Below are 115,343 nucleotides of genomic sequence, written 5' to 3'. Positions count from 1 at the left end.
TTCCTGCCAGGGGACCGCTTGCAGCTAACACGGTTCCTGGAGCAGTTGCTGGCTGGGAAAAGGCCTATCAATATTCCATTGCAAAAATGAAGGGCGGCATTTCTTGGGAAGACCTGTTAGGTTCTGCGATCCATTATGCCAAGGAGGGGTTTCCGGTAACCCCGAGCCAAGAATATTGGACAAATATTAATCTGGATGAAACAGACAGTCAGTTTCGTCATTTGCAACGATTTTCGGAATTTAAAAAGATTTTCACAAAAACCTCTGGCTTTTCTTATCGTTTTGGTGAAATAATAAAACAGAAGGATTTAGCATTAACATTAGAGGGAATATCCAAGGAAGGAAGCTCCTTGTTTTATAAAGGGGAAGTCGCAAAGGCAATTGTTGAGGATCTGAAGCAATATGGCGGCGTGTTAACATACGATGATTTTGTTTCCCACCGTTCCGATTGGGTTCAGCCTCTTTCGGTAGATTATAGAGGGTACGGTGTTTATAATTTACCTCCGAATACGCAAGGCTTTGCTTCCCTATCGATTTTAAATATTTTAAATCAGTTCGATCTCCCTTCAATGGAGGAAGGGTCGGCTGATTATTATCATTTATTAATCGAAGCTACAAAACTAGCATTCAAGGACCGTGACCAATATTTAACCGATCCTGATTTTTCGCATATTCCTATAGATGAACTTTTATCTGTAAAAAGAGGAATTGAGTTTGCTGACAAAATCGATTTCACTAAGTCTATTAATCTTCAAAAACAGTTGGACCCAAAAGGGGATACGGTTTGGCTTGGTGTGGTTGACAGGTTTGGAAATGCGGTGTCACTTATTCAGAGTATTTATCATGAGTATGGATCTGGTTTCATCCCAAAGGGCACCGGCATTGTTTTGCAAAATCGGGGCAGCTTTTTTTCACTTGATGAAACCCATGTGAATTGCCTGCAGCCAAGAAAACGAACGTACCATACGTTGAATCCTGCCATGATTTTTAAGGGGAATCAGCCTTTTTTGGTTTACGGAACGATGGGAGGAGAGGGGCAGCCGCAGACACAGGCGGCCCTTGTTACGAGAATCCTAGATTACCATTTTCCGATTCAGGCTGCGATAGAGGCGCCGAGGTGGTTGTATGGCCGTACATGGGGCTCGGAAACTAATTCGGTGAAGATGGAAGGAAGAATACCTCATGAGATCATAAAATCACTCCAATTAAGAGGACATCAGGTAGAGGTGGCCGAAGATTTTACAGATTTGATGGGGCATGCCGGTGTGATCAAAATTGATCCTGACAGCCGAGTGAAATTCGGCGGAGCCGATCCGAGAGGTGACGGGGCTGCACTAGGATTCTAGCTTAATAGAGGAATTGCTGGTTTGGTGAGATAGTGGCTCTTTGACTGAAAAGGAAAAGCTTGCTCCCTGAGTCAAAAAGGTATCTCCCGGCCAGTATAAACTTCTCTTTTTGCATCAACGATATAAAGCTTACAGAAAAAAGGTGGTTATACAGTGAAACTTCAATGGGATCTATTTATAGCATTTTTCAGATCCGGACTGTTAGGATTTGGCGGTGGACCATCCGCCATCCCACTCGTCCATAAAGAGATAGTGGGTACATTTAAATGGATGAATGACCAGGAATTTAGTGATGTATTGGCGCTGGCAAACACACTTCCTGGCCCTATAGCTACCAAAATGGCGGGCTATATTGGCTATAAGCTCGGCGGGATTATCGGCATGGTCAATGCCATTCTGGCGACTGTGTTGCCTACCATTTTGATGATGTTGGTCCTATTAACTTCTTTTAATAAATTTAAAGATAACCCAAGAGTCCAGGGGATGACCGGTGCTGTCGTTCCCATTGTGGGTGTAATGATGGCAACCCTGACATGGGAGTTTTTGAAAAAATCAAAGGCTGGCTGGGGCTGGGCGAAGGGCCTTCTTCTGCTTGCCGGCAGTTTTATCGTGATGGAAATCTTCCATGTAAATCCAGGGATTGTGGTTGCCATTTTGCTAGTTACTGCATTAGTGATTCCGGATAAAAAAGAAAAGGTTGAAATGCCAATGAAGGAAAAAAGTGAGAGCATATGATTTATTTACAGATATTTATCGCATTTTTTATTCCGAATATTATAGGGTATGGCGGCGGTCCTGCAACAATTCCGTTAATTGAACATGAGGTGGTCAACCGTCATGGCTGGATTACAACCAGTGAATTTAGTGAGATTTTAGCGTTGGGGAATGCATTGCCAGGGCCGATCGCCACTAAAATGGCTGGGTATATTGGTTATGAAGTGGGCGGAGGTTTAGGAGTAGTAGTCGCTGAATTTGCTACCATTGCTCCTTCCTTAATCTTAATGATTGTTCTGTTACAGTTAATTTTCCGATATAAAGATTCACCAAGAGTGAAACGATTATCCAAAATTGTTGTACCGACAGTTGCCATCTTAATGGCTGGACTTACTTACGACTTTTTTCAAACCTCTTATAGCTCGAATGGACTGGTGCAAACCATTGTAATTGCGGTTATAAGTTTATTATTATTAGAAAAATGGAAAGTGCATCCGGCCTTTGTGATTGTAGGCGGCTTAGCCTACGGTGCTATATTTTTAAGTTAAAAAACAAAAAAGCCTCAGCGACGATAAAGACGCTGAGGCTTTTCTTAACTTCCCCGGTAAATTTGATAACCATAAGGGGATACCAGCAACGGAACATGATAATGACTGTCTAAGTTAGCGATCCCAAACCGGACGGGAACCAGGTCTAAAAATAAGGGTTCGGGCAGCGCCATGTTTTTGCCTCGAAAATAATCCCCAATATGAAAGATCAATTCATAGGTACCGATTTTTAGATCAGCTGCTGTTAGAAGCGGCTGATCTAATCGCCCGTCACCATTTGTTACAGCTGTCTTTACTAAATGACGTTCCTCGTTTGATAGGAAGTAAAGCTCAATTTTTACATTTGAAGCAGGGAGACCATGGGTTAAATCAAGAATATGTGCAGTTAAACCAGACATAGGGGCGGGCACTCCTTTATGTATAAATAATAACACCACCAAGAGACAGCTTAAGCTAACTCTTGGCTGGCGGTTAGGTCAGCTATAAATTCTTGTTCCTTATAATTATAGTAATCTTCCAGAATTTCTTGACGATTATCTAGGAATAGTTGATTGGCTACTTCGGTAACCAGTTTAGGAATACCAAATCTCATCCCTGAAAGCGCTGAAGCTAAAATACCACAACTGATCAGGGCTGAATAATTGAAGGCGAAAAGACCTTCAAGGTGATCCTTTCCTTCTTCATTACGGCTTTGGAAAGCAAAACCCGGGCTTAAATAAGGGTGTGCATCAATCATGGGATTGGCTATCCCATCTGGAGCTTTGTATTGATCACCCCAGCGGAGGATGTGATTTTCAACTAACTTAAGCTCAGGCCGTAAAGAAGGATTCGTCACTAAACCGGTACTGACAATTAAGAAATCAAAGGTAAATTTCCCGTGAGGAGTTGTTACAACTGCTCGGTCATTTGCTGCTTCGACGTCGAGCCACGGTGAACCTAAGTGCAGCTTAAACCCAGGCCATGAGGAGGCGCGTCCAAAGGTATCGTTTGTTGGCGGCTGATTATGCTTAAAGAAATGAGACATTACTTGATACTTATCTTCGTCAGGTAAAACCTGGAACCGTTCAATTAGTCCGGAACCCTCCATTTGACGGATAGGATTAATGCGCGGCATTTCTTTGCGGCGTACAAAAACATGTGCTTGTGAAACACCTTTTGATAAAGCGAAATGTGCATTATCAAAGGCTGAGGCGCCGCCCCCTAAAATCGCTACTTTTTTTCCTTTTAATGCAGTGAAATCTATGGGTTTTGAAGTATGTGCATAGAGATGTGCTGGTAATTTTTCACTAATAAAGGAAGGGACATGCCACTCGCCGCCGCCTTGAATACCGGTAGCCAAAATGACTTTACGGGCCAATAGTGTTTTTTCAGAATGTCTATCCAGGTGTAAACGATAAAGATTTTTTTCTAAAGGCTCAATTAAATGTAACTTTACTTCGTTTCTTACGGGGAGGCCAAGGATCTCCCGGTACCAGCGCAGGTAGTTCATCCAGTCTCCACGAGGAATTTTGTCGATGGCCTCCCAGCTCTTTGTACCAAATTGGGCTTCCCACCAAGAACGGAAGGTGAGAGAGGGGATGCCGAGATCAATGGAGGTCAGGTGTTTTGGTGTTCTTAACGTGACCATTCTGGCGTATGTTTCCCAGGGACCTTCATAGCCCTCGGGATTTTCGTCAAGGACAAGGATGTTGGACATTCGTTCCCTCATCAGTCCAAAAGCAGCCGCTAAACCACTTTGGCCGCCGCCGATTATGACGACATCATAAACATGGCCATCCGGATGCTGGACAGGGCGCACCCAATTCGTTCCACCAAAGGCAAGATAAGAAAGATCCTTTTTAACTTGTTTATTTAATGCTTCTAGGCTCATATCTATCATCTCTTTCACAGGTATATTCTCTTCATGAGTAAGCTTTTATTACATGACAGGCAGATTTGTAATTTTTTCTTCTAAACGCAGTAAGGCAATTTTATAGATTTCGGAGAGGGCAGTTTCGAATTCAGTTTCTTTTGAATGTTGAATTCTTCCCTCCATGGCCTCCATAATTTGCTGCTTGGTTTTCCCGCGGACCGCCAATATAAAAGGGAACCCGAATTTCTCCATGTATTGTTGATTCAGAAAAATGATTTGCTTATATTCCTCAGGAGATAGATTTTGTAATCCGGCCCCCTTTTGTTCGGAGGTGGACTCATGCGTCATCGCCGCTCGTTCACCTAGGTTTGGATGTGCTTTAATTAAGGCCGATTTCTGTTCGATCGATGTGTTTTCAACCACCTTAACCATTTCATGATGTAAGTGATAAAGGGAAGCGAACGGTTTTTGCTTGAAGGCTTCTTCAGCAATCCACGCGGAATGTTCAAAAATGCCGCCAGTCATTTCTAAGAATTGCTGGCGGTCTGCTTCGTTTATTTGCTTGATTGTGTACATTTTTTGTATTCCTTTCTTTATACGCTTTTTGGATTGGATGCTAGTGGTGTGTCAGGTACCACCTTTAAAGAACTCTTTGATCGTGCTGTAAGGATTAGGTTTAAGATAATGGCGGAAAGACTGCCGGTAATAATTCCATCTCCAACTAAAATCCGAAGTGTTTCTGGAAGAACTTTAAATAACTCAGGCACAACAGTGGAACCGAGTCCTAATGAAATGGAACAAGCGATAATTAATAGATTGTTATTGTCGGAAAAGTCTACATTGCTTAGCATTTTAATCCCGGAAGATACCACCATGCCAAACATAATGACCGTTGCACCGCCTAGGACGGATGTTGGAATAATGGTCGCAAATGCGGCTATTTTAGGAACAAGTCCTAAGCCGATTAAAATGATGCCGGCGGCAATTGTGACACTTCTTTTTTTGATGCCGGAGAGCTGAACAAGACCGACATTTTGAGCAAACGTACTATATGGGAAGGCATTGAATATTCCACCGAGTACAAAGGCAATACCTTCTGTACGGTAGCCACGGATAATGTCTTTTTCAGATAGCTCTTTTTCCGTTATTTTACCTAAAGCGAGGAAGGCTCCTGTTGATTCAACAAGGATAACGGTTCCCACAATAATCATGGTTAAAATTGGTACAATCTCAAAACTTGGAACCCCAAAGTAGAAAGGAGTCGGAATACGGAACCATGAAGCATCAGCAACTGTTTGCAGATTCACTTTTCCCATGAACGAAGCGACGATGGTGCCAGCGATGATGCCGAGTAGAACAGAAATGGCCCGCATAAAACCGGTGAAGAAACGATTCATCAATAAGATGAAGAACAGGACACCGAAAGAAAGAATGAGGTTTTCTGCAGAACCGAATTCAGGGCTTGATGCACCGCCGCCCATATTCTTGATTCCTGTTGGGATCAGTGATAAACCAATAATAATTACGACAGTACCAGTTACGACAGGTGGGAAGAGCTTTAACAGTTTCCCGTATAAATTCGCAAATAGAATGATGAATATACCGGCGGCAATAATGGATCCATAGATAGCAGTGATTCCATAATTGGAACCGATCGTAATCATTGGAGATACAGCGACAAATGAAGTTCCTAAGACAACCGGAAGGCCAATACCGATATATTTATTGCTGATCGATTGAAGTAAGGTTGCGATTCCGCAAGTAAGCAAGTCTATAGCGATGAGGAATGCTTGTTCCTGTGGTGTGAACTTTAGTGCTCCACCCACGATTAAAGGGACGAGAATGGCACCTGCATACATTGCGAGTACATGCTGTAATCCTAATGAGATAATTTTTGGCTTTCCGATTTCTTGTTTCATGGGAAAATCCTCCTTTTTAATTAAGTGTTATCACTAATGTTATATAATGTAACATGTTATGTTACGATTAGTTACATCATAATCAATTAGTATTAAACTGTCATTGTTTAAGATGACTAAAAATTCAGATTTCCTCTAGTCATTTCATACAAAAAATAAAAAAACAGGCTGTTATATGTTACTTTTGCTGTCTTGCGCTATTTGTCGCTGTTAGTTTTCAAATAAAGCTTTAATTCTAAGGGCAAGTCTTATTTGTAAGGTGGTATCTGGATCTTTTAAGCTTTTCCCAAGAATTTCTTCGCATTTTTCAATCCGATAAACGACGGTGTTACGATGGACAAATAATCGTTTGGCTGTTTCGGATATCTGGCAGTGTGTTTCTAAATAGACTGATAGTGTTTCGAGTAAGGATTGTTCCTCTGCGATTTTTGTATCGCTAAAGCCGCTTAATGCGAAAGAATAGTAATTTTTTAAATCCTCTATTGGTATTTGACGCATTAACTCCATGATGTCTTTGGTATGATACGTTTGAATGTACGCTTTTTTCTTCGAAAGCTTTCCTTGCGACAGGGCATCAACAGCTTCCTTATAGGCGTCTTTGGTTTGTAAGAAGTTCTGACATAAAGTGCTCACTCCAAACGAGATGGTATTTCCAAAGAATTTTGATACTCTCTCCTGTATTTCGTGCAGATTGGATTCTAGATATGCCGAGGGGTTAGTGATGTTTTCTTGAACTGTAAATAATAAGATGCATGTCTCTCCTTTTTTGAAAAAATGGATAAGGGAAGTTGTTTTGGCAAGATCACTTTCGATAAAATCGAATAATTCATCCGTATCTTCGTGTTGCTGGATGTAAGTGGGGTGGTAAAGTTCTCCATCGAGTTTGCCAACCGCGCATACATACATTTGATGATTTTGTAAGGAGAATTCTGCGGCTCGGCCGATGATTTCTTCTTGTGACGACAAAGTGCCGTCCAAAAAGTGAAGGAAGAAATCATTGCGGATTCTTCTGTCGTGCAGTTTGAGTGCGTTTTCCTTCATTAACGAAAATGAAATGACATTAGTAGCTTGTTCAATCGTTAACAAGGTTAATTGATCGGTTTTATCAATTCTTTCAATAATAATGAGAAAACCGTATTTCTTATCGCTGATGTGAACAGGAAAGAGTGTACACTCCTCTTTGGCTGCGATAATTGAAAATGAAATAGGTGACGGTTTCGTTGTTTGTAAGTTTATTCCGTCTAAAAGTTTGTAAAAATCAAGGCTGTTGATTGGCTGGGTTATAGGGTTATAGTGCTGATCAATCAATTGGACGGGACGATTAATCATCTTGGATAAATCATGAAGTAATGATTGTAAACCTTTTCCTTGCATGATGGTGGTGGTGAATTTCTTATGTGTTTCGAGCACTAATTGTAGTTCGGCTGCTTTTTTATCAAGGATGGTTTGAAAAGTGAGATTCACGATTTCGCCCAGTGACAATTCTAATGGCAGTTCGATGATTGGTAAGGTTAACTTGTTTGCCAGCCTAATTACTTCTTCTGGAACTTCATTTAAAAACCGTTTTGTTTTAATTCCAAGACCTGCGCAACCTTGTTCGGCCATTGTTGTGACCAGTTCGGAAAGCGTATGTGGATGATCTTTGAAATGGTATGCGGTTGTGACGAGGAATTCATTCTCCTTTAAAAAGTGAATAATATCAGGCGCATCCATCATATTGACCGATGCCACCTCACGCTCTGTTCCTGCTTCTCCTGCAATGACATGCATTCCTGTTAGTTGGGGGATGGTTAAAAGTTCATCCATTTTCATTTGGAACACCTCTCTTTATGTAAGGAAATATAACATGTTATGTTAGTTATTTTTCACTATTGTAACAGATTTTGGTTACTTTGCATAAAAAATTGTGAAAATTTTTACTTATTAGCTAATGAAGTCTATTAATCCAGAATGTAAACTATATCTATAACGCTTAATGTAACTAAAATTAACATAGTAAGGAGTGAAGGAAATGGCCATTCAAGTGGAGAAACATTCAATGGATAAAGGCCAAGTTGGAGCAATGATTGAATGGCTTGCTTCCTTTGGGCAAGTGGAGAATGGGGGAGTTACGAGACTTTTGTACACACCTTCCTGGCAGGAAGCCCAGCACGCGTTAGAAAAATTAATGGAAGAAATGAATTTGAATACTTATTTTGACTGTGTCGGGAATTTATTTGGAAGGTTACAAGGAACAGACTCAAGTGAGAAAACGATTCTGACAGGTTCACATATTGATACGGTAGTAGAGGGTGGAAAATATGATGGGGCCTATGGGATTATTGCCAGTTTGCTTGCTGCCCAAAGGTTATTTGCCAAATATGGTTATCCAAAGAAAACGATTGAAGTGGTCTCCTTATGTGAGGAAGAAGGAAGCCGTTTTCCTTTAACCTTTTGGGGTTCAAGAAATATTACGGGTGCTTACAATCTTGAGCGTGTGAAAAACGTCCAAGATGCTGAAGGTACATCATTTTTGGATGCTATGAGCTTTGCTGGCTTTGGTCCAGAAAAGTATACACCTCCTGTACGGTCCGATATTGAACGTTTTGTTGAAATTCATATTGAGCAGGGAATGGTGCTGGAAAAAAATCGGAACCAAATTGGTGTTGTAACGCATATTGTGGGACAGCGCCGATATATGATTCATATCATGGGAGAAAGCAATCACGCGGGAACCACTCCGATGCCGTTCCGGAAAGATGCGGTCAGTACCGCCTCCTATTTGATTTCTTTTTTAACAGAAAAGGCAAAGGAATTGGATCCGCATTTAGTGGCGACGGTTGGTAAATTAACAGTTAAACCAAATGTTCCAAATGTGGTCGCTGGTGAGGTAGAATTTAGTTTAGATATCCGTCATCACATAGAGGAAATCATTGATCGGTACTGTAATGAGATCTTTGCTGAATTTAAACGAGTGGCGGAAAGCTTAAATATGGAAGTATCCATTTCACAGTGGATGGATGTAAAGCCGGTCGAGATGGATGAACCGATGAATGACTTGGCTCGAGCGATTGCCGAAGAAAAAAATATGCGTTATCAAGAAATCATAAGTGGTGCTGGACATGATGCCCAGGTATTTGGAGGTTCATATCCTACCTGTTTATTATTTGTCCCCAGTCAAAATGGGATCAGTCATTCACCGGCTGAATTTACCCACTGGGACGATCTAGAAACTGGCATTGAATTATTAACAGAGGTTTTATATAAATTAGCCTATTAAAGGGAGATGGAAGAAATGGTCTTTTCTGAGCTGCATACACCTGCACGGACAATTATGACACCCGGACCGGTCGAAGTGGATCCGCGGGTATTACGTGCCATGAGTACACCTATATTAGGACAGTTTGATCCGGCTTTTACCAATATTATGAATGAGGTTATGGAGATGCTTCGTCAGGTTTTTCAAACGAAGAATCAATGGGCTTTTCCGATTGACGGTACTTCGCGTTCAGGAAATGAAGCGGTCCTGTGCAGTATCATTGAGCCAGGTGATAAAGTGCTGGTTCCTATTTTCGGAAGATTCGGACACCTGCTTGTTGAAATTTGTGAACGATATGGAGCTGAGGTTCATACGATTGAGTGCCCTTGGGGAGAGGTGTTCGATCCGCAAGAAGTGATTGATGAGATGAACAAAGTGGAGCCTAAAATCGTGGCTATCGTTCATGGGGAAACCTCAACAGGCCGGATGCAGCCGCTTGAGGAAATTGGCAAAGCGAGCCGGGAAAGAGATATCCTTCTCGTTGTCGATGCAGTAGCTTCGATTGGAGGAGTGGAAGTCAAAACCGATGAGTGGTTTATCGATGGTTTGATAGGCGGTACACAAAAATGCTTATCGGTCCCATCAGGGATGGCACCTATCACGTATAATGACCGGATAGAAAAGATTTTGTTTTCTCGGAAAAAGGTCGAGCGCGGCATTGCGACAGAGGAGGATTTGCGTTATTCCCGGTTAAGACAAGCGATTGCGAGCAACTATTTTGATTTAAGCATGCTCCAGGATTATTGGGGACCAAGAAGACTCAATCATCATACGGAAGCCACATCGATGATTTATGCTCTGCACGAGGGATTGCGGCTTGTTTTAACGGAAGGCCTTGAACAGAGATTTACCCGCCATAAATTGCATGAAAAAGCTTTGATCGCAGGGCTTGAGAGGATGGGGCTTAGTCTGTTCGGCGATCCGGATCACAAACTCCCATGTGTAACCTGTGTGGAAATTCCAAGAGGTGTGGATGGAGAACAGGTGCGGAAAATGCTGTTAGATCAATTTAGTATTGAAATAGCTTCCTCATTTGGGCCCTTGCATGGAAAGATTTGGCGGATTGGTACGATGGGATACAGCTGCCGGAAGGAAAACATCCTATCTGTATTGGGGGCATTAGAAGCCGTCCTAATTCGTCATGGTGTCAACGTACATCGAGGAGAGGCACTGCAGGCCGCCCTAGATGCTTACAAAGTAGAACGGACTGCAGGCATGCCGGTTAAAAAGCCTTCCTAATTTTACTATCTCGGAAAACAGTTCGCAGCACATACATGTGAGCACGGTTGAGGATAATACTTTTGTTCAAGAAAACAAAAAGGAGTGTTATCTATGCCATTCGGAGCACATGAAGCCATGGAAGTCCATGAAATCCTAACTGAAAAAATTAATATGATTAATCATTTCCATATGTATGCAGCACAAGCGAAAAACCCGCAGTTAAAGGAAATGATTCATCGTCATTTACAAGAAGAGATTAAATCGTATGATGCAGTCGTTTCCTATACACATGATTATCAAAACTTTACACCAATGCCGGCTAATACGAATATTCGTTCTGCACAACCTGATCAAATCCAGTATGGCCTCGATAATCCAAGTATGGTAGCCCCTGAAGTGAGTACAACCTTTAATGATTTTGAAATTGCCAGCGCGCTGCTGATTTGTCATAAAAATGGGGCGGCTAATGGGGTGAAGGCAACATTAGAAATTGCCGACCCAAATCTTCGCCAGGTTCTTTTAAATGGGGCTGTTAACTGTGTGAACCAGGCATATGAAGTATTTTTATTTATGAATTCTCAGGGACAGTACCAAATCCCAACGATGAAGGATCATACAGCTAAAACCTATTTACACGCTTTTCAGCCGTCTAGTGAATCATTAAAGGCTCAATATATGGTGAACCCAGGCCAATTACAGGGTGCTGACCAAGCAATGATGGGTAACATGATGGGGAATGCTCCAATGAACCAACAAATGAACCAACAGAATCATCCAATGAACCAACAAATGAGCCAACCAATGCATACTTCTGGATCAGGTCAAAACATGATGCCAATGAATCAGCTTGGTGGTATGCCAGCCGGAGCAGCGATGCAGCAACAGCATCAACAGGCACCATCTGTCATTCATGGTCAAATGATAGGAAATCCATCTCAAGCTAATACCCATCCAAGCGAATATAAGTATTTTAATCATTAATTTAATTAGTGGACATGACTCTAGATCATGTCCATTTTTCTGATCGTTTAGGAAAAATAAAATTTTCGCTTGTGGATAACTGTTAAAAAAGGACTATCGACGTCCAGCTCCAGCGCCTAGCCCCTCGAGGTCATAAGCCAATCCGTCCAAAAGGTTAAAATGCAACCTTTCGGCCGGCTCGTCTTATGCTTGTCGGGGCTGTTCAAGGCGCTTGCGCTTTTGTTCTGGCAAGTAGAGGTTTGTCCCATTCCATTTCTATCTCTGTGAATATAATTTATTAAGGCAGGTGATAGAAATGTATTTAGTTGGTTTTTATTCTCCTAAAGCAAAATCAGGTGTAACCGAGTTGTCTGTTTCGGTGTATCATTGGCTCAAAACCCATACGAACTTATCCGTTGCATTCATATCATATGGGTCTTTACAAAAAGAAGATACGACAAATGAACTGATCCAAGAATTTTCTAAATTGACCCTTACCGAACAAAAACGGAAAGTAAAGCAAATGAAAAAAGCACACGATATAACGATATATGATGCCTCCAGCCAATTATCAGAAGGGGTATTAAAGCTGTTGCCGATAGTGGACCGGTTATTTGTTGTAGGAGAGGAACATAAAGAATTTGCGTATAAGCTCCAGCAAATCATCCAATTTGATAAGATCTTCGATAGAAATGTAAAAAGCTTTATTTCTCATTTACGAGGGAATAAGACATTTATTCTTCATGAAAATAAAGATGACCGTGTCATCGGGTTTAATTATACAAAACAAGAAACCCCCGATATTGGTCAAATGATTTATACCGATTATGTTACCCATTATTTAAATGAGACCTTAATAGATAAAAACGAAATTGTCTTTAGGCGAATTAAAAAGTTCCCTAAAGAAGAACTTTTCCAGGGCCTCTATCAATTGGGAATCGATTTCGAGAAAGCCATGCTCTATGAAAGGTACGTAAAATTACGAGAACTCATGGGACAAGACTATGAGGATGCCTTGGCCGAACTCTTCCCACTCTTCATGAACACCCCCTTCCAACAAATCCTAGACAAACTCCAAGACGAACTCTACATGATCTCCAAACTGAATTTCTAAGGTGCCTTTATTGGTGCCTGTCACCATTACTAATGCCAGGATAGTAGAATATATCCTGGCTTGAATGGTTTTATCGTAAGACAATTAAATGGAAATATTCGCTATTGTAGGTTACGATTTGAGTAGAATGCAAAGTATATGTAATGACTGATTACTAAAGTTACACATCTATTCGACGACGAAGGGTGATAGGAATGAAGTATAATTTTGATGAAGTTGTTAATCGGAGAGGGACGTATTCTATCAAGTGGGATGGCGGAGAGGTGATTAAAAAGTTTGGACTCACGGAAAGGTATGACGAAGAGACCATTCCATTGTTTACTGCAGATATGGATCTACCCGTACCTCAGCCATTAATTGATGCCTTACATAAGACCGTTGATCATCGGATATTTGGTTACTCCATCTTTCCGGATGAGTATTTTGAAGCCATTCAGCATTGGTTCAAAAAGCGACATGATTGGGAAATAAAAAAGGAAGAGATTATCTATAGCCCCGGGACTGTCCATGCCTTAAATATTGCCGTTCGAGCGTTCACAAATCCAGGGGAAGGCGTTATTATTCAACGTCCTGTCTATCCTCCATTTACGGCAGCCATTAAAGCGAACAAAAGAGAACTTTTAAATAACGCTCTTCTATGTGACGAAGAGGGTTATTATCAGATTGATTTTACGGATTTTGAAGAAAAAGCAAAAGATGAAAACACGAAAATGTTCATTTTATGTAATCCTCATAATCCAACTGGAAGGATCTTCACCAAAGAGGAGCTGCAGAAATTATCCGATATTTGTGCGGCCAATCATGTGTTGATTGTTGCAGACGAGATCCATGGAGATTTAATCCGCCAGAATCAAACATTCATTCCAATTGCAAAGGTCGCTGAGAACACCGACCATATTATCACGTTTACAGCCATTAACAAAACGTTCAATTTGGCTGGACTTCACTGCACGAATGTCATTATCACCAATTCTAAACTCAGAAAAGCCTTTACTAGCGTAATGGGTAACCATTTACCATCGCCATTTACGGTTTCTGCCTTAGTATCGGTTTACCACGACGGCGAAGAGTGGCTTGAGCAGCTGAAGGAATATATTGACGGAACAATGGAGTGGGTGGTCCAGTTCTTAGCGGAAAAGATGCCAAGAGTAAAGGTGAGAATCCCCGAGGGTACCTATATTATGTGGATGGACTTCAGCGGATATGGCTTAACCCCTGAAGATGTTCATGATCGTATTTATAACAAAGCCAATGTCATTTTAGAAGACGGAAAAATGTTCGGTGAAGAGGGACTGAATTATCAACGAATTTGTATTCCGTCGCCACGCCCAATGATTCAAGAGGCATTTGAAAGAATGGCTAGAGAATTTGAAAATGTAAGATAAATAAATCGAATTTAAAACATACTAAAAAGCAATGCCAACGCCTAAGTTTAGGCTAGTTGGCATTGCTTTTCGTTTGTTAAACAGTTTGTTACTTTTTCTCAGAAAGCCATTTCGCTACAATCGTAACTTCGTCCCCCGAAATCACACCTGCAGGCATGGCGTTTTTGCCGTTTTTTATAATATTTTCAATCTCACTCTGATTATATTTAGAGCCAATTTTAGTTAAGGCAGGACCTGCGCCGCCTTGTAATTGATCACCATGACAAGTGATACAATTTTTCCCGACAATATCTTCCGCATTTCCTGCGGATGCAGAAGAAGTTCCGCCAGCATTCGCTGAAACGGATTGTGATTGTTTTGGTCCTTCATAAACAAACAGCAGGAATACAAGGCATGCAGCTAAAATGACATTAAAACTAGTTATCATATATGTTTTTTTCATATGAATCTCCTAAATTTATTTTTAGAAAAATGTATGCCAGTTAAAAACTATGGACCATACAAATGCGTTTATTAATAAACCCGCGATAAAAAGGGTCCAATTATTTTTCTTTTGTTCCCAGCAGCTGATAACCAGGGCTAAACCGATAGGAATTCCTATAAAGGCAAGCCATGGAAAGGTAACAAAAGTTTTATCACAAAAAACTCCTATGCTGGCTGTTAACAGCAAAGAAAAAATGAGCTCACTTAAGTAAGATAATTCAGTTTTTATATGAGTAGTCATTACTTTACTCCTCTTAAGACAAAGTATTTTAAATTTTTAGAATCATTAGTTTTGAACATTTTGTGACAAAAGAATGTCTTTTTTTAAATTATTATCGTATACTAGTTATTGTTTTTTAGGGTAACGAAACAAATTATACTAGTTTTCAATCTATTTAAAAAGGGGTGTTCAATAATTTATTATGGAACAGGCCAATATTCAACAGGATCAAGAACAGCTCCTTGTTGCACATCTAACCGAATTAAGGAAGCGTCTTATTATCGTACTAGTTATTTTAGCTCTTTCCTTAATTGCAGGATTTATTGCCTCTCCGATGATTTTACAATTCATAAAATCACAGCCATCGGCAGTTAGAATTGAATGGAATGTGTTCGGATTTGCTGATGGAATTGCTATTTATTTTAAATGTGCACTTGTTGTGGCCTTATTAATATCCTTGCCGGTTGCCATGCATCAAACGTGGCTGTTTGTAAAGCCAGGGTTAACTGATGTGGAAAAAAAGGGAGTATTTGTTTTTATCCCGATTACGTTTTTATTATTTATTTTGGGAGTATCGTTTAGCTATTTTGTGCTATTCCCGATGATGATTCAATTTTTATCGTCAATTAACCAATCCATTGGTGCCACAGAAACTTATGGAATTACACAATATTTTAAGATGATGTTTGGGATTATTCTGCCTGTGAGCCTCATGTTTGAATTACCCATTATCATTGTCTTTTTAACGAAAATTGGTTTGGTTAATCCTAAATTCTTAAGAAAAATAAGAAAAGCTGCTTACTTTGTGCTTGTAATAGTAGCCATTACCATTACACCACCGGATTTTATTTCAGATTTTATTTTTAGTGTCCCACTATTGGTCCTCTATGAAGTTAGTATTCTATGTTCTAACTGGATCTATAAGAAAAACAGAGGATGAGATTAATGTTACTTAAAAATTAGATCGATCTAATAAAATTGCTGATAGGTTTAAGTTGGGTTATCTGTCATGATCAAACAAGCTATTTATAAAGGGGGAATTGTTTTGTTAAGTTCAATAGGTGTTCCTGGACTCATCATCATTTTAGTATTGGCTTTAATTCTATTTGGCCCATCTAAATTACCTCAGCTTGGAAAAGCTGTTGGAGATACACTTCGTGAATTCAAAAAGTCAACGAGAGAAATGGTTGACGATGTGAAAGAACCATTTGAAGCGGATAGGAAGAATGAGAAGTAAATTTTTTGCTGTTAATTTAGATCGATCTAATAGATCGATCTAAAAAACAGTGTTTGTAAACTTTACCTAATGAAATGGGGGGTTTTCTATGTCAAATGACGAGAAAAAATTAACTGGGGTTCAGGACAAAACAAGACGAACCTTTATGAAAAATTCAGGATTAACAGTCGGTGGTTTAATTATAGGCGGAGCAGTCGGAAGCCTATTCGGAATGAAACCATCCTCAAAAACGGAGCCAGCGTCATCCCCGGTACAAGAGATGGCTGCGAATCCTAATGAAGCTCTGATGTTTTTTAATCAAAATCAATATCAGACAGCTGCAGCTGCGGCTGAGCGGATTTTTCCGAAAGATGAAACCGGTCCAGGAGCAAATGATTTAAATGTGGCGATTTATATTGACCATCAACTCGCGAGTCCATGGGGAGTTAATGCAAAGGACTACATGATGGCACCTTTTAAAACGCCTGATGAAAAACAAGGCGGACAACTGCGGATCCTCCGTAAGGATTTATTTCTGTTAGGCTTGAACGGTTTAGACGATTATAGCAATAAAAAGTATCAAAAGAAATTCACTGAATTAGAAGCGAAAGAGCAGGATGAAGTATTAGCAGATTTTGAGAGTGGAAAAGCTGGTAATCTATCAGGTGTTTCGACCACTGCATTTTTTAAAATGCTCCGAACGTTAACCATTGAAGGAGCTTATGCTGATCCAATGTATGGCGGTAATAAAGATATGCAGGGCTGGAAAATGCGGAAATATCCCGGCGCTCAGATGGGTTATACCAAAGAAATACAAAGTGATAAATTCGTAGAAATGACTCCACAAAGTTTACATGACCATATGGGTCATTAATGATAGAAAGGAATGACGATCAAATGGCTACAAAACTTCCAAAAGTACCAGTTGTAATTGTTGGTATGGGATGGGCAGGCGGAATCATCGCCTCGGAATTAACAAAAGCTGGCATCAAAGTGGTTGGAATTGAACGAGGGAAAGATCGGACCACCAGCGATTATTTAATGGGACATGATGAACTTCGCTATCAACATCGGACAGAGTTGATGCAGGACCTTTCAAAAGAGACGATTACATCACGAAATAATAAAAACATGACGGCTCTTCCCATGCGCAGTTATGGCACCTTTATCGTCGGAGACGGCGTGGGTGGTGCCGGCAGTCACTGGAACGGTCAAACCTACCGTTTTTTACCCTATGATTTCGAAATTAAGACGTTAACCGAAAAAAAATATGGCCCAAATAAAGTAAAGCCTGAGTATCTGATCCAAGATTGGGGCTTGACGTACGACGAAATCGAACCTTATTATGATAGATTCGAAAAAATGGCAGGCATCTCCGGTGAGACCGTTGAGAAATATGGAAAACGGACCAATCCATATCCTACTGGTCCGATGGTTAAGACACCGATCATGAAGGAATTTGAAACGATAACTAAAAAACTTGGCTACAGCCCATATGTCATTCCATCTTCTAATCTATCAGAATCATATAAAAACCCAGATGGCATTCAACGTGGTGCCTGCCAGTATTGTGCCTACTGTGAAAACTTTGGCTGTGAATACGGTGCGAAGGCGGATCCAGCCGTAACGGTGATTCCTGTGGCCAAACAGACTGGAAACCTTGATTTAAGAACCCATTCAAATGTGATTAAAATCTTAAATGATGGAAAAAAAGCAACTGGTGTACTTTATGTTAATACGATTACTGGTGAAGAGTTTGAGCAGTCTGCTGATATCGTAGTGGTCGCAAGTTATGTGTTTAATAATGTGAGACTTTTATTGAATTCAGGCCTTGGTCAGCCATACAATCCGGAAACAGGGAAAGGCGTAATCGGCAAGAACTATTGCTATCAAGTAACAGGAGGGGCCACTACTCTATTCTTTAATGATAAAGAGTTTAACTTGTATGGTGGTGCCGGGGCACTTGGGATGGAGATTCCTGATTTCACAGGGGATCAAATTGACCATACGAATGAAAACTTCATTCATGGAGGCTGTGTGCGTGTCACTCAATATGGAAACCGTCCAATCGCTAACAATACCGTTCCAAAAGGAACACCTGCATGGGGGGCGGAATTCAAGAAACAATCCATCAAGTATGCAAACAGTACCTTCCCTGTAAAGGTACAAGCAGCAAGCATGCCACACAAAGATAATTATCTGGATCTAGATCCTACCTATAAGGATGCGTACGGTATGCCTTTATTACGGATGACTTATGACTACACAGAACAAGATCGTGAAATGGTCAAATACATGGCAAAGATTACGAAAAAAATTGCCAAAGAGTTCGGCGCAGATATTATGGAAACAAATGAAGAGCAAGGTCCATTCAACGTAAACAAAGATACCAATACGCATAACACAGGCGGAGTCATCATGGGAGCAAAGCCTGAAAATTCTGCCGTTAACACGTATTTACAAATGTGGGATGCGGAGAATGTTTTTGTGGCTGGAGCTTCTGCTTTTCCTCATAATAGTAACTTTAATCCAACCGGTACATTAGGTGCGCTTTCCTATCGTGCGGCTGAAGGTATTTTAAAATATATTAAACAAGGCGGCCTGCTTGTTTAATTCACTAAAAAAACTACTTGTCCCAATATGTGGACAGGTAGTTTCTTTGTTTAGAAAGATTATTATATAATGAAATAATCAGGAATTAGTGAGCAGGGTGGTAGTATGAAACAAAAAAACCGGGCGAGAGTGACTTTAAAAGATGTCGCTGAACATGCGGGTGTCTCTAGAGCCACCGCATCGCTCATTGTGAGAAATAGTCCGAATGTTGCCGAAAAGACCAGAAAAAAAGTGTTAGCCTCCATGGAGGAACTTGGGTATGTATACGACCGGATAGCGGCTAATCTTCGTTCAAAGCGTTCATCCACAATTGGTGTCATCTTTACTGATATTGCTAATACCTATTTTTCAGATTTATTAAAGGGAGTAAGTACGACTTTAGAATCTGAGGGGTATACCGTACTATTAGGGACAACCTTTGATTCAGAGGAAAAACAGGTACACCTTTTATCGACGATGCTTGAACATCGAGTAGACGGCATTATTCTTTGTCCTGTTTCGGGCAGTTCAAAGGAACCGATTGAAAAGTTAAAAAAATTAGATCTACCCATTGTCCATGCAGTAAGAGAAATTGCCAATTTAGATTGTGACTATGTAGGTATTGATTATTCAATGGGAGCAAAATTGGCGATCAATTATTTATTGAAAAACGGACATCAGCAAATCGCCTTTGTGGGCGGCCGTAAGGAATCAACGGCTTGGCAGCAAAGGGTAGAGGGGTTTAAACAAGCCTATCAATCAGCAGGATTTGAAGTGGAAGACTCGATGTTAGTTAGTACCGCACCAACAAGGGATGGCGGGGCTTTAGGGGTTAAGGAATTACTAAGTCAAGGAACAAAGCCTACAGCCATCTTTTGTTTTAATGATTTAGTGGCCCTCGGTGTCATGGTTGGTTTAAGAGAATCGGGTTTAATCCCTGGGAAGGATGTGGCTGTAATTGGGTTTGATGATATCCCGGAAGCGGGCATTACCAACCCGCCGTTAACGACTGTATCTTCCTTCGCAAGTGATATTGGTGCCTCTGCTGCTGCTCTTCTTCATAAGCGAATTAACGATATTGACCGGCCAACCGAAAGAATTATCTTACATCCAGAACTTGTTGTTCGGGAGTCTGCATTTGAGAACAGTTAAAAAAGTTCTTTTTACATAAAAACCAATTTATTCACCACGATTACTATCATTGCTAGGGGGGGCTTCTACTATTGGAGAAGTTAGGGGTTATTTCACTTGGTGAAGCGTTTGTCGACTATGTTTCAGTCGATGCTTCAAATACAACATTTCAGCCATTCATGGGCGGTGCAACTGTTAATGTCGCAGCAGGAACAAGCAGGCTCGGCCTCCCAACTTATTATTTATGTAAACTAGGCCATGACGACATCAGCCATTTTGTTGAACAAGAACTTATAATGGAAGGAATCCATACGGAGTTCTCAGTTCATTCTGCGAGTAAGAAGATTTGCGGAGTATATGTATATCTTAATGAAGATGGTGAGCGGTTTTTTCATTCTTACCTAAACGAAACTCCAGACGAAGTATTAACAGTGAATGAATTAAGGAAAGAAGTGTTCGAACAAACGAAGGCTTTTTATTTCGGTTCAGGCACCCTTTTTCATGACAAAGCCAAAGCCGCATCAGAAACATCCATACAATACGCCCGAGATGCAGGGAATTTTATTGCATTCGATTCAAACATTCGGTTAAAGCGCTGGACAAGCGAGGAACAATGCAGGGAAACAATCACTTCTTTTATTAAAAAAGCTGATTTAGTTAAAATTGCGGAGGACGAACTATATTTTTTGACACAAACCCATACACTTGAAAGTGCTTTGGAACTTGTATCATCTTGGAAAATTCCTTTTCTGTTTGTCACGATGGGAGGGAAAGGTGCTTTCGCTGTCATGGATGGAAAAAAGATTTTCGTACCCGCTCCGGAAGTAAATGCTGTGGACACTACGGGTGCAGGTGACGCGTTTATGTCCGCTCTCATTTTTTGCTTCCATGATTATGGGAAACCGGCCAATCTCTCCGAACTGACAAAATACCTTCAGTTTGCTAATCAAGTAGGTGCTGCCGCTACAACAAAGATCGGCGCTCTAACTGCTACTATAGATGTTGATGAACTAAAAAAACAGTTTGAATAGGTACCCTTTTTTTATAACTTATGTTATTATTCTAGTATTGCAATTTTAAGAAAGAGGTTCTAGTCCCCCTCGTTAAAAAAACTAAGATGAAGCAGCACTTCTTCTTGGGGTGCTGTTTTTTCTATTTGAAAGGAGAATTCCTTAGCATGTTAAAGGATGAAAAAGCAGTAGTTGTATTCAGTGGCGGCCAAGACAGCACCACTTGTTTATTTTGGGCATTAAAGCAATTCAAAGAAGTAGAAGTCGTTACTTTTGATTATAACCAAAGGCATTCCTTAGAAATTGAGTGTGCCAAAAATATAGCGAACGAACTTGGTGTCAGGCACCATATTTTAGATATGTCTTTATTAAACCAACTAGCTCCAAACGCATTAACCCGCAATGACATTGAGGTAAAAGAGGGCGAGGACGGCGAGCTGCCATCGACCTTTGTTCCTGGACGGAATCTATTATTTATCTCATTTGCCGGAGTGCTGGCAAGTCAAGTTGGCGCCAAACACATTGTAACCGGTGTTTGTGAAACAGACTTCAGTGGTTACCCTGATTGCCGTGATATTTTTATAAAATCATTAAACGTAACCTTAAACCTGTCGATGGATAAGGAATTTGTGATCCATACCCCATTAATGTGGCTTGATAAGGCTGAAACCTGGCAGATGGCCGATGATCTTGATGCCTTGGATTTCGTTAGAGAAAAAACATTAACCTGTTACAACGGAATCATTGCCGACGGCTGCGGGGAATGCCCTTCCTGTCTATTACGAAAAAAAGGCCTAGAGAAATATTTATCAACAAGAGAGGCGCATAAATAATGTACGGTTTCCGTATTGTCGATAAACTACAAAAAATAAATGAAGATATACAGCCAAATCAATTAAAATACCATCACAAACGAGTACTTGTCAGCAAGGAATTCACCTTTGATGCGGCACACCATCTGCACTGTTATGAAGGAAAATGCAAAAACTTACATGGTCATACCTATAAGGTGATCTTTGGGATCAGCGGTTTTGTCGATGAACGCGGCCTGATGATGGACTTTGGCGACATTAAAGAAATTTGGAAAAAGGAAATTGAAATCTTCCTTGATCACCGTTACCTTAATGAAACCCTGCCGCTGATGAATACGACGGCTGAAAACATGGTGGTTTGGATTTACGAGAAAATGGCAGAAGCCCTAAAGCAACAAGACAGACAAGAAAAATACGCCGGTGCAAGGGTGGAGTTTGTCCGTTTATTCGAGACACCTACAAGCTATGCGGAAGCAAGACGGGAGTGGATGGAAAATGAGTAAGATTCCCGTAATGGAAGTATTCGGTCCGACCATTCAAGGTGAAGGAATGGTCATTGGCCAAAAAACGATGTTTGTGAGAACTGCCGGTTGCGATTATTCCTGCAGCTGGTGTGACTCTGCCTTTACATGGGATGGTACAGGCAAAAATGACATCCGCATGATGGAAGCAGAAGAAGTTTGGGCTGAATTGAAACAAATTGGCGGGGACAACTTCTCGTTCGTCACCATATCTGGCGGTAACCCTGCGCTATTAAAAAATTTAGATGCCCTAATCGATATTTTAAAGGACAATCAGATAAAAATCGGTTTGGAAACGCAAGGAAGCAAGTGGCAGGATTGGTTTAAAAGAATCGATGAATTAACAATCTCACCGAAACCGCCAAGCTCTAAAATGGTAACGGACTTCAGCATTTTGGACATGATTCTTGATAATGTGAAAGACAATAATGTCAGCTTAAAAGTAGTAGTATTTGATGAAGAAGATTACGAGTATGCAAGAAAGATTCACCGCCGCTATCCAGATGTTCCTTTTTTCGTACAAGTTGGAAATAATGACTTAACAACCGCTGATAACCAACAGTTGTTATTACATCTACTTAATCAATATGAACGCCTTATTGATAAAGTAATGGCGGACCCAGAACTTAATGACGTTAAGGTCCTGCCGCAATTGCATACCTTCCTTTGGGGAAACAAAAGAGGAGTATAAAGCTCTTCCCAAATTAATTCACTTCAAAGAGAGGAGTGACATTTATGGGGATTGAAATGAAAGATATTATTAGCAAGAAGATTCTTACTGAAGCAAAGGGATATTTGGATGTTGGGTTCACACATTCATTAAATCCGTACAGTGGCTGCTCGTTTTCCTGCTCCTATTGCTATGTGAGAGAAATGCCCATCCAAAAGTTTAAAGATATTCCTTGGGGAAAATGGTTGGACATAAAGACAAATGCAGCAGAAAACTATCGAAAAGAAATCACGAAACTTCGAGAAAAAAATAAGCCTGTAAATATATTTATGTCTTCGGCAACAGATCCCTACCAACCCATCGAGCGAAAAGCGAACATTACACGGGGGATATTAGAAGAAATGATTGAGAATCCTCCCGATTTTCTTCAAATCCAAACAAGAGGACCACTTATTACGAGGGATCTTGATTTGTTAGTGCAATTAAAAGAAAAAAGTGATCTTCTTGTATCCATGACGATTGAAACCGACAGGGAAGATATCAAGCAAATATTTGCTCCCACTGCTCCTGGAATTAAACTAAGGGTAAAAGCTTTAAAAGAAATACATGATGCGGGAATATCTACCCAGGCTTCTCTTTCTCCTGTTTTACCTTTTACTCCTGATTTTCCGCGATTGCTGGAAGGGATTGTGGACCATATCTGGATTGATACACTAAGCATTGGGGATGGAGCAAGGGGAAAGCGTTCTGAGAGATTGGGAATGCCCGCGTTATTCCAGAAGCATGAACTAGCGAAGTGGTATCGAATGGATTTGCATCAAATGACGGCAAGGCATTTTCAGAAATATTTTCCTAGCGACATGATACGAATCTCAAAAAATGAGGCATTTCCAAAATGAAAATTGACGAAATACACTTCTAATTAACTATAACCTTAATATAAATACACCATAGGCGGATTTCACCTCCTATGGTGTATTTTTTTATCAAAAATGCCCGTGCTATGTTAATTTTCAAAATGATCAAACTACCAAAAATTTGTAAAATGTTATATAAAGGGAATTATATGTATCATGAAGAAGTCATACCTAACTATCTTTCCTATAAAATAAATGGTTGAGGATGAGGGATTTGAACAAATTGTACAATGAAGAATTCGAATTGGAAACAAACCTGTCCAGAGCGATAAAAGAAAACGAATTTGAGCTGCATTATCAACCAAAGTTGGATTTACATACGGGTAAATTTTCGGGGGTAGAGGCGTTAATCCGTTGGCGTCACCCCGAAAAAGGGATGATCTTTCCTATGGACTTCATTCCGACAGCTGAAAAAACAGGCAGAATCCTCGAAATAGGAGACTGGGTTTTATATACCGCTTGCATACAAAATAAAAAGTGGCAAGAGGAGGGGCTCCCTTCTTGGATCATGGCCGTTAATCTATCCGCACAACAATTATACCAACCCAATTTAGTAGAAAAAATCCAAGATATTTTGAATAGCACGGGTCTTTCTCCCGAATATCTCGAACTTGAGATTACAGAAAGTATGATGGTAGATGTCCAAAAAGTTCTTCCTATTATCAAGGATTTAAAGGGAATCGGTGTCAGAATCAGTTTGGACGATTTCGGCACAGGGTATAGTTCTCTCTATTACTTGAAGGAATTTCCGATTGATGTTGTGAAGATCGATAAAAGTTTTGTTCGGAATTGCACCTTGTATACTAAAGATTCCACAATCATCAAAGCTATTATTGCAATGGCTCACGAATTGGGAATGGGTGTCATTGCAGAAGGGGTCGAAACGAAAGAACAATTAATTTTTCTGCAACAGCAGCATTGTGATAGGGGACAAGGTTATTTGTTCAGCAGGCCACTGCCTGCGCATGAATTGGTCAATGCCTATAGGACCGTTGAACAAACAATCCATAGGGATGGAAAGCCAGAAGAAATGGCCACCATGCAACTTGCTGTTAACCATGATGGGGGTACTTTACTTGTAAAAACTTATATGCATTTGGATAAGGTGCAAAATATCGTAAAGAACCTTATGGACGAAAACACTCTATCGATTTATGGAAATCGCATCTATGGTCTTAGAGGAACAGCCTTCATAGAAATACATAAAAAAGGACGAGTCCTAATGATTCACTCTTCAGAAAAAGGAATTGTTTCCTATTTGCACAAAAAATTAACCGTTTCTTTTGAAAATGTAGAACAGAGCGCCATAGAAGATATTATTAGAATTGAATAAATTCTATTGGACACATGCTCCACTTCTTTATGTGATTTCAAAATGGTTCTCAAAATTACATCATGTCTATGGTGTATTTTTTTTATCAATAAGTGGGTTTAGTGGACAATGATCCAGGCAATCTCCTTTTTTCCGTTATTCACCTTTGCTAAAATAGTAAATACAATAAATGTACAGAGAAAAGGTGTCTTATGCAAAAAATAATTGTCATTGGTGCAGGAATTCTAGGGGCATCAACCGCTTATCATCTCGCCAAATTCGGTGCAGAAGTTACTTTGATTGATCGTCACGATTACGGACAAGCCACTGATGCCGCAGCAGGTATCGTCTGTCCCTGGCTTTCACAACGAAGAAATAAAGCTTGGTATCAACTGGCTAAAGGGGGAGCGCGCTACTATCCTGAGCTGGTTGCTCAATTGGAAGCGGATGGAGAAACCCATACAGGGTATAAGCGTGTCGGAGCCATTAGCCTTCATACTGATCCTGAAAAGCTGGAAAAGATGGCCGAGCGTGCAAGAAAACGCAGGGAGGATGCCCCCGAAATTGGTGAAATAACCATCTTGAGTCCTTCTGAAACAAAGCGGCTATTTCCACCACTTGCAGAGGAATACGGCTCGGTTTTTGTAAGCGGCGGGGCACGTGTGGATGGCAGAGCCATACGTGATGCCTTATTAAGCGCTGCACAAAAAAATGGAGCGACGTTTCTGAAAGGGGAGGCTTCTATTATTTGTGAGGGAAATCGGGTAGCTGGTGTTCATTTAGAGGGAAGGGATTTGCCTGCTGACCAGGTAATTGATACTGGAGGGGCTTGGTCTAAAGCGTTGTTAGAGCCGTTAGGGGTTGACTTTTTAGTTAAACCGCAAAAGGCACAAATCATTCATCTTGAATTACCACAAATGGATTCAGGTTCATGGCCCGTCGTGATGCCTGTGACAAATCAGTATATCCTTACTTTTGATCATGGGCGGGTAGTCGTAGGCTCTACTCATGAAAATGAGGCCGGCTTTGATCATCGACCAACAGCAGGCGGAATACAGGAGATTTTGAATAAAGCTTTGGAAGTGGCGCCGGGGCTTTCAGCTGGGACTTATCTTGAGACACGGGTAGGGTTTCGTCCTTTCACTCCGGGCTTTTTGCCGGTCGTAGGAGAATTACCTGGATATGAGGGCATTTATGTGGCCAACGGACTTGGTGCTTCGGGGCTCACAAGCGGGCCATACATTGGGGCGGAATTAGCTAAGCGTGTTTTAGGAAGGGAAACGGAGATAGATTTTGGGCTGTATGATGTAGCAGGGGCCATTGGTGAATAACTGGGTTATGGGGACAACATGGAAAGATTCCTGACCTCATGGCGATTTCATGGGGACATTTAAAAGATACTTTGAACGGGCCTATTAGACAGGATCCTTTAATATTCAAGGTGAAGTGTCCAATAGGGGAAGTTTTTCCTGTCCCTATAACCGGGACCACTGTCCACAAAAAAGACCTACCTTTCATCAAGAAAGAATAGGTCTTTTACCAATTTAAGCGCCTTTCTTCAAGCCACTCCGTTTTACCCCAAATAATTGATCAAGGACAGGATTCGATTTGTTTTTGATTTTTGAAACAAACAACGGATTTAACGCTGCCGTTACAATCACATTCGCTGTTAATCCCCAGAATCCTTCATAGATACCAAAAGATGTTCCAGTAGCATACACGGTGAAAGTGACCACTAATCCAACAAGTAATCCTGCAATAGTCGCTTCTTTGGTTTGATTTTTCCAAAATAAGCTAAACACAATCGCTGGGAAAATCTGTACCATTCCTGATACTCCTAGTAATTGTAACGATACGAGGGCAGAAGGGAACACCATTCCAAACACGAGTGCAAGTCCAATAACCACAAACACCATACAACGAGTGATCAATGTTAATTTTGCTGGCTGGACCTTCGGATTAATTAAGTCGCGGTAGATGTTATTCGCAAACAAATTGGATGCGCCAATCGCCATGATAGAACAAGGAATCAATGAGGCAAGGGCAATCGTCGCATAGGCCAAACCTTGAACCACGCCGCCATAAGAAACCTGGATTAAATTTAACAGAGCAAAACGCGGGTTCGTGCCCTCCGGTAGAACGTGAAAGGCAACAAAGCCTAGGAAAATAAGCAAGATTAAAACGATATTATATAATGGCAGGAAGATTGCATTTTTTCGAAGTGCATCTGCACTTTTTGCCGTAAACACACCTGTTGCTGCATGGGCCCACATAAACAAGGCCAGCCCAGATACTAGCGATGCAGTCAAAAACCATGGAATTCCTTTTGGACCAGAGGTAGGAATCGTTAATAATTGTGGTGAATCACTAGCTACCTTATCAATCATCGAACCCCAGCTTCCAAAGTGAATGATTGGAAGATTAACGACAAGGAATAACATAATTACCCAAACTAAAATGTCTTTGATTACCGCTGTATAAGTTGGTCCCTTGATCCCGCTGAAAAATGTGAATAGGGCCACTAATAAGAAGGAGACGATGACAACCACTTTTACATTGATATAACCTGTTCCTGCGACAGTCAACGTATCTTGGATGCCTGCTAATTGTAAATCTATGTATGGGATGAGCATTAACACACCAACCGCGGCGATTAAGAAGGCTAAAAATTTACTATTAAACCGAACCTTAGCATAATCGGCAAGCGTTGTTATTTTATAGTTTTTCGAAAACTTCCATAGTTTTGGAAGAAAAAAATAGGAGATAAAGTACGCGATAATCGTATAAGGAATGGCAAAGAAAGCCAGACTTCCGCCGGTATAAGCCGTACTAGTTAAACCTAAAAAGGTGTACGCCGTGTAAAGGTCTGCTCCGACTAAAAACCAAACAAGTAGAGTTCCAAACCTTCTCCCGCCAACAGACCATTCTTCAACTGAACTTCTGTTTTTTTTATCTCTTCCGGATAAAAATCCAATGAGGACAACGCTTAAAACGATGAATCCTGTGATTAACAAAGCTGTAAGATTTCCTTGCATTACTCAGCACTTCTTTCTGTTTTTTGTAATTGGTAAATCGCAAAGGTACATAAAGGAGTGATTATCATCCCGAAAAATAACCAAAACGCTAGGAAGGGTAATCCAAATATAATTGGCTGAATTTGGTTAACAAATGGAATGGCTGCCAGCATAAGAATAAACGGCACAATGGATAGTAAAATGATGATGGACTTTTTGCCCATTTTTATAACCCCCTGGTAAAAAATTTTTCAACGATAATAATAGTAACAATTATTTCAAATGAAAACAACAAAATTTTTAGAAAATATATAAGATTCATTTATATTGAAATATTTTGAGGGGTGACAAAGTGTCATCTTTTTCTTTGACAAATGACACATTGTCATCTAAAATACACTTATAGTGACAATGTGTCATAGAAAAAGAGGAGGGGTATCCATTGCCCAAGATCACCTTTATAAATCTACCAGAGGAAAAAAAGCAAACACTGATTGCGGCCATGAAAAAAGAGTTTTCAAGAGTGCCGTTGTATGATGCTTCGATCGCCAATATCGTTAAATCTGCCAATATCCCGCGAGGCAGTTTTTATCAATATTTTGAGGATAAAGAGGATGCGTTTTTCTTCCTATTCAATGATTTGGTCCTTCGTATTAGGCATAACTTTGTTATTCTGCTAAAAAAATATGACGGTGATTTATTTGATACCATGATCGAATTCTATCAATTGATTATTATGGAAGAAGAGGATGTTCATTTTCTAAAAAATGCATTTTTAAATATGACCTATAAAATAGAATTATCTTTTTCAAAAATTTTTAAAGGCCAAGATACGAGCGGCCAGCTTAGTGAGTTTTTGTCTTTACTTAATACAAGCCAGTTGAATATTTCCAATCACAGGGAATTATTTCATCTCTTACAAATTGTGTTCACCATCACGTTAAGAAATGTGGTTGAAAAGTTTGCAAAGGAACTGTCAAAGGAAGACGCTTTGGCGAATTATAAACTAGAAATAGAGCTTCTCAAAAATGGACTTGTCCGAAAAATGGAGGAACCAACGTGAAACGAGTAAAACCACCAAAGAAACCACTGATATTTTATTATGGAATAATCATTGTCATCATCCTGCTATTAAATTCGTTTATTTTCCCATTGATTTCCAACTATTCGGTCAAGGAAGTGGATTATGGAACCTTCTTAACCATGGTTGATGATGGGAAAGTAAAACAAGTTGAAATTGACGATAATACGATTACGTTTAAAGCAAAACAAAGTAATGAAACGAAAGTTTATAAAACAGGAACGATTGAAGACCCAGAGTTAGTAGACCGTTTGCATAAGGCAGATGTTAAATTTACCAAGGTCATCCCAAAAGAGACGTCACCCTTGTTAAATTTCATCCTTAGCTGGATTCTTCCTTTTGCAATCTTTATTGCCATTGGACAATGGTTAACTAAGAAAATGTCGGGTAAGATGATGGGCGGCAGCGGTCCCATGTCATTTGGAAAGAGCAATGCGAAAGTGTATGTAGAAAAAGAAACCGGTATAACGTTTAAAGATGTGGCAGGCCAGGATGAAGCGAAAGAGGCACTGCAGGAGATTGTTGACTTCCTTCATAACCCTAAAAAATATAAAGAAATCGGCGCGAACATTCCAAAAGGTGCCCTATTAGTAGGACCTCCAGGAACAGGTAAAACTCTTCTTGCCAAAGCTGTTGCTGGGGAGTCAAACGTGCCATTCTTCTCGATGTCAGGTTCTGAGTTTGTCGAGATGTTTGTCGGCATGGGGGCTGCTAGAGTAAGAGATTTATTTAAACAAGCTCAAGAAAAAGCTCCATGTATCGTATTTATTGACGAAATTGATGCCATTGGGAAGAGCCGTAATTCAGGCATGCCTGGCGGTAATGATGAACGGGAACAAACCCTGAACCAGCTTTTAACGGAGATGGATGGATTCGATGCGGATAAAGGTGTCGTGATTTTAGCCGCAACCAATAGACCAGAAACCCTTGATAAGGCTCTATTGAGACCTGGCCGCTTTGACAGAAGGGTTCCAGTTGAATTACCGGACTTAAAGGGACGTGAATCAATCCTGAATGTCCATGCTTCTAAAGTAAAACTAGATGAAAATGTCGACTTTAATGTCATTGCTAGGGCGACATCGGGAGCATCCGGTGCCGATTTAGCCAATATCATTAACGAAGCGGCCTTAAGAGCGGTTAGGTTAGGCCGTAATAAGGTAATCCAAAATGATTTAGAAGAGTCCGTAGAAGTGGTCATTGCAGGTTATCAGCGTAAAAACGCAGTGATCTCGATGAAGGACAAATTAACCATTTCTTATCACGAAATCGGACATGCCTTAGTTGCTGCGAAACAGAGTCACTCTGCACCTGTTCATAAAATAACCATCATCCCAAGAACATCCGGAGCATTAGGTTATACGATGCAAGTGGATGAGCACGAAACGGTGTTAATGACAAAAGAACAGGCCTTAGATAAAATCACCACTTATATGGGGGGCCGTGCTGCTGAAGAAATTATCTTTAAAACAGTGACATCGGGTGCATCCAATGATATCGAACAAGCAACCAAGATTGCTAGAGCGATGATTACTAGATTTGGAATGAGTGAAGAGTTTGATATGATGGCCCTTGAAACCGTCAATAATCCTTACTTAGGCGGAGATACGTCCTTAATGGTATCCGCAGAAACAGCTGCCAAAGTGGATGCAGAAATTCTTAAGATTATTAAATCGTGTCACCAAAAAGCAATCGAGATTTTAGAAGAAAACAAAGATAAATTGCATGAATTGACGAAGTATCTGTTAGAAAAAGAGACCATCACTGGCGATGAATTTATGTCCATTTTATTAGCAAAAGCATGATGAAACAAACGAAGCCAAGGCAGGACCGCTGCCTTGGCTTTTTGTAGTTCAAAAAGACTGAATGGATCTAGTAGTTTTTCCTTATTTTGTATCAACCACTGATTTTTAAACTGAATAGTCTGAATTTTGTATATTCAGAAAGAAAACAATAGTTGTAAGATTACTTTTGGAAACGCTATCAGAGGGAGAGGAGGCGGTTAAGAGGGAAGTTTTTTATTAAATAATAGGGGAGGAATTAAGTTTTGAACATTCAAAAAAGGCAGAAGAAAAGAATGGCGGCCATCATCCTAAGTTTTTTACTTATCTTGGCTTCATTTCCAGCATCTCTTCCTGCAGCTGCAGAAGCAGACTCTGTATTAAAACAATTTGATTTTGGTACATCGACAAGTTTGGTAAAAGAAGGGTATCTGCAAGTCACTTCGGATACCGCCTATACAGCAGAAAAGGGTTATGGTTTCGCTGACCCAACAAGGGTCTCCTCCGTAGAAAGAAAGACTGCGGACCCTTTAAAATCCGATTTTATTTCTACAAAGGATACTTCCTTTAACGTGGACCTTCCTAATGGAGACTATTCTGTCACAGTCATTTCGGGAGATGAAACGGAAGGGACAGTAGTAGGGATTAAGGCAGAGAATATTCAAAAGGTTCAAGATACGACGATTGCTGCTGGAGAATACATCGAACGTACCTTTGATATCGCCCTCGTTGATGGACAATTAACGTTCGAGTTAACCGGTACCAATCCAAAACTCAACGGATTGAAGATTGAAAAACTTCCGGAACGGTCAGCCGGGGAACTGCCGACGGTTTACATAGCAGGCGACTCGACCGTACAAACCTATGATGAATATTGGAGACCGCAGGCGGGCTGGGGACAGATGATTTCCCGTTTTTTTAGCTCCGATATCACCTTTAAAAACCATGCGATTGGCGGCCGCAGTACAAAAACCTTCATCAATGAAGGCCGATTGGATACGGTTTTACGAGAAATCAAACCTAACGATTATTTCTTTATTCAATTTGGCCATAACGATGCAACCATCAGTGTTCCAGAACGTTATGCATCCGTGCCAGATTATAAAAATTACTTGAAGACCTACATTAACGGGGCACGCCAGCGCGGGGCGATTCCTATTCTGGTGACGCCGATGGGCCGACGGGACTTTAATGCAACGACAGGTAAGTTTAATGTCAGCTTCCCTGAGTATGTACTGGGGATGAAGGAAGTCGCTGAAGAATTAGACGTTGATGTGGTCGATTTGAGCGCCCGCAGTGTCGCTTACTACGATACGATTGGTCCTGAAGGGTCGTTATCTGTATTCCTTCATTTAGAACCGGGTATCTATACAGCATTTCCAAATGGTTCGCAGGATAATACTCACTTCCAAGAGTATGGGGCCATCCAAATGGCCCGTTTGATTTCGGATGAAGTGAAAAAATTAGACATTCCGCTATCTTCCTATGTTACGGGAGTAGAACCACCTGCTAATGTTCCTGACAAACCTAGGAACCTAGCTGCCAGCAGTATTAGTAATGCTGGGGCCTTATTAACCTGGAAAGAGGTAGAAGGCGCCGATATTTATAAAGTTTATCGCAAGCCTTCAACTGATAATGACTTTTCTCTAGTTGGCTCGGCAACCATTCCACGTCTAAATGTTAATGGAATGGAAGAAGGGAAATCCTATGATTTAGTTGTTACGGCTGTAAATGGTAAGGGAGAATCTGAAAAATCAGAGACAGTACACGTGACAACTAAAAAAGCAACATTGAAATTTGACTTTGGTTTAGCCGGAAGTCCGATTGCCGAAGGATACACTGGCGTCAATCTTTCAACTAAGTATACGAAAGAAAAAGGCTATGGGATTGTCGACCCGACAGGCATGATTGGCCGTGACCGAAGCACTGGAGGCGATTTGCTCCGAGATTGGCTTGGTTACTTTAATGTGGGCTGGAAATTTAATGTCGATCTACCAAATGGCCTTTATGCTGCAAAAGTCTATGTGGGAGATTTCTTAGGCAGTGCCCGAACCACTTTAGCCATTGAAGGGCAGGATTATGGCACCATTTCCGCACCAAGCAAGAACACGACCACAAAGGTTGTTTCACAGGTTTCTGTAAAGGATGGGCAAATGAATTTCAGTTTCGGAGGTTCCACTGCCATTGTTAACGGAGTAGAACTCACCCCTATCTTACTTGCACCTTCCGAGCTTAAAGTAGAGGAACAGTCCCTTGATGTGAATCAGCCATTTGTAACCCTTTCATGGAAGGGCGTAGAGGATGCGGTAAAATATAATGTTTATCGTAAAATATCCGGTGCCAAAGATTATGTGTTAATTGGAAGTGCCGACAGCAATACCTTTAAAGATAAGAATGTGGATGTAGGTTTAGAGTATCAATATGCAGCCACAACAATTGACAATGCCAACGTAGAAACGGTTCCATCCCTGCCGCTCGATGTGAAGATGATTGATCCTTCACAGCCGGTGCCAGCGAAGCCTGCGAATCTTAAAGCAGGGGATGTTAATAAAAATGATCTTACAATAAGCTGGGATCCAGTCGATGGTGCGATCACATACAATGTATATCGTTCCAAAAAACAGGATGGCACGTACCAGCTGATTGGAAAATCAAAAACGGCATCCTATAAAGATTCGACTGTGTTAACCACGATTCCTTATTTTTATAAGGTTGCCGCTGTAAATGCAGGCGGAATCTCGGATTTTTCCGACAGCCTTGAAACACCAGCTGTAACGGTATTAAAGCGCCAGATGGAAGATTTGGATCGAGCGCCTGTTTCAATCAAAACTGATGATGGGGTATACGTGAGCTGGAGAATGCTCGGCACAGATCCTGCCGACATTAGTTTTAACGTTTATCGTGACGGTAAAAAAATAAATGAATCACCAATAACAACTAGCACGAACTATACAGATAAAGAAGGAAAGTCAGATTCTGTCTATGAAATTCGTGCGGTTATGAACGGTAAGGAAAGAAAATCACAGGATACTGCCAAAGTATTAAGTAAGAATTATATGGATATTCCGCTTCAAAAGCCAAAGGATGGTGTCACACCTCTAGGAGATCCTTATACCTATCGTGCAAATGATGCAAGTGTTGGAGACCTGGACGGTGATGGACAATATGAACTTGTGTTGAAATGGGACCCATCCAATTCGAAGGATAATTCACAAGCAGGATATACAGGAAACGTCTTTGTAGATGCCTACGAAATGGATGGAACGTTAAAATGGCGGATTGACCTAGGGAAAAACATCCGTGCCGGCGCCCATTATTCTCCGTTCTTAGTGTACGATTTTGATGGTGACACAAAAGCGGAGGTTGTTTTTAAAACAGCTGATGGAACGGTTGATGGAAAAGGAACGGCGATTGGCCGAGCAGATGCCGACCATCGGAATAGCACGGGGTATATTGTACAAGGCCAGGAGTACTTAACTGTTTTTGAAGGTGCTACAGGTAAAGCGTTGTCTACCGTCGATTATGATCCTCCGCGCGGTGACGTTTCGGCTTGGGGAGATTCTTATGGAAATAGGGTCGATCGCTTCCTGGCAGGAGTGGCTTACTTAGATGGGGAGCATCCAAGCATTATCATGGCTCGTGGATATTACACCAGATCCGTATTGGCTGCGTACACTTGGAAAGATGGGAAGCTTACCAAACAGTGGGTGTTCGATTCCAATGAGGAAGGCAATGGCGACTATGCTGGCCAAGGGTACCATACGTTAAGTGTCGCTGATATTGATAAGGATGGCAAAGATGAAATTGTCTATGGTCAAATGGTGGTCGATGATGATGGCAAGGGCTTATATACGACTGGATTAGGACACGGCGATGCCTTGCATGTCGGCGACTTTATTCCAGACCGTCCTGGCCTTGAAGTGTTCGGCGTTCAAGAACATACCGATTCACCATATGGTTATGATATGCGCGATGCCGAAACAGGAAAAATCCTTTGGGGCGAGAAAACGGGGCAGGATACGGGCCGCGGTCTAGTGGCTGATATCGACCCTACCCATAAAGGGGAAGAAGCATGGGCCATTTCAGGCGAATGGAACAGCCGTATCGGCGGTCTTCATACAGCGGAAGGTGAAAAGATATCGGACAACATTCCAACAAGCAATTTTGCGATTTGGTGGGATGGCGACCTGCTACGTGAATTAGCAGACCATAAATGGGATGCCGCTAAAGGTAGCGGTGTTGGTACAATTGACAAGTGGGATTATAAAAATAACAAACTAGTAAACTTACTTACTGCAGACGGAACACTATCAAATAATAGCACGAAAGGTAATCCGACTCTCCAGGCCGATTTGTTTGGTGATTGGCGTGAAGAAATCATCTGGAGGACAGAGGACAGCAGTGCCTTACGTGTGTATATGACTACAGATGAAACAGAACACAGAATTTACACCTTGATGCATGATCCACAATACAGATTATCTGTTGCCTGGCAAAATGTCGGCTATAATCAGCCGCCGCATGCAAGCTTCTATATTGGGGAAGGAATGTCTGCTGCTCCGGTGCCGCGTATTCATGTCGTCGAGAGACCAGATGTTACCGCACCTGAAACCGAGTTTGCAGTGTCCGGGGAGGAAAAGAATGGCTGGTATAATAAGCCAGTTACCATCAATCTTACGGCTAATGATGACCAATCGGGCGTTTCGGAAACCCACTACTCACTAGATGATGGGGCTGTAGCGACCGGCACCTCTATCAAAATCGAGAAAGATGGGAAGCATGTTTTATATTACTGGAGTATAGATAAGGCTGGAAACGTTGAGTCAAAGAAATCAGTGAATATTAACATTGACCAAACCGGACCTGAAATAACTTTCTCTGTAAAAGAAGGTGCGGAGTTTGGGGTTGATCAGCAAGTTTCCATTACCTGTGCAGCAGAAGATGCTCTATCCGGGGTGGCGGCTTCGACCTGTAATGATGTATCAACACCTGCTTATGAGCTCGGATTAGGAAGCCATTCCTTTACGGCGGAGGCGGTTGATAAGGCGGGTAATGAATCTAATCACACCCTCCATATTACCGTAGTTGTTAACTATGAAAATTTAGGAACTTTAACAGAACAGTTTGCAGGAGACCGTTCGGATTTCTTAAACTCATTAAAAACAAAACTGGCTCAAGCATCCGCCTCTGAGGAAAAAGGTAATAAGAGTGCACGGGATGGACAGGTGCAAGCTTTTATTAACGAAGTGAAAGCTAAAAATGAAAAAGGATTGACTGAGAAACAAGTGCAAATCTTAACTGATTTAGCGGGAACCTTAATGAAATAAGCGTAATTGGTGCCCAATGGAGTTGGTATTCACTTCATTGGGTTTCTTTTTTGAAAAAAAAATAAGGGCAAATTCTACCCTGATTCCTTCTCTTCATGTAGAATAGGATAATGGACTAGCGTTAATAATGAATGAATAAACTATTTTGGGGGATCAAAGGTGACATATCAACTGAAGAAAAGCTTTAAGATGTTTTCATTAAATTCCAACCGTGAGCTTGCTGAAGAGATGGCCAAACTTTTGGGTTGTGAATTAGGAAAAAGCTCTGTCAAACAATTTAGTGATGGTGAAATTCAAATCAATATCGAGGAAAGTGTCCGCGGCAGTGATGTATTTGTGGTGCAATCCACATCACAGCCAATTAATGACAATATAATGCAGCTGCTAGTGATGGTGGACGCCTTGAAGAGAGCTTCTGCTGGTATGATCAATGTGGTGATTCCGTACTATGGCTATGCCCGCCAGGACCGTACAGCCAGACCGCGTGAGCCCATTACTGCGAAATTAGTCGCAAGACTATTGGAAAGAACGGGTTCTACCAGAGTTCTTACCATGGACCTTCACGCGCCGCAGGTACAAGGCTTTTTTGATATCCCGGTCGATCATTTGATTGGCAACCCGATCCTTGGGAATTATTTTGAGAAAAAAGAATTAACAGATGTCGTAGTGGTTGCTCCTCATAATGGAGCAGTGACTAGAGCTCGAAAATTAGCAAGTATTTTAGATGCACCGATTGCTCTAATTGATAAACGTCAAGGCGATAATGGTGAAATAGAAATTATGAATGTAATTGGGAATATTGAGGGTAAAAATGCCATTATTATTGATGATTTAATCAATACTGGCGGAACGATTACTATGGCTGCAGATGCGTTAGCTGAAAGGGGAGCTAAAGAAATTTATGCTTGCTGTACTCATCCTGTTTTCTCTGCTGATGCCATTAGCAAAATTGAGTCGTCTCCAATTAAAGAACTGGTTGTAACGAATACGATTGAAATACCTGAAGAACAGAGAATCAGTAAACTCACTACTTTATCTGTTGCTCCGCTGTTAGTGGAGGCGATTGAACGTATTCATAATGAAAAAGCGGTTAGTCCGTTATTTGAATAAAAAGAATCCCGCTGTGAGAGAGCTCATAGCGGGATTTTTCTGCAAGAAGATAAATCTTTATTGAGTTTTTTATTATTTATCGGCACTATCTGAAGTTTTATCGGCACTTTCCAAGGATTTATCGGCGCTTTTTCTTTTCTGTGCCAATCCTTACTTATAAATATGGACTTTCATGCTTTGCCTTCAATCTCATCCAGCGCCTCTCGACCTCTTCATCAAACAATTTCAATAATTCCTGGCTGTCTTCCTGTAAAAGATGCTTCGTTTTTCCCATCATCTTCAGCCAATCAGTCACAGGTAAACGTTTGTTTTTCTGTTCAGGATCATAGGTAAGGGTCGTAATTCCATGTTCAACCTCGTAAAGAGGGAAGAAACAGGAGTTAACCGCAGCTTCGACAATCGACTGGCCTAATTCATCCTTCGACTTCCAGTTCAACGGACAGGTAATTAAAATTTTACCATACACCAATCCTTCATTATTAGCATACCACTGAGCTTTGGCGGCCTTTTTTAACAAATCCCGGTCAAATGCTTCCGTTCCCGTAAACACATAAGGGATATGGGTCGCTGCCATAATTTGTGCGGTATCTTTGTGATGAAATGGTTTTCCCTTTTGGAATTTACCAACACTCGAAGTACTTGTCATATGGCCCATTGGTGTAGAATAGGATAACTGGCTGCCTGTATTCATATAGCCTTCGTTATCGTACTCAAGGATGATCATTTTATGATTACGGAGTGCCGTCCCGATAGCAGGCCCCATTCCGATATCCATTCCTCCGTCACCGGTTACCATCACAAAGGTAAACTCATCGGAGAGACCTAGTTCATCCAGTTCCCCGCGGCGCTTCCGTTCATGGAACATTTCCACAAGACCGGATAATGTCGCCGAGCCATTTTGGAAGAGATTATGAATATAGGTTGCCTTGTGAGAACTGTAAGGGAAACCAGTTGTTACCACCATCGCACATCCTGTATGGAATAACGCGACAATATCTCCTTCAATTCCTTTGAAAAATAACTCTAATCCGGAGAAAATTCCGCATCCAGGACATGCTCCGTGTCCAGAAGCCAAGCGTTTCGGCTTTTTTGTTAAGCTTCTTAACGGAGGGATTTTCACCTTTAATTCTCCGGTTTTCTCATCAGGAGTGACCGTGATTAATCCGGTATTTAAATCTTCTTTTTTCATCGGATTTAAGACGCGCTGAGGCACAGATTCCGGTTTACCAGGATTGTGGCCAAAATAATCGAACGGTTTTTCAACGAAGCCTTTTTCCGCTGCTTCGGCTGCCAATTGGAAAAACAATTCAGCCTCATCGGCATAGAAATCTTTTCCTCCCAATCCATAAACACGATTGACCACTTTGGTGTGGCTATTGCCGACGGTTTGCAGAGCGGCTCTTACTTCAAGGGCCATGTTTCCTCCATGTGCACCGTAGGAGTCTGCCCGGTCGCCAACTGTAACCGCTTTAACATTTTTTAATGCTTCCGCAAGTTTTTGCTGCGGGAAGGGGCGGATCATATTAGGAGAGATGACTCCGGCTTTAATTCCCTTTGCACGCATCCGATCGGCTGCATCTTTACATACCTCCGCCGCTGAATTCAACATAAAGACAGCTACTTCTGCATCATCCATCCGGTATAGATCCAGAACAGGATATTCGCGGCCTGTTAATTCCGCATACTCTTTTGAAATTCTTTCGTATACCTGCTCGGCTTGATACATCGCTTGTGATTGCTGGTAACAGTTATTTATATAATCAGGTTCGTTCATATATGGGCCGATTGTCACCGGATTTTCACGGTCCAACGCAAGCGGGAAGTTCCTAGGCGGTTCCCCGATAAATTTTTGTACATCGGCGCGGTGTTTCATCACCTGCACCCGGCGTTTTTGGTGGGAGGTAAAATAACCGTCAAATGAGACAATAACAGGCAATCTGACCTCTGGGTCTTCTGCTAGTTTAATAGCAATAATGTTCATATCATAGACGATTTGCGGATCGCGCGCCATTAAAATCGGCCAGCCCGTGTTTAAGGCAAAGTACAAATCAGAGTGATCGCCATGAATATTTAAAGGTCCCGATACGGAACGGTTAACCAAATTAAGTACCATTGGAAAGCGGGTTCCGGATTGAACAGGGAGCTGCTCTAACATATACAAGAAACCGTTTGCACTTGTCGCGTTAAACACACGTCCGCCGCCGGTCGCCGCCCCGTAACAGATACCAGCCGAACCGTGTTCTCCGTCAGCAGGAATCAACACGATATCATGTTCACCTTTCGCCTTCATCCCGTCGAGGAACTGGGCAACTTCAGTTGAAGGGGAGATAGGATAGTATCCCATGACATGATAATTTATTTGATGGGCTGCATAGGCTGCCATTTCGTTACCAGATTCAAATACAATACTCTGTTCGATTGTTCCTTTTGGAACGGTTATATTTTCTTGGTTCATTTCGATGGACATAGTCTCACCCTTTCCTTAGTTCCTAATGGCTAGATCGAATAAGTGGGGCACCCGATTCTTATCTGCATAGCCGTCATTGTATTCACGCTCATCGGTTAAGGCCTCAACAGGACAGGCATGGACGCATTTCAAACAGCCTTTGCAATATTGGTAGTCAATTCCCCTCAAAAACATTTGCGGGCGCCCGCGTTTATCCGCTTTTTCTTCCCAGACAAAGCAAAAGTCAGGGCAGGCCGTATCGCAGGCAGCGCAATTGATACATTTTTCTTCATGGAAATGCGGCAGCATCCCGGCACGAGAGATACTCAAATCCTTTAGAATGCTGTTTCCCGGATTAATAATCGTACCGCCGATCGTCTGAGTTTCATAGCCTAGGAGGGGTTCAGCCCGTTTAAAAGGCTTTAGCGGTTCGGTTTTATCCACTTCATAGGTTTGAAATTTGACTTCCTGAAGCCCGCGGTTAAAAGTACGAATATTGGGTTCCACTAAATGTGGATATTTTTTTTCAAAGGTACGGCGAATAGTCTGTCTCATCGACTCTGGATCTAAAAAGGTTAACACCCGGTATAGTGCCCCAAGCATAGCCGTATTGGCTTTGGTCTGTTCTTCGAGGGCAATTCCTGTGGCATCAATAATAGCGATTGTACCGCCAGCGATTTTCATTGCATTTTTAAGTTCGTCAGGAGATTTTTGTGAATTAACTAAGATCGTGCTGTCGGGGTATATCCCGCTGGTGCAATCGATGGTTTTGAAGAGGGCATCATGGAAAATGCCAACAACATGTGGACGTTCTATTGGTGTGGTGTCGCGTATGTTTATTTCTGGGGGGCAAAACCGTATGTGTGCTTTAACAGGAGAGCCTTTTTTCTCGGATCCATATGATGAAAAACCGACTCCATTGAGTCCGTTTCCAACCACTCCATCCTCAGATAGCATTTTTCCAGCCAAATTGGCTCCTAAACCGCCAATGGATTCTAGACGGATTTCAAAGAAACCGGATTCATTCACTTTTGGTAATTTTGACAACAAGCACTCCTCCAATCACATTAACAGTTAGAATTTTATAAATTTTCTATAAATTCTATGGATATATTGTAACAGGATGCTAAATTGGTTACAACAGAATTTTACACTTACTCATAATTATGGCTGTTTACAAAGCAATATTCACTTTAGAAAGAAAAGTGCAGGTAACAGTTACATTATTTTAAGTAAATTGATATAGTACAGTTAAATTTGTTATATAACAATGGTGCCTGTCACCATTAATGATTTATCAACGCTGTTTATGTTGGTACTTTGAACAAATTTATAGATGAAAGGGCACTTTCTACTGTAGGGTTATATATATTTTAAGGGGAAATAAAGAGAAGGTTTTTCCTTGTGAATGTGACAGGAAAGATTATGCCTGGTAAGCACTTTTAACCCCCGGCATAATCTTTTTCTGCCACGCTGAAACTGGCTGCCGCTCCCGGCAAGGATCCAAATCAAAGGTTTATTTGTTATTTTGTGTAACGAGGTCGATTAGAACCATTTCTTGTTGTGGTTCTTTTAGAATCGCTTCGATTTCCGCAAGGGTTTTAGGGCGTATTCCTTTCACCCCAAAGCTTTCGGCAAACTGGACAAAGTCAGGGTTTTGGAAGGTGGCGCCATAGCTCTCCCCGAACTTTTTGTTCATTTGTTTCACCTCTAGCTTTAACATGGAATCATCGATGACAATAATTGTAAACGATAGGCCAAGGCGTTTAGCGGTCTCGAGTTCGGCAAAATTCATGAGAGCGCCGCCGTCTCCAGTAATACAAATAACAGGGTCATGAGGGCAGGCAAGTTTTGCCCCGACTGATCCAGGGATGGCAATTCCCATCGTAGCAAGTCCATTTGAGATGATTAATCGGTTGGGCTTTTTAGGCTGATAGGTTTTAGCAACCGACACTTTATGGGCACCAACATCAGAAATGACAATCGTGTTCTCTGATGTATGTTTTTCAATCAGGTGGAGGACATTCTCAATTGTCAATGACTCCTCTTGTTGTTGGTTGATCTGATAGGCCGTTTTTATATTAGCGTGAAGGTCACCGGAAGGCAGCCATGATTTGGCAGGTAACTCGGTATTGTTTAGAGCCTGCAGCGTCCTTTTAATGTTTCCAACCAATTCACACTCTACAGGATAATACTCATTCACTTCCGCTGGTAAAGTATCAATATGCAAAATTGGGAGTTTGTTTTTATTCCAAGCATTTGGAAGCTGCTCAACAAAATCGAAACCAACGGCAATTAACAGGTCTGCTTCATTTATACCAGGCAGGACCGCATCGTTTTCTTTGAATCCGAAAGTAAAAAAGTTAAGAGGGTGATCTTTCGGCAGTACTCCTTTTGCCATAAAGCTATTTGCGGCAGGGCATTGCAGGGTATTAATTAAAATCTCAAGCTCATCGGCAGCCCCCTCGCGAACTACGCCGTTTCCGAATAAAATGAAAGGTTTTTTGTATTTGTGAATAAGTTCCTTTGCTGCTATAAACGATTCTGGATGTGGGGCGGTTTTAGGTAATTGGGCAATTGGCAGCGGGGTGTCGGTTATTTGCTCCGCTGCATAGTTTTCTGGTAAGGTAATGGCAACTGAACCTGGTTTCTCCATTGAGGCTAGTCTGAAAGCCTTACGGATAACCGAAGAGACCGTATTGGGATCTTGGATTTGGGTGTTCCATTTTGTTGCGGGTTCTAGCAGACTAACAATATCGATATATTGATGTGATTCCTTATGCTGGCGTTCGACCCCGGCCTGGCCAATGAGTGCTACTACCGGTGAATGGTCAAGCTTTGCGCTAGCGAGTCCTGTAACGAGATTGGCAGCCCCTGGGCCGAGTGTCGATAAACAAACACCTGCTTTATGAGATAATCTGCCGTATACGTCAGCCATAAAAGCGGCGCCTTGCTCGTGTCTCACATTTACATACTTAATTTGGCTTGATTGCGATATAGAGTCAACGAGGTCCAGCGTCTCGGTTCCTACAATTCCAAAGATGTAGTCCACTCCTTCATTCTCTAAGCATTTAACAAGTAAATCCGTAAGTTTCATGTTATCCTCCCGTAATCATTTAATTAGCTATAGTGTTATCTTTTCTGCTAGTATTCATAATTAATATCGAAGTCTATTTTTTTAATAAGCTGAAAATGGGGTGCTTTGTATGACTGACAAGTATGTTTGGTATGCCAGTTATGGTTCAAATATAAATACCGATCGTTTCTTATGCTATATCCAAGGAGGCAAACCAAAAGGTTCATCAAAGGTTGAAACAGGTTGTAAGGACCCATCGCCTCCAATAGCTTCATCCACTTTTACAATGAATTACCCTCTTTACTTTGCAAAAGAAGCAGCAAAGTGGGAATCAGGCGGGGTGGGTTTTATTGGTATAACCCAAGATCCTGAATGTAAAACATACAGTAAAAAATACTTAATCACGATAGAACAATTTATTGATGTAGTGGTACAGGAAAACAACGGAATTCCTGTTAATATCGATTTAAATGATGTCATTAAAAACGGTTCGAAAGTATTCCGCCGCAACGCGTGGTACGGAAATATTATGTATTTAGGAGAGGATAAAGGTCACCCGATCTTTACCTTTACGGCACCATGGAATATAAATGAGGTAGAATACAAAAAGCCTTCCCATGCCTACTTAAGAACGATAATAGAGGGATTAAAAGATCACTACTCCAATGATGAGATTTATCGTTATTTTGAAACTAAGGATGGCATAAAGGGTCATTATACGCCAGATGAATTAAAGCGTGTCATTTTTTAAGGCGTATTATTTCGTTTAACCGTTAAAAGTCTGATATCATAATCCTAGGAAAAAAAGGAGATGATTGGAAAATGGCAAAACAAGTTCGTCTAGGGAAAACTGATTTACATGTTAATCCGATTGGGTTGGGTACAAATGCCGTTGGTGGACATAATTTATTTCCAAACCTTGATGAAGAAGCAGGCAGGGAGCTGGTCCGTACTGGACTTTCGAACGGAATTAACTTTCTGGACACGGCATTTATTTATGGCCCTAAACGCTCTGAAGAAATCATCGGAGAGGTCGTAAAAGAACACGGTAACCGTTCGGAGATTGTCATTGCCACTAAGGCAGCCCATAAATTTGCAGGTAACGAAATGGTCCTCGATAATTCACCAGCCTTTTTAAAACAATCGGTCGAAGAGAGTTTACGAAGGCTGCAGACGGATTACATAGATCTTTTCTATATCCATTTTCCTGACAATGATACACCAAAAGATGAAGCGGTTGGAGCATTAAAACAACTGAAGGATGAAGGGAAAATCCGGGCGATTGGGGTTTCAAATTTTTCCTTTGAGCAGTTAAAAGAAGCGAATAAAGATGGATATGTGGATGTCTATCAAGGGGAATATAACTTATTAAACCGGGATGCCGAAAAGGAATTGTTCCCTTATGCCGCAGCTAACAGCATTTCTTATATCCCTTATTTCCCGCTAGCTTCAGGTTTATTAACTGGGAAATACAACAAAAATACAAATCTCGACGAAAAGCGCGGCAAATTCTTTAAAAAAGAAATCTTTGAAGCTGCCATAGATAAAGTGGATCACATTCGCCAAATTGCCAATGAAAAAGGGGCAGAGGTGGCTCATGTGGTTCTCGCCTGGTATTTGACCCGTCCAGTAATTGATGTAATTATTCCAGGAGCAAAAAGGGCGGATCAAGTTCTAAACAATCTGAAAACCTTAGAAGTCGAGTTAACGGATGCAGAAATAAAAGAGATTGACCAAATTTTCCATTCTTAATCTTAAGCGATGAGCGTTATGTCTCATCGCTTTTAATATTTAGCCCCCGTAAATCTATTAAAAAATATAATATTTTGTTTACCTATTTCGCCTCGATTTGCCAAATCTCTACGACTTTCGCTGTATTTTGCAGTAAAAGCGGGCAAAAAAACTAGATTGGTTGTATAATATGGATGTTATAAACTATTGGAGGGTTTTAAAAATGATGTTATGGACATTAGCCGGTTTATTTGGGGTTTCTATTATATTGTTAGTCATTTCAATTATGAGGACTTCTAAAAAAACTAAGGCACAACATAATCAAATTGATATGGTTCATATTTCAACTATGAAGGAAATCAATGCGATTCAAGATTCAATTAGAAACATTGAACTTGATCTAGAAGTCGTTATGAAGGAAGCAGGCGTTCAACTTTCTTCAGAAGAAAAAGTTTTGATCCGTGAGGTCCTTGACTTAGCGAACCGGAATTACTCAACCGAGAGTATTGCCGAAATGAAACAAGTTAGCCATGAGAAAATTGAACAAATGCTTGCTCCTTACCAGACATTAAAGGAAGGGAGAAAGATTGCAAATGAAAATTAACGCATTAAGCAGCTTCGCAGCCGGTATGCTGATCACCACGACTATTTGTGGAGCCGTTTATCTTTCTTCGAAGAACGATGTTTCAAAGGCAGCTAATACACCAGCTGTAACCGCGGCAGCCGAAAAGGTGCAGCCTTCAAACGAAGAGATGACAAAGCAGCTTGAGGAGCAAGGCTTTGTCGTACAGACCAAGGCGGAAGATGAAAAGCAGGTAGAGGATGCCAAGGCATCGGTTCAGACTAAACCTGCTGCCGCGGATGCTTCCAAATCTGTCACCCGTGTGGTGGTAAATGTAAGTGATGGCATGACGAGCATTGATGTTGGCAGAGTGCTTCAGGCGGCAAATATGGTCAAGAATGCTTTTGATTTTTCCAAGGATATTGAGGCCAAAGGGCTTGAAAACAAATTGCGCCCAGGCGTTTTTGTTGTCGACAGTAAGATGACCTACGATCAAATTGTAGCCACCATATTTAAATAATCAGCAAAATCCGGTTTCTATTTGGAAACCGGATTTTTGCATGATAAGCAAGTAAATTGATATCTGTAATCATTATTATTTATAATCGTCATAGTACATAGGAAAAGGTGGGAAAAAGATGAAAATTGTGGCACTGGTGGGAAGTTTGAGAAAAGATTCATTTAATAAGCAGTTGGCTTATACAATTCAGGACAGATTCACCGATCAATTTGATTTAGAAGTATTAGATTTGGGTGTCCTGCCGCATTATAACCAGGATGAGGAATTGAATCCAGCAGAAGCTGTAGTGGAGTTTAAACGTAAAGTAAAAGAAGCGGATGGTGTGATTATTATTACCCCTGAATATAATTGGTCCATTCCTGGGGTATTGAAAAATGCACTTGATTGGTTATCCCGTGTAGATAAAGTCCTCATTGGCAAGCCTATGATGACGGCTGGGGCGGCTACTGGAATTATGGGGACACTGCGGGCACAGCTTCAACTGCGTCAAATTTTAACCGCTTTACAAGTAAAGCTTTTGCCGCCAGTAGGCAACGAAATTCTTATTAATCAAGCTGCAGATAAATTTGATGGCCGATTAAAGGATGAAGCAACTCTTAAGTTTGTGGATGAAGTGGTTGAGCGATTCATTCACCAGATAAAAGAATAGAATAGTAGAGAAGCCTGTATTCCTGATTAATTTGGAATGCAGGCTTTTTTGTGGTTAAACGCAAAATGAGAGCTTGTCATATAATCTAAGTCATCTCATACATATAAATAAGAGACAACCAATAAAACAGGTCATTTATCACTGGAATGAGAAAGGGCGAAATATATCCAGATGGATTTCTTACATGAAATTTTAAATAGTTACCAGACGATTTTTTCATTCGAAGCGTTTAAGGACGTTTTTACCAATCCAGCCAGTTGGGGAGTTATTGGGACTCTGATTATCCTTGAGGGCTTATTGTCTGCTGATAATGCCTTGGTATTAGCGGTCATGGTCAAACACCTTCCCAAGAAGCAGCAAAAAAAGGCTTTATTTTACGGGATATTTGGAGCTTATTTTTTTCGGATCATAGCCATTGGAGTAGGTGTAACGTTAACAACGATTCCATGGATTAAAATTATCGGTGGACACTATCTGCTGTGGATTGTCTTTCAAGCCCTTCTAAATAAGAATGATGAAGAAGATGAGGTTCAACGAAAGACCAAGGGTTTTTGGCGGACCGTCTTAACTGTCGAGCTAATGGACATTGCTTTTAGCTTTGACAGTGTGATTGCAGCGTTTGGTGTTTCGAATGAAGAGTGGATTTTACTTCTGGGAGGAATCCTTGGTATTTTAATGATGAGGGGTGTTGCACGCCTGTTCCTTACCCTGATCGAAAAAGTGCCTGAATTTGAAAAAACCGCCTTTATTTTAGTAGCCATCATTGGGGTGAAGATGATTGTTTCAGCATTTGGGATCCAAATGAACGAATTTGTATTTTTTAGTATCTTGATTGGTGTCTTTTTCAGCACCTTTATCATTCATTTTATTAAAAAAGTTTCTGGAAATCAAACGACCATGTAAGCTTTAAAAGGGAGGCATGTAGAATGCCTCCCTTTGATTCGTTTAAGATTCAAAATGGACATTTCCATTTTCATCAATTTCAATCGTGTTATAACTTTTAAAAACGTCCATGTTGGTAATTTCGTGTTTAATCTCATGAGAAAAGCTTTCCATGTATGGTTGATATACATTAGGATCTTTGACCAAATGGTAGATACTGACCCTTTTACCTTCGCTCAGATCTGTACCCCTATTTAAAAAACGATCACCGTAAAGATTTTTAAAATAAGTACGAGCTTCATCATGACTTTTAAAAGCAGGTATTTGTTCTTGCTTGATATTAAAATCCTGATTCATCAACACATTCACCACTTTCCGATAATATAATAATAATATATCGTTTACATACACATTATTTATTTTTCAATCCGCTTCAGCATTATTATTCCCTATTATGAAAAAATAATGATACTTACCTATGGCAATTGGACTATACAACTAATTTATTTCTGCATAAGTTAATAGTAAAGGGATTATTCCAAATATCGTTTAGATTATTCGCGATTTTTCTGCCTTCTTTTTTAAAAGTTTAAAAATTTGGACATGATGAATAAGGCAGAGGCGGTAAATAAAGGAGGAGAATTATTTGATGAATACCCCTTTTGAATATCCTGAAATTTTTTATAACGAAGTCATTCTTTATTTAGAAGCAAAATGGAACCGCCGTTTAACGGATCATGAGCGGCATGTACTGATCGAAGGGTATCGGTTTGGACGGATGGTTGAGGCCGAATCGGAGATTAAGATTCTGTTTGCCAATTAAATGTTGATAAAAGGGTGTCCAAGATTTGGACACCCTTTTGAAATCACAAAGTTATTGACCTTGTTGATTTCGTAATGATTGTTCAGCGTAAGCAACGAGACGTTTCGTCATTTCACCGCCGACTGAACCGTTGGCTCGTGCGGTCGTATCAGCACCAAGTTGAACTCCAAACTCGTTGGCAATTTCCTCTTTCATTTGATTAAGGACATCGCCTGAACCAGGAACCAAAAGTTTGTTTCTACCCATGATACATCACTCCCGACGAATTTTTTTGAGCAGCTAAACAGTTGCTCGTATATAATTTATCCTAATTGAATTTTGAAATTCGCTTTGACTTGAACTGTCATGGACTTGGGAAAGGTTTATAATAAGGGAAAATGCTGGAAAAAGGGAGTGATGATGTTATGTACATCGCGGGGCAAAAGGAAATGCAGCAAATGGACCAATATACGATGGACAAGCTGGAACTGCCTGGCATCGTTTTAATGGAAAATGCTGGTGCAAGAGTCGTTGATGAGATTGTAGCGAATATCCCAAATGTGAATCCGCGGATTTTAGTACTTGCGGGCGGGGGAAATAATGGCGGGGACGGATTTGTGATTGCCAGAAGATTGTATGATCAGGGGTATGACCCCCTGCTATGTTTAGTTGTTCCTCCTGAGCGGATAAAGGGGGATGCAAAGGTTCATTTTGATGTGTACCGAAACCGTCAATTACCGATCCTCTATTTGGTTGATAGTACCCTTGAGAAGATCCGGTCTGAAGTGGAGCAGGCGGATGTGATTGTTGATGCACTATTAGGAACGGGTGTGAGCGGGCCATTAAGGGAACCGTTTGGTGCGATTATTTCCATGGTGAATGGACATTCGGAGAGTAAATATATTATCTCAGTTGATATACCATCTGGTGTTAACAGCGATAGCGGGAAGGTAGAGGGGACCGCGGTGCAAGCTAGTAAGACGGTGACCTTTGTTTTTCCTAAACGAGGGTTCTTTTTGCAGGATGGGCCAAAGTATGTTGGCGAGTGGAAGGCGGTGGATATTTCTGTGCCGCCTTCAATTGTTACGGATTTGGGGATGATGTTGCCGCGTTTAATAACGGAACAAGTCGTTAAGGACTCTGTTCCGGTGCGGCCAAAACACGGCCATAAAGGAACATTTGGCCATGTTTTGGTAGCAGGGGGATCCAAGTCCTATGTAGGGGCACCGATTTTCTCAGCAAAAGCTGCGCTGAATTCAGGTGCAGGGCTGGTGACTTTAGCTGTCCCTCAGAGTATCTATCCGATGGCTGCTGTACAAAATCCGGAGTCGTTATTTATGCCGCTTCCAGATGAGGATGGACATTTTTCTGCAGATGCGCTTACTGAACTTCAACCTTTGCTGAAGACATTCAAGTGTGTTGCCATTGGTCCGGGGATGGGCCGATTTGCTGGCGGTGAGGCTTGGATGAAGTCATTGATGTCTTTGTTAACGACCCAGCCGGTTGTGGTGGATGCGGATGCGTTGTATTTGCTTCGTAATGAATTGGATATGGTCCGGGATTATCAAGGGGATGTGATTTTTACTCCTCATCCTGGTGAAATGGCAAGGTTGTTGGATAAGACCGTTAAAGAAGTGGAAGAGGACCGGATTGGGATTGCGAAAGCTTTTGCGAAAGATTACGGTGTGCATTTGCTGCTGAAGGGACATCGGTCGATTATTGCAACGCCAGATGGAGAGGTGTTTATTAACCCGCATGGTCATGATGCGCTGGGTAAGGGTGGAAGCGGGGATGTATTAACAGGGATGATTGCTTCGTTTTTAGCTCAGGGTTCTTCACCTGTTAAGGCCCTAATAGCAGCGAGTTATTTGCATGCGAGAACAGGGGAAGAGAAGGCGGCCACGTTATCTAGTTACGGGGTAGGACCCTTGGATTTAATTGATGGGATTAGGGAGCAGCTGCGGGTGTTGGGAAAATAGCAGGAGACCTTTATGGAACGGTCAATGAATCGGAGGTCATTGACCGAACGGGAAGAATTTTGTTGAGAACGGTCAATGAACCGAGCTGTCATTGACCAAACGGCAAGAATTTTGTTGAGAACGGTAAATGAATCTGGTGGTCATTGACCGAACGGGAAGAATTCTATTGCGAACGGTAAATGAATCGGGTGGTCATTGACCGAACAGGAAAAATTTTGGTGCGAATGGTCAATGAATTGGGGTTTCATTGACCGAGTTGGGACATTTTTCATACGAACGGTCAATGAACCGGGCTGTCATTGACCGAATGGGAAGAATTTTCGTACGAATGGTCAATGAAACCATAATCAGCTCACACCGACTTCTCCGCATCCATAGATGCACCCACTGCCCTAACCGGCCTCGCCGACTTATACCACTGATAACAAAAGACAATGATCAAAACAAGATCGATCACATCACCGCCATAATACATTATCATACCCGCCATCTCCGACTGTTCGGCAGAGACACCTGCCGGAGGGTGGGCATAAAGATATTTAGCCAAAATCCCGTGCCCTGATAAAGCCGCCGCAAACACAATACCACGATACAAGAAGCTCCTGTGGTGTGGAGCCGGATCAATATAGATAATAGATGCAGTAAAAATATAACCTCCCAGAAAAACATGCATATGGACGACCAGGTGCAACAAGACATTTTCTTGCATTAAATGATACAGATTGCTGCTATAAAGCACCCACAGCCCGCCAATATTTAAAATCGAGGCAATAACAGGGCTGCTTACAAACGCTACAAATTTACTTCGTAAAATCCTAGTCAAACGGCGGGCATTCGTCACATTTAGAGTTCGTAGAATCAATGTAATTGGTGCGGAGAGAACCATTAACATAGGAGAAAGCATCCCTAGGAGCAGATGTCCAAGCATATGTGCCGTAAAGTCGTGATGCGCACTTGCGGCAATTGGACCAGTTACCGCAGCCAATCCGCAACAAATACCTATTACCCACCATAATAAACGGTAAAGGGGCCATGTTTTACCGGCGAGATAGATTTTAACAACTGCCCCTAAATAAATCACTAAGGCAAAAAGAAACAATAACAAGAACGGAGAACTGAAAGTATGCCCTAGATGGTGACTATTGTCCATTTTCCAAAACCGTCCCCGTTTTCTTAGAAGAACGAATAAACAGGATAATCCCTATAATGAGCATTAAAACAGAAGTAATATGCCAAACCATATCATAAGGCACGATATCCACATGATAGCGAATTTGATGAAGACGCATCAGTTTATGCTGAATAATCCCATCATATAATTGAAACCCGCCTGCCCCAAGCAGGCCCCCGGCTACCCATTTCATAGGCTGCCATACCTTCCGGCGCCGGACATCTGCCACCATAAAAAGCCCCCCAACCGTGAAAAACCAGCTAAAGGCATGGAAAATCCCATCCGATACCAACCCGGCCGCGGTTGTGCTCTTATCATAAAAATGATGCCAATGAAGGATCTGATGGAATACTGTCTCATCAATAAATGCGACAAGTCCAATCCCAAAAAGTATTCCTGACCAAAGATTTTTCTTTTTATGAACGGAAAGATCTTTATTGCTTCTTGAATTTATCAAACTACTCACCTGCGAACTTTTTTTCTTTTCCATCACTTTACCCTTAATTGACGAACCATAATCAAAAACAAAACAAAAAGACCATCCCCGTAAGGACAGTCCTGCCATTATTAAAAATTAAAATTATCTGGATCGGCACCAAAGCGTTGGTTTTCGTTCAGGGCATTAATCTTCTCCATATCGCTTTCTGATAACGTAAAGTCAAAGATGTTGGCATTTTCCTTAATGCGGTTTTCCCTAATGGATTTTGGAATCGTCACGATTTCATTTTGGATATCCCAGCGTAAAATCACTTGAGCGATCGATTTATGGTGGCTTGATGCGATCTCCTGTAAGACAGGGTGATCGAGCAGTCTGCCTTGGCCAAGCGGTGCCCAGGCCTCAATTTGAATCTCTTGTTTTTTGCAATAGTCGTGAAGTTCCTGCTGCGAGTGGAGTGGATGAAGCTCTACCTGATTCACCATCGGTTTAATTTCGGCTGTGGACATCAAATCCTCAAGGTGATGGATGTTGAAATTGCTAACTCCGATCGCCCGAACACGCTTTTCTTTATATAACTTTTCAAGAACCTTCCATGCGTCTTTGTACTTATCCTTAACAGGCCAATGGATGAGGTACAAATCTACATAGTCAAGGCCAAGCTTTCTTAGGCTTGTTTCAAATGCTTCTTCAACGGAATGATTACGCAAGTCTTCATTCCAGACTTTAGTAGTGATAAAGAGTTCCTCACGGGCAACACCGGACTCTTTGATCGCTTGGCCGACACTTTCTTCATTTTCGTAAAGGGCAGCGGTATCAATGCTTCTGTAACCTGCTTTAATGGCCAGCTGTACGGAATCAAGGGCCACTTTACCCTCGGGGACCTTGTAGACACCCAGTCCGAACCATGGCATCTTTACACCATTATGTAGGGTAGTGCTAGACTGTAAGCTATTCAACATTTTCTCCTCCTTAACAGTAATACAACACTAAGCATATTACCCTCCACTTGGAAGAATCAACCAAATAGAACTCAAAGAACTAATTAAGGCTTAAGCTTCTTTAATACAACCTTCTCAATTACTTTCCAAGGGAGTGTCTTTTTAAGAAAAAGATTGGTCTTTACACCTTTGCCAATTGGGTAACGCAGATCGGGGCTACCAGGCAGGGAAGCAATTTGGGCTGCAAGTGCAGCTACCTCATATGGGTCGCCATAATCCTCTTTGCCATTACTCATTTCTTTAAAAATACGATCCATATAAAAGCTATATGGTGAATCTGGGTTGTTTTCAATCCGATCAACACTAGACCAAATATTCGTTTGATAGGAGCCGGGCTCGATTAAAATCACATCGATCCCAAAGGGACCCAGTTCGAGCCTTAAAGACTCGCTGTATCCTTCGAGCGCATGTTTGGAGGCGCTATAAGCAGATAACCCTGGAAAACCGAATCGTCCACTAATGCTGCTCATATTAATGATCCGCCCCTGTTTTCTAGCTCTCATGATTGGCAGAACGGCATTTGTTACCGCAATGACGCCGAAAAAGTTGGTTTCAAATTGCTTTCGATAGTCGTCAACAGAGAGTTCCTCACTAAAACCACCGACTGCAAAGCCTGCGTTGTTCACCAGCACATCAATCTGAGAGAAAGCTTCCAGGAAACCCTTAAATTCCCGAACCGATTCACTTGAGGTGACATCCAATGGAGTGACAATGATAGAATTCATCAAATTTTTCTCTTTGGCGGTATTTAATAGCTCTTGCGACCTGTTTGTATCCCTCATTGTCGCGATGACAGTAAAGCCTTTTATGGCAAGTTCTATCACACATAGTAACCCAAATCCGCTCGACGAACCCGTTACAATCGCTGTTTTTTTTTCCATTCTTATTCTCCTTTCAAAGCTTCTGTCTTAATTAAAACTTATTAAGGAAAGATTTGCATAGAAAAAACTATTTTAAAAGGGGGAGAGAAGAGCACAAAAAAACAGGCATGCCTTAAAAGGCAGCCTGTTTTTAACTTACACTTACTAATTTGTCAGCCGGAAGGAGCTGCTCCAATGTTAATTTTTCTTCTTCGGTTAATGGCACTAATGGCAAACGCACTTCTCCAACACGAACACCTGTCATGTTTAGGGCAGCTTTCACTGGTGTTGGGTTAGGTGCAGCGAATAAACCTTTCATCAGCGGAAGAAGTTTGCGGTGTGCAGCTGATGCTTCAGCTAGCTGGCCATTCTTGAATTTTGAAATCATATCCTGCATTTCGTTGCCGATAATGTGAGAAGCAACCGAAACGACACCCGTACCGCCGATTGCTAATACAGGAAGGGTTAACCCATCATCTCCACTGTATAAAGAGAAATGGTCAGGCGTTTTACTAATCATTTCAGCCATCGCGTCTAGATTACCGCTAGCTTCTTTAATGGCTGTGATATTAGGAATCCGTGAGAGACGGACAACTGTTTCAACCGAAATGTTCACACCACAGCGGCCAGGGATATTATAGAGCATGATTGGCAGGACGGTTGATTCGGCAATGGCCTTGAAATGCTGAAACATTCCTTCTTGAGATGGTTTATTGTAGTAAGGAGCAACTAATAAAATACCATCTACACCAGCTTCCGCAGCTAGTTTCGTTAACTGGATCGATGATCTTGTGTTATTCGATCCTGTACCAGCGATGACTGGAACACGTCCGGCTGCTTCTTCAACTACTAACTTAAATAGAGCAATTTTTTCTTCTGTTGTTAAAGTAGGGGACTCACCGGTTGTACCAGATACAACTAAGGCTTCTGTACCATTTTCAATTAAATAGTTTACTAACCTTCTTGCGGCGCTATAATCCACATCTCCATTTTGATCAAACGGGGTAACCATTGCAGTTAATACTTGGCCAAAATTCATTTTTCTCACCCTTTGTAATTATTTTTAAATAAGAGGGGTAAGGACATCCTGATGTAAACGCAAAGAAGCAGCAACGAGGGACCGCTGCTGCGTAGAAACATCTAAGTATAAGTTCCTATGCGTGAGATAGCCCTCCATATAGTTTCCTATATGACAATTCTGTGCTTATTCAACACAGAACCAGCTTCAAGACTAATGAGATCTATCCGCTTCGGCAAATTCCCCTTTCCACCAATGTCATAGGACCTCATTCTCCTCCACTGGCTTACTGATGGTCTTTGCGCCTCTATCCTCACTTCAAAAGGTATTGAAGTAAGAAAGTATGTAATTAATATTAATATAACAAATTTTTCGTTAGATTTCAAGAGAACCAACTGCAAATTTTTTAATAAATGGGAAAATTCCTATTAAAAAAACTCGCCACAATAGTAAGCGAGTTTCGAATTATATCTTATTTAGCATAAAAGTTTTCCGTATAGTACGGCTGTGATTGACCATTAAAGGCGACGCCTACTCCTAAATACTCGTAACCTTCACGCAGGATATTTTCGCGATGTCCAAGGGAATTCATCAAGCCCTCATGGGCAAAAATACTGCTGAGCTGGCCGTAAGCCAGGTTTTCACCGGCCAGCTGATAGACAATATCATCCGCTGCCATCCGGTCAAACGGTGATTGCCCCTTTAAATTGGTATGGTTAAAATAATTATTGTCTGCCATATCTGTACTATGCTTTCGAGCAGTTACTTGGACGTGTTCATCCCATGTTAAGGCTGGTAACTGATGTTCGACCCGGGCAGCGTTCGTCAGGTCAAATAACTGATACTCAAAGCCTTCTTTTAACTGTGCGGTAGGTTTAGTATAAAAGTCTATCTTTTTATTTTCCATGTCTTTGCTAATCAATTGGACGGCTGTAACGGTGTTCTCTTCATGTTTATCATAAAAAACCGTGACATAGGTATTCTCCCGCAAGAAAATATCATAGTCCTCTTCTTCCGGTAATTTGTAAAGAACAAGCCCTTTTTGAATACTAGTTAGTGGGCTGCCTAGCAGGTTACTGACGATTTCTTTTGCTGCCCCTAATTTGATTCCATTCCTAGAAGCAATTAAATCTTGGTCCGTATAAAGACCGGCCACTTTATTATCCTTATCGTACATCACCATGAAAAAGTTCTGGTAATGATCATGATAGGTATTCCAAGTGGTCCCATATTCATTCATAGTAGAACGAAGGGGATTGCCTAAGTTTTCAATCACATCGTCTTTAGGATCGCCAAGTTCAATGTTAAAGATTGAAAATTCCTGTTGGGCAGGTGTATCTAATTCTACCTTTGATGGTTTATTTGATTCAGATGATGGTTGATTTTGCTGAGCGGAATCATCTGATAGAACACCGAGCTGTTTCAATGCATCCTGTATATCGCCGGATATATTTTGAATGGTGTTCTTTACTTCAGGAGTATCTTTTAATGTATTCAAGTCGGAAAGACTTTGCGTTAAGCTGGTATGGTTGAGTTCGTTCTTGATATATGGCCAGGAAGAATGTATTAAAAAAATGCTAATAATAATCATCAGCAAACGAAACATAGATCTACCTCCATTTCTATTAAAATTCTAACCAAAATTCATTAATAATATAAGTAATATGCTTATAGTAACACATTTTATCTATAATATATTAATATAATATTAAATTGTAAACGTTTTCAAATATTATAGCGGAGTACACCAATTTGATTTTACAAAAAGCCTTATTTAGGGCTATTGAACTAAAAATAGTAAAAGTAACCAATGTTCAAAGTTTGTTCAATATTTCACAAACTATTATCGTTTTTTCATGTTATGATGTAAACATAAAGAACAGGGAGTGATAAGACATGATGATTTGTGAATGGCAAACCTTCTCAACAGACGCTGAAACCTACACTCAAGAGATTTTCGAAGAAATAGTAGGGGACCCATTTGAAGCCATGCTGAAAAAAGAAAACGAAGAGATTCCTAGTTATATTTGGACAGTTAATTATGTTGTCATTGTAAAAAAATACTCCAAAGTGGTGACAGAAATTTTATTTGAAAAAATACCGCGTAATCCGGTGTGCGAATAATCATTTTTCACTTTAATTATTTAGTTATATTTGTGAAAATATTCACAATTATATAACTTCATATATGCTAAATCCGTAATCTAATTTTTTTAAAAATATATGTGAAACATTTCACATATATAATAATTGGAGGGAATTAAAATGGCAGTAGTAGAAAAAACAGTGAAAGAAAAACAAAATGTAACCAACATGATCAATGGTTTGGTCGAAAAAGGATTGAAGGCATTAGAGGAATTCAGAACTTTTGACCAAGATAAGATCGATGAGATTGTTAAGCAAATGGCATTAGCAGGACTTGATCAGCACATGCCTTTAGCAAAACTCGCTGTTGAAGAAACTGGAAGAGGCGTATACGAAGATAAGATTATTAAAAACATGTTTGCCACAGAGTATGTCTATCACAACATTAAATATAACAAAACAGTCGGCATCATCAACGAAAACGAACATGAAGGCATGATCGAAATCGCTGAGCCAGTTGGGGTTGTTGCAGGGGTAACACCAGTTACCAATCCTACATCCACAACCATGTTCAAAGCACTCATTTCCATTAAAACACGCAATCCAATCATTTTCGCTTTCCATCCATCTGCACAGAAATGCTCAAGTGAAGCAGCAAGGGTGTTAAGGGAGGCAGCGATTAAAGCAGGAGCGCCAGAGAATTGTATCCAATGGATTGAGACTCCATCAATTGAAGCTACACAAGCATTAATGAATCATAATAAAATTTCGATGATCCTCGCAACAGGCGGTGCAGGCATGGTGAAATCCGCTTATAGTTCAGGTAAGCCTGCTTTAGGTGTAGGACCAGGTAACGTACCATGCTACATTGAAAAAACAGCCAATTTAAAACAAGCGGTTAATGATTTAATCCTGTCAAAAACGTTTGATAATGGTATGATTTGTGCATCTGAGCAAGCTGTTATTATTGATAAAGAAATATATAACGAAGTAAAAAATGAAATGATCGATAACAATTGCTACTTCTTAAATGAAGAGGAAAAAGCAAAAGTGGAGAAATTAGTCATTAATGAACATTCTTGTGCGGTGAATCCTGAAATTGTCGGAATGGCTGCCTATAAGATTGCTGAAAAAGCAGGAGTGGCCGTACCAGAAGGAACAAAAATCCTTGTTGCTGAATTGAAGGGCGTAGGTCCTAAATATCCGCTATCTAGAGAAAAATTAAGCCCAGTCTTAGCTTGCTATAAGGTTAATTCTACAGAGGAAGGCTTAAAAAGAGCAGAAGAGATGCTTGAGTTTGGCGGTCTAGGTCACTCTGCTGTTATTCATACAAACGACCAAAACGTGATTAACCAATACGGCTTACGTATGAAAGCAGGAAGAATTATTGTCAATGCTCCATCATCACAAGGTGCGATTGGTGATATTTACAATGCTTATATGCCATCCTTAACACTTGGCTGTGGATCTTATGGAGGAAACTCTGTTTCTACTAACGTGGGTGCCGTACATTTAATCAATATCAAAAAAGTGGCGAAGAGGAATGTTAATATGCAGTGGTTCAAGGTTCCTTCTAAAATTTACTTTGAGAAGAATTCAACACAATATCTAGCCAAAATGCCAAAGATATCTAAAGCATTTATTGTAACGGACCCAGGCATGGTTAATTTAGGATATGTAGACAGAGTCCTATACTACCTGCGTAAACGCCCAGATTATGTACACTGTGAAATTTTCTCTGAAGTAGAACCAGATCCATCCATCGAAACCGTTATGAAAGGTGCAGAAATGATGGCTAAGTTCCAGCCGGATGTGATTATCGCACTTGGCGGCGGATCTGCAATGGATGCGGCGAAAGGAATGTGGCTGTTCTATGAACATCCAGATGCTGAGTTCTTCGGCTTAAAGCAAAAATTCCTTGATATCCGCAAACGGATTGTGAAATATCCACACTTAGGTCAAAGAGCACAATTTGTTGCGATTCCAACCACGTCTGGAACAGGCTCTGAAGTAACATCATTCGCTGTTATTACAGATAAAGAAGCCAACCTTAAATACCCATTGGCTGACTATGAGTTAACACCAGATGTGGCAATTATTGATCCACAGTTCGTCATGACGGTTCCAAAGCATATTACAGCTGATACTGGTATGGACGTTCTAACCCATGCGATTGAGGCCTATGTATCTTGTATGGCGAATGATTTTACCGATGGTCTCGCGATGAAAGCGATCCAGCTTGTATTCGAATATTTGCCAAGAGCCTATCGCAATGGAAATGACGAAGAAGCACGTGAAAAAGTTCATAACGCTTCAACGATTGCCGGTATGGCGTTTGCCAATGCATTCTTAGGTATTAACCACAGCCTTGCGCATAAATTAGGTGCTGAATTCCATATCGCTCACGGACGTTCTAACACAATTTTAATGCCGCATGTTATTCGCTATAATGCAACAAAACCTAAGAAGTTTACAGCTTTCCCTAAGTATAATCACTTTAAAGCTGATAAGCGCTATGCAGAGATTGCAAGAACTTTAGGGCTGCCTGCAGCAACGACAGAAGAGGGTGTAGAAAGCTTAGTTCAAGCAATCATCAAATTGGCTCAAGAAATGGATATTCCAATGAGCATCGCTGCAAATGGAGTGGACCAAGCTAAATTCGAAAGCAAAGTTGATTACTTGGCAGAAAAAGCTTTTGAGGATCAATGTACAACAGCCAATCCTAAGCTTCCGTTAGTAACTGAATTGGCAGAAATCTACCGCTTAGCTTATAAAGGAATTTAATCCTATAATAATTAAAAAAACTCAAGCCTTCTGGTTTGAGTTTTTTTAATTCAGTTAGCTGATTTAGAAAAATGATTTGACTATATCCTCATGTTTTTGACAAACAGTACAGGTATATTCAATTTCAAGGGCATCCTCTCGAACCATATGCTCTGTTTCTTTTTGGCATTGCTCACAGAATAGGGTTCTTGGAATTTCAATCATGAAGATCAGCATCCTTTTTTATATAATCATTTAATCGTTTCTACTATTTAATATCTCATTAACTTTAAAAATTATTTCTATCGGTAACATGGGTAAGGATTATTTTACTGTGAGGAATACTCGGGACCTTGGCCAGATTATAACTTAAATCCTGGTCAGGAATCTCATATTGGAGCTTGTTTGCCAGAAAATCGAGGCTCACCTTCATAAGCTCCAGTGTAATCCATTCACCGGCACAGCGATGCCCCGTATAATAGTCTCCGCCGCCTTGGGGAATGAAACTAAACGGGCTTCCGTCCCAGGTTCTAAATCTATCCGGATGGAACACATCTGGATGATCCCATATATTAGGATCGTGATTTGTCCCGTATAGATCTAACAAAGTTAAGGTGTCTTCTACAAAATCAAAGTCCTTCCAAGTGAAGTTTTTGTTTACTCGAGCCACCACAAATGGGAAAAAGGGATAAAAACGGCGAACTTCCTGAACAAACATCATAGCAAATTTTTCATCCCCACTTCGCAGTTTTTCTGTTTCTTCGGGAAACTGAAAAACGGCTAATGCAATAAAATTGATAAAAACGGAGACAGCGACAATGGGCCTTAGGATATTAAGAATTTCAACAGCAGCTGTCTCTGTATCCATAAGGTTACCTGTCAAATTTCGATGAAATGATATTCGATGAAGCGCACTATTTTCAGGAGGGGTGACTTTTCCTTCCCGGACCTGATTAATCACCTTCCCAAGCCAATTTTCCACATGATTCCTTGCCATCCGGCCTTTCCAATGAGGGGGACCAAGTCTGCCAGCAGATTCAAACATGTCTGCTAAGTCCTTTGGAAGCCGTTCAGATTCCTCTTCAGGTACAGGAATACCTGCCCATTCACAGGCTATTTTACATAGTATTTTCTTTGATTCTTCATAGAGAACCACCTGCTCCATTTGTTCCCATTTTCTAACTGCCATTTCCCATTGTTTTTTTGTCATTACTATTAGTTGGTCTATTTGTTCAGGTGACATAAGCGACATGAATAATTTTTTACGATGTCTATGTTGTTCACCATCTAAACCCTGTACACCATCTTTTCCAAATAATGTTTCCTTTGCTCGTTTCGGTGCGGCACCCATTCTCTTGAACTTTTCAGGATCATAAAAAATTTCCGCGGCTTCCTTTCCGCCCAGGCAAATGGCCTTTTGACCAAGCAAGTGGGTTTCAAATACTTCTGATTGAAATTTCCCTCTTCTGTTTGTAATAAACATATAACCTTCTCTTAGAAGATTGAGACTATGATCAATTCCTTCTTCCTTTGGCATTTCGTTTGTCTTTGACATTGACTCTCCTCCATATTTATATTGTAATGAGATTGTTTTTTATAGGTATTCCTTTTTTAAGCTCATTCGAAACCATTTGCTTGAGAAGGAAAGGGCTCAATCATAAGATAGGTTTTAAACTAAATGTGTGTAGAGTAAAAGGAGAGAAATAGAAATGAACGACAATACTATTGAAACCTGCACAAGGATTTTAAAAGAGGCAAAATGAATCGTTGTTCTTACTGGAGCGGGTATTAGTACAGAATCGGGTATCAAAGACTTCCGTTCCCGGACAGGGATTTATAAATTAACACCTGAATACATTCTTTCAATTGATTATTTTTATAAACATCCAAAGGAGTTTTACAGGTTTGCCATTGAAAATTTGTACCATCCTGAGGCGTTTTCGAATAAAGGCCATCAAATCCTCGCTAAGTGGGAGAAGGAAGGGAAGGTGAACTCGATTATTACCCAAAATATCGATGGGCTTCATCAAAAAGCAGGCAGCGAGAGTGTGATTGAATTCCATGGAACCATTAAGACAGCCACCTGCCAAAACTGTGGAAAGACGTATACAACGAGTGAGATGATTTCACGTATAGAGACGATTGAGGAATTTTATGTGTGCAGTCATTGTGAAACCAAGCGGAAGGATGCTCGCTTCATTAAACCGGATGTGGTGTTGTTTGGGGATACAGGTGATTGGTTTTCGATGGAAGGATTCAACCATATATTGAACCTTGTTCGTCAGGCAGACTGTATACTCGTATTGGGAACCAGTTTGAAAGTGACCCCTTTTTCCACCTTCCCGCAGCATAGAAGTGCAGGAGTACCATTAATCATCATTAATAAGGGAGATACTCCTTACGATTTTGCACCAAATACCTTTGTTATCCAAGAATCGATCGGGGAAACCCTCTCGAAATTAGATGCTAGTGTTTTGTGATCGATTACATGGTCCGGCTGCCACTTGCTTTGTAAGGAAAGTCTGCTCAGTAGATTTTATTTTGTCTTTTTACGGTGAAATGATATAGTTAATTTGCTAATTTTGGCAAATGAGAATGAAATTGGAGGGAAGTATTATGTTTACTTCTATTAATGAATTTAGCCAGGAATGGAGCTATGAAGCTTCATCTACCCAAAAGGTACTGGATGCCTTAACAGATGAATCGCTACAGCAAGCCGTTTCCTCAGATGACCGGACACTAGGAAGGATTGCTTGGCATATTGTTACAAGTACGCCTGGAATGTTAAATGAATTTGGAGTGACGATCGAAAATGTTGGTGACGGAAATACCACACCAGCTTCCGCAAAAGAAGTAGCAGATACTTTTAGAAAAGTTAGTGCCGATGTAGCTAATCAGGTACAGAAGCAGTGGACCGATGAATCATTAAGCGAAGTCCAAAATGTATTTGGCAGGGAAATGCCAAGAGCTGCTTCTTTGTCTCTTTTAATTAAGCATATCATTCATCATCGCGGCCAAATGACTGTATTAATGCGTCAAGCTGGATTGAAAGTGCCAGGTGTCTATGGGCCGGCAAGAGAAGAATGGAGCCAGATTGGCATGGAAGCCCCTGCTCTATAAACAGATAATAATATTATGTAAACTGAAAAACGAAGAATTAATAAAGGTGCTTGGTTTGTTATGTGACTCGAACCAAGCACCTTTATTTTATCTTCTACCTATCTTTTTGCTTGTCTATATAATTCAATGGTTTTATAGCCTTCTCCTAAAACAGTCTCCATTTCGAGAAGCCTTTTTTCCTGTGTCTCTTTTCTTTTAGCACTATAGACGTAGCGGGCCCAATCTTTTTGGTATCCAGGAGTTAATCCGTTATATTTATTCAGAAGTTCTTCGTTTTTTTGTAAGTACTGCTTAATATCCACCACATTGTTAATATAGTCATCCACACATTGACTGCTTTTGCTGCTGGCTGCTTTTCCCGTCTTTTTTGGGGTGGATTTCAAACCCACTACTGTAAAAACATCGTTTAAACTGACCATTCTTGCAAACTTGATGTTGCTGTTCAGTACATAACCTTCCTCATCAGAAGGGAGGGCACTAATAAAACTGTCACGGTCTATGTATTCCTTATATACTTTATTATTCTTTTTTGGATAAGCGAAGTATAAATAGCCATTATCCGCAAGTAATTGTTTATCAATTACGGTTTGAAGCTCATTTGAAAACTCTTCTAAGCTAAAAATAAAACTAAAGATGAGATCATATTTCTCTTTTTTAATAGAGGAATCATATTCTAGCTCTTGAAACTCTATTATTTCTTCTGGTTTATGGAGGATGATCTTATTGGTGTATTTTTGCAGATTTAGTTTTTCTATGACACTTTTAGGTGCAGCCATGATTTTTACTCCTTCATGTTCATTATTCAAGTGATCTTCTATTTGAGTTTAGTTCAGTACTTCCGGATTTATCAAGTTTCTAGGCCGTTTACCTTTTAAGCCTGCGAGTAAATTTTCTACGGCGAGCTCAGCCATTTTTCGTTCTGTTTCATAGGTCGACGAGCCAATATGCGGGGTGGTGACAACATTCGGAAACTGCAGCAGGGGATGGTCCTTCTTTAGCGGCTCTATCTGGTATACATCTAGGGCTGCTCCATGGATTTCCTTGTTTTTTAGCGCTTCTATTAATGCTGCTTCATCCACTGTCCTGCCACGTGAGCCGTTGACAAAGATCGCAGAGGATTTCATCAGTTTAAATTCTCGATTGCTGATTAAGTTTTCTGTTTCCTTTGTGAGCGGTGTCATCAGGCAGACAAAATCAGCTTCTTTTAACAAGGTATCAAGGTCACAATAGGCGGCGTTGTATTTTTCTTCTGCTTCGATGTTTCGCTTCCGATTATGGTACAAGATATTCATGTCAAACCCTAGATGGGCACGTTTGGCGATCGCTGATCCAATTTTCCCCATGCCAATAATCCCAAGTGTTTTATGATGTACATCGATCGCATATTCCGCTTTAGTTAAATGTCCCTTCCAATTTCCGGCTTTCACAAAGTGATCCAATTCAGCAATCCTGCGAGCGGAGGCGAGCAAGATGCCAAAGATGGCATCCGCCGTGGTATCTTCGAGGACACCAGGAGTGTTGGTTCCCATCACGCCGCGCTTGGTCATCACTTCAATGGACAGATTATTAAAGCCTGTAGAGTTATTGGAAACTATTTTTAGCTTCGGAGCCCGCTCGAGTAATTCTTGATCTACTGGCAAAGCAAGTCCCACGATTCCTTCCACCTCTTTAAGCGCCAATAAAAACTCGAGATCCGTTTTCGGGTTAATCGTATCGAAAATTTGTACCTTAAATTCATCAGTTAGTTTTTCCAGTGTTTCTGTTAATTCAAAGTTATAAGCAATTATTTTTCGTTTCACTGATTCAATCTCCTCTTACTTTAGGAAGTCTGCCTTATCCCTCTTTAAAGTGACATAAAGCGGTGAGACAGTCAACCACATTCTAAAAAACTCTTTTCGTAATTTCAGTGTTATTTTGCAGTAGGACAAAAGTTCCAACTTGTTTCAAAATGACAAGTTTTAGGAAATAGGCTAATAAGAATAAAGTATGTCCGGAGGAAAATGCAAAAAGGGGGATGTTTTTTATTGAAAAAGAAAAGGTTTCTTTTATCGACAGTTTTTCTAGTACTCATGTCTGTCATTCTCTCAGCTTGTGACAGTAAAGAGGAAAATCAGAAAGGGTCTGAGAGTGAAGAAAAACTAGAATTTATTAGTATACTGACAGGAGGAACAGGAGGAACTTATTACCCGCTCGGGGGTTCTTTTGCAAAAATCATAAAAGATGAGACTGGGATCGAAACAAATGCGGAAACCTCGGGAGCTTCTGCTGAGAACATGACCACCCTTAAAAATGGGGATGGGGAGATTGCTTTTACGCAAACGGATATCGCCAGTTATGCGAATGAAGGCAAGTTAATGTTCAAGGATAATAAGGTTAGCAATGTACAGGCGATAGCGACTCTTTATCCAGAAACGATACAAATCGTGACCACCAAAAAAGCCGGAATCAAGACGGTAAATGATCTGAAGGGGAAAAAGGTGTCAGTTGGGGCACCAGGTTCTGGGACCGTTGCTAACGCTGAGCAAATACTGGAGATGTACGGGTTAACCTTTAATGATATTAAAAAACAAGATCTTTCCTTCGATGAATCTACAGAGGGAATCCAGGATGGTACCATTGATGCGGCGTTTGTCACAGCCGGGACGCCAACTGGTGCAGTGGAAAGTCTTTCCGCTACCGAAGATGTGGTGATTGTACCAATTGAACAGGAAAAAATTGACCAATTAATTGAGAAGTATCCTTATTATGTTAAGGACGAGGTTCCAGCAGGGACGTATAAATTAACTGATTCCGTCTCTACTGTTGCTGTCCAAGCGATGTTAGTCGCACGGAGCGACCTGTCAGAGCAAGCCGTTTATGATATTACGAAGGCCATTTTTGAAAATCTTAATAAGGTTACACATGCCAAAGGCAAATTGATTAAGGTAGAAAATGCTCTTACTGGTGTGGGAATTGAAATCCATCCTGGAGCTAAGAAATATTTTACGGAAAAAGGGGTTAAAGCCCAATAAGTATAATTGATTAATCAGTCCGAGAGAAACCGGCTTTCGTCAACGCTCGTTTCTCTTTGGACATTTATCGACGTTTCCCTGATATGAAGGTGTGCAAAATGAAGAGAAGAAGGAAGATGGCATACGTTAGCATTGTACTAGTAATCTGCTTTGTTTCTGCTAGCATATTGCTAGTATACCTGCCTCTTAAGCTAGCAATCGTATTCCAACCATACCAATCTTCGACAAAATCAGCCTACCTCCCGTTAAATGACGAAACTCGTTTTAAAATTAAATATACACATTCCATTCATCTGACAGATGTTGTCGAGAGCTACAGGATTACAGCTAATCACGAAATCCAGCAATATGAATTGTCCTATGAGGATTTTGCGATTGGAATGCCTTCGAATGCCGAACATGGTGAAAGGTTTGTTCAAAGGAATGGAAGATATTATCTAAAAAATATGAACCGGATCTTTCCTTATTTTTATTTACGAGTCGGACAGGTTCGTGCCAATCATCGAGTCATTTTTAAGCAAAAAGTATATCCATTATCAAAATCGATTCGACCTGGTACCGCTGTAAAGGTAGAGATTCGGAGGCTAACGATGGTTGAGCTATGGAAGGGAGTGAATATTCTTGAGTCATTATGAGGAGCCGCTATCTGAGCAAAAACAGCAGGAGTTAATGGAAAAATATGATCCGGAGGCGGGGACAAGAAAGTTAACAGGGATACTCGCCTGGATTGCTTTTGCAGGTCTTTTGGCCTTTTCCTTATTTCAGGTGTATACAGGAATATTTGGCGTGTTAACGGCGCAGCTTCAACGGACGATTCACTTAGGCTTTGCGCTCGCCCTTATTTTTTTACTTTTTCCTGCGCGCAGAAAAAACAGAGGGAAAGAGCTAAAGGTGGCATGGTATGATCTCCTCCTCGCCGGTCTTTCCCTAGTCGTGGGGGCCTATTGGCCATTGATGATTGATGAGTTAGTCCTAAGGACCGGCAATATCACTAGTCTTGATTTCACGATCGGCCTCGCTGCTATTCTTTTAGTATTGGAAGCGACACGCCGTACCGTTGGGCTGCCGATCACCATTATTGCGATTGTCTTCATGATTTATGCTTTGTTTGGTCCTTACATGCCAGGGTTTCTTGCCCACCGCGGGCTTGATTTGGAACGTTTAGTCCAAACGATGTTTTTTACCACAGAAGGAATCCTGGGTACACCACTTGCCGTTTCTTCTACTTTTATTTTTCTCTTCCTTTTATTTGGCTCCTTTTTAATCAAGACAGGAGTCGGCGAATATTTTAATGACCTATCGATTGCCATTGCGGGCAGAAGTGTGGGAGGCCCGGCCAAGGTAGCCGTATTTTCGAGTGCCCTTCAAGGGACCATCAGCGGCAGTTCAGTTGCCAATGTGGTTACTTCGGGTGCCTTTACCATTCCGATGATGAAAAATCTCGGCTATAAAAAGGAATTCGCCGGTGCCGTAGAAGCCTCGTCGTCAACCGGAGGACAATTAATGCCGCCGATTATGGGTGCCGCTGCCTTTTTAATGGTGGAGTTTATCGGAGGCGGGATCAGCTATTGGGATATCGCAAAAGCCGCTGCTATTCCGGCTATTCTATATTTTACCGGCATTTGGATTATGACGCATTTTGAAGCGAAGCGGATTGGACTGCGCGGTTTAACGAAAGAGGAAATGCCCAGCCGCAAAGAGGTCTTTGGAAAACTCTATTTATTACTTCCGATTCTTGGCATTATACTCTTGCTAATGTCCGGAATGAGTGTGACTCGCGCCGCCTTATGGTCGATTGTCATTACGGTAATCGTCAGCGCCATTCGAAAAGAAACGAGGATCGGCTTTAAAGGGGTAATCGATGCACTTGTAGACGGGGCGCGTTCCGCATTAGGTGTCGCTGCTGCCACTGCCGCAGCAGGTATTATTGTTGGTGTGGTGACGAAAACGGGACTTGGATTAAAGATGGCAAATGGATTATTAGATTTATCTGGCGGCGCGCTGTTGCCGACACTACTATTAACCATGCTTGCTTCCTTAATCCTTGGCATGGGATCTCCAACGACTGCAAACTATGTCATTACCTCTACGATTGCCGCTCCGGCAATTATTTTACTAGGTGTACCTGATTTATCGGCCCATCTGTTTGTTTTCTATTTTGGAATCGTTGCCGATATTACACCCCCAGTGGCCCTAGCAGCCTTTGCAGCCGCTGCGGTGTCAGGCGGTGAACCATTCAAAACGGGGGTTGAGTCATCGAAATTGGCGATTTCTGCGTTTATTATTCCGTATATGTTTGTTTTTTCACCCGAACTATTGATGATTGATACGACCTGGACCTATTTAATCTGGGTAGTGTTAACTGCTTTTATTGGGATGTTATTAGTAAGTGCAGGTGTCATCGGCTATTGGATGCGAAAAATGTACTGGTTTGAACGAATTGCCGCCTTTATTTCGGGATTATGTTTAATCTATCCTGAAAAGATAAGTGATATTATTGGATTAGCCGCGTTTGGTGTCTTATTGGTAGTACAATATATCCAGAGAGACGGGACGATGAATAAAGTCCAAAATAGCTAGAAAGTTGCCCTCAGGTTTTGAGGGTTTTTTTTATATTTTCACTGAAATGAATACGTGGTACTATACAAACAAGCCTATTATTTTGATAGAATAATAGTGGAGCGTTTGGGAATAAAGTACTTTTATGAAAAAAACAATTTTCTGAATTATGAAGTAATAGTGTCTTAGGAGGAGTAGCAAATGTGGGATCTTGACATGAATATAGATCAAATAGCAAGAATTAAAGTTATTGGTGTTGGCGGCGGCGGAAATAATGCCGTAAATCGAATGATTGAAGATGGAATTCAAGGTGTGGAATTTATTGCCGTAAATACAGATGCACAGGCCCTAAATCTGTCAAAAGCGGAGATTAAAATGCAAATTGGTGCGACTTTAACAAGGGGACTTGGTGCAGGTGCGAATCCTGAAGTAGGAAGAAAGGCAGTAGAAGAAAGCAGAAAGCAGCTCCAAGAGGTTTTAGAAGGGGCTGACATGGTATTTGTCACTGCCGGAATGGGCGGCGGTACCGGAACAGGTGCAGCTCCTGCGATTGCAGAAATCGCACGTAAACTTGGTGCCCTTACGATTGGTGTTGTGACACGTCCGTTCGGATTTGAAGGAAAGAGGCGTGCTGTCAATGCTGCGAATGGAATTAATTTAATGAGGGAAGCAGTTGATACGTTAATTATCATTCCAAATGATCGCTTGCTGCAAATTGTCGACAAAAAAACTCCTATCATGGAGGCTTTCCGTGAAGCGGATAATGTCCTTCGCCAGGGTGTGCAAGGGATCTCGGACTTAATTGCTGTTCCCGGTTTAATTAATCTCGACTTCGCCGATGTAAAAACAATTATGACTAACCAAGGAACAGCCTTGATGGGGATTGGTGTTGCCAAAGGGCCGGATCGTGCTGTTGAAGCAGCGAAAAAAGCGATCTCAAGTCCTTTACTCGAAACTTCCATTGATGGTGCGCAAGGTGTGTTAATGAATATCACCGGCGGCAGTAATTTAAGTCTGTTTGAAGTACAAGAAGCAGCGGACCTTGTTGCATCTGCCTCTGATCACGAGCTGAATATGATTTTTGGTTCCATTATTAATGATAATTTAAAAGATGAAATCATGATTACAGTCATCGCAACAGGATTTACTGGAGAAGAAGAAAGACCGTCAGAGCGTCCTGCGCCTTCTCTTATCAGAGAAACTGCTTCGCAGCCAAGACGGGAAGAACCTTTAGACGAGCCATTCAGACAGGAGCAAAGCACACAAAGGCAGTATGTTGAAGAACCAATGAATGATTACAATCGTTCTAACCAAGGACAAGAAGATTCACTAGACATTCCAACTTTTTTACGTAATCGCAATCGAAGACGATAACTTGTAAGACACTCCCAATCGATTTTTGTATTGGGGGTGTTTTTTCATTTCCACTATTTGTATATAGGGTTAACTCTTTGAAAAAAGATGATTATTAAATGTGTTTTAGATGAAAAATAAACTATCTCTTTATATCTATTTCGATTTTCTCTAGTTATGGTGGTGGGAATGTTGCCGTTTTTGAACTGCTTGTCTAAATATGTATGTCAACATTGTATAAGGTAAAAAAACTCCCTTATACTAACTACTTTTGCATTGCAATAATTGAACCAAAGGTATAAGATAGAACTTGCGCAAAAAATAACGTATAGGATTATATTGTTTTAGGGGGAAAATAGATGGATCAAACCAAAAAGCAAACGAACCGCCCGCCTTATGGAATTATTGCCGTATTAATGGTCGGTGCTTTTATTTCATTTTTAAATAATACATTACTAAACATTGCTCTGCCTTCAATTATGAAAGACTTAAATATTGAGGCATCAACTGTTCAGTGGCTTACAACGGGTTTTATGCTCGTAAACGGAGTCTTGATTCCGATTAGTGCCTATTTGATACAAAAGTTCTCCGTTCGCCATATCTTCTTAGCGGCGATTGGCTTATTCACAGTGGGTACCATCCTTGCAGGATTTGCTCATGTATTTCCATTGTTGTTAGGAGGGCGGATGCTTCAAGCTTCCGGTTCAGCCATCCTAATGCCATTGTTAATGAATGTTATGCTCGTAAGCTTCCCAGTTGAAAAAAGAGGAGCAGCGATGGGCGTTTTCGGTCTCATATTAATGTTCGCTCCTGCAATTGGTCCGACATTATCAGGCTGGATCGTTGAACATTATGACTGGAGAATGCTTTTCCACTTTATTACACCAATTGCTATTGTCGTTTTATTAATTGGTTTATTCCTACTTAAAGATAAGAAAGAAAAGGTTACGCTTCGCTTAGATTTCCTATCAGTAATCCTATCAAGTATAGGTTTTGGAGGGATTCTCTACGGCTTTAGTTCTGCAGGAAGCAAGGGATGGGACAGCCCAGAAGTTTATGGAACCATTATGGTTGGTATCATTTCCTTGATTATTTTTGTTTTGCGCCAACTAAAGAAAGAGTCGCCATTGTTAAATTTCCGGGTCTATAAATATCCAATGTTCGCTCTATCATCTGTCATAGCGATGGTTGTCAACATGGCATTATTTTCTGGGATGATTCTCCTTCCCATTTATACGCAAAATCTTCGCGGAATTTCTCCAATGGATGCAGGACTCTTACTAATGCCTGGGGCCATTTTGATGGCGTTTATGTCACCTGTTACAGGTAAGTTATTTGATAAAATTGGCGGAAGAATTTTGGCTGTTACGGGTTTAACCATAATTGTTGTCACAACCTATGCTTTTAGCAAATTAACTCTTGAAACAACCTATACACATTTAATTATTATCTATTCAGTAAGGATGTTAGGGATGTCGATGGTTATGATGCCAGTTTCAACTAATGGATTAAATCAGCTCCCAAAACGTTTGTACCCTCATGGAACCGCCATGAATAATACATTAAACCAGGTTGCCGGAGCGATTGGAACGGCACTAATGGTTACGATTATGTCAAACCGGACCGAATCGGAAGCGAAAGAACTAGGAACTGCTGCCATGCAGCATTTAACAGCTGAGCCTACTAAAGAGGCCATCGCCCAAATGAAACAACAAATCATGGCACAGGCAATGTTAAACGGAATCAATTATTCCTTCCTAATCGCCACTTTTATTGCCGCTATTGCACTAGTCTTATCCTTCTTCATCAAGCGGGCGACACCAGCCGATGACTTAGAAGGAAAAAGCCAAGCATCCGGAAAAAAAGTAGCAAACAAATTAGCTGAAAACTAAAGGTGCCTGTCACCATTAGTAATATATCGACAGTAATTAAGCCCATTTCTTATTATGAAGAGATGGGTTTTTTGTATTTGTTGGCTGTCATACAAAAGCACAGATGTTAGCGCTTTATTTTTGAAAATTCACAAAACAAATATTATTGAAAGCGTATGCTATAATTATATTAAAACTGTCAGCAAGGGGAAATCGGAATGTTGAAGGATCTTTTTATAGGGTTATCACAAAATCAATTTCTCAATAACGCCGCTAAGAAATATGGCTTGAAAATGGGGGCGCAAAGTGTTGTTGCCGGGACCAATATTCCTGAAGTCATTAAAAGTATAAAGGAGCTTAATGCCCATGGAATCTCTTGTACCGTTGATAATCTAGGGGAGTTTGTATGTAAGGAAGAAGAGGCCGCTGCGGCAAAGGAACAAATACTTAAAGTGATTGACGCCATCCATGAGAATCAAGTGGATGCCCATATTTCCCTCAAGCCCACTCAAGTTGGCTTGGATATAGATTATTCTTTTTGTTTAAGTAATATAAGAGAAATTGTTGCTAAGGCGAGCCAATATGATATGTTCGTCAATCTTGATATGGAAGATTCCAAACATCTCGATCTTACTTTTCAAATCTTAGAAGAATTATCATTGGAATATGATAATGTCGGGACGGTCATCCAAGCTTATTTCCATAAAGCCCTGGAGTACCTTGAAAGATACAAAGACTACCGAATCCGGATTGTAAAGGGTGCCTACAAAGAATCGTCAGATATTGCCTATCAAGATAAAAAAGATATCGATACTAATTTTATTAGATTAATTGAATGGCATCTATTGAATGGCAAATTTACTTCGATTGCCACCCATGACCATCGGATCATTAACTATGTAAAAGAGTTTGTCAAGCAGCACAATATTTCAAATGACCAATTCGAATTCCAAATGTTATATGGCTTTAGAAAAGAGCTCCAGTTAAGCTTAGCAAGTGAAGGCTACCATTTCTGTACGTATGTCCCGTTTGGGAATGACTGGTACGGATATTTCATGAGACGGTTAGCCGAAAGACCGCAAAATTTAAATCTTGTGGCAAAACAGGTATTTAATAAGAAGACAAACACCATCATCGGCGTGGCAGCAGGAGCATTCCTATTAGGCAGACTAACTAAGTCTAATAATAAGAAGAAGAGAAAATAACTAACGAACTTGGGTTAGGAAAAAACGATCAAAACTTTAATAAAAAAATGGAAGTGAAACTACAGCGAGAGTCCAGGAGACTGTGTAGAATTCTTCCATTTTTTTTGGTGTCAGGCACCATTTATAATAGCGTTGTAGGAGTAACTATTGTCGTTCCATTGGTAGATACCTTCTTGGAGCTGGATGATGGAGTCAAATGGGCAGCCGATCAGAGGAAAATCTTCAGATTGAATGGTATCATCCTGATCCAGTGGGTGATTGACTTTTTGTTGATTGATTAGGTGTTGTTTTAGGTCGAGCATATCGGCCCTTGAAGCGATGCGAATCAGTTTATCCAAAGAAATCTTTTTTTCATTTGTTACACCAAATCGATTCACTACACTTGTTTGAAAGCTTTTATTGTATTGAATCATCATATTTAAATCTGCGATACATGCCACGCCAAAAACCTCTTTCACTACATCTTCATATCGCAGCTGTGAACCAGTTACAAATTTAATAATGTTCCTCTCCGGATTTTCTAATCGATAAATCGTTTCGATTGTATGTTCCACGTTAACACATCCATTCAATTAGTGATTACTATATGAAGTGATCCAAGTATTTAGGATAAACCAATCATAAATAATGTTTTACTAGTAAAATAAACACATAAATATATTATAACATAAAATAAGCGCGTAGATGTGAAAGACAAAGAGTTCAATTTAAGTTATCCATATGAAAGCGCTCCAAAATAATTAAAGAAATATTCACAGGTTTCCTTAAGAAAAGGATATAAAATAATATAAAATAAGAGTATGTTAAATATTTCACAAATATAAAGAATAGAAAATGAAGGTGTAAGAATTATGGGGTTTAGTAAACCGGACCAAATCATGGGAATCACTGTAGAAAACGGAGTGAAAAAGACCAAGTATGCACCATTACAAACGATGATACTTGGTTTTGAAGCAGGGGCATTTATTGCCCTGGGGTACTTGTTATTTATCCGTGTGACAGCTACTTTAACCGGTAATCTCGAAGGATTAGGCAGTTTGATAGGAGCCAGTGTGTTCCCCATTGGACTTATTCTCACGCTTCTAGCCGGCGGGGAGTTATTGACAGGAAACATGATGGCCGTTCCTCTGGCGCGACTGGCTAAAAGAGTAAGCACGGGGAAGGTTCTATACAATTGGTTCTTAGTGACAATCAGCAACTTTTTAGGAGCAATCTTTGTTGCTTATTTCTTCGGCCACCTGGTTGGTTTGACAGAAGCAGCTCCATTTTTAGACAAGACGATTAGTATCGCAGAACACAAGCTTGAAGCCACCTTTCTCCAGGCGTTTATTTCAGGAATCGGCTGTAACTGGCTGGTAGCTTCTGCTGTCTGGTTGTCCTATGGTGCGAATGACATGTCCGGAAAAATCTTAGGCATATGGTTCCCGACGATGGCATTTGTCGCTATTGGGTTCCAACACGTCGTTGCCAATATGTTTGTCATTCCTGCAGCGATTTTCGCTGGACATTTTTCTTGGATTGAATACATTCATAATTTCGTTCCCGTCTTTTTAGGGAATGCCGCAGGCGGCACCATCTTTATTGCGATGGCATATTGGTATAGTTATAAAAAGTATTTTCCTGTCTTAACGGAAGCAAAAGTGATAAAGCCAATGGCTAAAACAGGTACTAGATAATAAAGAGGTGGATGAGCAGCTTTGAACTTTTTAGTTCAGGCTGCTTTTCTATTTGTTGGCTATGATTAAGCGCTGTTTAGCGGCAATTTTCTATGTAATATTACGTTCTCCGTGAGAATACAATGGGTGAATGGAGGCAATGCAGCCGACACAATTAGCTGCATGAATAACCTATAGTATAAGAGGAGAAGTTGGGAAACATGGTGAAACAGCGCTGGGTCATTTCAATATTAGTAATCGGAAGTTTACTAGGTTTAGCAGGATGTAACGAAAAGACGGCAACGGAAAAGCAGGATCAGGTAAAAGTATCAGAACCTAAAAAACAGCCGGTTCAACAACCGCAGGAACAACCGCAAAAGGAAGAAGAAAAGAAGCCGATTGTTGTGAATGTGATTGATCCGAATACAAAAAGTGTTGTGAAAACTTTTATGCCCGAAGAACTAGGATTTGCGGTGAATCCAGATTCATATAAACAGGAATTGGAAAAATGGGCTAAAGACCTAGCAAGGGGAACAGAGAATACAAAAGGATACGACCAACGGATGGTCCTAGACAAAATCAATGCCAACGGACAAATTATCAAAGGAATACCTCAAATTATTTTAGATGAAGCGGAATTAGTCAGTCGTGTAATGGCCGCTTCAGTTAATGGCGGTGATGTGGAACTGCCTATTACTGTAACGGAGAGCGGATATAAACCAGACGATCCTTCCCATTTGAGTGAAGTGGTCGTTGCTTCGTATACCACCTATTTTAACAGCGGGGTGGCTGGCCGTTCAAAAAATATTGAGCTGTCAGCACAGGCAATAAATAATGTAATTGTTGGTACCCAAGATATATTTTCTTTTAATACAACCGTAGGGCCTAGTGACGCTGCCCATGGATATCAACCGGCCAAGGAAATTGTCAATAAAAAAATGGTGATGGGAATCGGCGGAGGGATTTGTCAGACCTCTTCGACGTTGTTTAATGCGGTTGACCAAGTGGGTGTAAGCTATGTCGAAAAGCATCATCATTCTTTATCTGTCGGCTATGTCCCGAAAGGAAGAGATGCCACCGTTTCCTATGGCGGCCCGGATTTCCGTTTTCAAAATACAACAGGCGTCCCCCTTTTAATTAAAACCATCTATGCAAACGGGAAATTAACGGTTGAAGTGAGAACATCCGCTGCCTATGAAAGTCTCATCAAACATTAAAGAGGATGCCGCCTTTTGCTGCGGCATCCTATATTTATTTATAAGAACTCTCTAATTCATCAATTAAAGAACCAACATAAGCGACGGCTTTGCTGATTGGCTCCGTCTTAGACATATCGACCCCGGCTTGTTTTAATAATTCAAGCGGTTTCTTTGTACCTCCTGCACGAAGCACCTCGAGCCAAGCGTTAACAGCCGGCTGTCCTTGTTCCTGAATGATTTGGGCAACAGCCGTTGAAGCGGTTAAGCCTGCAGAGTAGGTATATGGGTATAAACCCATATAGTAGTGCGGCTGGCGCATCCATGTTAATCGGGCTCCTTCATCAATCTCAACCGTGTCCCCCCAGAACTCAGTAAGAACATCTCCTGTTACTTCAGATAAGGTGGCTGCTGTCAACGCTTTTCCTTTCTCGGCAAGCTGATATACTCTTCGCTGGTATTCAGCTTCAAGCAAATGCGTGACAAAGTTATGGTAATAGGTTCCCAAGAGCTGTAGAACGACCCAGCGGCGCATTTGTTTATCTTCATACTTATTGAACAGATACTGACCTAATAGCATTTCATTCATCGTTGAAGGGGCTTCTATAAAGTACATGGAAGGACGGACATTCATCATCCGCTGGTGCTTATTGGCTAAATAGAAATGGCCGGCATGGCCGAATTCATGGGCCAAGGTAAAGCATCCGCGCATATTATCCTGCCAGGTAACCAGGATATATGGATGTGCTCCATAAGGGCTCGAACAGAAGGCACCAGTGGATTTTCCGATATTATCCGCGCGGTCCACCCATCTCTCCTTAAAGCCACGTTCGATGATTTCGACGTATTCAGGCCCCATTACTTTTAATGATTCGACAATGAGCTGGCTTGCTTCTTCATATGTGGTAGAGGGATCGAAGTCAGGATCTAACGGTGCCTTCAAATCACAGAAGCACATCGTATCCAGTCCTAGCACCTGCTTTTTTAATTGGGCAAATCTGCGCATATGCGGGGCTAACTCTTTAAAGATCGTATCAATCTGATTGTTGTACATGTCCATTGTGACTTGGTGTGGTTCCAGGAGCATATGGGTAACAGAATCATATTTACGTAAACGAGCCAGAGCAACCTGTTTTTTAACCTCGGCAGTATACGTTTGTGCCATTGTATTTTTGTATTTTCTTAAGGTTGAAACAAACGAGCCATAGGCCTTCCTGCGGATATCTGTGTCAGCAGAAAATTCATAAAGATTCTCAAATAAAGCAAATGAAACAGGCTGTTCCGTTCCTAAAGGATCAAGAATCGGCTCAAAATCCATATCCGCTAATTTGGTCATTTGATAGATTTGATAGGGGGCACCTTGAAGCTCACCAAGTGCTGCTAATGCTTCCTCAGTTTCGGGAGACAAGGTATGTTTTTTCGTTTCAAGCAGTTCAAGGAGGTTTTTCTCAAACGCCTTCAGTTCAGGTTCTTCTTTTATAAATTGTTCAATGGTTTCCTTTTCAAGAGCGAGAATTTCTGAATTGATAAACGAAAGGGCTGATAGACTTTTAGTACGCAAGGCGGAAAACTTGGCTGCGTTTGCTTGATGGTTGGGATCTGTTCCATCTGCAGATTGCTGCAGACTCGCAAATGTTCCTGCCTTTATGATCCTCATCTGAAGCTGTTCCTGTGCGAGCAGGCACTCTAATAAAGCCTTTGGACCCGTATGTAGTGTTCCTTTGAATCGGTTGAATTGAGATATTTCATTTTCAATCACGTTCAATTCCGCTTTCCAAGCTTCTTCTGTTGGAAATAGATCCGCCAGGTTCCAGGTCTGTTCGGGTGGAACCTGTGATCGATGGAGCCGTTTTCCCATTGTTTTTGTCAAAAGAAATCTCCTCCTTAAAAAACTTTCGTACCACTCATTTTAACATAAATTTTCAAATATGTTATACTATTCAAAAAAAGGGGGTTTGACAATGGAGGAAAAGGTAATGAAAGCCATACAGGATGATTATCCGGATGATTTTGCCTGGTGTTATGGGTGCGGCAGATTAAATGAGGCGGGACATCATTTCCGTACAGGCTGGGATGGAGATACGACGGTAACGATTTATACACCAAGACCCGAACATACGGCGCTCCCTGGATTTGTCTATGGCGGATTGATTGCCTCACTGATTGATTGTCACGGAACGGGTTCTGCAGCACTGGCCCTGCATCGAAAAAACGGCTCTGAGCCTGGTGAGGGAAAAGCAGTACCACGATTTGTAACCGCTTCCCTCCAGGTGAACTTCCACAAGCCAACTCCACATGGTGTCCCGTTAAAAGCAGTAGGAAGGGTCGAGGAGATACATCCTAAAAAATTTAAGGTAGCAGCCGATGTGTTTGCAAATGATATATTATGTGCAAGCGGTGAAGTAGTGGCCGTTGTTATGCCAAGCACTTTTAAGAAAGAAGGTTAATAGGGCGGGCCACTTGCTCTTTCTAGAGTGTATCGGCTAATTGTAATAAAAATGTAATACTTCCAAATGAAACCAAATACACCCTTGAGCCGTCATATAGATGATAGATGAAACGTTTTTCAAGGGAGGTTAAGCGGTGTACCGGCTGTTAAAAAAAATGCTAATTACGGTTGTCTTTGTTCTCTCATTGGTCTCCTGTATGACCTTCGGAATCTTAGGATCTGCCCTATTTCAAGAAGGAAACCCGATCCCGCTCTTGGTCTCCATCGTGAAATTAAAACTTACGGATACTGATTATGTTCAGTTTCTAAATACAGAAAAACAGAGCCGATATCTATCGAGCGATACAAGTCATCCCCCATATAAACAAGTGAAAGAATTTATGAAATCAAAAGGGTGGGACTTCGAGGAACAAATGGGCTCCGGACTCATCTTTCTAAAGGACGAGAAAGAAGCGCTCGTCATGACCAGACAGTATTCCAAGTATTTTGTGATTTGGGATGTTTCTAAAAGTGTAATTAGGTAAAAAGGTGTCAGGCACCATTTGGTGGCTTTGCACCTTTTTTTGTGTGTGGATGTTGTTAATGCAGGGTATTTGCTTTTTTGGTGAAGTTATTTCATATTTAGTACAAGCAGGTAAATTGGAGGAGGGTTTAAATGTTAAAGGAGAAGATTCAAAAGTACATATTAGATCAAAAAGCTCATAGTGATGATGGTGTTGTTTTGTTTAAAGAGGAAATGGAATATGTTGAAGAGAAGCAGCTCTCTGGTGATGCTAATTTGTTCGAGATGGAGACAGGTAATCGTTTTGCCGATGCTTATATTGAACGCTGCGATAAAGAGTCGGAAAATATGTTAAAGAACGAGACGTCTTCTTTTTTGTCGGAACCACTTTCCTATTTAAAGAAGCATAAAAATGAATTTATCTATTTTGAATCGAAATGGCTGGATATTGTAAGTGTTGATGCGATTTCTCTAGAAGTAGACGATGTGTTTGGTACATATGATGTGATGCTTGGTTTACGGGTTCAGAAGAAATTTCAACCACTGTTAAAGGATTTCTTAGATGCCCAATTACATGGAGATGAAGCAAAATTTGATTTAATATTCAGCAATGAAGATGGACTATGGAATTTAAACTTCGCCCTTGATTATGTGGAAGGGTTTCGAGAGGATATGACAATGGGGGAAGCCTTTCAGTTAATCTATCATTTCTTGTTTAAATTGGTCGAGAAAGTAGAAATGGGAAAATAAGTAAAAAATCCTAATCAGAGTTCCATCTGGTTAGGATTTTTTTTGATAGAAGGATTTGATTTCGCACAATCAACTTAATTCCTGCTCTGTAATGGAAATCGCTGATCCAGTGGATGTGTGTTCATTCACCCATCCAAGTGACGTTTCAGAAACTGCCTGCCAATTAGGTATCTCATTCTTATGCTGTTCTACCCAGCTCATACAGTATTGTGGGTCAATATTGTATTCCATGCATTGAGAGAGGAACGATTGAATGGTATATTGATTGCAATTTTGCCAGGAACGGCATGTATATCCCCAAACATTTTCCATTTTAGCCTGGATGGACACCTCATTAATAAAATTACTAAACTGACCTTCCATAAACAGATATTCACTCCTTTAAACATATTTATAGTTTTACACACCTATTCAGTATTTCCTATCCAAATGAAAATCAAGCCAAGAATAACAGGAATAATATTCAAGATATGGTGCAAATTATAAATGCCATTTTAGTAAATTTCTTGTTCATCCAAAAAAAAGATCCGGAGTTTTTCAATGAGAAAAATTAAAAAAATTCTTAAAAACGACCAAAGTAGGTCGGTTCCTAGTGAAAAGTCTGAAAAAGACATCGAAGCGGATTTACACGTTAACATTGAGCGATTAAAAGAACTATTTAAGGACTGCTCCGATATTGTTTTTCGTCAGATTCTAGCCGGAGAAGTGGAAGCCTATCTATTGTTTGTAGATGGATTGATTGATACGAATAGCATCCAGCTGCATGGAATTAACCAAATGTTAAAGGAAGTTGAGAGAGAGCGGGTCACTGCTGATTTTTTAGTAGAAAAAATTCTTTCTGTCAGCTCTGTAAATGAAATTACCAAGCTTGACGATGTCGTATCAAATATTCTAAAAGGAAATACCGTCCTTTTAGTTGATAGAGTCCCGACTGGAATTGTCATCGATGCTAAAGGCGGACAAAGAAGAAGCGTTTCTGAACCGGAAACGGAATCCGTCGTCCGCGGCCCACGTGAAGGCATGACGGAAAGCCTAAGAGTTAATACCGCTCTTGTGAGACATAAAATCCGTTCCAACCGGCTGAAAATGCTCTCTAAAGATGTAGGTGAGGAAACGAAGACCGGTATGGCCATTTTATACATCGATGGCTTGGTTTCACCCCAACTTTTAGAGGAAGTACAAGCACGTCTGGACCGAATAAAAATTGACGGTGTCTTGGAAAGTGGATACATTGAAGAATTAATTGAGGACAACCCTTGGAGTGTGTTTCCGCAAATCCAAAATACAGAACGTCCTGACACGATTGCAGCCAATTTGTTAGAAGGAAGAGTGGCCCTTATTATTGATGGTACACCTCTAGCCCTAATTATGCCAGCAACTTTTTGGCAGTTTATGCAAGCAAGTGAAGATTATTACCACCGTTATCACATTTCTATTTTTCTTCGTCTCCTGAGACTTATTTTTGTCTTTATAGCCCTTACTTTACCAAGTTTATATGTGGCTGTGACGACCTACCATCAAGAGATGATACCGACCAATCTGTTGTTTAGTATCGCGGCTAGCAGGGAAGCCATTCCTTTTCCGGCATTAGTCGAGGCTCTAATCATGGAAATATCTTTTGAAGCCTTACGGGAAGCAGGGGTAAGACTTCCTAAAATTGTCGGGCAGGCTGTGAGTATTCTTGGCGCCCTTGTTATTGGCCAGGCAGCAGTTGAGGCTGGGATTGTTTCCGCTCCAATGGTTATTGTCGTGTCGATTACTGGGATTGCCTCTTTTACCATACCCAGATTTAATATGGCGATTTCTATTCGTCTGCTCCGCTTTCCTTTTATCGTCCTTGCAGGAATGTTCGGTTTATTTGGTATTGTTCTAGGGATTCTAATCCTTTTAACGCATTTATGTAAAATGAGATCTTTTGGCATCCCTTATCTATCACCTGTTTCTCCTTTCTCATGGAATGGGGTCAAGGACGTATTTATCAGGGCCCCATGGTGGTCGATGAATAAGCGTCCGAATCAAACTGTTAAAAAAGATACAACCAGAGAAGGGGAAAATTTAAAACCTAGCCCTGGAAAAGGCAGTGAAGAGGGGAATCCAACATGAAAGTTAGCTTGTCTTTGTTAATTAGTCTCCTTTCGATTGTATTATTGACAGGATGTTGGGATCGCTCAGAAATAAATGATATCGGGTTTGTCGTTGCGACTGGTATTGATAAAGGAACAAAAGATAAATTCCTATACTCTTTGCAGATCCCCCTTCCCAGCTCTATGGGAGGAGCAGGTTCAAGCGGGGGCGGCGGCGGGACCAGCGGGGAAGGTCCCTACCTTGTGGCCCAAGGAGAAGGCGGAAACGAAAGACAAGGAATCGAGGATATTCAAACGAAATTGTCAAGAAGGATTTATCTAGGGCACAGAAGAGTTCATGTTATTGGCGAGGGACTTGCAAGAGTTGGAATTAAGAATTCTTTAAATGCGATCTTCACGCAGCCTCGTTCACGGATATCAACCTTTTTATTGGTCTCAAAGGATGACGCCGTCAATCTATTAAAGGCCCAGCCCCGAATGGAACAATATTCGGGCGAAGGCATGCGGGAAATGTCAAAAGTCAGTCTCAATATGACTGCGAGAGATGCTCTGCAGGACTTGTATCGAGAGGGAAAAGACATGGTGATTCCTGCAATCGAAAGAGCTGGCACTACAAAGGATGATAAAGGCAAAAAAGAAGTCCAAATGAGCAGCTTTGCTGTATTTAAGGATGACAAGCTAGCGTTCTTTACCAACCGGAATGAAAGTGCAGGGCTTTTGTGGCTGTTTGAAAAAATGGAGAAGAAATCCACCTCCTTTCCCGTGGCTAAAAATAAGGAAATCTCCGTGCAAATATTTGAGAATTCAATCCGGCCAGATGTCAAAATGATAAACGGAGAACCCGCATTTTCCGTGAAAGTCAGGGCTGATGGTGTTTTATTTGAAAATGAACCTAATTATCGAATTGAGGATCCGCGAACATACCGTTTAATCATTAGGAAAATGGAAAGACAAATTAAAAGAGAGATAGAAGCAGTGTTAAAGCATGCCCATTCAGAAGAAGTGGATGTGTTTGGCTTTGGCTGGTACCTTTTTAAAAATCAGCATCCAGACTGGGAAAACAAATGGCAGAAAAACTGGCGAACCATGCTGCCAGACTTAAAAGTTACGATCACAGTCGATGCAGATATTCAAAGATCAACGAATTCAGGGATTATTGAAAAGGAATGACAGGATGAAAATAGGAATGATTGTGGTATGGTTTAGTCTCATTTTCTATCTCTTGGTTGTATTTAAAGCAAAAATAATCGATAAAAAAGAGCGGAAATGGGTCTTTTTATGGGTAGGATTAGCATTTGGTGTCTCCATGTTAGATATGTTTCATTTATCACTTAGTATGATTACTACGTTTTTGAATGTTACATTTGAAGGCATTTCAAGATTGGTTGTGAAATTATGAAACAAAAATTATCTGAACTCCAATTATCCCTGCTGATCGCAAATCTAATTTTTGCAGGACCAGTGATCAGTCTGCCTCAGATTATCTTACAACAAGGTGACCAAAATTCATGGGTAGTTCCCATTATCATTTATCCGATTCTACTAGCTTTTATCTTTATCATTTTTGGTAAAAATAAAAACACGGAATGGCTGCAGCACGTTTTTTTGGTAGGAAGGAAGAGTAAATGGATAGAGAAGGGCTTTATCCTGCTTTTCCTGTTGTTTGCGATTTTTACATTAGTCAGAGATTTGCGGGGAATGTCAGATTTTGTAGCGACAGTCCTCTTACCTACGACTCCCAATGACATCATTATGGTCCTTACTATCTTAGTGACTGCCTATATCGCCATTTCAGGAATTGAAGTCGTTGCCCGAATCACCTCTATCCACTTTTTTATTTTATTTGTTATTGTCGCGATGCTGCCCTTGTTATTGATGAACGAATGGGATTTTGGTAATCTTCAGCCCTTGTTAGGCTGGGATTCCATACCGGCGATTTTAAGAGCCTTGTATGTTACCTTTTCTTGGATGGGGGAGATTTTTTTCTTTTTAATTATTATTTCTAATCTCAATCCGCCTCGTCATGCGCGGAGAGCCGTTATTATTGGGGCAGGGTTAGGTTTGTTCCTTTTCTTAGTCGTGATGTTGTCGGCGTTGGCAGTATTAGGCGCAAATATCATTAGAGAATCCACCTACCCAAGCTTGATGCTTATTCAGCAAATAAACATCACCGATTTTCTTGATCGTCTTGACTTGTTTATTACTGTCGCTTGGCTTCCAACATTAGTTACAAAGGTTGCCTTTCTGCTATATGCAATTAATCATTGTTATAGCTACATATACAAGGGAAATACGAACAAATTTTTATTCCCTATATCCTTGATTATTGGATATTTGTCTATTTTGATGTTTAAGAACACCATGGACCTGTTACGTTTTTCCTTCTATACCTGGAATCTAGTTGGCCTGCTTTTAGAGTTCCTGTTAGTTGTGATGTTCCTATTCGTTAGAAGGATTATTAAAAAAAGGCTGGAGTATACAGAGGCCGAGACGTAACTCGAGTGAAAAATGAAGGAGAAAAATATAGCTCCTTTATTTTTTTTGCGTTAAATTATGTTACATTTATAAGTAAAAAAGATGTGAGGTACATAAATGGAAAAAGGTCTTTCAGGAAAACGAATTGTAGTTGGCGGTACCAGAAAGCTTGATGAAATCAGTGTATTAATTGAAAAACAAGGCGGGACTCCTGTCATTCGTTCCCTGCAGGGGACGGTATTTTTGGCAGAAAAAGAAGTGCAGCCCGATTTAGTTGAGTTTGTTGAAAAGGGTGCAGATTGGGTCATTATTACAACTGGCATCGGGTTAGAAACGTTAATCAATGTGGCAGCAAAGCTAGGAATGGAAGAAGCTTTTATTAATAAAATTCGCGGCAGTAAGGTGGCCTCACGCGGTTATAAATCACTGGCTGCGTTAAAAAAGTTAGAAATTCAGCCGATTGCAGTCTCTGATGATGGAACAACAAAAGGCTTGGTTCGTGCCTTTGAAGGTACTGACTTTCAAGGTAAAAGGGTTATGGTGCAGCTCCACGGCGAAACCGCACCGGCTTTAACTCAATATTTGGAGAGCCAAGGTGCGGAGGTACAAAAAATTCTCCCTTATCAGCATATTGAACCGGAAACGGAGACTGTAAAAACTTTATGCCAAGAACTAATGGCTAAAGAGTGCGATGCTGTATGTTTTACGACAGCTGTTCAAGTCCGTTCACTTTTTGATTATGCCCGAAGAAATAATATCATAGAACAAGTAGCAGACGTCTTTAAGGAGTCCACTCTAGCCGTTGCGGTTGGAAAAGTAACGTTAGAAGCCTTAAAAGAAGAAGGAATTGACCGCGTCGTAGCCCCAGAAAATGAACGTATGGGTGCGATGATCATTACACTAGCGAATTATTATTTAAAATCTGGAAAATAATCTTTAGTTAAGCATTCGTCAACAATGAATGCTTTTTTCTTTTTTTTAATATCGTGCTATAGTAATCTACATCCCCTTTAAAGGAAGAGAAAAATGACAACTGTAGCATCGTATATTAAAGAGTGGCAGCAAGCCCTTCAGAATGAAATTAATTACTTAAAAAAGTTCGGCAGCACCAAATACCTGGTTACCAATGGAAGGCTGCTGTCAACGGATGGAGCATTCTCATATTATTTTGAAACCACTGGAGCATTAAGGATCCCTGTCGGTTCTTCTGTCAGACTCGAGTGGGGAGGAATGGCGCAAAATGGACGAATCCTTTCATCAGAAGGAAAGGGCCTCATCCTTTCACTTGAACAATCATTCGGAGACTTAATTTCTGAAGCAACCCTTTTTCATGATCCATGGGAACTGCTCGAACAATTAATCCAGCGACTGGATGAGATCAAAAAAGATAAACAAAAACGAATTCGAGTAAAAAAACTAATGGATCCCTCCATGCCGGCCCAACACCCGGTAGAAAAAATTAAAAGTAATGTGCATGAATTAGTCCTGCGCTCTAAATATAATCCTGTCACTTTTGTATGGGGGCCGCCTGGAACGGGAAAAACCTATACACTTGCAAGAACAGCAGCCAATAAATATCTTCAAAGAAAGCGGGTTCTCATCCTTTCCCAAAGCAACCAAGCGGTAAATGTCCTCATTGGCGAACTAACGGACTTTATTAATAAGAAAGGCTCCTTCCGTGAAGGTGATGTTCTCCGGTATGGCTTTGGAGCAGGTGAAATGGCAGAGGATCGTGAGGCGATTACTACGAGCAAATTGCTTCAAAAGCAGGACCCCGCACTGGCAGAAGAAAAAGATATTCTGCTAAGCGAACGAAAGAATTTAAAGCAGGACATTGCTCGTTCATTCAGTAAACGGGACACCAATCAACTGCTGGAGCTGGAGACGAAAATTGCCAGAGTGCTTGAGAAAATCCGGCAGAAAGAAATTGAATTTGTTCAGGATGCTTTAGTAGTCGGGACCACGCTGGCAAAAGCAGCAAGCGATCCGGCTATCTATGAAAAAACCTTTGATGTAGTGATTGTGGACGAAGCAAGCATGGCTTATGTTCCTCAAACCGCTTTTGCCGCTAGTCTTGGGAAACGGGTCATCATCTGCGGAGATTTCAAACAACTGCCGCCAATTGCTTCTTCAAGGGATTCATTAGTGGAAAAATGGCTGCGGGAGGATATTTTTCACCGTGCGGGGGTTGTCGATTGGGTCAATGAAGGCAAACTCCATCCCCATCTTTTTCTATTAAAAGAACAACGGCGTATGCATCCGGATATTTCTAGGTTCACCAATCAATATATCTATCATTCGCTTGTCGATGATCACGAAAGTGTGAAGCGGGTCCGGCAGCAAATTGTTGAAAGTGCCCCTTTTGCGAACCGTTCTTCCATATTAGTTGATACAAGTTTTACAGGAGCCTACTGCATTCAAGAACGGACATCTCGTTCAAAAATTAACCTTTGGCAGGCGCTATTGTCGTTTCAGCTTATTCATGAGTCTTTTCTGGGGGGCTTACGATCGATAGGATATGTCACTCCCTACCGCGCACAAGCTCAATTAATGGAATTGATGCTCGATGATCTTTATGAATTGGAACGGGCAGAAGCAGATATTATTGCCGCCACTGTCCACCGATTTCAAGGCAGTGAAAGGGATGTAATGGTTTTTGATACAGTGGAAGGCGCACCACAGACTAGGGTGGGTATGCTTTTAATAGGTAAGGATAGTGAACGGCTGATTAATGTAGCTATTACCAGAACAAAAGGAAAATTCATTCATGTCAGCAATCAAGCCTTTATTAAGAGGCATGTGTTCCATGGCAAAACATTGAGACAGTTAGTGGAACACCAAGTGACAAACAGACAGATGGTTGAGACAAAAGATGTTGGGACTTGGATCCAGCATCAGCATCCGAAATTGCAGTGGATGCATGCACGAAGGTTAGAAAAAGTATTCCAGGATATTGAAACATCAAGGGAGTCTTTGGTTATTTCATTACCTCCACAAACAAGTCTCCCAGCGGAATGGCACGAGAATCTAAAAAGCAGGGGTGCATCTGTCAAATTGACGATTCTTTCGGAAGATGAATGGCAGGTACTTCAGCCGAATCGAAGAATAGCAGACAGTTTATCGTTTCCATTTATCATGATTGACCAACAGGTACTTTGGCTGGGTCTCCCCTTGGAAGGTTCAAAGGAAATCCGCCCTCCCTATGTAGCAGCAAGACTGGTTTCAGAGAAGGTCTGCGAATATCTTTTAAGTCAATTCATAACTAAAGAGTAAAATGGCAGGATAGGGCCCTGCCATTTTTGCGTTAAAAGAGTGATTAGTAACCAGACATCGGAACTTTTTAATTTTAACGGCACTTTTTTGAAGTTTATCGGCACTTTTCTGAACTTTAACGGCACTTTTTTCAATTTAACGGCACTTTCCCAATAAAACTGCGTTCCTAAAAAAAATCCAACTCAAAAACAGAATATGGTAAACTAATTTTATCATCTAGACGAACATAAAAGGAGAAACAGAAAGTTGAAGAACGCTGAACAGGGTACCAATCAAGCTATAATTATCGGCGGGGGAATGGCAGGGAAATTAATCGCCGCGGCCATTTCTCCTTATTTTAATAGAATTCAAATCTTGGAGAAAGATCCCCAGCCTGAAAACATGCACACCATTAGACCGGGAGTGACTCAGGCTCATCACATCCATGCCCTTCTGCATGCAGGCGACCGTGCATTAGAAGAGCTTTTTCCCGGATTTCAGGAGGATATGGTCAAACGGGGCTCCATTAAAATCGATTCCTTGAATGACCTGGCCTGGTTTCATCACGGAGTATGGAAACGACGATTTGAAAGCCAAGAAACAACCCTTTTACAGACAAGAAGCTTACTAGAATCATATATTGAAGAAAGAGTAGGGCAAATCTCCAATATCACCTATACATATGATACCAAGGTAAAATCCTATCTAACAAATGAAGATGGAAGCAAGGTTTACGGTGTAGAATTTTTGCATGAAAATAATACCAAATCCATAAAAGGAGATTTGGTCGTCGATACAAGCGGGGCGGCGTCCCTTACGAAAGCATGGCTAGAAAAACAGGGGTATCCGGTTCCTGAGGAAAAAGTGGAGATTGGACTTTGTTATGCCACACGAAAATTTAACCTAGCCGAGCCGCCCGATGATTTTAAAATTAAAATTCTCTACCCGGAGCCTCCCAATCAAACCTTAGGAGGGACACTGTCCATGGTAGAAAACAATCAATACACGGTTACTCTTAACGGCTATTTAAACACCCTGACTCCTTCTTCAGTGAAAGAGGCAGAAGGCTTTATCGAAATGACCAGGAAGCTGCCTCTCCCGGATATCTATCAGGCATTACAAAAATCAACATCCCTCTCAGAAACAGCCATTTATCAAGTACCACATATCAAATGGCGTCATTTTGAAAAAATAACTTTACCGGACGGACTGCTAGTAGCCGGTGATTCCATCTGCCGGATAGATCCAGTCTTTGGCCAGGGAATGAGTTTGGCTGCCTTAGAAGCAGTGGCAATTAGAAAATATTTTGCTTCCAAATATAAAAATAGCAACTTAAAAGCTTGCAAAAAGAATTGGCAAGAATCATTGCACCTGCATGGTTAATGGTCCTATCTGAGGATTTTCGTTACGAGAAGGTAAAAGGTAAAAAGCCATTTGGCCTAAAAGTTCTTCAGTGGTATGTAAAACGAATCTTTTTATTATCTTCGAAAAATAAACAGATTTATAGTGACTTAGTTAAAGTTACGAATTTAGTCAGTCCGGCAGCGATTCTTTTTAAGCCGAGTACCCTGTTAGAGGTCTTAAAGAGTAATAATAAACAATAGAAATGTTCGGGGCTAAATCATCAAAGCCTCGTAGCTTTTTTTATTATTTTCTGAGTTACTATCTTGACAATTTTCTAATTTCTTAAGATAATCAAATAAATTATAAATCGAAAATGGTAAGGGACTAGTAAATCATTGGAATGTGTTAGAGAGTGAAACCCACCGGCTGAAAGGTTTCTCGCAGAAAGGTGTTTGAACCTGCCCTAGGAATAGCTGCTTATGCAAACATAAGCCGTCTCCCTCGTTACGGGTTCAAGAGGATGCACTTGCATCAACAAAGGTGGTACCGCGGAAACGATTCTTCCGTCCTTTTTTTAGGACAGAGGAATCGTTTTTTTTATTTTTTATTATGAAAGGTCGTTCGAATCATGAAAAAACAGCTGGTGGTCGTTAAAATTGGAAGCAGCTCATTAACAAATGCGACGGGAACAATTTCCGAAGAGAAAATGCGTGATCATGTGGAGGCTCTCGCCTACTTAAAAGCACAGGGGCATGAAGTCCTCTTGATTTCATCCGGTGCTGTTGCAGCAGGATTTGGCTCACTGGGCTATCCGACAAGACCCAAAACGACAGCTGGGAAACAGGCGGCCGCCGCAGTTGGGCAAGGGCTGTTAATGCAGCATTATATTGAACTTTTTAAAGAGTTTGATATGATGCCTGCTCAAATCTTACTAACAAGAGAAGATTTTTACAGCCAAACCCGCTTTCAAAATCTATTTTCTACTATTCATGAGCTGCTTGGGCGTGGTGTCTTGCCGATTATCAATGAAAATGATTCCGTATCGATTGAGGAATTAACCTTTGGTGACAATGATCTATTATCGGCACTTGTCAGCGGCTTTTTACACGCCAATGCCTTGATTATTCTAACAGATATTAACGGACTTTATGATGGTAACCCAAAGGTATCAAAAAATGCCAAGAAGTTTAATTTTATCCCAGAGGTTTCTGACGAATTGCTTGGTTTTGCCGGGGAAAGCGGGTCATCCGTTGGCACAGGGGGCATGAAATCAAAATTGACCGCTGCAAAGAAAGCACTCTCACTGGGTGTGAGCGTCTTTGTTGGTACCGGTCAAGGGAAAGAAAAATTGGCCGATATTTTAGCGGGAAAAGGGGATGGAACCTATATTGGCGGCCCCTTCAATTCACAGATGCAAATGAGAAAACAATGGATTGCCTATCATTCCCAAGTTGGCGGCGTGATTGAGATTGATGATGGGGCAGAGAATGCGATTCTTTTTCATGGAAAAAGCCTATTGCCGGTCGGCGTTACTAAAGTCAATGGTGACTTTAATGCCTTGGATGTTGTAGAAGTTAGAAACAAACGAGGGAAAATCGTCGGTAAAGGTCAGGTTTATTATTCCGCAGAAGATTTAATCAATGTTAAAGGATTATCAAGTGAAAAAGCGAAAAGCTTTTCGATTAATAAAAAAGCAGAAGTGATCCATCGAGATAACTGGGTTACATTACCAAAGGAGTGAGTGGGAATGGGAGAACTGTTAGAAAAAGCAAAGAAACTTAAAAAGGCGTCAAAGCAATTAGGAATGCTGTCTACGGTTGAAAAGAACGAGGCACTGTTGAAAATGGCTGACCATCTTTTAACGGAAAAGGAATTCATCTTAAGTGAGAATGCAAAAGATATCGAAGCAGGAAAAGACCGCGGACTTTCTGCCTCTCTTCTTGACCGATTGCTTTTAACGGAAGAAAGGATCGAACAGATTGTTGATGGTGTGCGCCAGCTCGTTAAAATCGATGATCCAATAGGCGAGACGATTGAAGCTTGGGAGAGACCCAATGGATTACAAATTGAAACCATCCGTGTTCCCCTTGGAGTGGTCGGCATGGTGTATGAGGCGCGTCCAAACGTAACGGTTGATGCAGGAAGCCTTTGTTTAAAAGCTGGTAATGCAGTACTTTTACGAGGCAGTTCTTCAGCCATTCATTCCAATAAAGCCCTTGTTAAAGTCATGCGAGATGCATTAGCAGGAACGGCAATCCCTGAGGATGCAGTCCAACTGCTTGAGGATACGAGCCGGGAAACAGCCTCAGAAATGTTTCGGTTAAATGAATATTTAGATGTACTTATCCCACGCGGCGGCGCAGGGCTCATTCAAACAGTCGTTCAGAATGCGACAGTACCTGTCTTGGAAACGGGAGTAGGCAACTGTCATGTGTTTATCGACGAATCGGCGGAAAAGGAAATGGCGATTGAGATTGCGATCAATGCAAAATTACATCGTCCATCCGTTTGTAATGCCGCTGAAACGGTTCTAATTCATGAAAACTGGCCGCATACCTCAGAGTTATTGACTCGTTTACATGAAAAAGGGGTTGAATTACGCGGGGATCAATCGTTGGTTACCGGATATTCGTTTGTGACCCCAGCAACCGAGCAGGATTGGGAAGTTGAATTTTTAGACGCGATTTTAGCAGTCAAGCAAGTAAGTGATGTAAAAGAAGCGATTGGCCATATCGATCAATATGGAACCAAGCACTCTGAGGCGATCATTGGTGAAAATGCGGAAAATGTACGGTTATTTTTCCAGGCGGTTGATGCAGCGGTTCTCTACCATAATGCATCCACTCGTTTTACGGATGGGGAACAGTTTGGCTACGGTGCTGAGATTGGGATTAGCACGCAAAAGCTTCATGCCCGCGGACCAATGGGGCTGAAGGCATTAACAACAACGAAGGCAATTGTCAGGGGAACAGGACAAATTCGCTCGTAATAAAAAAAGCGAAAGCAGGCTTCCGAATGACGATCATGAAAATAGTGCAGAAATGCGCTATTTTTTTGCCTTTTGATATAATAGAATACAAACATACATTCTTATTTAGTGAGTTGGTGAATGGGTGACGACAGAGGTTCGAATATCGGTAAGAACATTAGTTGAATATGTGTTTTCCAGCGGCAGTATTGATGCACGGTTCCGCTCGCAAACCGCACTTACAGACGGGACAAGAATCCATCAGAAAATTCAAAAGTCCTACAAAGAGGGCGACCAAAAGGAAGTATACGTCAGTACTGAGATTCCTTACGATGGACTCATCTACATCATTGACGGCCGCTGTGATGGGCTTTTGTTTGATGATGATTCTGTAATCATCGACGAAATCAAATCTTTCTCTCAGCCAAGCGGCCAATGGGACACGGAGGGGTATCCTGTACACTGGGCCCAGGCAAAAATGTATGCCTACATCATCGCCAAGGACAGGGAACTAGAAGAAATGGATGTCCAGCTGACCTATGTCCATGTGGAAACCGAAGAGAAAAAGATTTTCAAACAGAGATTTTCAACAAAAGGACTTGAGGCATTTGCAGCAGATGTCATTAAGAGCTATGCACCATATGCCAGACTCATGCATGACCATCGCACGAAAAGAAATGAAAGCTGCAGAGAACTGGCATTTCCATTTAAATCCTATCGAAATGGCCAGCGGAAGTTGGCAGGAGCGGTTTATAAGACGATTGTCGATCAAAAGAGTTTATTTGCAAAAGCCCCTACAGGAATTGGAAAAACCATCTCAACGCTTTTTCCAGCGATGAAGGCAATGGGTGAAGGGCAGCTAAACCGTGTTTTTTATCTTACGGCCAAAACAATCACACGTACGACTGCCGAAGAAGCGATTGCCCGAATGGCTTCCTGTGGATTATGTATGAAGGCGGTGACGCTCACCGCAAAGGACAAGATTTGTTTTCAAGAGGAAACAAACTGTCAAAAGGAAACATGTGAGTTTGCGAACGGTTATTATGATCGGATTAATGGCGCAGTCCTTGATATTTTAACAAATGAAAACTCGATGAATCGAGAAGTCATTGAGCGTTATGCCCGGAAACATAAGGTCTGTCCCTTCGAATATTCGCTTGACCTTGCTTATTCGGCAGATGCGATTATTTGTGATTATAATTATATCTTTGAACCGCGCGTGTCCTTGAAACGGCTGCTCGAAGAACAGAAGAAATCTACCGCTCTGCTCGTTGATGAGGCTCATAATCTTGTGGACCGAGGCCGTGAGATGTTTTCTGCTGCCATAAACAAAGAGCCTTTTCTCCAGTTAAAGAAAGAATCTAAAGGAGTGCATCCGGCTGTCTATGAGTCTGCCAAAAAGATCAATTCAAGATTCATCCAATTGAAAAAGATCAATGACGATGAAAAAGAGTTTGTGATTGATTTACTGGAGGAGGATTTTATAAAAGAACTCAGTGAATTCATCTTGGCAGCAGAGCAGGTATTACCATTCCAACCTTCTTCATTAATACTGGACACGTATTTTTCAGTTAATCAATTTTTAAAAATAACCGAACTGCTTGATGAGCATTATGTCATTTATGTAAGTAAGGATCGTAAGGACATACGAATTAAATTGTTCTGTGTGAATCCATCGCAATTTCTAGGGCAAATGGGGAAAGGGTTTCGGGCCAAAATCTTTTTTTCGGCCACGCTTTCGCCCATGCCCTATTATCAGGACATTTTAGGGGGAGTTGAAGGTGATTATCAGATAAGGATCCCATCCCCTTTTAAGGCAGAGCAGGTGGATGTATTTATCAAGCCGCTTTCAACTCGCTATCGTGACCGCGAGCGGACAAAGGGTGAGATTATTAAAGTGATTCATTCCTTAGTAACCAGACGTCCAGGAAATTACCTGGTATTCTTTCCCTCTTATCAATACTTGACGTCCGTTTATCAGCTGTTTAAAGAAAAGAACGAAGACATCCCAACCATTGTTCAAGAAACAGGAATGTCTGAATTAGAAAGAGAAGCCTTTTTAGCTGCCTTCAAACCAAATCAAACGGGGACATTGGTTGGTTTTGCTGTTCTTGGCGGAATATTCTCGGAAGGTGTGGATCTCATCGGTGACCGTTTAAACGGGGTGGCCGTGATTGGAGTAGGTCTGCCGCAGCTTTGTTTGGAACGGAATCTTATCAAGGACCATTTTTCAGCCCAAGGGAAAAATGGATATGAGTATGCCTATGTTTTTCCTGGTGTTAATAAGGTGTTGCAAGCAGGAGGGAGATTGATCCGTTCTGAACATGATCATGGAACGATTGTCTTAATCGATGATCGGTTCCTGCAAGTGCAGTATCAACAGCTTCTTCCAAGCGAATGGAGCAATTTTGTCATAATTTAATGAAAGATTTACTGCGGCCAAAAAAAGGCTGCTTTTTTTTATCTTTAGCGTGACAATACTTTGTACTTTTACATATAATTAAAGAAAAGTTGCGCACGGTAAAAACTTTGAAAAAGGGGAAAGAGAGATGGCTTATACTAAAAAAATCAAATTAGTAAATGGTGAAAAAGGGAATTTAATCAAAATAACATCCTTAAATCTAGAAGGTGTGATGAGAAGAAGACTGTTGGATCTTGGATTTGTGACAGGAGCGTTAGTTGAAGTGGTTCGTAAGAGTCCCTTGGGTGATCCGATTGCCTTCCGCGTCAGTCAAACGACGATTGCCCTCAGAAAAGAGGAAAGTTCACAAATCGAAGGGGAGCTGTTGTCAAATGGGGAATGAATACAGAATCGCATTAGCAGGTAACCCGAATACAGGAAAAAGCACCTTATTTAATGCGCTGACAGGTCTTAGACAGCATACCGGAAACTGGGCAGGGAAAACCGTTACCCTTGCAGAGGGCAGCGTTCCTTTCAAGGATAAGACCTTCCAGTTAATTGATCTTCCCGGGACATATTCACTTTTTTCCAATTCAACAGATGAAGAGGTTGCTAGAAACTATATTGTCTTTGATAAGCCAGATGTCACGCTCGTCGTCTTGGATGCGACCTCATTAGAGCGTAATTTCAATCTCGCTTTACAGGTATTAGAGATGACAAAAAATGTAGTCATTTGCATTAATCTTATTGATATTGCTGAACAACAGGGAATCCACATCAATGAAAGGCTGTTAACGAACCGCTTAGGCGTACCTGTAATTAAAATTTCAGCCCGGAACAAAAAGGGCTTCCCGATGCTTCTTGATACGCTTGACCGCATCGTAACAGGAAAAATTGAGTGTAATCCCGTCCAGACAAAGTATGCGGATGAAATTGAAGAAAAGATAAAAGTGATTGAACCTAAGGTCCGGCAACTGATTGGGGATGATTTATCATCACGATGGGTTTCTTTAAGATTACTAGATGGTGACGAGGCATTGCTTCAAGAATTGAATAAAAGATTTGTACCAGAGGTGGTGTAGATATGAGTATTCAGGAGCTATATTCAGAGGCGCAAGCTCTGTCCAATGAAAAGCTGCGCGACGACATTGTCCAGCAGCTATACCAACAAAGCCGTCAGTTATGTAAAGAAGGAATTACTTTTACCAAGTCAAAACAAGATACCCGGACAGAAAAACTTGATTCGATCTTCACTTCTCCTATTTTTGGCTTTCCAATCATGATCACGATGTTAGGCGTTCTGTTTTACCTGACGATTGCTGGAGCCAATATCCCATCATCCATGCTTGCTGAGATGTTTGGATATATCGAGTCACAAATAACAGTTCTCTTTCATGCCCTTCATGCACCGGATTGGCTTCACGGCATTCTTGTACTAGGTTTATATAGAGGGACTACATGGGTAGTTAGTGTGATGCTTCCGCCGATGGCCATTTTCTTCCCAGCTTTCGCGCTTTTAGAGAATTATGGCTATCTGCCAAGAGTTGCCTTTAATATGGATCGGCTTTTTAAGAGAGTTGGGGCACATGGAAAACAATCGTTAACGATGGCAATGGGGTTCGGCTGTAATGCGGCCGCCGTCATTTCAACTAGAATCATTGAGTCGCCGCGGGAAAGAATGCTTGCTATTTTAACTAATAATTTTGTTCCTTGTAATGGCCGCTGGGGCACCTTGATTCTGTTAGCATCGTTATTTATGGCTGCTAATTTTACAGGGGGAATAAAATCCTTAATAACCACAGGGGTAATCGTCGGAATTGTCTTGTTTGGCATCATCGTGACCTTCTTTGTATCTTGGATACTATCAAAAACGGCCCTTAAAGGGGTGCCGACCCATTATACGTTAGAGCTGCCGCCATACAGGAAACCGAAAATCCTTGATACGGTCATCCGCTCATCCTTAACCAAATCCTGGTCGGTCTTGGTTCGCGCGGTTAAAGTAGCAGCTCCTGCCGCGATTTTGACCTGGGTGTTTGCAAATATTTTTATCGGGGATACGAGTATTCTCATGTATGCTGTAAACTTTTTAGACCCGTTTGGCAAGCTGCTTGGCCTTGATGGATATATCATGATGGCGTTCATCTTAGGTCTGCCGGCCAATGAAATTGTTCTGCCAATCCTTTTGATGGGATATCTATCCACTGGATCGTTAACCGAAGTGGATAATCTGGTCGATTTGAAGAAAATATTCCTTGACCATGGCTGGACGTGGCTTACAGCCTTGAATATGATGTTATTCTCCCTCTTGCATTATCCATGCGGAACGACTCTCCTGAATATTTATAAAGAAACAAAGAGCAAGAAATGGACGTTTTTAGCGTTTCTGATTCCAACTGTCATTGCGATCCTTGTTCCGTTAGTGATTACTCAAACAGTTAGATGGCTGGGTATTCTGTAAAAAACTAAGACACCAGTTTTTTCGTGGAAACTGGTGTCTTGGTTTATTTTCTTTTTTGTATTTCCTCTGTTACGACAAATGCAAGGTCATCATTACCGAATAGTGAAAGTACACCGAGTAACGTCTGGTCGGCAATTTCTCCTGCTTCCTCTTTTGGAACAGTTAACTCGATTGCTTCTTTTAATGCCGGATTGGAAGACTGGGATGGGTAGGCGCGTAAATATAATTCTTCGGGATTAAGGCTGTGATTAATACACCACTGGGCAAAGACAAGGATCATCATTTTTTCCTCACCTTGGTAGTGTTGAATGATTTTTTCTTCTAATTCTTTTGAATGCATAATTAATTCTCCCTTAAAATTTATCGGATTCTGCTTTATAGTACCATAATAACATGGGTAAAATTTGGTATGGACAAGATTTTATGAGATACTGTCTGTAACATTTATTTTGAAAGAAAAGGGGAGTTAGTTATGAGCAAAATTGAAGTAGGCGAAATCTTTACCATCAGTGATGAAACGAATGAAGAGCAGGAAGTAGAAGTTCTTGGTGTGATGACAATTGAAGGAAATGACTATGTGGCTGTTGCTTTTGCGGATGACGTAAGGCAGGAAGAAACGGAGGAGGATATCGATATCTTCTTTTTAAAGGTGGATGAAGAGGGTGATTTTTCCGCCATTGAAAGCGATGAGGAATTTGACAAAGTTTCAGCCGCATTTGATGAAATGATGGATGAAGAAGAAGCGGAAGAATAATGATCGAAGAGAGGAATGTACCTCTCTTTTTATTTTGGGAAAATTATGTATGTATATTTTTAAAATTGGCATACTAACAGAGAGTAAATAAAAAGGAGTTCATTCATGTTAATCGAAGAAGGTAATAGGTATCAAATTTCGCAAAATGCAAAAGGGTTTTTCAATTCTGCAGAAACCATGACGGTGAAAAGCTATAATGGCATCACAGTCCAATTTATTTTAGGGGACAGTAAAGGACATGGTTCCATGCCTGTCGAACATATGCAATATCTATTAAAGAAATCGAATTTAACGGTCATTCCAAATAAAAGATCATTATTGACTCATGAATTGAATGAAGAGCAGATAGGGTAAACATATGGCATTACTTCTTTTAAGAAGTAGTGCTTTTTATTATTGATTACGTCGTGGCTATTATAAGATAAATAAAAAAGGAGTGATATCGAATATGGAAAAGAAAAGTGCAGTATTAAATGATTCTACGATTAAATACATAGACAAGGGGGCTGGAAAACCGATCCTGCTTCTTCATGGGTTTTGTGGGAGTTCAGGATATTGGTCAGAAATCATTCCGAGCTTATCGGAAAATTATCGGGTTATTGCTCCGGATCTGCCAGGTCATGGAGGATCCACGACAGCTTTACAGAACTATTCGATTAGCGACATAGCAGATGTGATGAAAGAGTTATTGGTAAAATTGAATCTAGACCAAGTTACCATGTTTGGCCACTCCTTAGGGGGTTACATTACGTTGGCGTTTGCGGAGAAGTACAGTGAGTCTTTAAGCGGTTTCTCACTTGTTCATTCTACCGCTTTTCCAGATGCGGAAGAGGCAAAGAAAGGAAGAACAGCCAATATTGAAAAAGTGAAGAACGAGGGAATACAGTCGTTAATTGATGGGCTTGTTCCAAAACTTTTCTCACCCGATCACCTGGATGAAGCATATGTGGAAACGGCCAAAGAAATTGGGTACCAAACACCTCCCGATGGTGCGATGGCTACATTGGCTGCAATGAGAGACAGGCCTGATCGGAATAAGGTACTTGAAGCTGCCTCCTTACCAGTGCTGTTAATTGCGGGGGAAAAAGATCAGATTATACCGACTGAAAAAACTTTTTCAGTGAGTAAAGCAAACATTAAACAAGTCATTATTAAGGATTCTGGTCATATGAGTATGTATGAAAATCCATCCGACCTCATTGCCGCTATTAAGGACTTTGTAAAATAAGTGTTTTAGAAGGAGGTACTTTTTTGGGAGTTCCTCCTTCTACCTTTAAAACAAGTCGCTTAGCTTGTCATTTGAATGGACGGCAATCAGGACAACTGCTCGTTCTGTTCCGATATTCGTAACGGTATGGGGGACACTTGCATTCCAGCTAAAGGAATCTCCTTTCTCCAGAGTAAAGGAATCTTCGCCCTGTTCCGCGAGAATTTTTCCCTCTAAAACTAGATGGCATTCTACCCCCTCATGTGCATGGGCATCGCCAATCGATGCGCCAGGTGGAAATTCCACACTTCTTAACGATAAGCCGCCTTTTGAAGAAATGTGCTCAATTTTTAATTGATTCATGGTAGAAAACGTTCGTTCCTCTTTTCGTACCACCTGCATATGTTGCTTTTTTTCTAAAAGCAGGTAGGGCAGAGGTACATCTAAATAAGTTGCGATCGTCTGTAATGTGTTGATTGACGGGGAAGTATTGTTGTTTTCTACATTACTGATAAACCCTTTTGAAAGTCCTGTTGCTTCACACATCTGGGCAATGGTGATTTTTTTTCTATTTCGTACCGCACGAATCTTTGCGCCGATATCCAAATGGTCCACCTCTATAGTTTTCTAATATAGAACATATTTATATATTAGCAAAAAAATAATTGACAAGCTAGTTTATCTATTGTTATCCTATAAACAACAAAAGTTCATATTTAAAAACAAAGGGCTTTATTTTTTTGTTTAGTTGTTTACTAATATGAATCTTTTTATTCTATATGAATTATTTGTTTTTAGGAAACACTAAAAATAATAAACAATTTAGAAAGGGATGGTGAAATGATGACAGCACCTATGATTTATGAACTTCGCCAGCCTGCACAAATTGAACCGGATCAAACCTATCCGGCCATCTTTCTTTTGCATGGAATTGGCAGTAACGAAAAGAACATGCTGCCTCTGGTAGAAGGATTTGAAAATAAATGTTTTATTTTTAGTATCCGCGGCCATTTGCCACAGCCTCCAGGCTATGCTTTTTTTACGATTCAAGGTTATGGAAAACCACATCGCGAGGTATTTGATGAAGGGGTAAATAAGCTCACTCAATTTATTGATTACGCCTGCAGACAATATCCTTTAGATAACGAACAACTCTTTTTACTGGGTTTCAGCCAGGGAGCCATTCTATCAATGACCTTGGGGGTAACATTAGGAAGCCGTATTAAGGGAATCGTTGCTTTAAGCGGGTATGTTCCTGCTTTTGTAAAGGATGAATATAACATTAAGCCTGTTGACCAGCTATCCCTATTCATCTCACATGGTGAGATGGACCAGGTACTTCCCTTTGAATGGGGAGTGGCGAATGACGAATATTTCCGCAAGCTAGGTGCAAATGTAACGTTCCGGACTTATCCAGAGGGACATTCTGTTTCTGAACAAAATCATCAAGAATTGATCAGATGGATATCTGAACAATTAGATAAATAAAAAGTGGAGGTAAGGAAAAATGTTAAAAAAATTCGAGGTTAGTACATTTATTTTACGTGTTGTTTTAGGAATGACGTTTTTTGTTCATGGATTAGTTAAATTCCAAGGGGGAATTGAGAATATTGTAGGTTGGTTTAATGCGATCGGCTTACCAGGATTTTTGGCTTATGCAGTCGCATCCATCGAAATGGTCGGCGGAATTGCGTTGATACTAGGATTAGGAAGCCGTTTCGTTTCAGCTTTACTTGCGTTAGTGATGATTGGTGCAACAGTTAAAGTGAAGCTTGCTGTCGGATTTTTAGGTGATGGGAAAATGGCAGGTTATGAACTTGATTTAGCCTTATTAGCAATGGCTATCGTTATTGCGATTAATGGCAGTAAAATGTTTGCACTTGATCAGGTTATTTTTAAAGGACAAAAGTCTGAATCTAAATCCTTTTAACGGGAGCAGGAGGTTATAGGAAAATGATGCCATCTTTGTTTATTGCGCATGGTGCGCCATTGTTAGCCATCGAGAATAATGAGTACACTGAATTCTTAAAGAAGTTAGGCAAAAATTTACCGCGTCCGAAGGCGATTGTATTATTTTCTGCCCACTGGGAATCACGAGTTCAAAAAGTGAGTGAAGTGGATTCTTACAGCACTATTTATGATTTTGGCGGATTTTCGCCTGAGCTTTATCAGATTCAATATCCTGCACAGGGTGACCAACAGATATCTGATGAAATTAAGGAATTGTTTAAGGAAAATGGTATTGAATTTGAGGTGGAAACGGAGCGCGGCTTGGATCATGGTGCATGGGTTGTGCTTCGTTTACTTTATCCGGACGCTGATATTCCTGTCATTGCGATGTCAGTTAATCCTAACCTTTCACCGGAAGAACAATATAAAATAGGGAAGTCGCTTGCTACATTAAGAGCAAAAGATGTTTTAGTAGTGGGAAGCGGGGGTACTGTTCATAATTTAAGAGCGGTGAAATGGGCTGATAATGGTATCGATCAGTGGGCCCAGGAATTTGATGATTGGCTTGCTGTTCATCTGGCAAATTGGGACTTAGAGTCATTGTTTAAGTATGATTCGCTTGCGCCAAATGCAGATCATGCTGTGCCTCGATATGGAAATGAGCATTTTATCCCTATTTTCTATGCGATGGGTGCGGCAGATGATGGAAAGAAAGCTGAGTTGCTGCATCGTAGTTATCGGTATGGGAACTTGAGTCATAGTGTTTGGCAGTTTGGTTGAAATTTATTAAAAAATTCCCAACTCTTTTGTTGGGAATTTTAATTTTTATAAAGGGACAACGGGTTCAGTAAATACTCCATTAATAAATACATACATATAAGAATTTCCATCTTCACTAACAAAAGGTACTCCAATCATGGTAACACCTTCCATAGGTACCATTACCTCGATTGAGTGTGCACCGTTCCATTTATAACCTAATGATAAAAGTTCATGTTTCTTTGCTTTAAATTCTTTACTGCTTAATAAATCTGCAACAAGCTTATTTCTTTCGGGTCCTTGGAGCGGTTTTAAATCGTGGCAAGTACAGGGTTCTTCATTTTCTGATGCTTTAACCGTATTCCCAGATGTAATAAACAACGTTCCTGCTATTACTAGTCCACCAATCACAGTTAATAATTTTTTCATGATTACATTTTCCTCCTTTTTAAAATCTATTTAATTCATTTCGTTCTTTTTCGACAATCTCCTTTAAAAAATTTGGAAAATAATTCGACAAATGGCATTTTTTGTGTCAGAATCATGTCAATTCAGAATAAAAAGACCTATTGGTTGTTAAAATTTGTGAAATAAGGTCTAATTAAGGAAAACGCTTAAAGTTGAGGGGATTAACTCGTGTGGTTCATCATTGGCGTAGTACTGATTTATAATCTACTTCTTTTTTATATCGGCTGGAATGGCTGGAAATGGATAAAAAGTATCTGGGGTGAAAAGCGGCCAGTCTTTAAATACGTTTACTGGCTTGTTCTGCTTTTCTTTGCCTATTCATTTATGCTGGGCCGGCTTTTTAACGAAGACTTTTTCATCACGTGGATTGGCGCAATATGGCTCGGCTTGTTTTATTTTTTGTTACTATTGCTGCCATTCGTAAACTTAACCGTTTTTCTTATTAAAAAATACACTACGCTTTCTAAAACAGCAGTAACGAAGAACACAGGGATAGTAACACTTACCGTGGTGGCTGGTTTGTTTAGTTATGGAATATTTAATGCATACAGCCCGGTTGTCAGAAACTATGCCATTAATATTCCAAAACAAGTGAAGGACAAACAAACCATAACGATTGCCATGGCAAGTGATATGCATTTTGGGATGCTGTCAGGTGATAAACAGGCCAAAAAACTAGTCGATAAAATCAATTCCATGAACCCTGATCTTGTCATTTTTCCCGGAGATATCATCGATGATGATGTACAGCCCTTCCTTGATGAAGGAATACCGGATATTTTAAAACAGATCAACGCGCCCGTCTATGCTTCCTTAGGTAACCATGATCGTGATGATGAAGTTGACCTTTATAAGATACTTAACGAAAGCGGGATGCGGCTTCTTGCTGATGAGGTAGTCGAGTTAGAGAATGGTGTTACCTTAATTGGCAGGAAGGATCGGGGCTATCAGGATGTTGTCCGCGCCAAACTGCCTGAGTTATTAAAGCAGGTGGATGCATCAAAACCATTGCTATTACTTGAACACCAGCCGTATGATTTAGATATTGCCAAAAACTACGGTATCGATTTAATGCTATCAGGCCATACCCACCGCGGCCAAATCGCCCCAATGAATTTCATTACCGACAAAATTTATGAAAATGACTGGGGCTATTTGAAAAAAGGAACCCTTCAATCGATTGTTTCTTCTGGATATGGATTATGGGGAACACCAATTAGACTTGGCAGCCGCTCGGAAATTTTGAAAATTACTGTCACCTTTAATAAATAACTCATTTACCCGAATGGATGATCATTCGGGATTTTTTAATTGAGTGCATTATTTGCTTGGGATATTCCCAAGTGCTATCCTTTACATGGAACGAAGGGAGACGATTTAAATGGTAACAGAATTGATATTAAATGATACCCTGATTAAGCTGGACGATTATCAAGAAGAAAACATCAATCATTTATATAAAATAGATGTGACTTTCAAAGTTACAAGCGAGGATTACCATGATATCACAACATTACTTTATCAAGGAACCTTCGATGTGAAAATACCTGAAAGACAATTGGCGTTTAAGGCGGCCATTCACCAATACTCCACTTCAATTACAAACTTATATGAAAAGGAACAGGTGGGGGTTTTTAAACTTAGTCTGCTTGAAACAAAGGAGTGAGGCGCCGTGAAACTAAGTATTCTAGACCAAGCGCCAATTTCGTCCAATCAAACTGCCTATAATGCACTGAATGCATCGATGAGGCTGGCCCAAATGGGGGAGAAGTTCGGGTACACCCGTTATTGGATTGCAGAGCATCATGATCTTCCCGGACTTGCCTGTTCTGCCCCAGAAGTGATGTTGAGTTATATTGGGGCTAATACCTCTAAGATTCGCATCGGGTCTGGTGCCGTTTTGCTGCCGCACTATAAGCCTTATAAAGTAGCAGAAGTATACAATATGCTTGCCACGCTTTTTCCCGGACGTATCGATATTGGAATTGGCAGAGCACCAGGCGGTTCCGCTGAAGCTTCCAATGCATTATCCGATAACTTTTTACAACAGGTCTGGAATATGCCCAAGTCGGTAAAGGACCTGATGCACTTCTTAGAAAATAATTTTCCTTCAGATCATGAGTTTAAAAACCTTTCCGCATCACCAATCCCACCCATCGCGCCTGCTCCATGGTTGCTCGGAACTAGTAAAAAAAGTGCTTTATTGGCCGCAGAAAATGGGCTGGCCTATGCGTTCGGACAGTTTATGAGTGAAAACGACGGTCAAGAGATTATTCAACAATATCTAGATGCTTTTAAACCGCGGAAACAAGGACAAAAGCCTGAGGTGATTGTTACAGTAAATGTAATCTGTGCGGAGACGGATGAAAAGGCGGAAGAGATTGCCTTAAGTCCGCTGATCTGGTCCTTGCATAGGGGAAAAGGGGAGAAAAGTGGTGTTCCGTCAGTTTCTGAAGCAAAGCGGTATGAACTAGATGATAAAGAACGAGAGACTTTAGAAAAAATGAAGAGAAATATTGCTATTGGAAGCCCCAAAAAGGTGGTTAATAAACTAAATGAATTAGCTTCCCAGTATCAAGCAGGTGAATTGATGCTTGTAACGATTACCCATTCTCCTGAAGACAAAGTGAAATCCTATCAATTGATTGCTGAAGAAGCTTTTCATGCATAAAAAAGGCTGTACGCTCGTAGTGGAGTGTACAGCCTTTTGTGTTACTGGGCCTTTACGACCGTATAGTATTTTACTGGAGAATTTGCAGCATTATCGATTGCCGCAGAAATGGTACTGGTTAAACTATTTGTCCCCTTTGCATCAAGGCCGAGCTCCCATATCATCATACCGCCGAACCCATTGTTTAAAGCAAGCTGGGTTTTCTTTTTCATGGTTGCGGCACCGTTATAGTAATAAGTAGTTCCATTCATTTTAACGGTGTCATGATTGGCATTGGCCGGATTTTGACTGATGATGGTATCGTAGGATACCTGCTTAATTTTAGGATCGGTTGGCTGGGCATAAAAAGGAACCCCAAGTACTAATTTCTCTTTTGAGATATTTTGTTCTTCAAATAATTGGCTCCAATAATTCACTATTCTTTCCGTAAACGGATATGGTGAGAGGTTAGCCGCATGATAGCCATCGTCATATTGTCCGTCATATGCCATGATATTAACATGATCAACATCTTTAAACATGGATGGCTCATATTGAACAAAACCAATCTCAGTTAAAGTGACGGCATGAATTTTTGAATAAACAGCAATGGAGAGTTCTTTATTTTTAGCATGCAGCTTCCCGCTTAACTGTTTTGCGAAAGCAGCAAGATTGACGGCGTCCGCTTTTGAATGTGGATGTTCAAAATCAATATCAATTCCATCCAGATTCTCACGGTCTGCTAAACTAGTAAGCTCGTTAACTAGTTTTGTCCGTGAAGTTGGATTAGAGATGGCAGCCTTAAAGTATGGGTATGATTCCCCGCCGTTCATGTGATACCATCCGCCGACAGCTAAGATGACCTTCGTATTTGCTTTTTTTGCTTTGGCTACGGTTGTCCGCAGGTTTTTTAAAGCCGCATCGCCATTCAGTGAGATCCCGCCGTCTTTTGCCGGATGGGCAAAAGAGAAGATGACGTGAGTTAATTTACTATAGTCCACTTGGTTTGGATCACGGAAATCCTGCATATAACCGATGACAACTTTAGAAGGTGCTTTTTCGACATTTGGTAGCTCTTTTGTCTGAGGGTTAATGGATGACTTTGGCACTTTAGCCGATTTAACTGTCTTTTGGCTCTCAGACTCATTTGATTTATATTGAATCCCTGTATAAATTCCTCCAAGGAAGGTAAGAACAATTACCATGGTTAGGAGGAGATGACTTTTTTTCATGAATGAATTCCTCCTTCTATTTCTATAAAAATTGTAACAGATTCACCGTAAAGAATAGCTGGTAATATCCACCTTTGTACGGACGGAATTACTTACCTAGGTAATCAGATTTGAAAGGTTTGTAGGTTTCTGATATAATCATAAGGTTAATGTTGAATACTAGCACATTATGTATATAAAGATTTAAGGGTGGTTAATAATGAATCAAGAATATAAAGTATTACTTTATTATAAATACGTACCAATTGAGAATGCTGAAGAAGTTGCCAACGAGCACCGTCAATTTTGTATTGACTTAGGACTAAAAGGCCGGATTATCATTGCTTCTGAGGGAATCAATGGTACGGTGTCAGGCACCGTCGAACAAACGGACGCTTACATGAAGTATATGGACGAGCATCCATTATTCACAGGTACTTGGTTTAAAATCGATGAGTCATCAGAACATGCTTTCAAAAAAATGAAAGTACGCTTTAGATCAGAACTAGTTACCTTAAGATTAGAAGATGATGTCGATCCTAATTTGTTAACAGGTAAGCATTTGAAGCCAAAGGAATTCTTTGAGGCTATGCAAAGAGAAGATACGGTTGTTATCGACGCCCGTAATGATTATGAGTATGATCTTGGTCATTTCAGAGGAGCCGTTCGCCCCGATATTTTAAACTTCCGCGACCTCCCAGATTGGATTAGAGAAAATAAAGAACAGTTTGAAGGTAAAAAAGTTCTTACCTATTGTACTGGCGGAATTCGCTGTGAAAAATTCTCTGGCTGGTTAAAGAAGGAAGGCTTTGAAGACGTAGCGCAGCTAGAAGGCGGAATTGTTACTTATGGTAAAGATCCAGAAGTTCAAGGGGAACTATGGGATGGCCAGCTTTATGTGTTTGACGAGCGAATCAGTGTGCCGGTTAACCGTAAAGAGCATGTGGTGGTCGGCAAGGATTACTTTAGCGGCGAACCATGTGAGCGTTATGTCAACTGCGCAAACCCTGAATGTAACAAAAAAATCCTTTGCTCAGAAGAAAATGAACACAAACATTTACGAAGCTGCTCACATGAATGCCGTGTCCATCCAAGAAACCGCTATGTAGCGCAGCACGGTTTAACTGAAGAAGAAGTAAATGAAAGATTATTGGCATTAAGCCATAACTAATATGTGAAAGCAGGTCATGGTGATGACCTGCTTTTCCTATATAGGCCCTGAAATCTAACATAAAAAAGGATAAACGTTGATACATATGGAATATACTTGTGAGTGCGTTACAATTTTAAAAAAAGATTAGCATGAAGGGAGTTTACTTATGACCAGCTATAAAAACAGAAACGAAGTCCCCGTCCATGAAAAGTGGAATTTATCCGATATTTATCCTGATATCAGTAAATGGGAGCAGGATTACCAGCTCATTGAAAAAATCTCCGCCGATTTAAAAAAATTCGACGGTCATATTCATGACGGTCAAACTTTATTTGAGTATTTGAAAAAAAGAGAAGAACTATCCTACCATTTTAACAAGGTCTATGCCTATGCCATGTTAAGTGTGGACGAGAATACAAGAGAAACACAGCCGCAATCATACTTAGATAAAGCGAAACAGCTAAGTGTAAAAGTCAGTGCTGCCACGTCCTTCTTTATGCCTTATTTACTCAGCTTAGAAGAAGAAACATTAAAGGGATTTATAAAAGAAGAGCAAAGACTCATTTATTTTGAAGAAGATTTATTGGACTCATTCCGCTACAAAAAGCATGTGTTAAGCAAGGAGCAAGAAGAAATCCTGTCCCAATTAGGAGAGGCGTTATCGGTTCCTGGCCATACTTTCGGGATGATCAACAATGCCGATATTAAATTTGGTGAAGTAACGGATGAAAATGGTGAACGGGTTGAACTCACACGAGGGATGTACTCGAAACTGATCGAAGACGAAGACCGTGAAAAGCGGAGGGAAGCCTATAAGGCGTACTATCAGCCGTATGTACAATTGAAAAACTCGATTGCCGCCACACTGTCAGCTGCGATTAAGAATAATGTCACGTTAGCGGGTATTCGTCAATATCCCTCTGCACTTGAAAAAGCGCTGTTCGGCGACAATGTCCCTCGGGAGGTTTATGAAAATCTGATTCAAACCACCAAAGAAAACATTGCTGCGATGCACCAATATTCTAGAATCCGCAAAGAGAAGTTGAATCTGGATGAAATCCGGCAATACGATATGAGTGTCCCGCTAGTCAGCGGGGTGAAGCAAGTGATTTCCTATGAAGAAGCCTACGAAACGATGTTAAAAGCTCTGGCACCTCTAGGGGAAGACTATCTGACGATTTTAAAAGAGTTTAAAGATGGCCGGTACATTGATGTTCGGGAAACACCGGGGAAGCGTTCCGGAGCCTATAATTTGGGAGTGTATGGGGTCCATCCGTATATTCTCTTAAATCACCAGGATGATTTGGACAGTTTATTCACCTTGGTTCATGAGTGCGGTCATGGGGTCCACAGCAAACTAAGCTCGCAGTACCAGCCGCAAATCACAGCGGGATACAGCATTTTCGTGGCAGAAGTAGCTTCGACAGTGAACGAGGTCCTGTTAATCAACTATTTATTGAACAATGAAAAAGATCCTGAACTGCGAAAACACCTGCTCAATCATTTTATTGACCAATTTAAGGGAACTTTTTTCACTCAAGTGATGTTTGCTGAGTTTGAAATGAAGACACATGACATGGCTGAGAAGGGGATTCCGTTGAATGCGGAAGTGTTCAATCAAACGTACGAAACCTTATTCAGAGAATATAACGGGGAAGAGATTGTCTTTGATGACGAAGTCAAATATGGCTGGTCAAGAATTCCTCATTTCTATCGTCCATTCTATGTTTATAAATATGCGACAGGCTATGCCTCCGCGATTCATTTAGCGACAAAAATTCTAGAGGGAGATCAACAGACACTAGACTCCTATTTAGAATTCTTAAAAAGCGGAAGCGCCGACTATCCGCTGGAGTTATTAAAGAAAACCGGAGTCGATTTAACTACACCAGATCCCATCCAAAAAGCTCTTAAACGATTCGGAGAGCTTGTTGAAGAGTTCTCACATATATAAATAAAGAAAAAGTGGTCAAATTCAAATTTTAAGAGTTTGGCCATTTTTTGCGTATTTTTACAGCTTTTTACACTTAAGTTTTGTTAAAATATAACTTATAACAAATTTTAGGAGGATAACGATTTGGATGCTAAATTTTCAAAACCAAAAGGATTTGGAGAAATATTAGATCATACATTTAGTTTAAGCAAAAATCGTTTTAAGGAATTTTTTATGATTTTAATTGTCTTTATGGGGCCAGTATACTTGCTGCAAGCGATCATTCAGACGGCCACAGGAACAAGCTTTTTTAGAGAGACTGGGACTGGCGGGGAATGGTATGAACAAATACTTTCAAGCTTTGAGGAGTCCGGCTCGTTTGACTCAAGTTCTTTAGGTGCGGATATTGGCTTAATAGTTGTTGTCTTATTAAGTGTTTTGCTTTTTCCGGTTGCTGAAGCAGCCGTATTATTTGCCATCAATCATATCCGGAACGAGGAAGAATTTACGGCAGGCTCAGTAATAAAGCAGGCGTTTCGCCGGTTCTGGCCGATGCTTGGCAGCTCTATTCTTTTTGGACTTATGCTTTTAGGGATTTTCTTAATACCGATTCTGATTGTTGCTTTATCAGGGGTAGTTTTGGCTGCGGCTGTCCACCCTGTTTTAGGGATTTTGACCGGGATCGTGTTATTCATTGGCTTCGCAATTGGCGGGAGTCTGCTTATTACTCGCTGGAGCTTTTATTTTGGTTCGGTTGTCCTTGATAAGGTATCGCCAGGATTTGCTCGGAGCTGGCGGCTGTCGCGGAAGAGAACATGGGCCTTATTCGGTCTTTACATTGTATTTTACTTAATTGTCACAATCATTAGCTTTGCCATCCAAGTCACTTTTGGAGCACTTTTAGGAAACAGTGTCCTTTTAGGGCTAATCTCAAATATGGCCTCTCTTTTCACAACGATGATTTTTTCAATAGGCTATGGGATTATGTATCTTGATTTAAAAACAAGAAATGATGCCGAGGATTTAAAGGAGTTAATAGAAGATTATCAGTCGATTTGAAAACCTAATGTTAGGTGATGGTTATGTTAGATGCAAATAAAGCAAGAGATGAGATACAAGAAATATTAAAAAAAGAAGAATATCAAGTTTATTATCGTTCCAAAGGTTTGATTGAAACTTGGTGGGAAAAGGCGCGAGAGTGGATCTCAGATCAGCTGGAAAAATTATTCCCTTCTATCCCATCTGCTGGCAGTGCTTCAGGCATCATTTTAATTGCCATTATTGTGATTGTTATTCTTTTGTTAGCGGTCACTGCTTTTGTTCTCATCCGGAATACGAGACGTAATCGGCTGCTGCGTAGTCAGAAGCCGCTTCAATCAATCAAAGATAGAAACTGGACCACAGAACGGCACCTAAAAGAGGCGGCGGACCTGGAATCACGAGGGGACTTAAAAGAAGCAACCCGCCATCTTTTTCTTGCCATGCTTCTCTTTTATCACGGGAAGAAGTGGCTTGAGGCGCGAATCTGGAAAACGAATTGGGATTACTATGAGGAACTAAGAAAAGTAGACCAGCAGAAAGCAGATCAATTTAATGAGCTCGCTCACTTTTTTGAGATTGTGACGTACGGGGAACACAATGTTAGTCCAGAAGAATATCAACCTTTTCTAACTAAGATTAACGACGCAGTGGGGGAAAGGGGATGGAACCTATACAATGAAGAATCAGTCTAAACTACGCGGCTGGATTTGGTTTCTGGTACTCCTACTGTTCTTTTTAAATGTCAGTTATTTTGCCTACCAGCCAAAGCCGGAACCCTATCCTGACTATGTCACATCCTCTCCTTCTCCTACTGGTGTAAAGGCATTATATACATATCTAAAAAAGGAAAAAGAGGTAAAAACCTGGAACCATTCGCCCACCCTGCTGCCAAAACAGGAACGTCAGCAAATGCTTGTCATGGTTGGTCCCGCATTTACTCCTGAAAAAAAGATCATGAAGTCCTATATCGATTTTATGAAAGCCGGAAATACGATTCTGCTGATGCAAAGTAATCCAAAAGGGATGTTCAATGTTGAGACAGATTTTATTCCAACCGTTCCTTCTCAAAGTGATAAACCAAAGAAAATCGAAGACCCACACCATCACACGTATCGAGCTGAAGTTCAATCAGACGTTCGAATTCGTACAGATAAGAACGATGACATTTTGCTTTTTGATCAGCAAGGCGCAATCGCGGTTAAAAGAGCGTATGGTGATGGACAATTGATTATTGCCATTACTCCTGAGTGGATAACGAATGACAAATTATTAAAAGAAGACCATTTGGCGCTTAGTTTTCAACTCTTTAACCAAGGAAATCCTAACAGCCTTATGTTTGATGAATATATACATGCTGGTCAAAATGAATCGACCGTTTTAACCGTTTATCCGATGTGGTTTTTGGTTCTTATTTTCCAAGGAATTCTTCTGTTAATTTTCTGGCTATGGTATAAGGGGAAACGGTTTGGACCGCTGTTAAAAGCCCGGGAAGAGTGGGTTCGTTTTAGTGATGAGAGCATCCAGGCGATTGCGGCTTGGTATTTAAGAGGCCGTCGTTACCAGGATTCACTCAAGATTCAGGCCGACTATGTAAAGCTATTATTACAAGAACGATGGCAGGTGCCATACAACAAAGAATGGCGGGACCTTACTCCGTACTTTGAAAGAAAATGGATCGAAATGCCTGTTCATGAGATTCAAACTTTTCTGAGCGGCTTAGCCGGCATTCTCAGCCGGGAAAATATAAATAAACAGGAATATCTTTTGTGGTCAAGAAAACTAGAGAAATTACGAAACGAGGTTGAATCATGAAAACAGAGTTATCATCCCTCCTAGAAAAATATGAAGAGCGAATTTTAGGCCAAGGTCAAAATCTAAGGCTGCTTCTATCCGCTATTTTATCTGGCGGTCATGTCCTTTTAGAAGGAGTGCCTGGCACAGGTAAAACACAAATGGTCCGGACACTTGCAGGACTGCTTGGCGGCAGTTTTAACCGGATCCAGTTCACTCCAGATTTACTGCCAAGTGATATTACGGGCAGTACGATTTATAACATGAAAGAGAGCACTTTTCAGACACTTAAGGGACCGATTTTCACTAATATCTTATTAGCTGATGAAATTAACCGGACACCTGCAAAAACCCAAGCAGCCCTTTTAGAGGCGATGGAAGAAAAGCAGGTAACGATCCAGGGGGAAACCTATCGTTTGCCGGATGTATTTTTTGTGGTCGCCACGCAAAACCCGATCGAATTTGAAGGTACATACCCGCTGCCAGAAGCACAGCAAGACCGTTTTTTATTTAAGCTTTACATCGATTTTCCTGCTTTTGAAGAGGAGAAAAATATTTTGAAAATGGTGATCGAGAACAGCTTTGACAAGAATCCTGTTTCATCCATCCTGGACATGGAGACTTTTATCGCGATTCGAAAAGAAATTGAAAAGGTAACCGTAAGCGAGACGGTATTAGGTTACATTCTGCAAATCGTAAGAAAAAGCCGTGAGTCTGAATCGATTCGGTTTGGGGCAAGCACGAGAGCAGGTATAGCGATCGGTAAAGCAGCCCAAGCTTGGGCCTATCTCTTGGGGAGGGACTATGTGACGCCAGATGACATTAAAATGGTGGCTAAGCCTGCACTAAGACATCGGATCCAATTATCCCCGCATATAGAATTGGAGGGAGCCACCGTTGACCAAGTTATTGAAGAGCTTGTGGGCTCGGTTCCTGTTCCAAGATAGAGGGATCCTGCCAGCCAAACGTTTTCTATTCGTTTACCTCACTATTTCTCTATTATTAGTGATTAGCTCGGTGTTTGGCCTTTCATGGACTTTTGTCATCAGCTTTAATCTATTAACCGTATGTATCAGTCTGCTGGATTTGCTTTTTTCACCAAGCAAACGTGAGCTTTCCTTTAAAAGGACTATACCAAAGGAATTGGAAAGGGGAATTACTTATCCTATCGATTTGGAGGTAAGCAATGCCTCCACATATCCTCTTTTTTACCGGGTGGTGGATGGGCTGCCTCAGTCCTTTGACAGACCGTTCCCGCTTAAGGGAGAGATCCCAAAGGATTCAGTTGCAGTGATTACTTACCATACCACTGCTTTTGTGAGAGGAAATTATGAAGTTCATAAACTTTATTTTCGCTATGGCAGCCGCTTTGGCTTTTGGGAAAAACAGACCACTGTTGAATTAACGGAATCGGTTAAAGTCATACCCGATTTAACGGAAACAAAACAATACTTAGAAAATGCTCAAAGCTTTTTAAAATACGAAGGTTTAAACATCCGCAGACAGAAAAGCGGTGTCGGAGATTTTGCAAAGATTCGCAGTTATGTAGTCGGCGACGATCCCCGCAAGATCAACTGGCGGCAAACAGCCAAGCTGCATGAGGTTATGACAAATGACTACGAACCGGAGCATGGTAAATATATTACGATCTTAATTGATTGCGGACGGATGATGGGAGCCGAATTAAAGAAGGGAAACCGATTAGAAAGAGCGTTGGAAGCAGCCTTGACGGTGAGTGCGGCCGCACTGAAAAAAGGTGATTATGTTTCCCTGCTTGCTTTTTCAAAAGAGATCCACGTCTATGTACCGCCTGCAAAGGGATTGCCACATTTACAAACCATTTTACAAGCGATTTACCATTTAGAGGTAAATGCATCCGAATCCAATTATGGAGCCGTTTTACGGTATTTGGAATCCGTCCAAAAGAAACGCAGCCTGCTTCTATTATTCAGCGATGTGTCGACTTTTTTACATGAGGAAAGTGCTCTCGTCTATATACAGCGGCTTCGTCAGCGCCATATGTTTTTTATGATTGGGGTAGAAGATGAGACTTTAGTGAACAGGGTAAAAGCAATGCCTGAGACGGTTCAGCAGGCAATGGTAAAAAGTATGGCACAGCAGCAGGTTCTGATTAAAAAGCGGGAGAAGAACAAATGGGAAAAACGGGGCCTCCAGTTGATAGAGGCCCGGGAGGAAAAATTGGCGGTTACCGCCGTTTCTCATTATATTCAGATGATCAATCAAAATCTTTTATAGCTGTTTTCGCTAGTTTAAGTTTTCCGATGATTACGTATAGGATAAGTCCAGCTACCGTCAAGAAGGCAACGGTATATTTTGCTTCCAATGAAATTTTGGCAGGTGTAATAAACCCTTCAATAATGCCGGCTATCACAAACAATGGGAGCGTACCAAGGAGCAGCTGGATGGACCGTTTAGCCTGACGTTTTAATTGCCAGCCCCTTGAGTAATGGCCTGGGACAAAGAGCTTATAACCCATCAAAAGTCCGGCACCGCCTGCGATAAAGATGGCTGTAAGCTCGATCATCCCATGCGGAACAATATAGGCCCAGAAATCATAGGATTTGCCATGATGCCAAAACAGGGCAGCGAGTGCACCAACAATGATTCCATTGTAGACCATTAAGTAAATGGTTATCAGGCCAAAAGTAATCCCCCCGGCAAAGGCAAAGATGGCAACCTGAATATTGTTAGTCAAAATACTCGCCGACATCAGCGAGGAATCAACAGCGCCCCTTCCTTTTCCTAGTTGGCCTGGATCCACGCCTTGAGAAATTTCCGCTGGGAGAATCGAATAAATATGGAGCGGATCATTCATCACCGACATAAAGCTTCCCACAGCACCGATTAAAAATAACACCATGGCGGCCACAACAAACTTCCATTGTTCCAGCAATAAGCCAATAAACTGAGTGCTGAAAAAGGTTCGAATCTGCTTAAAGCTCGATACCTGGTCTTTATACAAAAGGTTATGTGCTTTGGAGACAAGGCCGTTTAAGTAGGGGGTTACTTCTTCATTGGGATAATAGGTCTGACTATAGGAGAGATTTTGGGCTGCTTTTTGATAAAGCCGATGGAATTGGCTAATGGTTTCTCCCGTATAAGCCCTTTTCCGTTTGCTTAAACTAGTGACTAATTGTTCTAGCTGCTGCCAGTCTTCACGGTGCATTTTGACAAATTGCTTGATATTCATTTTCACACCTCTTATATGGAGCGATGTAGATTTGCTTTTCCCTTATTATAGAAAAATAGTAGAAAAATAGAAACCATAACTTGAGAAAACATCAGCTTTAAGGGGGAAAACTTAATGATAGAAGACCATTTAGATATAAAAACACCAGAATATGTCGCCATTCAATTTCAAATTGCCGGATTAGGAAGCAGAGCAGCCGCGTTTATTATCGATCGGGTCTTGCTAATGCTCGTAAATATCTTGATTATTGTGATTCTTTATTTTGTGATGGACGGCATGGAATCCTTGTCTATTTTTCTTTGGGATAGTTCATTTCCTATCGCAATGGTCATCATCGGTTTGTTTCTTCTCAATTGGGGGTACTTTTTCTTTTGTGAATTTTTTACCGGCGGGCGAACCTTCGGTAAAAAAATGGTCGGAATTCGAGTGATTCAAGAAAATGGTCACAGCATTACGCTTTTATCTAGTTTCATTCGTAATCTTGTTCGTTTGATTGATTCGCTCCCAACTGCCTATTTTCTCGGGATTATTATGGTCTTTTTTCATCCGAAACATAAACGGCTCGGGGACCTTGTGGCCGGTACCATTGTCGTCCATGAACGGAAGGCCAAAAAGAAGAAGCCTTCACCAATCGAAAAAGAAATCAATCGGAGAGGACTTAGCAAAGACGATGTTTCGATAGATGAATGGACGCTAAAATCGTTTACAGCTAAGGATTGGAAATTAATCAGTACCTATGCAAATCGTTTTGTGCAGCTGCCGATCGAGGAACGAAATCAGCTGACCAGACAAATTGCTGATCTGCTGCTAGCAAAGACAGGATTTGATTGGGATGAGAAAACAGAAAGGGAATTAGAAGACCTGCTGCTTGTCCTTTATTTAATCTTAAAGGACGAATGGGAATTTGAGCTTTAAGATAAGGAACTCAACAAATTAAAAAAGGCCTGAATTCACTTGAGTTCGGGCCTTTTCTTCTGCGTGCCCAGCAAGCCGTTAATTGCTAGTTGGTGAAAGTCCAATCCGAGTAAGT

At 40.9% G+C, this 115,343-nt stretch carries 109 protein-coding genes and 1 riboswitch (1 of these 110 running past the window's edge); of the genes, 78 read left to right on the top strand and 31 right to left on the bottom strand.

Features of this window, described 5'->3' with window-relative positions:
• The 3 genes from ggt to GXK58_RS11795 form a co-directional block, all read left to right on the top strand.
• On the top strand, window positions 1-1,346 hold the 3' portion of the coding sequence (gene ggt, locus GXK58_RS11805) for a gamma-glutamyltransferase (protein ID WP_160723006.1). Its footprint begins 310 nt before the window's first position; 1,346 of the gene's 1,656 nt are visible here — the last part of the coding sequence; the start codon falls outside the window, past its left edge; it ends in the stop codon at window positions 1,344-1,346.
• A gap of 153 nt (window positions 1,347-1,499) precedes the next feature.
• A complete protein-coding gene (locus tag GXK58_RS11800; protein WP_160723004.1) occupies window positions 1,500-2,081 on the top strand; it encodes a chromate transporter in 582 nt (193 codons plus the stop codon).
• Window positions 2,078-2,608, top strand: a complete 531-nt coding sequence (locus GXK58_RS11795) for a chromate transporter (RefSeq protein WP_160723002.1) — start codon at window positions 2,078-2,080, stop codon at window positions 2,606-2,608. Before GXK58_RS11800 ends, GXK58_RS11795 begins: the two co-directional genes overlap by 4 nt.
• A 44-nt stretch (window positions 2,609-2,652) precedes the next feature.
• On the opposite strand, the gene uraH is transcribed toward GXK58_RS11795, so the two are convergent.
• The 5 genes from uraH to GXK58_RS11770 form a co-directional block, all read right to left on the bottom strand.
• Entirely contained in the window at window positions 2,653-3,006 is a 354-nt protein-coding gene (gene uraH / locus GXK58_RS11790; protein ID WP_160723000.1) for a hydroxyisourate hydrolase, read from the bottom strand.
• 50 nt (window positions 3,007-3,056) lie between these two features.
• On the bottom strand, window positions 3,057-4,478 hold the full coding sequence (locus GXK58_RS11785) for a flavin-containing monooxygenase (protein WP_160723338.1): 1,422 nt from the start codon (window positions 4,476-4,478) through the stop codon (window positions 3,057-3,059).
• Between the two features lie 48 nt (window positions 4,479-4,526).
• Window positions 4,527-5,036 carry a 2-oxo-4-hydroxy-4-carboxy-5-ureidoimidazoline decarboxylase gene (uraD, locus tag GXK58_RS11780; protein WP_160722998.1) on the bottom strand — a complete coding sequence of 170 codons (510 nt, stop codon included), beginning with the start codon at window positions 5,034-5,036 and terminating at the stop codon, window positions 4,527-4,529.
• A 17-nt stretch (window positions 5,037-5,053) separates the two neighbouring features.
• Complete coding sequence (locus GXK58_RS11775; RefSeq protein ID WP_160722996.1) at window positions 5,054-6,379, bottom strand: nucleobase:cation symporter-2 family protein; 1,326 nt, start codon at window positions 6,377-6,379, stop codon at window positions 5,054-5,056.
• Window positions 6,380-6,589: 210 nt separating this feature from the next.
• Window positions 6,590-8,191, bottom strand: coding sequence for a PucR family transcriptional regulator (locus tag GXK58_RS11770; RefSeq protein ID WP_160722994.1), 1,602 nt, complete (start codon window positions 8,189-8,191; stop codon window positions 6,590-6,592).
• 199 nt (window positions 8,192-8,390) lie between these two features.
• Between GXK58_RS11770 and allC the strand changes: the two genes are divergently transcribed.
• From allC to GXK58_RS11745, 5 genes are all read left to right on the top strand, one after another.
• Window positions 8,391-9,638: an allantoate deiminase gene (gene allC / locus GXK58_RS11765; protein ID WP_160722992.1), complete on the top strand. Its 1,248-nt coding sequence runs from the start codon at window positions 8,391-8,393 to the stop codon at window positions 9,636-9,638.
• 15 nt (window positions 9,639-9,653) lie between these two features.
• Window positions 9,654-10,916 (top strand): pyridoxal-phosphate-dependent aminotransferase family protein, encoded by a 1,263-nt coding sequence (locus GXK58_RS11760; RefSeq protein ID WP_160722990.1) that lies wholly within the window; start codon window positions 9,654-9,656, stop codon window positions 10,914-10,916.
• A 93-nt stretch (window positions 10,917-11,009) separates the two neighbouring features.
• Window positions 11,010-11,879 (top strand): spore coat protein, encoded by an 870-nt coding sequence (locus GXK58_RS27010; protein WP_202171345.1) that lies wholly within the window; start codon window positions 11,010-11,012, stop codon window positions 11,877-11,879.
• A 295-nt stretch (window positions 11,880-12,174) separates the two neighbouring features.
• The gene (locus GXK58_RS11750) at window positions 12,175-12,972 is read left to right on the top strand and encodes a hypothetical protein (RefSeq protein ID WP_160722988.1); all 798 of its coding nucleotides are present in this window, start codon (window positions 12,175-12,177) and stop codon (window positions 12,970-12,972) included.
• Between the two features lie 194 nt (window positions 12,973-13,166).
• A complete protein-coding gene (locus tag GXK58_RS11745; protein WP_160722986.1) occupies window positions 13,167-14,357 on the top strand; it encodes a MalY/PatB family protein in 1,191 nt (396 codons plus the stop codon).
• Window positions 14,358-14,445: 88 nt separating this feature from the next.
• Here GXK58_RS11745 and GXK58_RS11740 read toward each other — a convergent pair whose 3' ends face one another.
• Entirely contained in the window at window positions 14,446-14,799 is a 354-nt protein-coding gene (locus tag GXK58_RS11740; protein WP_160722984.1) for a c-type cytochrome, read from the bottom strand.
• A gap of 21 nt (window positions 14,800-14,820) precedes the next feature.
• Window positions 14,821-15,081 carry a hypothetical protein gene (locus GXK58_RS11735; protein ID WP_160722982.1) on the bottom strand — a complete coding sequence of 87 codons (261 nt, stop codon included), beginning with the start codon at window positions 15,079-15,081 and terminating at the stop codon, window positions 14,821-14,823.
• A gap of 181 nt (window positions 15,082-15,262) precedes the next feature.
• On the opposite strand from GXK58_RS11735, the gene tatC reads away from it, so the two are divergent.
• The 12 genes from tatC (at window position 15,263) to GXK58_RS11675 (ending at window position 26,572) form a co-directional block, all read left to right on the top strand.
• Complete coding sequence (gene tatC, locus GXK58_RS11730; protein WP_160722980.1) at window positions 15,263-16,000, top strand: twin-arginine translocase subunit TatC; 738 nt, start codon at window positions 15,263-15,265, stop codon at window positions 15,998-16,000.
• Between the two features lie 105 nt (window positions 16,001-16,105).
• The gene (gene tatA, locus GXK58_RS11725) at window positions 16,106-16,297 is read left to right on the top strand and encodes a twin-arginine translocase TatA/TatE family subunit (RefSeq protein ID WP_160722978.1); all 192 of its coding nucleotides are present in this window, start codon (window positions 16,106-16,108) and stop codon (window positions 16,295-16,297) included.
• Between the two features lie 88 nt (window positions 16,298-16,385).
• Window positions 16,386-17,150, top strand: a complete 765-nt coding sequence (locus GXK58_RS11720; RefSeq protein WP_160722976.1) for a gluconate 2-dehydrogenase subunit 3 family protein — start codon at window positions 16,386-16,388, stop codon at window positions 17,148-17,150.
• Between the two features lie 23 nt (window positions 17,151-17,173).
• The gene (locus tag GXK58_RS11715) at window positions 17,174-18,889 is read left to right on the top strand and encodes a GMC family oxidoreductase (RefSeq protein ID WP_160722974.1); all 1,716 of its coding nucleotides are present in this window, start codon (window positions 17,174-17,176) and stop codon (window positions 18,887-18,889) included.
• Window positions 18,890-18,994: 105 nt separating this feature from the next.
• Window positions 18,995-20,020, top strand: coding sequence for a LacI family DNA-binding transcriptional regulator (locus GXK58_RS11710; protein ID WP_160722972.1), 1,026 nt, complete (start codon window positions 18,995-18,997; stop codon window positions 20,018-20,020).
• A 71-nt stretch (window positions 20,021-20,091) separates the two neighbouring features.
• Window positions 20,092-21,030: a carbohydrate kinase family protein gene (locus tag GXK58_RS11705; protein ID WP_160722970.1), complete on the top strand. Its 939-nt coding sequence runs from the start codon at window positions 20,092-20,094 to the stop codon at window positions 21,028-21,030.
• Between the two features lie 146 nt (window positions 21,031-21,176).
• Entirely contained in the window at window positions 21,177-21,842 is a 666-nt protein-coding gene (queC, locus tag GXK58_RS11700) for a 7-cyano-7-deazaguanine synthase QueC (protein WP_160722968.1), read from the top strand.
• A complete protein-coding gene (gene queD, locus GXK58_RS11695; RefSeq protein ID WP_160722966.1) occupies window positions 21,842-22,324 on the top strand; it encodes a 6-carboxytetrahydropterin synthase QueD in 483 nt (160 codons plus the stop codon). Before queC ends, queD begins: the two co-directional genes overlap by 1 nt.
• Window positions 22,317-23,033 (top strand): 7-carboxy-7-deazaguanine synthase QueE, encoded by a 717-nt coding sequence (gene queE, locus GXK58_RS11690; protein WP_160722964.1) that lies wholly within the window; start codon window positions 22,317-22,319, stop codon window positions 23,031-23,033. Before queD ends, queE begins: the two co-directional genes overlap by 8 nt.
• Before the next feature lie 44 nt (window positions 23,034-23,077).
• Window positions 23,078-23,911, top strand: a complete 834-nt coding sequence (locus GXK58_RS11685; protein WP_160722962.1) for an SPL family radical SAM protein — start codon at window positions 23,078-23,080, stop codon at window positions 23,909-23,911.
• Between the two features lie 232 nt (window positions 23,912-24,143).
• Window positions 24,144-25,262, top strand: a complete 1,119-nt coding sequence (locus GXK58_RS11680) for a putative bifunctional diguanylate cyclase/phosphodiesterase (protein ID WP_160722960.1) — start codon at window positions 24,144-24,146, stop codon at window positions 25,260-25,262.
• A gap of 191 nt (window positions 25,263-25,453) precedes the next feature.
• Window positions 25,454-26,572, top strand: coding sequence for an NAD(P)/FAD-dependent oxidoreductase (locus GXK58_RS11675; protein WP_160722958.1), 1,119 nt, complete (start codon window positions 25,454-25,456; stop codon window positions 26,570-26,572).
• Window positions 26,573-26,785: 213 nt separating this feature from the next.
• On the opposite strand, the gene GXK58_RS11670 is transcribed toward GXK58_RS11675, so the two are convergent.
• Window positions 26,786-28,276 carry a sodium:solute symporter family protein gene (locus GXK58_RS11670; RefSeq protein WP_160722956.1) on the bottom strand — a complete coding sequence of 497 codons (1,491 nt, stop codon included), beginning with the start codon at window positions 28,274-28,276 and terminating at the stop codon, window positions 26,786-26,788.
• Window positions 28,276-28,479, bottom strand: a complete 204-nt coding sequence (locus GXK58_RS11665; RefSeq protein ID WP_160722954.1) for a DUF3311 domain-containing protein — start codon at window positions 28,477-28,479, stop codon at window positions 28,276-28,278. The genes GXK58_RS11670 and GXK58_RS11665 overlap by 1 nt, the downstream gene beginning before the upstream one ends.
• Window positions 28,480-28,697: 218 nt before the next feature.
• Here GXK58_RS11665 and GXK58_RS11660 point away from each other — a divergent pair, with 218 nt between their 5' ends.
• The 4 genes from GXK58_RS11660 to GXK58_RS11645 all read left to right on the top strand — a co-directional run bounded on the left by GXK58_RS11660 (window position 28,698) and on the right by GXK58_RS11645 (window position 37,551).
• Window positions 28,698-29,318: a TetR/AcrR family transcriptional regulator gene (locus GXK58_RS11660; protein ID WP_160722952.1), complete on the top strand. Its 621-nt coding sequence runs from the start codon at window positions 28,698-28,700 to the stop codon at window positions 29,316-29,318.
• The gene (gene ftsH, locus GXK58_RS11655) at window positions 29,315-31,138 is read left to right on the top strand and encodes an ATP-dependent zinc metalloprotease FtsH (protein WP_160722950.1); all 1,824 of its coding nucleotides are present in this window, start codon (window positions 29,315-29,317) and stop codon (window positions 31,136-31,138) included. Before GXK58_RS11660 ends, ftsH begins: the two co-directional genes overlap by 4 nt.
• Window positions 31,139-31,410: 272 nt before the next feature.
• A complete protein-coding gene (locus tag GXK58_RS27530; RefSeq protein WP_160723336.1) occupies window positions 31,411-36,441 on the top strand; it encodes a rhamnogalacturonan lyase family protein in 5,031 nt (1,676 codons plus the stop codon).
• A 159-nt stretch (window positions 36,442-36,600) separates the two neighbouring features.
• Window positions 36,601-37,551 carry a ribose-phosphate diphosphokinase gene (locus GXK58_RS11645; protein ID WP_272928143.1) on the top strand — a complete coding sequence of 317 codons (951 nt, stop codon included), beginning with the start codon at window positions 36,601-36,603 and terminating at the stop codon, window positions 37,549-37,551.
• 154 nt (window positions 37,552-37,705) lie between these two features.
• Here GXK58_RS11645 and GXK58_RS11640 read toward each other — a convergent pair whose 3' ends face one another.
• From GXK58_RS11640 to GXK58_RS11630, 3 genes are all read right to left on the bottom strand, one after another.
• Window positions 37,706-40,018, bottom strand: a complete 2,313-nt coding sequence (locus GXK58_RS11640; RefSeq protein ID WP_160722948.1) for a thiamine pyrophosphate-dependent enzyme — start codon at window positions 40,016-40,018, stop codon at window positions 37,706-37,708.
• 15 nt (window positions 40,019-40,033) lie between these two features.
• Window positions 40,034-41,044, bottom strand: a complete 1,011-nt coding sequence (locus tag GXK58_RS11635; protein ID WP_160722946.1) for a 2-oxoacid:acceptor oxidoreductase family protein — start codon at window positions 41,042-41,044, stop codon at window positions 40,034-40,036.
• Between the two features lie 469 nt (window positions 41,045-41,513).
• Window positions 41,514-43,094, bottom strand: coding sequence for an acetolactate synthase large subunit (locus GXK58_RS11630; RefSeq protein WP_160722944.1), 1,581 nt, complete (start codon window positions 43,092-43,094; stop codon window positions 41,514-41,516).
• Between the two features lie 109 nt (window positions 43,095-43,203).
• Between GXK58_RS11630 and GXK58_RS11625 the strand changes: the two genes are divergently transcribed.
• The 6 genes from GXK58_RS11625 (at window position 43,204) to GXK58_RS11600 (ending at window position 47,438) form a co-directional block, all read left to right on the top strand.
• Window positions 43,204-43,824, top strand: a complete 621-nt coding sequence (locus GXK58_RS11625) for a hypothetical protein (RefSeq protein ID WP_160722942.1) — start codon at window positions 43,204-43,206, stop codon at window positions 43,822-43,824.
• A gap of 71 nt (window positions 43,825-43,895) precedes the next feature.
• On the top strand, window positions 43,896-44,825 hold the full coding sequence (locus tag GXK58_RS11620) for an aldo/keto reductase (protein WP_160722940.1): 930 nt from the start codon (window positions 43,896-43,898) through the stop codon (window positions 44,823-44,825).
• Between the two features lie 202 nt (window positions 44,826-45,027).
• Window positions 45,028-45,408 (top strand): hypothetical protein, encoded by a 381-nt coding sequence (locus GXK58_RS11615; protein ID WP_237389639.1) that lies wholly within the window; start codon window positions 45,028-45,030, stop codon window positions 45,406-45,408.
• A gap of 25 nt (window positions 45,409-45,433) precedes the next feature.
• Complete coding sequence (locus GXK58_RS11610; protein ID WP_237389638.1) at window positions 45,434-45,886, top strand: endolytic transglycosylase MltG; 453 nt, start codon at window positions 45,434-45,436, stop codon at window positions 45,884-45,886.
• A gap of 118 nt (window positions 45,887-46,004) precedes the next feature.
• Window positions 46,005-46,535: an NADPH-dependent FMN reductase gene (locus GXK58_RS11605; RefSeq protein ID WP_160722938.1), complete on the top strand. Its 531-nt coding sequence runs from the start codon at window positions 46,005-46,007 to the stop codon at window positions 46,533-46,535.
• A gap of 171 nt (window positions 46,536-46,706) precedes the next feature.
• Window positions 46,707-47,438, top strand: coding sequence for a DUF475 domain-containing protein (locus GXK58_RS11600; RefSeq protein ID WP_160722936.1), 732 nt, complete (start codon window positions 46,707-46,709; stop codon window positions 47,436-47,438).
• A gap of 42 nt (window positions 47,439-47,480) precedes the next feature.
• Here GXK58_RS11600 and GXK58_RS11595 read toward each other — a convergent pair whose 3' ends face one another.
• Window positions 47,481-47,774, bottom strand: coding sequence for a hypothetical protein (locus GXK58_RS11595; protein ID WP_160722934.1), 294 nt, complete (start codon window positions 47,772-47,774; stop codon window positions 47,481-47,483).
• A gap of 292 nt (window positions 47,775-48,066) precedes the next feature.
• Between GXK58_RS11595 and GXK58_RS11590 the strand changes: the two genes are divergently transcribed.
• A complete protein-coding gene (locus tag GXK58_RS11590; RefSeq protein ID WP_160722932.1) occupies window positions 48,067-48,240 on the top strand; it encodes a hypothetical protein in 174 nt (57 codons plus the stop codon).
• Window positions 48,241-48,291: 51 nt separating this feature from the next.
• On the opposite strand, the gene GXK58_RS11585 is transcribed toward GXK58_RS11590, so the two are convergent.
• On the bottom strand, window positions 48,292-48,486 hold the full coding sequence (locus tag GXK58_RS11585) for an alpha/beta-type small acid-soluble spore protein (RefSeq protein ID WP_160722930.1): 195 nt from the start codon (window positions 48,484-48,486) through the stop codon (window positions 48,292-48,294).
• 158 nt (window positions 48,487-48,644) lie between these two features.
• On the opposite strand from GXK58_RS11585, the gene GXK58_RS11580 reads away from it, so the two are divergent.
• Window positions 48,645-50,198: an NAD(P)H-hydrate dehydratase gene (locus tag GXK58_RS11580; protein WP_160722928.1), complete on the top strand. Its 1,554-nt coding sequence runs from the start codon at window positions 48,645-48,647 to the stop codon at window positions 50,196-50,198.
• Between the two features lie 352 nt (window positions 50,199-50,550).
• Here the strand turns inward: GXK58_RS11580 and GXK58_RS11575 are convergent, their stop codons facing one another.
• From GXK58_RS11575 to GXK58_RS11550, 6 genes are all read right to left on the bottom strand, one after another.
• Window positions 50,551-51,348: a cytochrome c oxidase assembly protein gene (locus GXK58_RS11575; protein WP_160722926.1), complete on the bottom strand. Its 798-nt coding sequence runs from the start codon at window positions 51,346-51,348 to the stop codon at window positions 50,551-50,553.
• Entirely contained in the window at window positions 51,338-51,859 is a 522-nt protein-coding gene (locus GXK58_RS11570; protein ID WP_160722924.1) for a DUF2243 domain-containing protein, read from the bottom strand. Before GXK58_RS11570 ends, GXK58_RS11575 begins: the two co-directional genes overlap by 11 nt.
• 77 nt (window positions 51,860-51,936) lie before the next feature.
• The gene (locus tag GXK58_RS11565) at window positions 51,937-52,767 is read right to left on the bottom strand and encodes an aldo/keto reductase (RefSeq protein WP_160722922.1); all 831 of its coding nucleotides are present in this window, start codon (window positions 52,765-52,767) and stop codon (window positions 51,937-51,939) included.
• An 83-nt stretch (window positions 52,768-52,850) separates the two neighbouring features.
• Complete coding sequence (locus GXK58_RS11560) at window positions 52,851-53,687, bottom strand: SDR family oxidoreductase (RefSeq protein ID WP_160722920.1); 837 nt, start codon at window positions 53,685-53,687, stop codon at window positions 52,851-52,853.
• A 130-nt stretch (window positions 53,688-53,817) separates the two neighbouring features.
• Window positions 53,818-54,705: a 4-hydroxy-tetrahydrodipicolinate synthase gene (dapA, locus tag GXK58_RS11555; protein WP_160722918.1), complete on the bottom strand. Its 888-nt coding sequence runs from the start codon at window positions 54,703-54,705 to the stop codon at window positions 53,818-53,820.
• A 119-nt stretch (window positions 54,706-54,824) separates the two neighbouring features.
• A riboswitch (Lysine riboswitch) is annotated at window positions 54,825-55,002 on the bottom strand.
• A gap of 154 nt (window positions 55,003-55,156) precedes the next feature.
• Window positions 55,157-56,290: a CAP domain-containing protein gene (locus GXK58_RS11550; RefSeq protein WP_160722916.1), complete on the bottom strand. Its 1,134-nt coding sequence runs from the start codon at window positions 56,288-56,290 to the stop codon at window positions 55,157-55,159.
• A 290-nt stretch (window positions 56,291-56,580) separates the two neighbouring features.
• Between GXK58_RS11550 and GXK58_RS11545 the strand changes: the two genes are divergently transcribed.
• Window positions 56,581-56,808 (top strand): hypothetical protein, encoded by a 228-nt coding sequence (locus GXK58_RS11545; RefSeq protein WP_160722914.1) that lies wholly within the window; start codon window positions 56,581-56,583, stop codon window positions 56,806-56,808.
• A gap of 141 nt (window positions 56,809-56,949) precedes the next feature.
• Window positions 56,950-59,553, top strand: a complete 2,604-nt coding sequence (gene adhE / locus GXK58_RS11540; protein WP_160722912.1) for a bifunctional acetaldehyde-CoA/alcohol dehydrogenase — start codon at window positions 56,950-56,952, stop codon at window positions 59,551-59,553.
• 268 nt (window positions 59,554-59,821) lie between these two features.
• On the opposite strand, the gene GXK58_RS11535 is transcribed toward adhE, so the two are convergent.
• The gene (locus GXK58_RS11535; RefSeq protein ID WP_160722910.1) at window positions 59,822-61,087 is read right to left on the bottom strand and encodes a cytochrome P450; all 1,266 of its coding nucleotides are present in this window, start codon (window positions 61,085-61,087) and stop codon (window positions 59,822-59,824) included.
• Window positions 61,088-61,295: 208 nt separating this feature from the next.
• On the opposite strand from GXK58_RS11535, the gene GXK58_RS11530 reads away from it, so the two are divergent.
• Together GXK58_RS11530 and GXK58_RS11525 are read left to right on the top strand one after the other, a co-directional pair.
• Complete coding sequence (locus GXK58_RS11530; protein ID WP_160723328.1) at window positions 61,296-62,012, top strand: Sir2 family NAD-dependent protein deacetylase; 717 nt, start codon at window positions 61,296-61,298, stop codon at window positions 62,010-62,012.
• Window positions 62,013-62,148: 136 nt separating this feature from the next.
• A complete protein-coding gene (locus tag GXK58_RS11525; protein WP_160722908.1) occupies window positions 62,149-62,652 on the top strand; it encodes a DinB family protein in 504 nt (167 codons plus the stop codon).
• Between the two features lie 98 nt (window positions 62,653-62,750).
• On the opposite strand, the gene GXK58_RS11520 is transcribed toward GXK58_RS11525, so the two are convergent.
• Entirely contained in the window at window positions 62,751-63,428 is a 678-nt protein-coding gene (locus GXK58_RS11520; protein WP_160722906.1) for a YdeI/OmpD-associated family protein, read from the bottom strand.
• A 48-nt stretch (window positions 63,429-63,476) separates the two neighbouring features.
• The gene (locus GXK58_RS11515) at window positions 63,477-64,451 is read right to left on the bottom strand and encodes a 2-hydroxyacid dehydrogenase (protein ID WP_160722904.1); all 975 of its coding nucleotides are present in this window, start codon (window positions 64,449-64,451) and stop codon (window positions 63,477-63,479) included.
• 225 nt (window positions 64,452-64,676) lie between these two features.
• On the opposite strand from GXK58_RS11515, the gene GXK58_RS11510 reads away from it, so the two are divergent.
• The 6 genes from GXK58_RS11510 to GXK58_RS11485 all read left to right on the top strand — a co-directional run bounded on the left by GXK58_RS11510 (window position 64,677) and on the right by GXK58_RS11485 (window position 72,651).
• Window positions 64,677-65,663, top strand: a complete 987-nt coding sequence (locus GXK58_RS11510; RefSeq protein WP_160722902.1) for a TAXI family TRAP transporter solute-binding subunit — start codon at window positions 64,677-64,679, stop codon at window positions 65,661-65,663.
• 116 nt (window positions 65,664-65,779) lie between these two features.
• Window positions 65,780-66,298, top strand: a complete 519-nt coding sequence (locus GXK58_RS11505; protein ID WP_237389637.1) for a DUF1850 domain-containing protein — start codon at window positions 65,780-65,782, stop codon at window positions 66,296-66,298.
• A 34-nt stretch (window positions 66,299-66,332) separates the two neighbouring features.
• Complete coding sequence (locus GXK58_RS11500) at window positions 66,333-68,243, top strand: TRAP transporter permease (protein WP_442862471.1); 1,911 nt, start codon at window positions 66,333-66,335, stop codon at window positions 68,241-68,243.
• 180 nt (window positions 68,244-68,423) lie between these two features.
• Window positions 68,424-69,596, top strand: coding sequence for a cell division protein FtsZ (gene ftsZ, locus GXK58_RS11495; RefSeq protein WP_160722896.1), 1,173 nt, complete (start codon window positions 68,424-68,426; stop codon window positions 69,594-69,596).
• Window positions 69,597-69,934: 338 nt separating this feature from the next.
• On the top strand, window positions 69,935-71,467 hold the full coding sequence (locus tag GXK58_RS11490) for a DHA2 family efflux MFS transporter permease subunit (protein WP_160722894.1): 1,533 nt from the start codon (window positions 69,935-69,937) through the stop codon (window positions 71,465-71,467).
• A 197-nt stretch (window positions 71,468-71,664) separates the two neighbouring features.
• Window positions 71,665-72,651 (top strand): proline dehydrogenase family protein, encoded by a 987-nt coding sequence (locus GXK58_RS11485; RefSeq protein WP_160722892.1) that lies wholly within the window; start codon window positions 71,665-71,667, stop codon window positions 72,649-72,651.
• 110 nt (window positions 72,652-72,761) lie between these two features.
• On the opposite strand, the gene GXK58_RS11480 is transcribed toward GXK58_RS11485, so the two are convergent.
• Complete coding sequence (locus GXK58_RS11480; RefSeq protein WP_160722890.1) at window positions 72,762-73,205, bottom strand: hypothetical protein; 444 nt, start codon at window positions 73,203-73,205, stop codon at window positions 72,762-72,764.
• A gap of 297 nt (window positions 73,206-73,502) precedes the next feature.
• Between GXK58_RS11480 and GXK58_RS11475 the strand changes: the two genes are divergently transcribed.
• Both GXK58_RS11475 and GXK58_RS11470 read left to right on the top strand, forming a co-directional pair.
• Window positions 73,503-74,327 carry a formate/nitrite transporter family protein gene (locus tag GXK58_RS11475; RefSeq protein ID WP_160722888.1) on the top strand — a complete coding sequence of 275 codons (825 nt, stop codon included), beginning with the start codon at window positions 73,503-73,505 and terminating at the stop codon, window positions 74,325-74,327.
• Window positions 74,328-74,527: 200 nt separating this feature from the next.
• Window positions 74,528-75,523, top strand: a complete 996-nt coding sequence (locus tag GXK58_RS11470) for a VanW family protein (RefSeq protein ID WP_202171342.1) — start codon at window positions 74,528-74,530, stop codon at window positions 75,521-75,523.
• Between the two features lie 34 nt (window positions 75,524-75,557).
• Here the strand turns inward: GXK58_RS11470 and pepF (GXK58_RS11465) are convergent, their stop codons facing one another.
• A complete protein-coding gene (gene pepF / locus GXK58_RS11465; RefSeq protein WP_160722886.1) occupies window positions 75,558-77,372 on the bottom strand; it encodes an oligoendopeptidase F in 1,815 nt (604 codons plus the stop codon).
• Window positions 77,373-77,463: 91 nt separating this feature from the next.
• On the opposite strand from pepF (GXK58_RS11465), the gene GXK58_RS11460 reads away from it, so the two are divergent.
• From GXK58_RS11460 to GXK58_RS11450, 3 genes are all read left to right on the top strand, one after another.
• Window positions 77,464-77,949, top strand: a complete 486-nt coding sequence (locus GXK58_RS11460; protein WP_160722884.1) for a PaaI family thioesterase — start codon at window positions 77,464-77,466, stop codon at window positions 77,947-77,949.
• A gap of 136 nt (window positions 77,950-78,085) precedes the next feature.
• Window positions 78,086-78,475: a hypothetical protein gene (locus GXK58_RS11455; RefSeq protein WP_160722882.1), complete on the top strand. Its 390-nt coding sequence runs from the start codon at window positions 78,086-78,088 to the stop codon at window positions 78,473-78,475.
• 131 nt (window positions 78,476-78,606) lie between these two features.
• Window positions 78,607-79,203 carry a branched-chain amino acid aminotransferase gene (locus tag GXK58_RS11450; protein ID WP_202171341.1) on the top strand — a complete coding sequence of 199 codons (597 nt, stop codon included), beginning with the start codon at window positions 78,607-78,609 and terminating at the stop codon, window positions 79,201-79,203.
• Between the two features lie 69 nt (window positions 79,204-79,272).
• Here GXK58_RS11450 and GXK58_RS11445 read toward each other — a convergent pair whose 3' ends face one another.
• Window positions 79,273-79,566 (bottom strand): hypothetical protein, encoded by a 294-nt coding sequence (locus GXK58_RS11445; protein ID WP_160722880.1) that lies wholly within the window; start codon window positions 79,564-79,566, stop codon window positions 79,273-79,275.
• A gap of 177 nt (window positions 79,567-79,743) precedes the next feature.
• On the opposite strand from GXK58_RS11445, the gene GXK58_RS11440 reads away from it, so the two are divergent.
• From GXK58_RS11440 to GXK58_RS11375, 14 genes are all read left to right on the top strand, one after another.
• Window positions 79,744-81,306, top strand: a complete 1,563-nt coding sequence (locus GXK58_RS11440; RefSeq protein ID WP_160722878.1) for a spore germination protein — start codon at window positions 79,744-79,746, stop codon at window positions 81,304-81,306.
• Window positions 81,303-82,457 (top strand): Ger(x)C family spore germination protein, encoded by a 1,155-nt coding sequence (locus GXK58_RS11435; RefSeq protein ID WP_160722876.1) that lies wholly within the window; start codon window positions 81,303-81,305, stop codon window positions 82,455-82,457. The genes GXK58_RS11440 and GXK58_RS11435 overlap by 4 nt, the downstream gene beginning before the upstream one ends.
• Before the next feature lie 16 nt (window positions 82,458-82,473).
• Window positions 82,474-82,686 (top strand): hypothetical protein, encoded by a 213-nt coding sequence (locus tag GXK58_RS11430; RefSeq protein ID WP_160722874.1) that lies wholly within the window; start codon window positions 82,474-82,476, stop codon window positions 82,684-82,686.
• Window positions 82,683-83,783 carry a GerAB/ArcD/ProY family transporter gene (locus tag GXK58_RS11425; RefSeq protein ID WP_160722872.1) on the top strand — a complete coding sequence of 367 codons (1,101 nt, stop codon included), beginning with the start codon at window positions 82,683-82,685 and terminating at the stop codon, window positions 83,781-83,783. The genes GXK58_RS11430 and GXK58_RS11425 overlap by 4 nt, the downstream gene beginning before the upstream one ends.
• 96 nt (window positions 83,784-83,879) lie before the next feature.
• On the top strand, window positions 83,880-84,695 hold the full coding sequence (locus GXK58_RS11420) for a uroporphyrinogen-III synthase (RefSeq protein ID WP_160722870.1): 816 nt from the start codon (window positions 83,880-83,882) through the stop codon (window positions 84,693-84,695).
• Between the two features lie 93 nt (window positions 84,696-84,788).
• Complete coding sequence (locus GXK58_RS11415) at window positions 84,789-87,035, top strand: AAA domain-containing protein (protein WP_160722868.1); 2,247 nt, start codon at window positions 84,789-84,791, stop codon at window positions 87,033-87,035.
• A 246-nt stretch (window positions 87,036-87,281) separates the two neighbouring features.
• Window positions 87,282-88,397, top strand: a complete 1,116-nt coding sequence (locus tag GXK58_RS11410; RefSeq protein WP_160722866.1) for an FAD-dependent oxidoreductase — start codon at window positions 87,282-87,284, stop codon at window positions 88,395-88,397.
• On the top strand, window positions 88,367-88,618 hold the full coding sequence (locus GXK58_RS11405; RefSeq protein WP_160722864.1) for a hypothetical protein: 252 nt from the start codon (window positions 88,367-88,369) through the stop codon (window positions 88,616-88,618). The genes GXK58_RS11410 and GXK58_RS11405 overlap by 31 nt, the downstream gene beginning before the upstream one ends.
• A 368-nt stretch (window positions 88,619-88,986) precedes the next feature.
• Window positions 88,987-90,099 carry a glutamate 5-kinase gene (gene proB / locus GXK58_RS11400; RefSeq protein ID WP_160722862.1) on the top strand — a complete coding sequence of 371 codons (1,113 nt, stop codon included), beginning with the start codon at window positions 88,987-88,989 and terminating at the stop codon, window positions 90,097-90,099.
• 6 nt (window positions 90,100-90,105) lie between these two features.
• Window positions 90,106-91,347 carry a glutamate-5-semialdehyde dehydrogenase gene (locus GXK58_RS11395; RefSeq protein ID WP_160722860.1) on the top strand — a complete coding sequence of 414 codons (1,242 nt, stop codon included), beginning with the start codon at window positions 90,106-90,108 and terminating at the stop codon, window positions 91,345-91,347.
• Between the two features lie 124 nt (window positions 91,348-91,471).
• Entirely contained in the window at window positions 91,472-93,748 is a 2,277-nt protein-coding gene (locus GXK58_RS11390; protein WP_160722858.1) for an ATP-dependent DNA helicase, read from the top strand.
• 127 nt (window positions 93,749-93,875) lie between these two features.
• A complete protein-coding gene (locus GXK58_RS11385; protein ID WP_160722856.1) occupies window positions 93,876-94,130 on the top strand; it encodes a FeoA family protein in 255 nt (84 codons plus the stop codon).
• Window positions 94,120-94,809 (top strand): FeoB small GTPase domain-containing protein, encoded by a 690-nt coding sequence (locus GXK58_RS11380; RefSeq protein ID WP_160722854.1) that lies wholly within the window; start codon window positions 94,120-94,122, stop codon window positions 94,807-94,809. The genes GXK58_RS11385 and GXK58_RS11380 overlap by 11 nt, the downstream gene beginning before the upstream one ends.
• Window positions 94,810-94,811: 2 nt before the next feature.
• Window positions 94,812-96,185 carry a ferrous iron transporter B gene (locus GXK58_RS11375; protein ID WP_160722852.1) on the top strand — a complete coding sequence of 458 codons (1,374 nt, stop codon included), beginning with the start codon at window positions 94,812-94,814 and terminating at the stop codon, window positions 96,183-96,185.
• 43 nt (window positions 96,186-96,228) lie between these two features.
• Here GXK58_RS11375 and GXK58_RS11370 read toward each other — a convergent pair whose 3' ends face one another.
• Window positions 96,229-96,525, bottom strand: coding sequence for a hypothetical protein (locus GXK58_RS11370; RefSeq protein ID WP_160722850.1), 297 nt, complete (start codon window positions 96,523-96,525; stop codon window positions 96,229-96,231).
• A gap of 132 nt (window positions 96,526-96,657) precedes the next feature.
• Here GXK58_RS11370 and GXK58_RS11365 point away from each other — a divergent pair, with 132 nt between their 5' ends.
• From GXK58_RS11365 to GXK58_RS11355, 3 genes are all read left to right on the top strand, one after another.
• The gene (locus tag GXK58_RS11365) at window positions 96,658-96,939 is read left to right on the top strand and encodes a DUF1292 domain-containing protein (protein WP_160722848.1); all 282 of its coding nucleotides are present in this window, start codon (window positions 96,658-96,660) and stop codon (window positions 96,937-96,939) included.
• 105 nt (window positions 96,940-97,044) lie between these two features.
• Complete coding sequence (locus tag GXK58_RS11360) at window positions 97,045-97,293, top strand: hypothetical protein (RefSeq protein ID WP_160722846.1); 249 nt, start codon at window positions 97,045-97,047, stop codon at window positions 97,291-97,293.
• Between the two features lie 94 nt (window positions 97,294-97,387).
• Entirely contained in the window at window positions 97,388-98,167 is a 780-nt protein-coding gene (locus GXK58_RS11355) for an alpha/beta fold hydrolase (protein WP_160722844.1), read from the top strand.
• Between the two features lie 45 nt (window positions 98,168-98,212).
• Here GXK58_RS11355 and GXK58_RS11350 read toward each other — a convergent pair whose 3' ends face one another.
• On the bottom strand, window positions 98,213-98,752 hold the full coding sequence (locus tag GXK58_RS11350; RefSeq protein ID WP_160722842.1) for a helix-turn-helix domain-containing protein: 540 nt from the start codon (window positions 98,750-98,752) through the stop codon (window positions 98,213-98,215).
• A 234-nt stretch (window positions 98,753-98,986) separates the two neighbouring features.
• Between GXK58_RS11350 and GXK58_RS11345 the strand changes: the two genes are divergently transcribed.
• The 3 genes from GXK58_RS11345 to GXK58_RS11335 are packed head-to-tail and all read left to right on the top strand — an operon-like array spanning window position 98,987 to window position 100,876.
• Complete coding sequence (locus GXK58_RS11345) at window positions 98,987-99,634, top strand: alpha/beta hydrolase (RefSeq protein ID WP_237389636.1); 648 nt, start codon at window positions 98,987-98,989, stop codon at window positions 99,632-99,634.
• 19 nt (window positions 99,635-99,653) lie between these two features.
• Complete coding sequence (locus tag GXK58_RS11340) at window positions 99,654-100,076, top strand: DoxX family protein (protein WP_160722840.1); 423 nt, start codon at window positions 99,654-99,656, stop codon at window positions 100,074-100,076.
• 23 nt (window positions 100,077-100,099) lie between these two features.
• Window positions 100,100-100,876: a dioxygenase family protein gene (locus GXK58_RS11335; protein WP_160722838.1), complete on the top strand. Its 777-nt coding sequence runs from the start codon at window positions 100,100-100,102 to the stop codon at window positions 100,874-100,876.
• 45 nt (window positions 100,877-100,921) lie between these two features.
• Here GXK58_RS11335 and GXK58_RS11330 read toward each other — a convergent pair whose 3' ends face one another.
• Window positions 100,922-101,284, bottom strand: coding sequence for a hypothetical protein (locus tag GXK58_RS11330; RefSeq protein ID WP_160722836.1), 363 nt, complete (start codon window positions 101,282-101,284; stop codon window positions 100,922-100,924).
• 207 nt (window positions 101,285-101,491) lie between these two features.
• On the opposite strand from GXK58_RS11330, the gene GXK58_RS11325 reads away from it, so the two are divergent.
• The 3 genes from GXK58_RS11325 to GXK58_RS11315 all read left to right on the top strand — a co-directional run bounded on the left by GXK58_RS11325 (window position 101,492) and on the right by GXK58_RS11315 (window position 103,994).
• Entirely contained in the window at window positions 101,492-102,595 is a 1,104-nt protein-coding gene (locus GXK58_RS11325; RefSeq protein ID WP_160722834.1) for a metallophosphoesterase, read from the top strand.
• 109 nt (window positions 102,596-102,704) lie between these two features.
• Complete coding sequence (locus GXK58_RS11320) at window positions 102,705-102,989, top strand: DUF3219 family protein (RefSeq protein ID WP_160722832.1); 285 nt, start codon at window positions 102,705-102,707, stop codon at window positions 102,987-102,989.
• A 6-nt stretch (window positions 102,990-102,995) separates the two neighbouring features.
• A complete protein-coding gene (locus GXK58_RS11315) occupies window positions 102,996-103,994 on the top strand; it encodes an LLM class flavin-dependent oxidoreductase (RefSeq protein ID WP_160722830.1) in 999 nt (332 codons plus the stop codon).
• 41 nt (window positions 103,995-104,035) lie between these two features.
• Here GXK58_RS11315 and GXK58_RS11310 read toward each other — a convergent pair whose 3' ends face one another.
• Complete coding sequence (locus GXK58_RS11310; RefSeq protein ID WP_160722828.1) at window positions 104,036-105,205, bottom strand: glycosyl hydrolase family 18 protein; 1,170 nt, start codon at window positions 105,203-105,205, stop codon at window positions 104,036-104,038.
• Between the two features lie 199 nt (window positions 105,206-105,404).
• Between GXK58_RS11310 and trhO the strand changes: the two genes are divergently transcribed.
• The 7 genes from trhO (at window position 105,405) to GXK58_RS11275 (ending at window position 113,358) form a co-directional block, all read left to right on the top strand.
• Window positions 105,405-106,355 carry an oxygen-dependent tRNA uridine(34) hydroxylase TrhO gene (gene trhO / locus GXK58_RS11305; protein ID WP_160722826.1) on the top strand — a complete coding sequence of 317 codons (951 nt, stop codon included), beginning with the start codon at window positions 105,405-105,407 and terminating at the stop codon, window positions 106,353-106,355.
• Window positions 106,356-106,503: 148 nt separating this feature from the next.
• The gene (gene pepF, locus GXK58_RS11300; RefSeq protein ID WP_160722824.1) at window positions 106,504-108,291 is read left to right on the top strand and encodes an oligoendopeptidase F; all 1,788 of its coding nucleotides are present in this window, start codon (window positions 106,504-106,506) and stop codon (window positions 108,289-108,291) included.
• A 123-nt stretch (window positions 108,292-108,414) separates the two neighbouring features.
• Window positions 108,415-109,329: a hypothetical protein gene (locus tag GXK58_RS11295; RefSeq protein ID WP_160722822.1), complete on the top strand. Its 915-nt coding sequence runs from the start codon at window positions 108,415-108,417 to the stop codon at window positions 109,327-109,329.
• Between the two features lie 23 nt (window positions 109,330-109,352).
• A complete protein-coding gene (locus GXK58_RS11290) occupies window positions 109,353-110,003 on the top strand; it encodes a DUF4129 domain-containing protein (protein ID WP_160722820.1) in 651 nt (216 codons plus the stop codon).
• Window positions 109,987-111,123, top strand: a complete 1,137-nt coding sequence (locus tag GXK58_RS11285) for a DUF4350 domain-containing protein (protein WP_160722818.1) — start codon at window positions 109,987-109,989, stop codon at window positions 111,121-111,123. The genes GXK58_RS11290 and GXK58_RS11285 overlap by 17 nt, the downstream gene beginning before the upstream one ends.
• Window positions 111,120-112,049: an AAA family ATPase gene (locus GXK58_RS11280; protein WP_160722816.1), complete on the top strand. Its 930-nt coding sequence runs from the start codon at window positions 111,120-111,122 to the stop codon at window positions 112,047-112,049. Before GXK58_RS11285 ends, GXK58_RS11280 begins: the two co-directional genes overlap by 4 nt.
• Window positions 112,000-113,358 carry a DUF58 domain-containing protein gene (locus GXK58_RS11275; protein ID WP_237389635.1) on the top strand — a complete coding sequence of 453 codons (1,359 nt, stop codon included), beginning with the start codon at window positions 112,000-112,002 and terminating at the stop codon, window positions 113,356-113,358. The genes GXK58_RS11280 and GXK58_RS11275 overlap by 50 nt, the downstream gene beginning before the upstream one ends.
• On the opposite strand, the gene GXK58_RS11270 is transcribed toward GXK58_RS11275, so the two are convergent.
• Entirely contained in the window at window positions 113,339-114,313 is a 975-nt protein-coding gene (locus tag GXK58_RS11270; RefSeq protein ID WP_160722814.1) for a stage II sporulation protein M, read from the bottom strand. The two genes, GXK58_RS11275 and GXK58_RS11270, sit on opposite strands and share 20 nt — an antisense overlap.
• A 114-nt stretch (window positions 114,314-114,427) precedes the next feature.
• On the opposite strand from GXK58_RS11270, the gene GXK58_RS11265 reads away from it, so the two are divergent.
• Window positions 114,428-115,228: an RDD family protein gene (locus tag GXK58_RS11265; RefSeq protein ID WP_160722812.1), complete on the top strand. Its 801-nt coding sequence runs from the start codon at window positions 114,428-114,430 to the stop codon at window positions 115,226-115,228.
• Window positions 115,229-115,343: the final 115 nt, after the last annotated feature.

The organism is Bacillus sp. USDA818B3_A (assembly GCF_009928415.1).
GTDB lineage: Bacteria > Bacillota > Bacilli > Bacillales > Cytobacillaceae > Neobacillus.
Note: the sequence above shows the minus strand (reverse complement) of the source record. Positions and strands in the feature narration are given on the sequence as shown.

Bases quoted from the DNA above. Each gene is read 5' to 3' on its own strand.
- GXK58_RS11760 (WP_160722990.1), top strand. From the start codon at position 9,654: ATGGTCTTTTCTGAGCTGCATACACCTGCACGGACAATTATGACACCC.
- GXK58_RS11360 (WP_160722846.1), top strand. From the start codon at position 97,045: ATGTTAATCGAAGAAGGTAATAGGTATCAAATTTCGCAAAATGCAAAA.
- GXK58_RS11460 (WP_160722884.1), top strand. From the start codon at position 77,464: ATGGAGGAAAAGGTAATGAAAGCCATACAGGATGATTATCCGGATGAT.
- GXK58_RS11585 (WP_160722930.1), bottom strand. From the start codon at position 48,486: ATGGGTAGAAACAAACTTTTGGTTCCTGGTTCAGGCGATGTCCTTAAT.
- GXK58_RS11610 (WP_237389638.1), top strand. From the start codon at position 45,434: ATGCTGATCACCACGACTATTTGTGGAGCCGTTTATCTTTCTTCGAAG.
- GXK58_RS11375 (WP_160722852.1), top strand. From the start codon at position 94,812: ATGAGTATTCAGGAGCTATATTCAGAGGCGCAAGCTCTGTCCAATGAA.
- tatC (WP_160722980.1), top strand. From the start codon at position 15,263: ATGGAACAGGCCAATATTCAACAGGATCAAGAACAGCTCCTTGTTGCA.
- GXK58_RS11710 (WP_160722972.1), top strand. From the start codon at position 18,995: ATGAAACAAAAAAACCGGGCGAGAGTGACTTTAAAAGATGTCGCTGAA.
- queC (WP_160722968.1), top strand. From the start codon at position 21,177: ATGTTAAAGGATGAAAAAGCAGTAGTTGTATTCAGTGGCGGCCAAGAC.
- GXK58_RS11370 (WP_160722850.1), bottom strand. From the start codon at position 96,525: ATGCATTCAAAAGAATTAGAAGAAAAAATCATTCAACACTACCAAGGT.
- GXK58_RS11490 (WP_160722894.1), top strand. From the start codon at position 69,935: ATGGATCAAACCAAAAAGCAAACGAACCGCCCGCCTTATGGAATTATT.
- GXK58_RS11280 (WP_160722816.1), top strand. From the start codon at position 111,120: ATGAAAACAGAGTTATCATCCCTCCTAGAAAAATATGAAGAGCGAATT.
- GXK58_RS11565 (WP_160722922.1), bottom strand. From the start codon at position 52,767: ATGTTGAATAGCTTACAGTCTAGCACTACCCTACATAATGGTGTAAAG.
- GXK58_RS11320 (WP_160722832.1), top strand. From the start codon at position 102,705: ATGGTAACAGAATTGATATTAAATGATACCCTGATTAAGCTGGACGAT.
- GXK58_RS11620 (WP_160722940.1), top strand. From the start codon at position 43,896: ATGGCAAAACAAGTTCGTCTAGGGAAAACTGATTTACATGTTAATCCG.
- GXK58_RS11580 (WP_160722928.1), top strand. From the start codon at position 48,645: ATGTACATCGCGGGGCAAAAGGAAATGCAGCAAATGGACCAATATACG.
- GXK58_RS11445 (WP_160722880.1), bottom strand. From the start codon at position 79,566: ATGGAAGGTCAGTTTAGTAATTTTATTAATGAGGTGTCCATCCAGGCT.
- GXK58_RS11720 (WP_160722976.1), top strand. From the start codon at position 16,386: ATGTCAAATGACGAGAAAAAATTAACTGGGGTTCAGGACAAAACAAGA.
- GXK58_RS11485 (WP_160722892.1), top strand. From the start codon at position 71,665: ATGTTGAAGGATCTTTTTATAGGGTTATCACAAAATCAATTTCTCAAT.
- GXK58_RS11345 (WP_237389636.1), top strand. From the start codon at position 98,987: ATGATGACAGCACCTATGATTTATGAACTTCGCCAGCCTGCACAAATT.
- adhE (WP_160722912.1), top strand. From the start codon at position 56,950: ATGGCAGTAGTAGAAAAAACAGTGAAAGAAAAACAAAATGTAACCAAC.
- GXK58_RS11640 (WP_160722948.1), bottom strand. From the start codon at position 40,018: ATGTCCATCGAAATGAACCAAGAAAATATAACCGTTCCAAAAGGAACA.
- GXK58_RS11365 (WP_160722848.1), top strand. From the start codon at position 96,658: ATGAGCAAAATTGAAGTAGGCGAAATCTTTACCATCAGTGATGAAACG.
- GXK58_RS11450 (WP_202171341.1), top strand. From the start codon at position 78,607: ATGTTAAAGGAGAAGATTCAAAAGTACATATTAGATCAAAAAGCTCAT.
- ftsZ (WP_160722896.1), top strand. From the start codon at position 68,424: ATGTGGGATCTTGACATGAATATAGATCAAATAGCAAGAATTAAAGTT.
- GXK58_RS11435 (WP_160722876.1), top strand. From the start codon at position 81,303: ATGAAAGTTAGCTTGTCTTTGTTAATTAGTCTCCTTTCGATTGTATTA.
- GXK58_RS11380 (WP_160722854.1), top strand. From the start codon at position 94,120: ATGGGGAATGAATACAGAATCGCATTAGCAGGTAACCCGAATACAGGA.
- GXK58_RS11310 (WP_160722828.1), bottom strand. From the start codon at position 105,205: ATGAAAAAAAGTCATCTCCTCCTAACCATGGTAATTGTTCTTACCTTC.
- allC (WP_160722992.1), top strand. From the start codon at position 8,391: ATGGCCATTCAAGTGGAGAAACATTCAATGGATAAAGGCCAAGTTGGA.
- GXK58_RS11520 (WP_160722906.1), bottom strand. From the start codon at position 63,428: ATGGCTGCACCTAAAAGTGTCATAGAAAAACTAAATCTGCAAAAATAC.
- GXK58_RS11630 (WP_160722944.1), bottom strand. From the start codon at position 43,094: ATGAAACTTACGGATTTACTTGTTAAATGCTTAGAGAATGAAGGAGTG.
- GXK58_RS11475 (WP_160722888.1), top strand. From the start codon at position 73,503: ATGGGGTTTAGTAAACCGGACCAAATCATGGGAATCACTGTAGAAAAC.
- trhO (WP_160722826.1), top strand. From the start codon at position 105,405: ATGAATCAAGAATATAAAGTATTACTTTATTATAAATACGTACCAATT.
- GXK58_RS11785 (WP_160723338.1), bottom strand. From the start codon at position 4,478: ATGAGCCTAGAAGCATTAAATAAACAAGTTAAAAAGGATCTTTCTTAT.
- GXK58_RS11335 (WP_160722838.1), top strand. From the start codon at position 100,100: ATGATGCCATCTTTGTTTATTGCGCATGGTGCGCCATTGTTAGCCATC.
- GXK58_RS11715 (WP_160722974.1), top strand. From the start codon at position 17,174: ATGGCTACAAAACTTCCAAAAGTACCAGTTGTAATTGTTGGTATGGGA.
- GXK58_RS11740 (WP_160722984.1), bottom strand. From the start codon at position 14,799: ATGAAAAAAACATATATGATAACTAGTTTTAATGTCATTTTAGCTGCA.
- GXK58_RS27010 (WP_202171345.1), top strand. From the start codon at position 11,010: ATGCCATTCGGAGCACATGAAGCCATGGAAGTCCATGAAATCCTAACT.
- GXK58_RS11425 (WP_160722872.1), top strand. From the start codon at position 82,683: ATGAAACAAAAATTATCTGAACTCCAATTATCCCTGCTGATCGCAAAT.
- GXK58_RS11385 (WP_160722856.1), top strand. From the start codon at position 93,876: ATGGCTTATACTAAAAAAATCAAATTAGTAAATGGTGAAAAAGGGAAT.
- GXK58_RS11440 (WP_160722878.1), top strand. From the start codon at position 79,744: ATGAGAAAAATTAAAAAAATTCTTAAAAACGACCAAAGTAGGTCGGTT.
- GXK58_RS11750 (WP_160722988.1), top strand. From the start codon at position 12,175: ATGTATTTAGTTGGTTTTTATTCTCCTAAAGCAAAATCAGGTGTAACC.
- GXK58_RS11625 (WP_160722942.1), top strand. From the start codon at position 43,204: ATGACTGACAAGTATGTTTGGTATGCCAGTTATGGTTCAAATATAAAT.
- GXK58_RS11340 (WP_160722840.1), top strand. From the start codon at position 99,654: ATGTTAAAAAAATTCGAGGTTAGTACATTTATTTTACGTGTTGTTTTA.
- proB (WP_160722862.1), top strand. From the start codon at position 88,987: ATGAAAAAACAGCTGGTGGTCGTTAAAATTGGAAGCAGCTCATTAACA.
- GXK58_RS11290 (WP_160722820.1), top strand. From the start codon at position 109,353: ATGTTAGATGCAAATAAAGCAAGAGATGAGATACAAGAAATATTAAAA.
- queD (WP_160722966.1), top strand. From the start codon at position 21,842: ATGTACGGTTTCCGTATTGTCGATAAACTACAAAAAATAAATGAAGAT.
- GXK58_RS11570 (WP_160722924.1), bottom strand. From the start codon at position 51,859: ATGGAAAAGAAAAAAAGTTCGCAGGTGAGTAGTTTGATAAATTCAAGA.
- GXK58_RS11675 (WP_160722958.1), top strand. From the start codon at position 25,454: ATGCAAAAAATAATTGTCATTGGTGCAGGAATTCTAGGGGCATCAACC.
- GXK58_RS11545 (WP_160722914.1), top strand. From the start codon at position 56,581: ATGATGATTTGTGAATGGCAAACCTTCTCAACAGACGCTGAAACCTAC.
- GXK58_RS11470 (WP_202171342.1), top strand. From the start codon at position 74,528: ATGGTGAAACAGCGCTGGGTCATTTCAATATTAGTAATCGGAAGTTTA.
- uraH (WP_160723000.1), bottom strand. From the start codon at position 3,006: ATGTCTGGTTTAACTGCACATATTCTTGATTTAACCCATGGTCTCCCT.
- GXK58_RS11505 (WP_237389637.1), top strand. From the start codon at position 65,780: ATGGCATACGTTAGCATTGTACTAGTAATCTGCTTTGTTTCTGCTAGC.
- GXK58_RS27530 (WP_160723336.1), top strand. From the start codon at position 31,411: ATGGCGGCCATCATCCTAAGTTTTTTACTTATCTTGGCTTCATTTCCA.
- GXK58_RS11500 (WP_442862471.1), top strand. From the start codon at position 66,333: ATGGAAAAATATGATCCGGAGGCGGGGACAAGAAAGTTAACAGGGATA.
- GXK58_RS11735 (WP_160722982.1), bottom strand. From the start codon at position 15,081: ATGACTACTCATATAAAAACTGAATTATCTTACTTAAGTGAGCTCATT.
- GXK58_RS11595 (WP_160722934.1), bottom strand. From the start codon at position 47,774: ATGAATCAGGATTTTAATATCAAGCAAGAACAAATACCTGCTTTTAAA.
- GXK58_RS11550 (WP_160722916.1), bottom strand. From the start codon at position 56,290: ATGTTTCGTTTGCTGATGATTATTATTAGCATTTTTTTAATACATTCT.
- GXK58_RS11525 (WP_160722908.1), top strand. From the start codon at position 62,149: ATGTTTACTTCTATTAATGAATTTAGCCAGGAATGGAGCTATGAAGCT.
- GXK58_RS11770 (WP_160722994.1), bottom strand. From the start codon at position 8,191: ATGAAAATGGATGAACTTTTAACCATCCCCCAACTAACAGGAATGCAT.
- GXK58_RS11415 (WP_160722868.1), top strand. From the start codon at position 84,789: ATGACAACTGTAGCATCGTATATTAAAGAGTGGCAGCAAGCCCTTCAG.
- GXK58_RS11395 (WP_160722860.1), top strand. From the start codon at position 90,106: ATGGGAGAACTGTTAGAAAAAGCAAAGAAACTTAAAAAGGCGTCAAAG.
- GXK58_RS11685 (WP_160722962.1), top strand. From the start codon at position 23,078: ATGGGGATTGAAATGAAAGATATTATTAGCAAGAAGATTCTTACTGAA.
- dapA (WP_160722918.1), bottom strand. From the start codon at position 54,705: ATGAATTTTGGCCAAGTATTAACTGCAATGGTTACCCCGTTTGATCAA.
- GXK58_RS11270 (WP_160722814.1), bottom strand. From the start codon at position 114,313: ATGAATATCAAGCAATTTGTCAAAATGCACCGTGAAGACTGGCAGCAG.
- queE (WP_160722964.1), top strand. From the start codon at position 22,317: ATGAGTAAGATTCCCGTAATGGAAGTATTCGGTCCGACCATTCAAGGT.
- GXK58_RS11430 (WP_160722874.1), top strand. From the start codon at position 82,474: ATGATTGTGGTATGGTTTAGTCTCATTTTCTATCTCTTGGTTGTATTT.
- GXK58_RS11600 (WP_160722936.1), top strand. From the start codon at position 46,707: ATGGATTTCTTACATGAAATTTTAAATAGTTACCAGACGATTTTTTCA.
- GXK58_RS11590 (WP_160722932.1), top strand. From the start codon at position 48,067: ATGAATACCCCTTTTGAATATCCTGAAATTTTTTATAACGAAGTCATT.
- GXK58_RS11355 (WP_160722844.1), top strand. From the start codon at position 97,388: ATGGAAAAGAAAAGTGCAGTATTAAATGATTCTACGATTAAATACATA.
- GXK58_RS11605 (WP_160722938.1), top strand. From the start codon at position 46,005: ATGAAAATTGTGGCACTGGTGGGAAGTTTGAGAAAAGATTCATTTAAT.
- GXK58_RS11665 (WP_160722954.1), bottom strand. From the start codon at position 28,479: ATGGGCAAAAAGTCCATCATCATTTTACTATCCATTGTGCCGTTTATT.
- GXK58_RS11575 (WP_160722926.1), bottom strand. From the start codon at position 51,348: ATGGACAATAGTCACCATCTAGGGCATACTTTCAGTTCTCCGTTCTTG.
- GXK58_RS11330 (WP_160722836.1), bottom strand. From the start codon at position 101,284: ATGAAAAAATTATTAACTGTGATTGGTGGACTAGTAATAGCAGGAACG.
- GXK58_RS11775 (WP_160722996.1), bottom strand. From the start codon at position 6,379: ATGAAACAAGAAATCGGAAAGCCAAAAATTATCTCATTAGGATTACAG.
- GXK58_RS11670 (WP_160722956.1), bottom strand. From the start codon at position 28,276: ATGCAAGGAAATCTTACAGCTTTGTTAATCACAGGATTCATCGTTTTA.
- GXK58_RS11285 (WP_160722818.1), top strand. From the start codon at position 109,987: ATGAAGAATCAGTCTAAACTACGCGGCTGGATTTGGTTTCTGGTACTC.
- GXK58_RS11615 (WP_237389639.1), top strand. From the start codon at position 45,028: ATGATGTTATGGACATTAGCCGGTTTATTTGGGGTTTCTATTATATTG.
- GXK58_RS11265 (WP_160722812.1), top strand. From the start codon at position 114,428: ATGATAGAAGACCATTTAGATATAAAAACACCAGAATATGTCGCCATT.
- uraD (WP_160722998.1), bottom strand. From the start codon at position 5,036: ATGTACACAATCAAGCAAATAAACGAAGCAGACCGCCAGCAATTCTTA.
- GXK58_RS11535 (WP_160722910.1), bottom strand. From the start codon at position 61,087: ATGTCAAAGACAAACGAAATGCCAAAGGAAGAAGGAATTGATCATAGT.
- GXK58_RS11745 (WP_160722986.1), top strand. From the start codon at position 13,167: ATGAAGTATAATTTTGATGAAGTTGTTAATCGGAGAGGGACGTATTCT.
- GXK58_RS11560 (WP_160722920.1), bottom strand. From the start codon at position 53,687: ATGGAAAAAAAAACAGCGATTGTAACGGGTTCGTCGAGCGGATTTGGG.
- GXK58_RS11420 (WP_160722870.1), top strand. From the start codon at position 83,880: ATGGAAAAAGGTCTTTCAGGAAAACGAATTGTAGTTGGCGGTACCAGA.
- GXK58_RS11795 (WP_160723002.1), top strand. From the start codon at position 2,078: ATGATTTATTTACAGATATTTATCGCATTTTTTATTCCGAATATTATA.
- pepF (WP_160722824.1), top strand. From the start codon at position 106,504: ATGACCAGCTATAAAAACAGAAACGAAGTCCCCGTCCATGAAAAGTGG.